90 protein-coding genes and 1 tRNA gene (1 of these 91 running past the window's edge) are annotated in these 115,343 nt (G+C 36.0%); 38 read left to right on the top strand and 53 right to left on the bottom strand.

Annotation, left to right across the window (positions count from 1 at the left end):
- Positions 1-1,698, top strand: the 3' portion of a protein-coding gene (locus tag ACFRAE_RS07370; protein WP_422796492.1) for a PD-(D/E)XK nuclease family protein. It extends 1,209 nt beyond the left edge of the window; only the last 1,698 of its 2,907 coding nucleotides appear in the window; its start codon lies beyond the left edge, outside the window; its stop codon occupies positions 1,696-1,698.
- A 61-nt stretch (positions 1,699-1,759) separates the two neighbouring features.
- Here ACFRAE_RS07370 and ACFRAE_RS07365 read toward each other — a convergent pair whose 3' ends face one another.
- The 5 genes from ACFRAE_RS07365 to ACFRAE_RS07345 all read right to left on the bottom strand — a co-directional run bounded on the left by ACFRAE_RS07365 (position 1,760) and on the right by ACFRAE_RS07345 (position 7,356).
- On the bottom strand, positions 1,760-2,632 hold the full coding sequence (locus tag ACFRAE_RS07365) for a cupin-like domain-containing protein (RefSeq protein ID WP_422796491.1): 873 nt from the start codon (positions 2,630-2,632) through the stop codon (positions 1,760-1,762).
- A 144-nt stretch (positions 2,633-2,776) separates the two neighbouring features.
- Positions 2,777-3,820 (bottom strand): gliding motility protein GldN, encoded by a 1,044-nt coding sequence (gene gldN / locus ACFRAE_RS07360; RefSeq protein ID WP_422796490.1) that lies wholly within the window; start codon positions 3,818-3,820, stop codon positions 2,777-2,779.
- A 10-nt stretch (positions 3,821-3,830) separates the two neighbouring features.
- A complete protein-coding gene (gldM, locus tag ACFRAE_RS07355; RefSeq protein WP_422796489.1) occupies positions 3,831-5,354 on the bottom strand; it encodes a gliding motility protein GldM in 1,524 nt (507 codons plus the stop codon).
- A 36-nt stretch (positions 5,355-5,390) separates the two neighbouring features.
- Complete coding sequence (gldL, locus tag ACFRAE_RS07350; protein ID WP_422796488.1) at positions 5,391-6,041, bottom strand: gliding motility protein GldL; 651 nt, start codon at positions 6,039-6,041, stop codon at positions 5,391-5,393.
- 25 nt (positions 6,042-6,066) lie between these two features.
- Positions 6,067-7,356 carry an SUMF1/EgtB/PvdO family nonheme iron enzyme gene (locus tag ACFRAE_RS07345; protein WP_422796487.1) on the bottom strand — a complete coding sequence of 430 codons (1,290 nt, stop codon included), beginning with the start codon at positions 7,354-7,356 and terminating at the stop codon, positions 6,067-6,069.
- A gap of 323 nt (positions 7,357-7,679) precedes the next feature.
- Here ACFRAE_RS07345 and ACFRAE_RS07340 point away from each other — a divergent pair, with 323 nt between their 5' ends.
- Positions 7,680-8,009 (top strand): hypothetical protein, encoded by a 330-nt coding sequence (locus ACFRAE_RS07340; RefSeq protein WP_422796486.1) that lies wholly within the window; start codon positions 7,680-7,682, stop codon positions 8,007-8,009.
- Positions 8,010-8,056: 47 nt separating this feature from the next.
- Here ACFRAE_RS07340 and ACFRAE_RS07335 read toward each other — a convergent pair whose 3' ends face one another.
- Both ACFRAE_RS07335 and ACFRAE_RS07330 read right to left on the bottom strand, forming a co-directional pair.
- Entirely contained in the window at positions 8,057-8,824 is a 768-nt protein-coding gene (locus tag ACFRAE_RS07335; protein ID WP_422796485.1) for a uroporphyrinogen-III synthase, read from the bottom strand.
- 10 nt (positions 8,825-8,834) lie between these two features.
- Positions 8,835-9,809, bottom strand: a complete 975-nt coding sequence (locus ACFRAE_RS07330; RefSeq protein WP_422796484.1) for a DUF4271 domain-containing protein — start codon at positions 9,807-9,809, stop codon at positions 8,835-8,837.
- Positions 9,810-9,855: 46 nt separating this feature from the next.
- Between ACFRAE_RS07330 and ACFRAE_RS07325 the strand changes: the two genes are divergently transcribed.
- Entirely contained in the window at positions 9,856-10,422 is a 567-nt protein-coding gene (locus tag ACFRAE_RS07325; protein ID WP_422796483.1) for a DNA-3-methyladenine glycosylase I, read from the top strand.
- A 5-nt stretch (positions 10,423-10,427) separates the two neighbouring features.
- On the opposite strand, the gene ACFRAE_RS07320 is transcribed toward ACFRAE_RS07325, so the two are convergent.
- Both ACFRAE_RS07320 and ACFRAE_RS07315 read right to left on the bottom strand, forming a co-directional pair.
- Positions 10,428-10,967, bottom strand: a complete 540-nt coding sequence (locus ACFRAE_RS07320) for a phosphoribosyltransferase (protein WP_422796482.1) — start codon at positions 10,965-10,967, stop codon at positions 10,428-10,430.
- A gap of 3 nt (positions 10,968-10,970) precedes the next feature.
- A complete protein-coding gene (locus ACFRAE_RS07315; protein WP_422796481.1) occupies positions 10,971-13,049 on the bottom strand; it encodes a transglycosylase domain-containing protein in 2,079 nt (692 codons plus the stop codon).
- Between the two features lie 109 nt (positions 13,050-13,158).
- Between ACFRAE_RS07315 and ACFRAE_RS07310 the strand changes: the two genes are divergently transcribed.
- Positions 13,159-14,217 (top strand): Mrp/NBP35 family ATP-binding protein, encoded by a 1,059-nt coding sequence (locus ACFRAE_RS07310; protein WP_422796480.1) that lies wholly within the window; start codon positions 13,159-13,161, stop codon positions 14,215-14,217.
- Positions 14,218-14,301: 84 nt separating this feature from the next.
- On the opposite strand, the gene ACFRAE_RS07305 is transcribed toward ACFRAE_RS07310, so the two are convergent.
- The 5 genes from ACFRAE_RS07305 to ACFRAE_RS07285 all read right to left on the bottom strand — a co-directional run bounded on the left by ACFRAE_RS07305 (position 14,302) and on the right by ACFRAE_RS07285 (position 25,459).
- Entirely contained in the window at positions 14,302-15,813 is a 1,512-nt protein-coding gene (locus ACFRAE_RS07305) for a RagB/SusD family nutrient uptake outer membrane protein (RefSeq protein ID WP_422796479.1), read from the bottom strand.
- A gap of 10 nt (positions 15,814-15,823) precedes the next feature.
- The gene (locus ACFRAE_RS07300) at positions 15,824-19,024 is read right to left on the bottom strand and encodes a SusC/RagA family TonB-linked outer membrane protein (RefSeq protein ID WP_422796478.1); all 3,201 of its coding nucleotides are present in this window, start codon (positions 19,022-19,024) and stop codon (positions 15,824-15,826) included.
- Between the two features lie 784 nt (positions 19,025-19,808).
- Positions 19,809-20,759 carry a hypothetical protein gene (locus ACFRAE_RS07295; RefSeq protein ID WP_422796477.1) on the bottom strand — a complete coding sequence of 317 codons (951 nt, stop codon included), beginning with the start codon at positions 20,757-20,759 and terminating at the stop codon, positions 19,809-19,811.
- A 10-nt stretch (positions 20,760-20,769) separates the two neighbouring features.
- Complete coding sequence (locus ACFRAE_RS07290) at positions 20,770-22,203, bottom strand: SusD/RagB family nutrient-binding outer membrane lipoprotein (RefSeq protein ID WP_422796476.1); 1,434 nt, start codon at positions 22,201-22,203, stop codon at positions 20,770-20,772.
- Between the two features lie 10 nt (positions 22,204-22,213).
- The gene (locus ACFRAE_RS07285; RefSeq protein WP_422796475.1) at positions 22,214-25,459 is read right to left on the bottom strand and encodes a SusC/RagA family TonB-linked outer membrane protein; all 3,246 of its coding nucleotides are present in this window, start codon (positions 25,457-25,459) and stop codon (positions 22,214-22,216) included.
- 399 nt (positions 25,460-25,858) lie between these two features.
- On the opposite strand from ACFRAE_RS07285, the gene trmD reads away from it, so the two are divergent.
- The 5 genes from trmD to dusB all read left to right on the top strand — a co-directional run bounded on the left by trmD (position 25,859) and on the right by dusB (position 30,695).
- Positions 25,859-26,536 carry a tRNA (guanosine(37)-N1)-methyltransferase TrmD gene (trmD, locus tag ACFRAE_RS07280; protein WP_422796474.1) on the top strand — a complete coding sequence of 226 codons (678 nt, stop codon included), beginning with the start codon at positions 25,859-25,861 and terminating at the stop codon, positions 26,534-26,536.
- A gap of 243 nt (positions 26,537-26,779) precedes the next feature.
- Positions 26,780-28,183 (top strand): anthranilate synthase component I family protein, encoded by a 1,404-nt coding sequence (locus ACFRAE_RS07275; RefSeq protein WP_422796473.1) that lies wholly within the window; start codon positions 26,780-26,782, stop codon positions 28,181-28,183.
- Between the two features lies 1 nt (position 28,184).
- Complete coding sequence (locus ACFRAE_RS07270) at positions 28,185-28,757, top strand: anthranilate synthase component II (RefSeq protein ID WP_422796472.1); 573 nt, start codon at positions 28,185-28,187, stop codon at positions 28,755-28,757.
- A 13-nt stretch (positions 28,758-28,770) separates the two neighbouring features.
- Entirely contained in the window at positions 28,771-29,553 is a 783-nt protein-coding gene (trpC, locus tag ACFRAE_RS07265) for an indole-3-glycerol phosphate synthase TrpC (RefSeq protein ID WP_422796471.1), read from the top strand.
- Positions 29,554-29,699: 146 nt separating this feature from the next.
- Positions 29,700-30,695 carry a tRNA dihydrouridine synthase DusB gene (gene dusB, locus ACFRAE_RS07260; protein ID WP_422796470.1) on the top strand — a complete coding sequence of 332 codons (996 nt, stop codon included), beginning with the start codon at positions 29,700-29,702 and terminating at the stop codon, positions 30,693-30,695.
- Between the two features lie 9 nt (positions 30,696-30,704).
- Here dusB and ACFRAE_RS07255 read toward each other — a convergent pair whose 3' ends face one another.
- Genes ACFRAE_RS07255 through ACFRAE_RS07245 form a run of 3 tightly spaced genes read right to left on the bottom strand, consistent with a single transcriptional unit; the run spans position 30,705 to position 33,656 of the window.
- Complete coding sequence (locus ACFRAE_RS07255; RefSeq protein WP_422796469.1) at positions 30,705-32,174, bottom strand: lipopolysaccharide biosynthesis protein; 1,470 nt, start codon at positions 32,172-32,174, stop codon at positions 30,705-30,707.
- 1 nt (position 32,175) lies between these two features.
- Positions 32,176-32,457, bottom strand: coding sequence for an acylphosphatase (locus tag ACFRAE_RS07250; protein WP_422796468.1), 282 nt, complete (start codon positions 32,455-32,457; stop codon positions 32,176-32,178).
- A gap of 35 nt (positions 32,458-32,492) precedes the next feature.
- Entirely contained in the window at positions 32,493-33,656 is a 1,164-nt protein-coding gene (locus ACFRAE_RS07245) for an amidohydrolase family protein (protein WP_422796467.1), read from the bottom strand.
- 353 nt (positions 33,657-34,009) lie between these two features.
- On the opposite strand from ACFRAE_RS07245, the gene ACFRAE_RS07240 reads away from it, so the two are divergent.
- The 3 genes from ACFRAE_RS07240 to ACFRAE_RS07230 all read left to right on the top strand — a co-directional run bounded on the left by ACFRAE_RS07240 (position 34,010) and on the right by ACFRAE_RS07230 (position 37,367).
- Positions 34,010-36,463 carry a TonB-dependent receptor gene (locus ACFRAE_RS07240; protein WP_422796466.1) on the top strand — a complete coding sequence of 818 codons (2,454 nt, stop codon included), beginning with the start codon at positions 34,010-34,012 and terminating at the stop codon, positions 36,461-36,463.
- Between the two features lie 108 nt (positions 36,464-36,571).
- Positions 36,572-37,030: a D-aminoacyl-tRNA deacylase gene (gene dtd, locus ACFRAE_RS07235; RefSeq protein ID WP_422796465.1), complete on the top strand. Its 459-nt coding sequence runs from the start codon at positions 36,572-36,574 to the stop codon at positions 37,028-37,030.
- Positions 37,031-37,040: 10 nt separating this feature from the next.
- A complete protein-coding gene (locus ACFRAE_RS07230) occupies positions 37,041-37,367 on the top strand; it encodes a nucleotide pyrophosphohydrolase (protein ID WP_422796464.1) in 327 nt (108 codons plus the stop codon).
- A 35-nt stretch (positions 37,368-37,402) separates the two neighbouring features.
- Here ACFRAE_RS07230 and ACFRAE_RS07225 read toward each other — a convergent pair whose 3' ends face one another.
- Entirely contained in the window at positions 37,403-38,164 is a 762-nt protein-coding gene (locus ACFRAE_RS07225; protein WP_422796463.1) for an endonuclease/exonuclease/phosphatase family protein, read from the bottom strand.
- Positions 38,165-38,229: 65 nt separating this feature from the next.
- Here ACFRAE_RS07225 and ggt point away from each other — a divergent pair, with 65 nt between their 5' ends.
- Positions 38,230-39,924, top strand: coding sequence for a gamma-glutamyltransferase (gene ggt, locus ACFRAE_RS07220; RefSeq protein ID WP_422796462.1), 1,695 nt, complete (start codon positions 38,230-38,232; stop codon positions 39,922-39,924).
- A gap of 115 nt (positions 39,925-40,039) precedes the next feature.
- On the top strand, positions 40,040-40,504 hold the full coding sequence (locus ACFRAE_RS07215) for a hypothetical protein (protein WP_422796461.1): 465 nt from the start codon (positions 40,040-40,042) through the stop codon (positions 40,502-40,504).
- On the opposite strand, the gene rmuC is transcribed toward ACFRAE_RS07215, so the two are convergent.
- Together rmuC and ACFRAE_RS07205 are read right to left on the bottom strand one after the other, a co-directional pair.
- Complete coding sequence (gene rmuC / locus ACFRAE_RS07210; protein WP_422796460.1) at positions 40,501-41,823, bottom strand: DNA recombination protein RmuC; 1,323 nt, start codon at positions 41,821-41,823, stop codon at positions 40,501-40,503. The two genes, ACFRAE_RS07215 and rmuC, sit on opposite strands and share 4 nt — an antisense overlap.
- 23 nt (positions 41,824-41,846) lie before the next feature.
- Positions 41,847-43,034, bottom strand: a complete 1,188-nt coding sequence (locus tag ACFRAE_RS07205; RefSeq protein ID WP_422796459.1) for a formimidoylglutamase — start codon at positions 43,032-43,034, stop codon at positions 41,847-41,849.
- Positions 43,035-43,146: 112 nt separating this feature from the next.
- On the opposite strand from ACFRAE_RS07205, the gene ACFRAE_RS07200 reads away from it, so the two are divergent.
- Positions 43,147-44,112, top strand: coding sequence for an NAD-dependent epimerase/dehydratase family protein (locus ACFRAE_RS07200; RefSeq protein WP_422796458.1), 966 nt, complete (start codon positions 43,147-43,149; stop codon positions 44,110-44,112).
- A gap of 23 nt (positions 44,113-44,135) precedes the next feature.
- Positions 44,136-45,431, top strand: coding sequence for an HAD-IB family phosphatase (locus tag ACFRAE_RS07195; RefSeq protein WP_422796457.1), 1,296 nt, complete (start codon positions 44,136-44,138; stop codon positions 45,429-45,431).
- Between the two features lie 68 nt (positions 45,432-45,499).
- On the opposite strand, the gene ACFRAE_RS07190 is transcribed toward ACFRAE_RS07195, so the two are convergent.
- Positions 45,500-47,890 carry a TonB-dependent receptor domain-containing protein gene (locus tag ACFRAE_RS07190; RefSeq protein ID WP_422796456.1) on the bottom strand — a complete coding sequence of 797 codons (2,391 nt, stop codon included), beginning with the start codon at positions 47,888-47,890 and terminating at the stop codon, positions 45,500-45,502.
- Positions 47,891-48,008: 118 nt separating this feature from the next.
- On the opposite strand from ACFRAE_RS07190, the gene ACFRAE_RS07185 reads away from it, so the two are divergent.
- Positions 48,009-48,923 carry a helix-turn-helix domain-containing protein gene (locus ACFRAE_RS07185; RefSeq protein ID WP_422796455.1) on the top strand — a complete coding sequence of 305 codons (915 nt, stop codon included), beginning with the start codon at positions 48,009-48,011 and terminating at the stop codon, positions 48,921-48,923.
- 6 nt (positions 48,924-48,929) lie between these two features.
- Here ACFRAE_RS07185 and ACFRAE_RS07180 read toward each other — a convergent pair whose 3' ends face one another.
- The 7 genes from ACFRAE_RS07180 to ACFRAE_RS07150 all read right to left on the bottom strand — a co-directional run bounded on the left by ACFRAE_RS07180 (position 48,930) and on the right by ACFRAE_RS07150 (position 55,383).
- The gene (locus tag ACFRAE_RS07180; protein ID WP_422796454.1) at positions 48,930-49,499 is read right to left on the bottom strand and encodes a 5-formyltetrahydrofolate cyclo-ligase; all 570 of its coding nucleotides are present in this window, start codon (positions 49,497-49,499) and stop codon (positions 48,930-48,932) included.
- 74 nt (positions 49,500-49,573) lie between these two features.
- A complete protein-coding gene (gene efp, locus ACFRAE_RS07175) occupies positions 49,574-50,134 on the bottom strand; it encodes an elongation factor P (RefSeq protein WP_422796453.1) in 561 nt (186 codons plus the stop codon).
- A 52-nt stretch (positions 50,135-50,186) separates the two neighbouring features.
- Positions 50,187-50,807, bottom strand: coding sequence for an ABC transporter ATP-binding protein (locus ACFRAE_RS07170; protein ID WP_422796452.1), 621 nt, complete (start codon positions 50,805-50,807; stop codon positions 50,187-50,189).
- A 17-nt stretch (positions 50,808-50,824) separates the two neighbouring features.
- Complete coding sequence (gene lpxA / locus ACFRAE_RS07165; RefSeq protein WP_422796451.1) at positions 50,825-51,619, bottom strand: acyl-ACP--UDP-N-acetylglucosamine O-acyltransferase; 795 nt, start codon at positions 51,617-51,619, stop codon at positions 50,825-50,827.
- A gap of 11 nt (positions 51,620-51,630) precedes the next feature.
- Positions 51,631-53,025 carry a bifunctional UDP-3-O-[3-hydroxymyristoyl] N-acetylglucosamine deacetylase/3-hydroxyacyl-ACP dehydratase gene (locus ACFRAE_RS07160; protein ID WP_422796450.1) on the bottom strand — a complete coding sequence of 465 codons (1,395 nt, stop codon included), beginning with the start codon at positions 53,023-53,025 and terminating at the stop codon, positions 51,631-51,633.
- Positions 53,026-53,064: 39 nt separating this feature from the next.
- A complete protein-coding gene (gene lpxD / locus ACFRAE_RS07155; protein WP_422796449.1) occupies positions 53,065-54,102 on the bottom strand; it encodes a UDP-3-O-(3-hydroxymyristoyl)glucosamine N-acyltransferase in 1,038 nt (345 codons plus the stop codon).
- Positions 54,103-54,120: 18 nt separating this feature from the next.
- Complete coding sequence (locus ACFRAE_RS07150; RefSeq protein ID WP_422796448.1) at positions 54,121-55,383, bottom strand: HD domain-containing protein; 1,263 nt, start codon at positions 55,381-55,383, stop codon at positions 54,121-54,123.
- A 477-nt stretch (positions 55,384-55,860) separates the two neighbouring features.
- On the opposite strand from ACFRAE_RS07150, the gene ACFRAE_RS07145 reads away from it, so the two are divergent.
- The 6 genes from ACFRAE_RS07145 to ACFRAE_RS07120 all read left to right on the top strand — a co-directional run bounded on the left by ACFRAE_RS07145 (position 55,861) and on the right by ACFRAE_RS07120 (position 61,114).
- On the top strand, positions 55,861-57,414 hold the full coding sequence (locus tag ACFRAE_RS07145) for a PglZ domain-containing protein (RefSeq protein WP_422796447.1): 1,554 nt from the start codon (positions 55,861-55,863) through the stop codon (positions 57,412-57,414).
- A gap of 98 nt (positions 57,415-57,512) precedes the next feature.
- Positions 57,513-57,923, top strand: a complete 411-nt coding sequence (tsaE, locus tag ACFRAE_RS07140; protein ID WP_422796446.1) for a tRNA (adenosine(37)-N6)-threonylcarbamoyltransferase complex ATPase subunit type 1 TsaE — start codon at positions 57,513-57,515, stop codon at positions 57,921-57,923.
- Between the two features lie 60 nt (positions 57,924-57,983).
- Positions 57,984-58,532, top strand: a complete 549-nt coding sequence (locus ACFRAE_RS07135) for an RNA polymerase sigma factor (protein ID WP_422796445.1) — start codon at positions 57,984-57,986, stop codon at positions 58,530-58,532.
- Positions 58,529-59,239, top strand: a complete 711-nt coding sequence (locus ACFRAE_RS07130; protein WP_422796444.1) for a hypothetical protein — start codon at positions 58,529-58,531, stop codon at positions 59,237-59,239. The genes ACFRAE_RS07135 and ACFRAE_RS07130 overlap by 4 nt, the downstream gene beginning before the upstream one ends.
- A gap of 4 nt (positions 59,240-59,243) precedes the next feature.
- Positions 59,244-60,011, top strand: a complete 768-nt coding sequence (locus tag ACFRAE_RS07125; protein ID WP_422796443.1) for an outer membrane beta-barrel protein — start codon at positions 59,244-59,246, stop codon at positions 60,009-60,011.
- 59 nt (positions 60,012-60,070) lie between these two features.
- A complete protein-coding gene (locus ACFRAE_RS07120) occupies positions 60,071-61,114 on the top strand; it encodes an ABC transporter ATP-binding protein (protein WP_422796442.1) in 1,044 nt (347 codons plus the stop codon).
- An 8-nt stretch (positions 61,115-61,122) separates the two neighbouring features.
- Here ACFRAE_RS07120 and ACFRAE_RS07115 read toward each other — a convergent pair whose 3' ends face one another.
- A complete protein-coding gene (locus ACFRAE_RS07115; RefSeq protein WP_422796441.1) occupies positions 61,123-61,986 on the bottom strand; it encodes an alpha/beta hydrolase in 864 nt (287 codons plus the stop codon).
- Positions 61,987-61,988: 2 nt separating this feature from the next.
- Positions 61,989-63,200, bottom strand: coding sequence for an alanine dehydrogenase (locus ACFRAE_RS07110; RefSeq protein WP_422796440.1), 1,212 nt, complete (start codon positions 63,198-63,200; stop codon positions 61,989-61,991).
- A gap of 123 nt (positions 63,201-63,323) precedes the next feature.
- Between ACFRAE_RS07110 and ACFRAE_RS07105 the strand changes: the two genes are divergently transcribed.
- From ACFRAE_RS07105 to ACFRAE_RS07090, 4 genes are all read left to right on the top strand, one after another.
- Positions 63,324-65,249: a polysaccharide biosynthesis protein gene (locus ACFRAE_RS07105; RefSeq protein WP_422796439.1), complete on the top strand. Its 1,926-nt coding sequence runs from the start codon at positions 63,324-63,326 to the stop codon at positions 65,247-65,249.
- An 82-nt stretch (positions 65,250-65,331) separates the two neighbouring features.
- A complete protein-coding gene (locus ACFRAE_RS07100) occupies positions 65,332-66,006 on the top strand; it encodes a tetratricopeptide repeat protein (protein ID WP_422796438.1) in 675 nt (224 codons plus the stop codon).
- Between the two features lie 66 nt (positions 66,007-66,072).
- On the top strand, positions 66,073-66,561 hold the full coding sequence (gene ribH, locus ACFRAE_RS07095) for a 6,7-dimethyl-8-ribityllumazine synthase (protein ID WP_422796437.1): 489 nt from the start codon (positions 66,073-66,075) through the stop codon (positions 66,559-66,561).
- 207 nt (positions 66,562-66,768) lie between these two features.
- Entirely contained in the window at positions 66,769-67,488 is a 720-nt protein-coding gene (locus ACFRAE_RS07090) for a hypothetical protein (RefSeq protein ID WP_422796436.1), read from the top strand.
- 81 nt (positions 67,489-67,569) lie between these two features.
- Here ACFRAE_RS07090 and ACFRAE_RS07085 read toward each other — a convergent pair whose 3' ends face one another.
- Positions 67,570-70,062, bottom strand: a complete 2,493-nt coding sequence (locus ACFRAE_RS07085) for a family 20 glycosylhydrolase (protein ID WP_422796435.1) — start codon at positions 70,060-70,062, stop codon at positions 67,570-67,572.
- Positions 70,063-70,177: 115 nt separating this feature from the next.
- Here ACFRAE_RS07085 and ACFRAE_RS07080 point away from each other — a divergent pair.
- From ACFRAE_RS07080 to ACFRAE_RS07070, 3 genes are all read left to right on the top strand, one after another.
- Positions 70,178-70,252: transfer RNA gene (locus ACFRAE_RS07080), tRNA-Glu, on the top strand.
- A gap of 296 nt (positions 70,253-70,548) precedes the next feature.
- Positions 70,549-70,881: a tyrosine-type recombinase/integrase gene (locus ACFRAE_RS07075; RefSeq protein WP_422796434.1), complete on the top strand. Its 333-nt coding sequence runs from the start codon at positions 70,549-70,551 to the stop codon at positions 70,879-70,881.
- Between the two features lie 175 nt (positions 70,882-71,056).
- Positions 71,057-71,557 carry a hypothetical protein gene (locus ACFRAE_RS07070; protein ID WP_422796433.1) on the top strand — a complete coding sequence of 167 codons (501 nt, stop codon included), beginning with the start codon at positions 71,057-71,059 and terminating at the stop codon, positions 71,555-71,557.
- Positions 71,558-71,845: 288 nt separating this feature from the next.
- Here ACFRAE_RS07070 and ACFRAE_RS07065 read toward each other — a convergent pair whose 3' ends face one another.
- Entirely contained in the window at positions 71,846-72,172 is a 327-nt protein-coding gene (locus ACFRAE_RS07065) for a JAB domain-containing protein (protein ID WP_422796432.1), read from the bottom strand.
- Between the two features lie 53 nt (positions 72,173-72,225).
- Between ACFRAE_RS07065 and ACFRAE_RS07060 the strand changes: the two genes are divergently transcribed.
- The 3 genes from ACFRAE_RS07060 to ACFRAE_RS07050 all read left to right on the top strand — a co-directional run bounded on the left by ACFRAE_RS07060 (position 72,226) and on the right by ACFRAE_RS07050 (position 73,349).
- Positions 72,226-72,516, top strand: coding sequence for a transposase (locus tag ACFRAE_RS07060; protein ID WP_422796431.1), 291 nt, complete (start codon positions 72,226-72,228; stop codon positions 72,514-72,516).
- Between the two features lie 253 nt (positions 72,517-72,769).
- Positions 72,770-73,120, top strand: coding sequence for a hypothetical protein (locus ACFRAE_RS07055; RefSeq protein ID WP_422796430.1), 351 nt, complete (start codon positions 72,770-72,772; stop codon positions 73,118-73,120).
- Complete coding sequence (locus tag ACFRAE_RS07050) at positions 73,074-73,349, top strand: integrase core domain-containing protein (RefSeq protein WP_422796429.1); 276 nt, start codon at positions 73,074-73,076, stop codon at positions 73,347-73,349. The genes ACFRAE_RS07055 and ACFRAE_RS07050 overlap by 47 nt, the downstream gene beginning before the upstream one ends.
- A 320-nt stretch (positions 73,350-73,669) precedes the next feature.
- Here the strand turns inward: ACFRAE_RS07050 and ACFRAE_RS07045 are convergent, their stop codons facing one another.
- The 10 genes from ACFRAE_RS07045 to ACFRAE_RS07000 all read right to left on the bottom strand — a co-directional run bounded on the left by ACFRAE_RS07045 (position 73,670) and on the right by ACFRAE_RS07000 (position 91,176).
- Positions 73,670-77,017, bottom strand: coding sequence for a TonB-dependent receptor (locus ACFRAE_RS07045; protein WP_422796428.1), 3,348 nt, complete (start codon positions 77,015-77,017; stop codon positions 73,670-73,672).
- Between the two features lie 51 nt (positions 77,018-77,068).
- Positions 77,069-79,198, bottom strand: a complete 2,130-nt coding sequence (locus ACFRAE_RS07040; RefSeq protein ID WP_422796427.1) for an IPT/TIG domain-containing protein — start codon at positions 79,196-79,198, stop codon at positions 77,069-77,071.
- A 52-nt stretch (positions 79,199-79,250) separates the two neighbouring features.
- The gene (locus tag ACFRAE_RS07035; protein WP_422796426.1) at positions 79,251-80,225 is read right to left on the bottom strand and encodes a fasciclin domain-containing protein; all 975 of its coding nucleotides are present in this window, start codon (positions 80,223-80,225) and stop codon (positions 79,251-79,253) included.
- A 382-nt stretch (positions 80,226-80,607) separates the two neighbouring features.
- Positions 80,608-81,510, bottom strand: a complete 903-nt coding sequence (locus ACFRAE_RS07030; protein ID WP_422796425.1) for a fasciclin domain-containing protein — start codon at positions 81,508-81,510, stop codon at positions 80,608-80,610.
- Between the two features lie 40 nt (positions 81,511-81,550).
- Complete coding sequence (locus ACFRAE_RS07025) at positions 81,551-82,582, bottom strand: fasciclin domain-containing protein (protein WP_422796424.1); 1,032 nt, start codon at positions 82,580-82,582, stop codon at positions 81,551-81,553.
- Positions 82,583-82,589: 7 nt separating this feature from the next.
- Entirely contained in the window at positions 82,590-83,780 is a 1,191-nt protein-coding gene (locus ACFRAE_RS07020; protein WP_422796423.1) for a hypothetical protein, read from the bottom strand.
- Entirely contained in the window at positions 83,780-85,516 is a 1,737-nt protein-coding gene (locus ACFRAE_RS07015; RefSeq protein WP_422796422.1) for a hypothetical protein, read from the bottom strand. The genes ACFRAE_RS07020 and ACFRAE_RS07015 overlap by 1 nt, the downstream gene beginning before the upstream one ends.
- A 1-nt stretch (position 85,517) precedes the next feature.
- The gene (locus ACFRAE_RS07010; RefSeq protein ID WP_422796421.1) at positions 85,518-89,006 is read right to left on the bottom strand and encodes a carboxypeptidase-like regulatory domain-containing protein; all 3,489 of its coding nucleotides are present in this window, start codon (positions 89,004-89,006) and stop codon (positions 85,518-85,520) included.
- A 135-nt stretch (positions 89,007-89,141) separates the two neighbouring features.
- On the bottom strand, positions 89,142-90,356 hold the full coding sequence (locus ACFRAE_RS07005; RefSeq protein WP_422796420.1) for a FecR family protein: 1,215 nt from the start codon (positions 90,354-90,356) through the stop codon (positions 89,142-89,144).
- Positions 90,357-90,567: 211 nt separating this feature from the next.
- Positions 90,568-91,176, bottom strand: a complete 609-nt coding sequence (locus ACFRAE_RS07000; RefSeq protein ID WP_422796419.1) for an RNA polymerase sigma factor — start codon at positions 91,174-91,176, stop codon at positions 90,568-90,570.
- 667 nt (positions 91,177-91,843) lie between these two features.
- Between ACFRAE_RS07000 and ACFRAE_RS06995 the strand changes: the two genes are divergently transcribed.
- The 5 genes from ACFRAE_RS06995 (at position 91,844) to ACFRAE_RS06975 (ending at position 102,285) form a co-directional block, all read left to right on the top strand.
- Positions 91,844-94,363, top strand: a complete 2,520-nt coding sequence (locus ACFRAE_RS06995; protein WP_422796418.1) for a glutaminase domain-containing protein — start codon at positions 91,844-91,846, stop codon at positions 94,361-94,363.
- A gap of 298 nt (positions 94,364-94,661) precedes the next feature.
- Positions 94,662-96,122: an IPT/TIG domain-containing protein gene (locus ACFRAE_RS06990; RefSeq protein ID WP_422796417.1), complete on the top strand. Its 1,461-nt coding sequence runs from the start codon at positions 94,662-94,664 to the stop codon at positions 96,120-96,122.
- An 11-nt stretch (positions 96,123-96,133) separates the two neighbouring features.
- Entirely contained in the window at positions 96,134-99,220 is a 3,087-nt protein-coding gene (locus ACFRAE_RS06985; RefSeq protein ID WP_422796416.1) for a SusC/RagA family TonB-linked outer membrane protein, read from the top strand.
- Positions 99,221-99,230: 10 nt separating this feature from the next.
- Positions 99,231-101,285: a RagB/SusD family nutrient uptake outer membrane protein gene (locus ACFRAE_RS06980; protein ID WP_422796415.1), complete on the top strand. Its 2,055-nt coding sequence runs from the start codon at positions 99,231-99,233 to the stop codon at positions 101,283-101,285.
- Between the two features lie 16 nt (positions 101,286-101,301).
- Positions 101,302-102,285, top strand: a complete 984-nt coding sequence (locus ACFRAE_RS06975; protein ID WP_422796414.1) for a DUF4973 domain-containing protein — start codon at positions 101,302-101,304, stop codon at positions 102,283-102,285.
- A 75-nt stretch (positions 102,286-102,360) separates the two neighbouring features.
- Here the strand turns inward: ACFRAE_RS06975 and ACFRAE_RS06970 are convergent, their stop codons facing one another.
- From ACFRAE_RS06970 to ACFRAE_RS06920, 11 genes are all read right to left on the bottom strand, one after another.
- Complete coding sequence (locus ACFRAE_RS06970; protein ID WP_422796413.1) at positions 102,361-104,013, bottom strand: PepSY-associated TM helix domain-containing protein; 1,653 nt, start codon at positions 104,011-104,013, stop codon at positions 102,361-102,363.
- A 7-nt stretch (positions 104,014-104,020) separates the two neighbouring features.
- Positions 104,021-104,296: a hypothetical protein gene (locus ACFRAE_RS06965; RefSeq protein WP_422796412.1), complete on the bottom strand. Its 276-nt coding sequence runs from the start codon at positions 104,294-104,296 to the stop codon at positions 104,021-104,023.
- A gap of 425 nt (positions 104,297-104,721) precedes the next feature.
- A complete protein-coding gene (locus ACFRAE_RS06960) occupies positions 104,722-105,942 on the bottom strand; it encodes a DUF4374 domain-containing protein (protein WP_422796411.1) in 1,221 nt (406 codons plus the stop codon).
- A gap of 14 nt (positions 105,943-105,956) precedes the next feature.
- Positions 105,957-108,356, bottom strand: coding sequence for a TonB-dependent receptor (locus ACFRAE_RS06955; protein WP_422796410.1), 2,400 nt, complete (start codon positions 108,354-108,356; stop codon positions 105,957-105,959).
- 26 nt (positions 108,357-108,382) lie between these two features.
- Positions 108,383-109,084 (bottom strand): hypothetical protein, encoded by a 702-nt coding sequence (locus ACFRAE_RS06950; RefSeq protein ID WP_422796409.1) that lies wholly within the window; start codon positions 109,082-109,084, stop codon positions 108,383-108,385.
- 1,068 nt (positions 109,085-110,152) lie between these two features.
- Positions 110,153-111,157, bottom strand: coding sequence for a mannose-1-phosphate guanylyltransferase (locus ACFRAE_RS06945; RefSeq protein ID WP_422796408.1), 1,005 nt, complete (start codon positions 111,155-111,157; stop codon positions 110,153-110,155).
- Positions 111,158-111,193: 36 nt separating this feature from the next.
- Positions 111,194-111,625, bottom strand: coding sequence for an adenylyltransferase/cytidyltransferase family protein (locus ACFRAE_RS06940; RefSeq protein ID WP_422796407.1), 432 nt, complete (start codon positions 111,623-111,625; stop codon positions 111,194-111,196).
- A 63-nt stretch (positions 111,626-111,688) separates the two neighbouring features.
- Positions 111,689-112,108 (bottom strand): adenylyltransferase/cytidyltransferase family protein, encoded by a 420-nt coding sequence (locus tag ACFRAE_RS06935; protein ID WP_422796406.1) that lies wholly within the window; start codon positions 112,106-112,108, stop codon positions 111,689-111,691.
- A 40-nt stretch (positions 112,109-112,148) separates the two neighbouring features.
- Complete coding sequence (locus ACFRAE_RS06930; RefSeq protein WP_422796405.1) at positions 112,149-113,531, bottom strand: nucleotide sugar dehydrogenase; 1,383 nt, start codon at positions 113,529-113,531, stop codon at positions 112,149-112,151.
- 10 nt (positions 113,532-113,541) lie between these two features.
- Positions 113,542-115,050 carry a capsule assembly Wzi family protein gene (locus tag ACFRAE_RS06925; RefSeq protein WP_422796404.1) on the bottom strand — a complete coding sequence of 503 codons (1,509 nt, stop codon included), beginning with the start codon at positions 115,048-115,050 and terminating at the stop codon, positions 113,542-113,544.
- 11 nt (positions 115,051-115,061) lie between these two features.
- Positions 115,062-115,343 (bottom strand): sugar phosphate nucleotidyltransferase (locus ACFRAE_RS06920; RefSeq protein ID WP_422796403.1); only part of this gene is annotated, 282 nt, incomplete at its 5' end.

The raw sequence follows: 115,343 nt of genomic DNA, 5'->3' as shown, positions 1-115,343 counted from the left end.
AAAAATATCCAAAAAGAAATCGCTGAAAAACAACTTTTTGAAGTTCCTCTTCAAGACATTCGTATTGAAAGCTCTTGTGTACCCTATTATTTTCAAGCGATTATCCAAGAGGATCAAGTCGTATCTATGCTATTGCAAATCGTTGAGGACCTTCTACAGGCCATTCAAAGTCAGGAAGGAATCAATCGCATTGAAGTCGATTTATTAATCGAACTTAGAAAAGTACTTTTACAGTTACAATTAGGATTTGAACGTTTACAACGATTGAGCATTGGTTTTCAAATAGGATTAATCCGAAAAGCTATTGCACCCATCAACTCGGCAATTCAAGGAAACCCTTTAGAAGGGATTCAAATAATGGGTTTATTAGAAAGTCGATGTTTAAATTTTGACCAGGTGTATATTTTAGGAGCTAATGAAGGTATATTACCTAAAATTGCGGGATCGCCAACCTTCCTTCCTAATAATCTGCGAAAAGCCTATCAATTACCTGTATTGGAAAATCAAGACGCATTATCCGCATACCTATTTTACAGGCATTTTCAATACAGCCCCAATATTCACCTTTTTTACAATGGAATAATTGATGAAAACAGTACTGGTGAAGAAAGTCGATTTATAAAACAATTGGAATTTGAAACCAATTTTAACTTTATCCATCATGTCCAACAACAACCTTTATTATTTCCAGCACAGCCGGATGAATTAATTATTGAAAAGAAAGAGGAGGTTTGGAATGCATTATATTCAAAATACATAGTACAAGGGAAATCTTTATCCGCCTCTGCATTTACAACCTACTTATCCTCTCCGATTCAATTTTTCATCAAGTATGTTGCGGAGATTAAAGAACCTCCAACAGTGTCTCAGGAATTTGAAATGAATAAACTCGGCACCATTATTCATGAATGTATGGAGCACTTATTAACCCCCTTAGTAGGCTTAGAAGATTTTACAGAAACCGCCATTTTTAAATCTAAAATCGAATTAGTCGATCAATTGGTCTTACAAGAAATTGCAAAAGTTTATTCCAGTGATATCCAAACACTAAATGACTTGAACAGTCTCCAACGGATCATGCATAAAATTGCTAGTGAATATGTTAAACTCTACCTCAGTTATGACATCGAAGAATACCAAGCCATACGAATTATAGAATTAGAAAACAGCGAGGATTATTACCTTAATTTTGACCTGCAGATTGAAGGTAAAACAGAAAAAATTAAGCTCTTTGGAATTATTGACCGTGTAGATGAGGTGATTACGAAAGATGGAGAGCACAAAATGAGAATAGTAGATTATAAAACCGGAGCGGATGAAGTCTTATTCAGTAATTTAGATGCCGTATTTAGCGAAAACACGAGCAATAAGGCCTTACTTCAAACCTTGTTTTATGCTTATGTTTATGAACAGGTTAAAGGGATATCTGGGCTTGAGCCTCATTTGTATGTGGCTAGAAGGATGCGTGAAGACGGGACTATTTTTAGAAATAAATCGGGCAATATGGTCTTTACAGATGAAAATTTATCAGCGCAAAAAATACGGTTTGTCGATTTTCTAAAAACACAATTAGAAGATCTTTTTAATCCAAACAAGCCATTTAAGCACCATCCTGATGCCCGAGTTTATCCATCAGATCCATACCAGCTTTTTTATAAATACAGTTTAGAGCATAAAACCGATGAAGAGGTAGATTAGAAAAACTACCCCATAAAAAAGGAGGCCTTTGGTTAAAGACCTCCTTTTTTATGGGGTTGGTTTATGAATTTTTAAACTTCTTCATCGCTCTATTTGCGCGACTTCTAGCAGTTTTAATTTTATAATCCAGCCATTTATCTTTAAATATTTTACGCATCGTATCATCAAAATGACGCGTAATGAATAAATTTCTAGCTCCTTTCAATTTCTCACTTAATGTATTTGCTAGTGCTCGTACAGAAATGGAATAGCCTTCAGTTTCATATTGAATATAATGCCACCAGCCTGCAGGCATGTATAAAGTTTCACCAGGATGTATTACCGCTTCATATCCTTCCAAAAACTCAATTCCTGGATACTCTTCTACCTTGCTAAATTTAGGATTAGCTATACTATGAAAATTGTAGGGCAACTTATACATAAGATCCGATTGATCATTCGGGAATAACCAAATACGTTTTGCTCCTTGAAATTGAGAGATGAATACATGAGACATATCAATATCAAAATGATTTCTTGTTGCAGAACCTTCTCCTCCAAAAAACATATATGGAAGCCATTGTAGGACTTTTCCGTCAGTTAAATCATTATATACAACATCTTTTTTTAATTCAGGTCTAATCTTCAATAAATTGAATAAAAACAGACGCAATTCCGTAGGACCTTTACTGATTAAATCTAGGTATTCCCCAAAACTCATTTTACCCACTGGAGGGCTAGCTGCATGATTTTGAGACTCCTCTTCACGGCCATATACATCGATCTGTTCGTTACCCGCTATTTCTTTGAAATAGTCATAACTCCATTTGGTCCAACAAGGACTATCCTGACGGATAAAATCCTTTATAATTACCGGTTGACTCTTATTAAGATAATCTTTTACGAAGTCTTTCGGTTCAACACCAGAGATACTATTAACAGGTTTTAATTTCACAAGTTTACCTTTTTTGTATTTATACAAACATAAAAAAAATATTCCTACAATATATGCTTTGAATATTACCTTGACAGCAATTATTGCATTTCTAAAGCAAATTATGTAGAAATATTTTCTAAAAAAATGACTAAAATCAATTTTCTAATAGGACCAGAGATCTTGTTCGTAATCCATTAGCGATTTTTTTATACGTTCCGATTCAAAAAGTCGTTCTAAATCATCGGAAATATAGTCTTTTATTCTCAAATCTTCAGGGTTAGATTGTTTTACTATATAACTGGAAAACATTCGTTTGATGAACACATCATCGTAACTCAACCCTGTAGCATCACTGTTTCTATTCATTACTTCTTTATTGACCAGCACATGCCTTGCTTCTGGAAAATAAATCCAAAATGCTGGTGTGGCATCAATTTGCGGTGCAAATGGTTGAGCAGGGATTGCTGCTATAGGTACATTGGCATTTTCTGCGGTAGATTCAGCCCCTTCCGTTTCAGCAGCTTGTACTGCAAAAGGATCGAAAGGATCTGCAGGAGATGCTGCCGCGTTTTCATCGGCATTCGGAGCCTGGAAATCACTCATTCCAGGTATTTGAGGCGTAATTAAAGGTGCTATGCCAATAATCCGAGCTTCAAAAACCGAACGCTGCTTGTCAAATATCCAATCTTCTTTAATACGAAATTTGACCACCTGGGTTGGATCAAAATCCCGCTGTTGATAGCTGGATCCTACCACCTCATTGTTCTCATTAAATTCCTCCACTAAAATAGAGTCTCCACCGAAACGTGCCATCACCTGATCGGGTGCTAGCAATGTCTTAAAAGAATCTCCGTTGGGATCATTTTTCGTAGGTGTGGGATCATAAGCTCTTAATTTCCCCTCTTGGATGGCTTCTAATAAAATGCTTATTAAACTCGATTTCGGTGAAGCAAAGGCCTGATTAAATTTTTCACGTAGATCAATTTCACGCCACACCCGCTTACTAAATGCAATATCCGTTTGCCGAATATTAGCATAGGGTACCACCTTACGGTTCTCCACATCCGATTTCATGACATAGCCATCGATCGGAGGAAGGGTGTCAATAGGGTCTACGCTATTGTTTAGATTTTCTTGCTGCGCCATAGCCTGCAATGAAACTAACATGGCAATCGAAAACAGCATCTTTTTCATATTTTCAATCATCTTACGCTGATTAATTAGTCACTTGAAAAGTGATAGGATCCAGATTTTGAGCCACCCCATCTGGGCCTACACCGACAATATCATAAATCATAACTACGGAACCACTAGTGACTCCACTTAGTCCAGATTTCATTTGTGCACTAAAATTAGATCCACTGGTCGAATATGGCCCTACAGGATCTACTCTAGGTTTAGCGATATACATATTGAATTTTGATATGCTGAATTTAGCATCGAATTCAAAATTTTCTAAGGATGCCGCTACTACATTTTGTCCCCTTAGTTGAGCTGCAGAAATACGTCCACCAGTTTTTCCTGCTACTCGAGCTGTTGGTTTAGGTATACGTTTCACTCTAAATTTGGTACTGCTCAGTTGTTGGGTTTTATCACCAACTTTAGCAGATACATTCACCGTAGCCTCCCCGGTCGCAGACACACGTGCATTGTATTTTCCACCAGAACCTGAAACTGAAACCCCTGAACCTGAAACCAAAAGGTTTTCTTTCGGAATTCCTGGTGCAGATACTGATATTGGATTATCAACCCCAATATACAATACGTTCATCTTGTCTGGTGATACAACAGCCGAAGGGCGTGCCACCTGGTAAGACATCGGTTCCGTTTCATAGGTTTTCAGCGTACCATCCGTTTGTTGAACTTGAATAGTACCTTTCCAATTAAATACCCCTTCTGCGGAAGTATTAACGGTGTATGTTCCTTGTCCATCGACCACCTGTAATGCAGAACCATTGACTGCAATTTGAGGGGTAGATTTAGAATCATAAGCGGTAAGAAATACTTTCGCCGAATATGGCTGTCCTTGAATTAAATAAGAAGTTGGCGCTACAGCGACCGCAGAAAAACGATCTAAATTGACAACTGCTTGGTCCATCTTTCCAAAGATATGTTTCACAACAGCAGATTCCGCGTTTTTTGCATCAGCACTTATTTTTTCTAAGGCTGTTATTGCTGCAGTTAATGGGATTCCATCGCCAAAATTAGACTCTTCCCACGTTTTCTTTATCCCTCCCCGAGGTTTAGGATCTTCCGCTGAAAGACTGAAATTTACTTCATTATTACTTAATCCTTTTAAATCAGCAGCCGTTTTACTTATTAAGTTCTTTAATTCCGTACCTCGACCTTCATTTAGCATTAATCGGGGAGAGATATCCGTATCACTGCGGTAGCTTACATCACCCGTATTTTCATCGATACCACCACCATTCTGAACAAATAACTCCCGGTATTCATTCAATTTAGTGGTCAAATTGCCAATTAATTTCCGAGCTTGCTCCGCCTTATCTAATAAAGGTTTTGCACGTTCTGGATTCTCTTTCATTTTCGTTTCCTGGAATGACAAAAACATGTTGTCAATCCCAGTTTGTGTATTTTCAGTGGATGTTTTCAAACTATCCCCTAAATTTTTAAAAGCATCCAACAACGAGTCACTTACATTTAATGCTACTAATCCAAGTAGAACTAAATACAAGATGCCAATCATCTTCTGCCTAGGTGTTTCTCTTTTACCAGCCATAAAGTAATTATCTATTTAATGATCTAGTTAAATCCTTTATGATCTATTTCCTGTTGTATTCATCGCCGAAAGCATGTTGCCATATATAGCATTTAAAGAAGCTAAGTTTTTATTGAATGTACTTACCTGTTCTTTAAATTGTTGCATATCTGCTGAAGACTCGTTAAACGTTTGTAAATCTGCCGCTGCTCTTTCAAAAGCATGACTTAATTGTGCCGCTCCAGTAGATGCAGCATTCAATTTATCGGCAAATTGATTTGTTGCTGTTGCTGTGTCCGACACTTTGGATATCGCCGCAACCTTATCTCCAAAACTTCTCAAACCATCGCCCAGGTTGCCAATTAAATGCTCATCAATTTTTGCATCCTGCAAAAGTTTGTCTAAAGCAGCTGTATTACCTATCGCTATAGGTTGCGCTACTTGATTCACTGCTGCAGTTCTTGCTGGCAGTTCTCCCGCAAATTCCTCATCCAATTCAGGATATACACGTGTCCAATCCACTTCCTCTTCGGCAGCCAAAAACCCCATAATAAAGAATAATAAAGCTTCTACCGCTAGACCGATTCCAATCATCCAATTACCATAAGGAAAATGAAGAATTTTAAACATCAAACCGATAATTACGACGGTTGCCCCCCAATTAATTAATGTGTTTATTCCAAATTTGAATTTTTTCTTTCTTGCCATGTTAAGTTTTATTTGTGGTTGTATGTTATTTTGTTACACCTTTATAGGCCAAAACGGTTCTAAATCCAATATATGATTTCGAGGTGTCTTGGTATTCATATTGACGGGTAGAGTTTTGAAGAAAATATCCTACATCCTTCCAAGATCCTCCACGAACAACTTTACGTTTCATTGTTTCTTTTTCATTCGCATCCGCATGGTAAGTATAGGTCGGATTCATATCGTGAACAAAAGAATAAGCTGATTCGTTATAGCTCGACTGCGTCCATTCAGCCACATTTCCTGCCATATTGTACAATCCATAATCATTTGGAAAATAAGAGTATACAGGCGCTGTATACGCGGCGCCATCGTCCATATAATTTCCACGACCTGGTTTAAAATTAGCCATTAAACAGCCTTTTGCATTTCTAGCCGTGGGACCTCCCCATGGAAATTGCATTCCTATCTTCCCACCCCGCGCAGCATATTCCCATTGTGCTTCTGATGGTAATTGATAGGGTGCACGTTCTTCTTTTTTTTGCTGACCTGCGGTGTTGTTAAATAGCAAAGTACGCCAGGTATTAAACGCTTGAGCTTGTCTCCAAGTGACCCCCACAACCGGATACTCATCATAAGAGGCATGTGAGAAGTAGCTTTCTACCATGGGCTCATTTTGAGCATATGAAAAATCCGCTAACCAAACCGTGGTATCGGGATAGATCAACATGGTATCGCGCATGATAAAATCAGAACGTTTTTTTGTAGGATCATTTTTAGCTGCCACCGCAGCCCGAAGGTCGTACCATTCATAATGGTAAGTCAATTGCCGAACGTCCAATTCATTTTTTCCAAATATGCGGTCTTCACCTTGATAATACATGGCATTTAAGCGTTCTCTTTTTGCAGCATCTTTGGTGTCCCAAGGAGAACTTTTTTGCACTTTCTCCCAATCAATATGCCGATTGCCATTTCCTTCATCGACAAAGTACGAGTCATCTGCTAAGTGATTATATAGCAGAATGGAATCCCGAACCCAATGCACAAATTGACGATATTCACTATTAGAGATTTCGGTATCATCCATATAAAATGGCGCAATAGTCACTTGCCTGTTTTGTGCTGTCTGCGAAAAAGTAATGTCTTCATCCGATTGCCCCATAATAAAAGTCCCACCCGGTATTAGAACCATACCATACGGAGTTTTATTTGCTTTTAATCGATTCAAACGTGTCCCAACTAATTCTCCGGAACTATCAGGTCTATTACATCCAACAATGGAAACAACTAGTAAGAGTACAAAGGGTAGATGTTTATAAAACGGTTTAAGTATCATTATATGCTTAAATCAGTATATCTAATTTGATTAGTTTTTCAATTAAAAAGTCTAATTCTACTATAAAAGTGAAAAACGAAATTTTAATTAACAAAAAAAAATTGATTCTACCTAATGTTAACCCAACAATAGGATTCAATCAAACTGATGTTTCTTTTAAGCAATTTTTATTCCATCTTGATTTAAATTGAATAATCCATGTTTTTTATGGCGTATAATTCTTTTAAAAATTAATTAAAATGGGATATCATGAATGGAAATTTCCCTAACCTTTTTTTAAATAGACCCAAGTCTGTCACAAAGGCCTCCTAAAATTTAGACAAATGCCCGGAATACAAAGGCAAGATAATTCGAAAATTAATTCCGAAATAATTGGCCATTTTAATGTATCTAGGTCGCATAAACATCGCAATTCAGTCGGATTTTTTCGTTCCATATCCTATGATGTTCCGATTGAGATCCGAAGGAGATCCGTAGAAAAAAAATATCAAAGTCTAAAAAAGCCAGGCCAAACTTCGCCATTGCGAAAAGATTATGGAGCTAAAAACTTAGCGAAAAATAAACAGCAAAATTTAAGGAATTCTTTGAGTCTTGGACTAGACCAAAAAATCAGGGAGACCTGTATGCCAAGTCTCCCTGATGAAATATATTAATTTTTTTACGCTAGATTCTATAAAGATAGAACTCGTAAAAAATGATATTACTTGTTTACGACTTTGATGTATTGTTCAATAGCCATGGTCATGCTTGGTGCTAATGGTGTAGGCGCAGGAATATCCAAGATTAAGCCATGTTCCAATAATGCTTGTTGTGTACTGGAACCAAATGCGGCAATACGGGTATTGTTTTGCACAAAATCTGGAAAGTTCTCATAAAGTGACTGAACGCTTGAAGGGCTAAAGAAGACAATAATGTCGTAAAATACATCCTTCAAATCTTTAATATCACTGATTACCGTTCTAAACAAGACAGCAGGGGTAAAGTCATAACCATTTTCTTGCAACCAACGCTGAGTTTCTTCATTGGCAACATCGGAACAAGGAAATAAAAACTTTTCTTTGTTGTGTTTCTTTAAAACATCTTCCAAATCCTTAGCAGTTTGCTTGCCAAAGAAAATTTTGCGTTTACGGTATTGAATGTACTTTTGTAAATACAATGCAATCGTCTCTGAAATACAGAAGTATTTCATATCAGCTGATACTTCGTACCTCATCTCTTCACAAACTCTAAAAAAATGATCGACAGCATTCTTACTGGTGAAGATAACGGCGGAGTGATCTGCAAAATTGATACGCTCTTTTCGCACATCTTTTGCCGATACACCTTCCACATGAATAAACCCTCTGAAATCAAGTTTCAAATTGTATTTCTCAGCTACTGTGAAGTAAGGGGATTTATCATTATCAGGTTTTGGTAAAGTAACCAGTACACTCTTTACTTTTTTTGATCTTTCTACATCAATCTGCATAATTACTTTCTTAATTACTTAGAGACCTCACTAAAATTAAAATTGGTGCGAGTTCGAGACTGCAAAGATAAAGAATTAAATAAAAAATAGAAAATTTGAAATTTCCAAAGAGGTGAAAAGCGGTTCGAACGAAACGATATGTGAACAATAAAAAGACGCAAATGGCATAAATAATCGCGATGGAGGTAAAATATATTGTTGGTAAAAAAACGACTGCTAATAGGAATGGTAATAGAATAAACATGCTATTGAAATAAATCAAGTATAAAATAGCAATGTACTCACGCACAATCTTTTCAAGGAGAAAAACAAAAGAAACAAATCGAATAAGTAGTATTTTAGCTATAAAAAGCAAGGCTATAAAACCTGAATTTTTGATAAAATTTTCAAAAGTCAAGTATTTATAATCGTTAAAATTTGAGATTAACAATACAACAAATAAACCTAAAGATAAACTAAATATAACATACAAAAAGATATATGGCCATGATGTCGCAAGGTTATCTTCTTTACTCACTTGTATTAAAAGTCGCTCCTTATAGTAGGCATCTACAATAATTTTCAACTCGACAGGGAAAATAATCCGTAAAACACCCAACACAATAAAAAGAAAGGTTACAACAAATAAAACCCATATTGGTCGGGACTGTTTCTGTTGACCATCATTCGTCGGAACGATATCTTCATGTTTAAAACTTGTGGGGATATCGAACAATAAATCGTGCTTGCCATTTTTCAAAATACGTTGCACTTCTTGTTGAAAAATCGATGCTTTATTTAGGGGTTGATCAATAATATAAGTATATTTAAAAGAAGAATCCACAAGATTCATTCCGGCTAAATCTGCTATAGAATCTGGCAATATGGACGTATTTGTCCCTTGTAAAGAATCTGCGAGGGTCGTTTGTGCAGATGCCGCCTTAATAGCAGCTCCTGCAAGAAAATATAGGATAATGAATAAATGGATAAGTATCAACTTTTTCATGGATGCAACAAAGTTAGAACATTTTAATTGCTTTATAGATTGAAATATGAGTAGGAAAGAAATAATTCGATGTGGTTGGTGTAGTAATGATGAACAATATCAAAAATATCATGATCATGAATGGGGAAAACAAGTCAAAGATGATCAAATATTATTTGAATTTTTAATATTAGAGTCAGCACAAGCGGGTTTAAGTTGGATCACGATATTGCGAAAAAGGGAAAATTACAGAAAAGCTTTTGCAGATTTTGATTACAAGAAAGTGGCTAAATTCAGTGAAGAGGACATGCTTCAATTATTAGAAAACCCAGGTATAGTCCGAAACAAATTAAAGATTGCTAGTGCCATACACAATGCAAAAATATTTATGCAAATTCAGCAAGATTATGGGAGCTTTTATACTTACCTGTATTCATTTTTACCAAATCAGCAAGCCATCATCAACAACTTTGAGCTCTTAAAACAGGTTCCAGCGCAGACCGAACTTTCTATTCTACTTGCTAAGGATCTGAAGAAAAAAGGCATGAAGTTCTTTGGGCCCACCACCTGCTATGCCTTTATGCAAGCTGTGGGTATGGTAAATGATCATGTCTTAACTTGTAGCTATCGGTAATAACCCTAATCTAGCACATTGCGATAGATATCCTGCAGGTTTCTACATTGGCCATTATAGTCAAGTCCATAACCAACCACGAATTCTTTTTCAATTTCAAACCCAACATACATGATATTATCAAATTGATACAGCAAACAACTTGGTTTCAACAGTAAAGTAGCTACAGAAATGCTTGCTACTTCCAATTTTTCCAGTGCTTCTATGGTATGTACCAATGAGTTTCCGGTATCTACAATATCTTCTACAATGATTACATGACGGCCTTTCAAGGACATCCCTACACCGATCAATTCTTGGATATGTTCTTGATTGGTCCCTTGATAGGAGGCCAACTTTACAAAGGACATCTCACAAGGAATATGTATCTGTTTCATTAAATCAGCCATAAACATAAAACAACCGTTTAACACACCTACAAAAACAGGATGTTGTTCTTCAAACCTTAAATTAATATCTATGCCAATCAAACGAATTCGTTTTTGGATTTGATCATAATCGATCATTAATTCAAATTTCAGTTGGTCGATTTGTATTCTTTTCATTCCTTAGTTATCTTTTGTTTTTGGTTCACGACCTAATAATCGTTCAATTAATGTTCTTCTTATCGCCTCTTCTTGATCTATTTCATCCACCATATCTTTAATATCGTCGTGAGTCATCATGCTATCAGTAAGGCCTTTCGGTCTAGCTGGACGTAATCCTTGTTGTAGTTCGACTTCATAAAACCCATAATTTGCAGGAACGGACTCGCCTTCCAACTGATTTCGTTTGGTCATGATATAACCGTAGGTATTGAAATGTTTCAATACCCAAGGCTTTAAATGGCCTGTATAATCAAAGGAGGATAATCCCGTTTTCGGTCTTGGAATAATGCTTGATAAATATAAACTCTCTCCGATTTGAAGATCTGCAGGCGATTTTCCGAAATAATATTGTGCCGCTTCCTTTATTCCATAGACGTTTTTACCCCATTCGATAATATTCAGATAAATTTCAAATAATCGATCTTTACTTACCTGATTTGATTGTTCCATAAGCCAAACCAGCAATATTTCTTCAAATTTGCGCATCATGGTTTTATTTCTATTCAAAAACAAGTTTTTCACCAATTGCATCGAAATGGTACTTGCTCCTCTTTTGAATTTCTTCTCTTTAATATTTGTGATTAAAGACAATTGAAACGCTTCTAATTCAAAACCCTTATGGTCATAGAAATACGGGTCTTCTGTATTCAATACCGTTTTCTTTAAGATTGGTGCTATTTGGTTTAATGGTGTAAATTGGGGATTCGTCGAAGATAAGAGGATATCTCGCATTTTCAACGTGTCCTCATATGCTTCGTAAACCACCGGACCGACTAAGCTCGCCACATCAGCCTTGCCCCATTTTTTGATACGCAATGCCGAATCATCTATAGAGGAACTAAATTTCAACTCATCGGGCTTATCTAAATCCACCTGAAAGTCCATATCGTAATTTATTTGCCCTTCCACCTGGATGTCGTCCAGATTTTCAAATAAACCTTTGGGTATGGCATCAAAAAAGTGCTGTGCTTCAAATTTTCCGGTATGAACGGCTAAACTCAGCAATCGATTCGGTTTTCGAGCGTATTTAATTTGCGGTTGGAACGCAAATTCCTTGACTTGAACGTCTGTTCCTTTAACTAGCTCCAGGGTGTTTTCTGATATTAATAATCCACCTTGTGCGGTAATTTGAGGGACCAAAATCTGTTCTTCTGATAATCGGCGATGGTAAACTTTTAAATTTTTCGAATCCCATCCTCCGGAGATTTGTAAAAATTCCTTGCCCTTTCTAGAGACCTCATCTAAATGAAATGACATTTCATCAAAACTAACTTTCAACCCTAATCTTTTATTAATAAAAGGGATTTCCGCGTCTTTATTTTCCGAAGAAATAGTCACATTTAGGGTTTCTCTACTGGGATTGACAGCTCCTTTAAAATTCCATTTTGCTTCTTGTTCATTTAAAAAAACATCAATATCATAGTCTCCATCATCAATAATACCATTAGGAACGATAACTACTTGTTTTGAACTGCTGTCTTGGTAGGATAAGCTAACATCTTTTAAAGTAAGGTTTTGTGGTATTTTTAAGAACACTTGTTGAAGTAGTCGATCCACTTTCTCGGCCAATGTGGCTTGGTTTGCATGCAAGGTATCGGCCTGATTCCTAGTTGATTTGCGGAAAATAAAATCATAGTTGGAACTGCTATCTTTTTTAACTAAAGTAAAATCAGCATCCAATAATTTTAAATCGCCTAGTTGAACTTCTCCTGATAGCAAAGGGAATAAATTGATGGAAACTTGCGCTTCATCTATAGCGGCTAATTGCTCAGAAGAATCTGGAATTAGCTTAATACGCTTAAAATCGACTGTGGCTAACCCAGAAAATCCATATTGCCCAATCTCTAAGTTTAATGCATAATCCGTTTTTAATTTGGTTTTAACTTTGGATATCGCTTTTTCAAGCATGGATCCGCGCAGGGATAAGCCCCATAAAAGTCCTATTAAAGCTAGTACAACAACACTGGAAAGTGATATTATAAACCATTTCTTTTTCAAAAACTGAAAGCTGGGAAGTTTAATATTTTTTATATCAATCATAACATACCGTATGGCATAACTCAGTAAAAATAGAGAAAAATCATTAAAAACATCTTGATGACATGATATTGGAAGGGTTTAATTAGTTTTGTAGGATTAATAGATTCAAATGATTACAAAACAACAAATACTAGATGCCTTAGGCCATGTCGAGGAACCCGATCTTAAAAAAGATTTGGTCACTTTGAACATGATCGAAAACATTGAAATTTTACCCAATAAAATCAAGTTTGATGTGGTGCTAACCACCCCAGCCTGTCCGTTAAAAGGTCATATTGAACATGCTTGTCGCAATGCGATCGCATTATTTATTTCGAAAGAAATAGAAGTCGAGATCTTGATGACGGCCAGAGTGAAAGCTGCTGATGCTGCACAGCTAAAAAACGTTAAGAATATTATTTTAGTATCATCTGGAAAAGGTGGAGTAGGGAAATCTACTATAGCAGCCAATTTAGCATTGGCTTTAGCTCATTTGGGGGCTAAAACAGGTTTGTTGGATGCAGATATTTATGGTCCATCTGTGCCCATAATGTTTGGTGTAGAACATGAAAAACCAGCATCTATTCAATCCGCAGATGGAAAGAATAAAATCGTTCCTATAGATCGATTTGGATTGAAAATACTTTCTATCGGATTTTTTACAGATCCAAATCAACCTATACCTTGGAGAGGTCCAATGGCAACATCCGCAATTAAACAATTGTTTAATGATACCGACTGGGGAGACTTGGACTATTTAGTGGTTGATATGCCTCCTGGAACTGGAGACATCCATATTACAGTGGCTCAAAACTATCCTATTGCAGGTGCTGTTATCGTTACTACACCGCAGCAAGTCGCATTAGCAGATGCGATAAAGGGTATGGCCATGTATCAAATGGAAGGGGTTAAAGTGCCAATTATTGGTGTCGTAGAAAATATGGCCTATTTTACCCCACAAGAATTGCCAGATAATAAGTATTATATTTTTGGAAAAGATGGTGGAAAACGCCTAGCAGCAGATAATCAAGTGCCATTCTTAGGAGAAATACCTTTAGTAAAGTCGGTTTCTGATGCGGGTGATAATGGTTATCCAATCGCTCTAGATCGTGAAGACCTAACTGCGCAAGCATTCCATGTCTTGGCTGGTAAAGTCGCGCAGGAATTAAGTATTCTAGCGAATAGTTAGGAATTAAGTAAGCTTATAATCCTTTAATAAAATAGGGCTAATTTCAAATGAAATTAGCCCTATTTATTTATTAGATCCTTAAACTTAATTAATTTGAGGATTGTTTTGAATTTCCACTTGAGGAATTGGGAAAGTTAACCTTGCATCATTGTACGGATAAGATTGTCCAACAAATGATAAATGATTAGAACCTCTAGTAATGGTCGCTTTATTACGTTTCATTGCTAAATAACTTTTTCCTTCACCCCAGAATTCTATACGGGTTTGTAGGTAAATCTCATTTTTCAACGCTTGTCCTGTTAATGATGATAAATAACTTATATCATCTTTTCTTAAGGATAATAGTTTTTCTAAAGATGCCACCGCAGCTGTAGATTGACTTAAGTTTGCATGAGCTTCTGCGTTCAAAAGAACCATTTCATCTACACGCATGTAAATATAGTCTGTAACTACATTTCTTTGGCCCATAGGTACACGCTCAGGAGAATAGAATTTATACAAAGGCATAAAATTAGTTGCAGAAAATTGTTTTTTACGAATATCATCCGCAGGAATTTTATCATACAAGCCTTTATCAATTGTTTTTGGATCTCCAGCTGCTGCATAACTATAGGTGTAATAGTCAACGACACCCCACCAAGAAACTAAATCTAAATCACTAGCTAAAGTCAAATCCACACCCCACATCCAACTACCAGTAGCTACATTATTAAATCCCGACTGAGGGTTAGTTACTACCCCTTTATCAAGAATAGCTGCTGACTCTAATTTAGTGGTCAACGGAAATTCATTACTGCTAATTATTTCATTAGTTAACGTAACAACTTGCTGCCAATCTGCTTGAGTACCTCTAGCTCCTAACGCATAAGCTAATAAACCCTGAGCAACTCTTTTGTTAATTTGATCTTTAGAAGTTCTATTAAAACCATCTAAATAATCAACGGCTGTTGTTAAGTCAGAAACGATTAAATCGTATACATCTTTAGTACTTGAAAGTGGTAAGTTAGGAACAGTAGTAGTTGTATATAATGGTAAAATTAAATCTGTACCAGTACCGTATTCTTTACCATATAAATTAGCTAAATAGAAATAAGCATATGCTCTCATAGCTTTCGCTTGACCCATGATTTCTCTTTGCTCTACTAGACTCTCTTCAATAACGACATCCGAACCACCAAGGGCATCAATTACCGTATTTGCTGCGAAAATAATTTTATAGTAATATTTCCAGGCGTGAGAAGCTTCTAGAGAAGTGAAATCTTGAGTGATAGTATAACGAGAAATATCATCATACCAACCATAATTACGACCTGCTAAAACCATATCAGAACTTAACATATCCATATAGATATCGTAAGCTTTTTGACCGAAGTCATCATGACGTTCTGCTGCTGCACCTTGAGCTGTAAACGCATTGTACATAGTAGAATAAAGACCTGCAATGTTACCTTTTAATAAGGCAGGGTCTTGTTTTGCAGCATCCCCTAATTGTTCTGTAGATAAATCTTCAGTAGGCAATTCACTTAAGAAATCTTCAGAACAAGAAGCAAAGAAGATTGCCGAAGATGCCAATAATATATTTAATGATCTTTTCATTTTCTGTCAATTAAAATTTAACTCTTAAACCAGCACTAATTGTAGATAAAGGAGAATATCTGTACGTGCTTGAAGAACCTGCTTGATGTGTTGAAGGATTGAATCCTTTTCTTGCCGAAGCAATCGCTAAGTTATCTGCAGATACCCAAACTCCTAAACTTTGAGCACCAATAGATTTCAAAATGGATGAATTGAAGTTATATCCTAAACGAACATTATTTAATAATAAATAATTAGCTTTTGTTAAGAATCTTGATGAAGATGAATTTACACCGATATCATTATTATTGGTAAGTCTAGGCACATCAGTTTGATCACCTGCTTTTTGCCATCTATTGAACATGTCCACATGCCAGTTATTACCACCAATTAAATCATCATTCATTAATGCAGCGTAAGCACCATCATAAGCATATCCACCTAAACTGTATAACATTTGTGCACTTAATTCTACACCTTTGTAACCTGCTCTTAAATTAACAGCTCCTCTTATTTTAGGAATAGCAGATTTACCAACATAATATCTTGTCGCATCTTCGTATTTAGTCGTAGTTGCTTCTGAAATATCTTTGTTATCTGCATTTTTAAATAATGCCATCGATTTAATTTCCTCATCTTCATCGTAAATGCCATTATCATTATTATCAGTGTAAAACACTTTCCAAGTACTTTCACCTGTATCTGCATTTACACCTGTAAAATCAGCCATGTAAAAATCATAAATAGAATGACCTTTAGCCCATCCATAGTTACCTTGGATATCTATATCTTTAGGAAGATTAGTAGAAGGTTCTATAGGCATTTTGGTAATCTTATTTTTAAAGCTTTCAGCATTGATTCCTAAATCCAAGAAATAATCATCAGCTCTTAAAATATGACCTACTAAATCAATCTCTAAACCTTGGTTTCTTAATTGACCATCGTTTACTTTGATCGTTGAATACCCTAAAGAAGGACCTACACCACGGTTGAAAATTAAATTGTCTGTGTTTTTAATATAGTATTCAACACTACCAGTTAAGTAACTACCTAATTCAAATTCAACCCCTGTTTGGAACATTTTAGAAGTTTCCCAAGTTAAATCTTCATTTCCTTTAGTCAAGAAAGAGAAAGCTGGAGAATTATTCAAATTATCTACACTGTATAAATCGTAACCTGGGTAATAACCTACACCAGCTTGGTCACCAATAACACCGTAAGAAATCTTATATTTTAAGAAATTAAATAGGTCTTGATCTTTCATGAAGTCTTCATTGGAAATAATCCAACCTGCACCAATAGATCCGAATGTTCCCCATTTATGCTTTTTAAAACGAGAAGAACCATCTCTTCTTAAACTACCAGATAAATAATATTTATTGCTGTAATCGTAATTTACTTGAGCAAAATAACTTTCTAAAGCGTAAGATTCTGTATATGATTTCACTGGATTAGAAACAACCACATTATTGAAATCCAAAATGTTATTGTCTACCAAGTTATAACCCGAAACATTCAATACATTAGAATTCCATTTTACAGCTTCATGAGCAGCAAGACCTTCAATTGAGTGATTACCAAAGTCTTTTCTATAACGTAATAAGTTTAACAAATTGTAATAACTCATTTCAGTACGAGACTGATAAAGAGATCCATTTTGCGAAGCAGAACTTCCATAGAATTTATTACCACGGTCTGTATAAATATTGTTGTAGTATTGAATACCTAATGAATTTTCAAAGGTTAAACCTTCAATGATGTCAAAGTTAATATACGCTCTACCATTTAATTCATTACGCTTATGTCTTTTTACATCATAAGTAGCATCTGCAATCGCATTGGTTAAAGAACCAAATTTACGAGCATTGTTAATTCCATAATCATAGACATACCCACCAAATATAGTATCATCAATTTTATTACCATTTGCATCTCTTTCAAATAAAGGATAAATAGATGGCATATTGTCAACAAACCAGAATACACTACCTGAATCTTCAGATTGACCACCTGTATTTCGTTCAACACGTGAATAGTTGGTGTTCATACCTACTTTAATCCAATTGTTTACTTGATGATCTAAATTTAAACGACCAGTAAATCTTTCAAAATCAGAATTGATTGAGTAACCTTGATCGCCTAAATAACCTAAGGAAGTAAAGTAATTCGTTTTGTCATTTGAACCACCGAATCTTACATTGAAATCCTTTCTGATTGCACTTTGGAAAGCATAATCTTTCCAGTTTTCAGGATCAAATTTACGTGTAACGCCTGCTTTTACTGTTCTTGTTAAAGGATCGATTAAATCAGCAACATCAGTAATGTTCCACAGGTTATTTAATGGATCTAATCCTTTCCCAGAGAATAAATTTTCATTTGCATACGCGGTTCCATCTTCTCCAGCATTCACACCTTCATTGTGCATAGATTCCCAGCTAAGACCAATATAATCTTCCGCAGATCTTAATACATCATAACGAGGAAGTAAAGACATATTTGAACCAATGTTCACATCTGCTTCTACGAATGAACTTTTACCTTTACCCGTTTTTGTACTGATTAAGATAACTCCGTTTGCACCTCTAGAACCGTAAATTGCTGTAGCGGCTGCATCTTTCAATACAGTTACATTTTCAATATCATTGTTATTAATTGAAGTAATGTTTCCTGCAAATGGAACTCCATCTACCACATATAAAGGATCACGACTACCATTTACGGAACCAAAACCTCTAATACGGATTGTTGCAGCTGTACCTGGTTGCCCAGAACCATTTACAACCTGCAAACCTGCCACTTCACCAGCAATAGCTTGTGAAATATTAGACACGTTTTTTGCTTGTAATTTAGCGCCATCTACTTTTTTGGCTGAACCTGTAAAAGCCTCTTTAGTCGTACTACCATAACCTACGACAACGACTTCTTCTAAAGCCATTTCATCAGCAACAAGCTGTACATTTAAATCTGTTTGATTGCCTACATTGACTCTTTTCGTAGTGTAACCTACGTAAGAGAAAGCTAAAGTAGCATTAGGTCCAACTTCAATGCTGAAATTTCCTTGTGCGTCGGTTTGGGTAGCATTGCTACTCCCAACTAACATAACAGAAACTCCTCCAAGGGGACTTCCGCCAGCAAGTGAAGTTACTTTTCCACTTACTTGACGATCTTGTGCGAAAGCGATGCCAATAAAGCAAGCCCACACGAAGATAAATCCGAGTAATTTTTGTTTCATAAATTTTTCTATTAGTTAAATGTTTGAGTAAATAAAATGTTAAAATTTGTTAAACACTCAGCAAATATATGTTTTGATTAAATATTTAACAAATTTCATATTATATTATTAATATTTTTAATGATTTAAGGTTGTTATAGTTGTTATTCTAATTATTAAATCTATAAAAATTAATTATTTAAATAAGCCATATAATTTTTGTAATTTTTATCAGAAATTCATTCGAAACAAAGAAGAAATAGTTGCCTAACTAATTGTATGCAAGCATATTAAATAATTGTTACCAAAAACCACTCATTGCATTAAGCCCCTCATTTACAGGCCTTAGGAAAAACAAGGTTTTACACGAATTATTTATTGGTTTTTACTTATAATTTTTAAGAAGTATTACTATAATTGATAAATAATCCGATGAATAATTATATTTTATATTATTTGACAAAATAATATTCTGAATAAGATGCAATGCTATGAACAAACGAAAAACAGCTTGAATTTTTAAAAGTCATAGAAATGTAAGTTTTTTTTATGCACGCATAATAATATGCTTATAAATTGAGTTGCTATTAAATTTTAAGGATAGAAACCTGAGATCAAATCGTATCTATAACCCTCATAATACTTTCACGAAAAGAAAATATACCTGTTTTTGCCGATTGCTCCTTATTGAATATCGACAACATCATACTATGGGTATTTAAAGTTTATAAAAAAATAGGGTTGACTTTCCAGCCAACCCTATTTCTATAGACAAATAATCGTCCATGGAGATTATCCATGCAGATTACCTAGCTTCTTTATACTTAAGAATTAAATTAGTCACCTCACGTTTATTCGCTGTTGGATTCCAATGAAAGTTGATAGTAAATGTTTTTGTTTCCGGATCATAGGAGTTTTCTGCGCCTGGAATTACGGTTGCCGTAGGATTACCTAAGGAGAAAACCGTCAATTTATGCGTTATCGGATCTATTCGTACTTGTAAATGATCAATCCCTGCAATACCAGATGTACCACCTGCCCAAGTTAATCCTGAAATTTCTACAGTATTTTCATCAATTGTCGCCAATGTCACATCCGGATTACCAGCCAAACTACCATTTAAAGCATCACCAGAAGTAGGTTCGGTAGGCGTTGAATATCGTTGAACATTACCATCCTCTACAGAATAAATACCATCGTATATATTCTTAATCCCTAATTGAACAATTATAGTATCAGCAGAAACAGCACTGGCAGCAACACCACCATAATCCGTGATTCGGAAGGCTAATGCATAGCGAATACCGATATCAGTCCATTTAGATCCATCCAACAGGATGTCAAATTCACCAAATTGGTTATTTGAATCAAACTGTATTGTCGCTTCTTTTCCAGAAAAAGAAACGTTTGACGGACTTACCCATTCAAAAAATGAATCAGGCAATTCCACAAAGCTGGTTTCATTTTCTTCATTGTAAGCTTCAATTATTCCTGGATCTTGAAGCAATTTTAACGTACTTGTTTTGTTGAGCTCCGCATTATTATTTGCATCCTTTAAAATATTAAATAAGGATAGCTTTCTCTTATCGCTGAATTCGGATAACCATTGAACTACTTGAGGCCCTTTTGGGGTCTTAATAAAGGTTGTCCCTTTATCTCCTAAGTCTTCCCCATCAAAGGAATCTTTTCTACACCCTTGAATTGCAACCACAGCAATCAAGAATAGTATTGTATATAATAAATATGACTTTTTCATTTGTTTGATTTTATTTATCCCACCATATTCTAGAATGCATTTCATCTCCACCTTCCAGGCGTTCAACTGCTGCATTTACCCCAGCTTGATTGGTAGAGTATTCTGCAGAAGTATACATAAAACGTCTAGGAATTTCATCCTCTTGTCCATCAGGTGCCGGAAGTAAATTAGGCACAGCAGATTTTCTCCAAATATTCCAGCCCATGCGACCATCTGGATAATGAGCAATATAGCGTTGTAAAATAATTTTATTAAGGTCAGCGGCACCACCATTTAATGCGACAGAAGTTGATGCTAAGTAACCGGCCGTTGGAGCGGCTTGTTTCCATTGCTCATAACTTAACTTGATACCCTCTTGATAAACGCTGTTTACAACCTCTGAAGTCCAACCACGTTTAGCTGCCTCAGCTCTTGCCAACGCAATTTGACCAGCACTCATCAACACCAATGGGGATTCATCGGATCGGAAATCACCTCGCAATACACGAGCGAAACCCGTGTTGTCACCAGCAAATTTTTCCGCATTCGCTCTTGATAAACCATAAGGAAAACCAACATTGGAAGTCAAAGCAAAATCTGCAGTACCTAGCAATTCACTTTTACCTCCAAAAGCATTTTGCCGAGGATCATTTAGTGAACTCATTAAGTCTGTCATGGTCTTGCTTTCTGCAAAATCCTTACGACCATCGTAAATATCTCTCCAAGGATTTTTAAAATTCTCACCAGGATAGGTAATTACGAAATTATCCGCATTTACTTTCATGTAGCCATCGGAATCAGCCAATGCCGCTTTAAATTCAGTAGCTGCATATTCAGAAGCGCCAGGGTAACGTTTTGACAATTGTAAGGAAGTTAGCAACCTTACAGAATTTGCAAATTTCTTCCATTTACTAACATCTCCGTCAAAAATAAAATCGCCAGGAATGTCTCCAGCTCCTACAGCCAACTGTCCTTCTGCTTCTGCCAATGTACTAAGGATTCCTTTATAAATTTCTTCCTGAGTATCGTATTTTGGCACGATTTGTTGCAAGGATTCTGAATAGGGTAAATCTCCCCATAAATCTGTACAATAACCAAAAATATATTGTTGCAAGATATTAGCAACCGCAATGGCATTATTATTACCTTCTAACCTTGCTTTATAGTCCACCAAATCATTCAAATGCCCTGAATAATATCCAACAAAACCAATTTGAGGCGTAGAATATAAGGAAGCATCTGTATATTGAGTTTCTGATAAATATTGCGCATACAATGCAGGCCTAGTCTGAGCAGTAGAGGCATAACCTCCAATTCCAGACAAGACATTCGCCAATAAGGCTGAAGGAATAGGGTTTGTCGTAGCATTTGGATTTTCATTCATATCTCCGAAATCTGACAAACTATCACAACTGGAAGCTAAAATTCCAGATGCAATTAATATATATATTAATTTCTTTTTCATGTTTTTAATTTTAGAATCCTATACGAAGATTAAAACCAAATCCTCTAGTCGCAGGTAATTGACCACGCTCACCATCTACCGATGATACTTCAGAAGGATCGAAATCTTTAGTTTTAGCATAAATTAATAAAGGATTATTGGCAACAAAGGACACATTCGCTGTGCGAATGAATTTGCTCCAAGACAACTTATTAACAGGGATATTATAGCCAATGGATACCGATCTTAGTTTAACAAATGTTAAATCATAAACGTAATCATCGAACAATAATTTGTTATATAAGCCATGAAAATAATCTTGTGCACCAACATAATTAGTCACCGCATTTCCATCGGCATCCACTCCATCCACACGTACACCACCGCCATCTTCAACAGCATCGCGGATCGGATTACCTTTATCGTTTACACCAGCAGTTCTAGCAGTTAATCCGGAGAAAGAACCCCACATATTGGACAAGGAAACGAATTTACCTCCAATTCCCCAGTCAATGTTTGCCATTAAAGTGAAATCTTTATAACGGAAGGAATTTTGAACACCCCCAGTGAATCTAGGCAATGCCGATCCGAAGAATACTTCTTTGTCGTTCTCTGGCAATCCATCTGATCCAATAATTGGCGTTCCCGCATCATCTCTTAAAATTCCATTACCAAAGATTTGTCCCCAACGCATTCCTTCTTGGTGAACTAATTGAGGCAATGTTGCGCCCCACACGCCACCTACTGTAATACGCTTCACATCGTATTTAGGAGAAATACTAATGACATCATTTTTTTGAAGATCTGATAGTGTTGCGCGAATATTCCAGTTAAAATTATCATTTCTAACCGGTGTACCAGACAATGCATATTCAAAACCTCGCTTTTCAATCTTACCTACATTGGTGAATATCGAGCTATAACCCGAAGCACCATTTAAAGTGATCGCTTGTGGGAAATCTAACGAGGTACCATCCCAATAGGTTAATTCCAAGCCTAAACGATCATCTAAAAATCTTAACTCCAATCCTAAATCTTTTTGAGTAACTACTGAACCTTTTAAATCAGGATCAACCAAACGATCTGGCGTCGAAGTCAAGGCTTGACCATTCCATTTATATTGATTTACCCCATAAGCCATTCCTGGATAAACATACTCTCCGAAAGAAGTTCCATTACCTAATGCTTGAGGAATCTCTCCCCATGCAAATCTTAACTTACCATAACTTAACCATGGAAGATCTTCTTTTATTAAATCCGAGAAAATGAATGAAGCACCAAAAGATTTTGAAAGTACTGAGTTATCATCCTCTGGCAAGGTAGAAAACCAGTCATTTCTTAAGGTGAAATTGGCAAATAACATATTTTTATACCCCAAAGTACCTTTTGCCATGATGGCATTGTATCCTTCACGACCTCTGTAGTTGACCTGATTAGCTTGACTAGCAGAGTTCGCCAAAGTAAATAAATTATCCACTGTTAATCCATCATTGGTATTACCAGAGTTCTCTTGATTCTTAGAACGGAAAAAATCGGCAATTAAATTCGCATCAACTGTAAAGTCTTGAATAGACTTGTTATAGGTTGCAATAAATTCTAAATTCTGACGATTGGAATAAGTATTACCCGTTCCATAATAACCTTTGGTAAATGGATTATTTCCTTGAGTCTGAAGCCCACTTTGCATTAATTCAGATTGGTATTTGTTCTCCCAGAACGTGGTATTTTGTTGTTTCCGATACGTGGCCGTTAAGCTCAAATCTTTATAAACTTGATATTTAAAAAACACATTACCAAATAGACGATCTCTTTGATTCGTTAATGAAGTTAGATCATAGTACATATATGGATTGTACCAGAAATTTCCAGCGTAAAAGTTTCTTTGGTTGTTCGGATCATAAGAATTTGGATTTGCTTTATTCCATGAAGCATATATCCCATCTGGAGTTGTCAATCCACGCAGTTCTTTCATGATCTTAAAATCCAAATCACGGTGGAACCATTGGTTAAAAGAACCAGTTGAAGCATTCGAATAGGCATCATCAATTTCCCCACTCAACCTGTTTTGAATGTAACTGATGTTGGCACCTACTTTAAATTTTTCGCTAAGATCCAATTCTCCGGTAATATTAAATACGTTTTTATTCAAGCCAGAAGTTGGAATTAATCCATTCACGCTTTGGTTCGTATAAGAAATTTTAGTTGCGTAGTTGTCACCACCTTTGGAAATCGAAACAGAGTTGTTCCAAGTTACTCCAGTTTCAAAGAAATCACTGGCATTATCAGGCTGAGGATCTAATGTTGCCGATTTGTAAGATCTTGAGTGACCTCCATACCAAGCATACCAAGGAATATATTCTTGACCTACCATCCGAGGTCCCCATGATGCATCATCTGAATAATCGTGGTAATATTTTCCATCTAAGGCTTTCCATTCCTCTGGTTGACCATCTTGCCAAACAAAGCGAGTTAAATTTGCTTGTGACCCACCAGCATAGGAATTCTGATAATTTGGTAATGCCGCGATATTATCAAACGATGCCCCCAAATTTACATCAATACCTAGATAATCTCCACGATAAGCTTTTTTCAAGGTGATAACTATTGCTCCATTTGCCCCTTGAGAACCAAATTGAGCAGAGGCAGCAGGTCCTTGTAAAACCGTAACAGACTCGACATCATCTATATTGATATCATCAGAGTTCGGAAGAATAGTACCATCAACGACATAAATAGCCCCATTACCAGATCCGAAGCCTGCGGCACCACGTAAACGCACTTCCGTTTGACGGCCAATTGCCGCTGCCGATTGTGATCTTACTTGTAAGCCGGTCACTTGACCCGCTAATGCATTATTTAAGTTTGGTTGACGCGTGACATTGACCGCATCAGATTTTAGTGTTTGAGTGCTATAAGGTGCCGATCTTGTATTCTCTCGAATACCATAAGCACCAGTAATCACAATCTCTTCTAGATTTGCATCATCTGAAACTAATTGTACATTAATAGTTGATTGCGTACCCACCGTAATCATTTGTGTAGAAAAGCCAATGTATCGAAAGGATAATCTGGCATTTGCAGGAACTTCAATAGCGTAATTTCCTGAAGCATCGGTTTGTGTAGCCTGAGTAGCCCCTTCTACTCGTATAGTAACACCACTTAATGGGCTACCATCTGCACTAGAAGTAACTTTACCACTCACTTGCCGATTTTGAGCATAGACTATACTGACAAGCATAGTACATAGCACAAAAATACTGAGTAATTTGTGTTTCATATTTGTTGTTGTTTAGTAAATAATCTTGGTTTTTTTTGGGATCAATAACTGTTAATTATTGTTAAACCAATAATCAAAAGTATTTGTGCAATAGCATTGTTACAAAATAATTGCATTATTTTTTTTAAAATTTCTATATGATTTATAATTATTTATTGAAAAAGATTAAATTTTTCTTAAAAAATTAAAACAATAGAGTAAACTACGTGCAAACAATTATTTATAAGCAAAATATTAATATATTGTATACAAAATGACTCCTAATTTTAAATAATAATTACTTTATGGTGTTTTTTATTGAATTTCAATAAAAATTTTAACCATTTATTACAAAATATTTAAATTACATCCTTTCTAATGGCCATCAACATTTCACATCATTATTTATAACTTTGCAGCATGCGATTTGATATCATTACTGTTTTACCTCAACTTCTGGAAAGTCCATTTGCGCACTCGATTTTACAACGAGCTCAAAAAAAAGATTTAACAGCTATCCATGTCCACAACCTTAGGGAATATACCAGCAACAAACAAAAGTCAGTTGATGATTATCCATATGGTGGGGGATCCGGTATGGTCATGCAAATTGAACCATTTGCCAATTGTATCGATCAATTAAAAGCGGAAAGAGATTATGATGAAATCATTTATATGACCCCGGATGGGCAAACCTTAAACCAAGAGATTGCGAACGGATTAATACAGCATAAAAACATCATGATTTTATGTGGACACTACAAAGGTATTGATCAGCGAATTCGAGATATTTATGTTACCAAAGAAATTTCTATTGGAGATTATGTATTATCAGGAGGTGAATTACCAGCAGCGATATTGGTGGATGCTATTGTAAGGTTAATCCCTGGAGTATTATCTGACGAGACATCCGCATTATCAGACTCCTTTCAAGATGGCTTATTAGATGCGCCTATTTACAGCAGACCTGTAGAATGGAAAGGCCATAAGGTTCCCGACATTTTATTAAGTGGTCATGAAGCAAAAATAGCAGAATGGAGACATGAACAGCAATTACAAAGGACGAAAGAAAGACGACCTGATTTATTAAATGACTAACAATACCTTTGTTTTATTGTTTTTTTATCAAAAATAATTTGAATAGTCGATTTTATTGTTAAATTTGAAAAACTATGCAAACGAATAATCTATACACAAACCGCTGGTGGCACCTGATGAAATAAGTCGGGAAGGTGGTGTATTTATAATAAAAATTTTCATAATCAACCAAAACCACTGAATGGTAGCCCGACGATGTATCGCCGGGCATTTTTGTTTTAAAAACTAATATTAAATTAAAATATGAATCATAAATTCAACACCAATCATAAAATAATACTTGCAGACACTACAACGCCTGTTAGTATCTATTTAAGATTACGAGATAGCTTCCCAAATTGTTTATTATTGGAAAGCTCTGAATATCAAAATAGAGACAATAACATCAGCTACATTTGTTGCGAGCCAATTGCTGGAATTAAATTAGAAGGTAATGACTTCACGATCAATTACCCTAACCAACCGCTTATTCGTAAAAATGCGAATGAATTAAATATACGAGCGGAAGTTTCTAAGTTCAGGAAAAGCTTTTCAGCTAGCCAGCTACCTCAAGTAAATGTGCTATCCAATGGGCTTTTTGGCTATTTCACTTTCGAAGCAATCGAGCATTTTGAAGATATTGAACTTACCGCAGTAAAAAATGATAAACGCGATATACCAACCTTGCAATATCATGTATATAAATATGTCATCGCTATTGATCATTTTAGAAATCAACTTCACCTTTTCGAAAACTTATTAGAAAATGAACCTTCAGATTTAGAAAGAATTCAATTCCTAATCAAAAACAAGAATTTTCCGGAATATACTTTTCACAGAAAAGGGGAAGAAACCTCCAACATGAACGATGAGGAGTTCAAAACCCTAGTATTAAAAATGAAAGATCATATTCAACGTGGGGATGTTTTTCAAATTGTTCCTTCTAAAGCTTTCGAAACTCCATTTGCTGGTGATGAATTCAACGTGTATCGAGCTCTACGTTCCATAAATCCATCTCCTTACCTATTTTATTTTGACTATGGAGATTTTAAATTATTCGGATCGTCTCCTGAAGCCCAATTGACCATCAAGTCTGATGTGGCAAGCATATACCCTATTGCTGGCACTTTTAAGCGAACTGGCAACATGGAAGAGGATGAAAAAATTGCTGAATTATTAAAAAATGACCCTAAAGAAACAGCAGAACATGTAATGCTTGTGGACTTGGCCCGGAACGACTTAAGTAGACATTGTCATAATGTACAGGTCAAATCCTACAAGGAGGCACAATATTATTCCCATGTAATCCATTTAGTTTCTAAAGTGAGTGGTAAATTGCACGCCGATGCCAGTCCTTTTGATGTAGTTGGAGATACCTATCCTGCAGGAACTTTGTCAGGAGCACCGAAACATATGGCATTAACATTAATCGATCGGTATGAGGGATTACAACGATCGTTCTATTCTGGTGCATTAGGATACATGGGATTTAATGGCGATTTTAACCATGCTATTATTATTCGTTCTTTTTTAAGTAAACAAAACGTGCTACATTATCAAGCTGGAGCAGGGATCGTATTAGACTCTGATCCAGAAAAAGAACTACAAGAAGTAAATAACAAAATATCCGCTTTGAGAAAAGCATTAGAATTAGCAGAAAATATTTAACATGAGTCAACCAATATTAGTAATAGACAATTACGATTCGTTCACATACAATCTTGTACATTTATTACAGGAACTAAATCATGATTATGTGGTCGTTAGAAATGATAAATTCGAATTATCTTACGTAGATCAATTTGATAAAATATTATTGTCACCCGGACCCGGAATTCCCGAAGAAGCTGGACTATTAATGGATGTTATTCGTACTTATGCAGCAACAAAAAGCATTTTAGGCATTTGCTTAGGGCAACAAGCTATCGCAGAAGTTTTTGGGGGCACTTTATACAATATGCCTAAACCATTGCACGGTGTGGCAACCGCAATTATTGTAACGGATAAAGAAGAGAAATTATTTCAAGACTTTCCAGCAGATTCCAAAATTGGCAGGTATCATTCATGGGCTGTCAATCCAGAAGGTTTGCCCGAAGATTTAAAAATTACCGCAGTAGATCCACAAGGGACTATTATGGCACTTACACATGCAAAATATGATGTTCGAGGTATGCAGTTTCATCCGGAATCCATACTGACAGACAACGGAAAAACGCTCCTTGCAAACTGGTTAAAAGATTAATAAAAAAAGAAACATGACTATTTTAGACACTATAGTTGAACGAAAAAAGGTAGAGGTAGCAGAAGCTAAATCCAAGGTTTCCATTCAGGAATTAGCACAGTATCCTTTATTTAATAGAACTTGTTATACGTTAAAAGACAATGTATTAGATCCATCTAAGAAAGGTTTAATTGCTGAATTTAAACGCGCTTCCCCTTCAAAAGGGATTATTAACCATGAAGCTACAGTTCAAGACGTTGTTAAAGCCTATGAATTAGCCGGAGCATCTGCTGTTTCTGTTTTGACAGATCAAGACTTCTTCCAAGGAAATCTACAAGATCTACTTGCAGCAAGAGAAGTATTAAGCATTCCTTTGTTACGGAAGGAGTTTATTATAGATGAATACCAAATTGCAGAAGCAAAAGCCTATGGAGCAGACATCATTTTATTAATTGCTGCATGTCTCACCGCCGAGGAAATCAAAGATTTATCTACATATGCAAAATCCTTAGGGTTAAATGTGTTGTTAGAAATTCATAATGAGGAAGAACTCCAAAAATCATTAGTAGATACCATTGATGCTATTGGCGTCAATAATCGAAATCTCAAAGATTTCTCCGTATCCTTAGACCATTCCTACGATTTGGTAAACAAAATACCTTCAAATTATATAAAAGTCTCTGAAAGTGGTATTTCTGACCCATCAACCATACAGGAATTAAAAACAGCAGGTTTTCAAGCTTTTTTAATTGGAGAGAATTTCATGAAAACGGACAATCCTGGAGAAGCTATAAAGCAATTTGCAGCTCAAATCTAACCCTATAAATACAGTTCACAGCTTACACATATCTTAGAAAATAAGTAAGCTGTGAATACATATCCTATTCCAAATAATCTTCCCGATTCCACACGAGTTTTAAACAGCACGATTATTTCCTTACCTTTGTAAAAAAATCATTATTGATGGCTGTTAAAATTGGAGAACATATTGATTTAGGAGAATTCCCGTTATTACTTGCACCAATGGAAGATGTGAGTGACCCTCCCTTTCGCTATGTCTGCAAAAAAAACGGTGTTGATTTAATGTACACGGAATTTATTTCTTCTGAAGGACTCATTCGGGATGCTGCAAAATCAAGACAAAAACTTGATATTTTTGAATATGAAAGACCGATAGGCATTCAAATATTTGGTTCTGACATTGAACACATGAGGCAATCAGCAGAGATTTGTACCCAAGCAAATCCTGATTTAATAGACATCAATTATGGATGTCCAGTGAAAAATGTTGCCTGTCGAGGAGCAGGAGCTAGTCTTCTTCAAGATATTGACAAAATGGTTGCGATGACCAAAGCTGTTGTCGAAGCAACCCATTTACCGGTGACTGTAAAGACTCGTTTAGGTTGGGATGACAACACAAAAAACGTATATGAAGTAGCCGAGCGCCTTCAGGATATAGGCATCCAAGCCTTATCTATTCACGGCAGAACAAGAGCTCAAATGTATAAAGGACAAGCAGATTGGTCTATGATTCGAGATATCAAAAGAAATCCGAGAATTAAGATTCCAATCTTTGGCAATGGTGATGTAGACTCTGTAGAAAAAGCGACCGCATGGCGCCAAGAATATGAAGTAGATGGCATAATGATTGGTCGAGCGTCTATTGGATATCCCTGGATTTTTAGAGAAATAAAACACTTCTTTGAAACTGGAGAACGTTTAGCAGGGCCAACTATTACTGAGCGTGTGGAAGTCTGTAAAACCCATTTAGAAAAATCCATCAGTTGGAAAGGCGATAAAACAGGAATCTTTGAAATGAGAAGGCATTATGCCAATTATTTTAAGGGAATCCCTAATTTCAAAGAGTACCGCATGAAATTAGTCGAACTGCAAGACATTCAAGTTATTCTAGAAGTATTAGAAGAAATTAAACATAATTTTTCAGAAGAATTGGTTTAAGGGTTGACCTTAATTTCGGATAAACTTCTTCAGATTGTTTTTTTCTAGGTAAAAGACTACACTCACAAATACCAACAATAAGACGTTTCCTATCCAAAAACCTTGATTAGAAGCTAACCAAGCGGTTCCAGAACCAACGATCAAATAGATGACAATCTTTTTCACAGGATAAGGTATAGGGTAATTTTTCTGCCCCCAAAAATACGATAAGCCAAGCATGGATAAATACGCACATGTTGTTGCAAAAACAGCACCTTGATAAGAATAACTAGGTATCAAACCAAAATTAAGGATAATAGTGATTATGGCTCCGATTCCAGAAATATACAAACCATACCTTGTTTGATCAGATAGTTTATACCATACCGATAGGTTCATATAAATACCTAGCAAAACATAGTTAAACAAAATAAAAGGTACAATGTACAAACCAGACCAATAAGATGCCAATTGATCTTCCTGACCACGAATAAAATTCTTCAACCAGCTTAAATTCGCACAAATACCAATCATGACGATGAGCATCCCGATTACAAAGTACTCCATGATACCTGCATAGGTTTTCCTGGCATTCTCGTGTTTTGCATGCGAGAAAAAGAAAGGCTCTGCTCCTAGCCTAAATGCAGTCACAAATAAACTCAAGAATACGGCGATTTTTGTAGCCGCACCATAACTTCCTGTCTCTTCATTCCCACCTTCAGGCAATAGCATCGGAATAATCATTTTATCCAGATTCTCATTGATAATAAAGGATATGTTGGCAATTAAAATAGGGAAGCTATAATTCAACATGCTCTTCAACAACTTCCTTTCTACTCTAAAACGGAATCCCATCATCTGTGGTAACAACAGTACTACTGTCAGCACACTAGCGATCACATTAGCCAAAAACACATTACCCAACCAGCCCTCTCGGTACCAGCTATTTATAAAAGAATATTGATCATTAAATTTGGGAAAGACATAAAGCAAGATCAGCACACAAGTCACATAAATTACGATGTTCAGTGACTTTATTAGGCTGTATCGTATAGGTCTTCCTTCGGCTCTCAGTTTCGCAAAAGGAATTACAGCAACCGCATCAGCAGCCAGCATAACTGCAAAATACTTAACGTAAGTAGTATAATCTGATAGCTGTTCTCCATTGCTCAATAAGCTAGCAATAGGTGTAGAAAATATAAAAACCGTAATTAAAAAAAGGAATGCGGCAATTAAGGTAATAAAGAAACTAGTGTCAAAAACCTTTTTCTTATCCCCCTCCACCTTTTGAAGATATCGAAAAAAAGTAGTTTCCATGCCAAACGCCAAGACAGCGTTTACAAAAGATGCATAGGCATATAAATTCGTTAAGATACCATAAACACTCGTCGCGAAGCTACTCGTGAAGATGGGGGTCATGATAAAATTCAGCATTCTTGATAATATGGTAGTTACCCCATAAATCATTGTATCGCCGACAAACCTTTTTATTCCAGACACCTTAACTTAATTTCTTGATAACCTCAAAGTTTTTAAATCCCTGTAGTGCTGTAAACTCTTCAACATCTACAGCTTCCACTTCAGCATCTTGAGGTCCTTCTTTCAGAAAGTCCAATAACGAATCAAGGCCGAAGTTATCCCCTTCAGCCTCAATATATACAGTACCATCTGGTTTGTTCATCACAAATCCTTTAACCTCAAGTTGATCAGCAACAGCCTTTGTACTTGCTCTAAAGAATACTTTCTGAACTTTGCCACGAATGATTATTTTCCAATGCTTCATGGCACAAAGGTAAAACAAGAATCAGAAAATCAAAATTATCTAATTCTTCTCACTTTAACTTTTTCATCCAATTTAAAAGTCTCCATACCTTCCAATAAAACAAGACCAGGTTTCTTACCTTCTTCCAAAGAACCAAGTTCATGATCTAAGTTCAAGGCTTTAGCCCCATTTAAGGTGGCCCATTTGATAGTTTCTTGAAAATCTAGATGATTATATTCATTATGCAATACTTTTAGTTCTTCCAAAATATCTAACGTATCATTAGAAGCTAAACTATCTGTACCCAAAATAATATTGTATTTACCTAACATGAAGTTTTCAATCTTTGGTAAACGATCCTCAATATATAAATTGGCTTTAGGACAAAAACAAAAAAACACATCCCTTCCCATACGGTCTACAAAATCCAAGTCTTTGATGGACGTATAAGTATTATGAACTAAAATCAATTTATTTTTTGCAGGAATATACGGTAGAAAGGACTGTAATGAATTTCTAGCCTGCGCTTTAAATTCATCAAAATTGTAAGCTATTTTTTTATAGAATTCTAAAAATTCTCCTTTTTTATAGCGGAATAACTTATTCTCTTCATCACTTTCTTGATTATGAATACTGATGATATTATCTTCGCTAATGGCCTTTTTTAACGATTTAAATAAATATTTAGAACTTGAATATGGCGCATGTGGAGTGATGGAGGAATGTTTATAATCAAAGTGAAATTCTATTTCCTTTGCATTGTCGATCCGTTTAACCACGTCATCTTTATTCAAGGCCATAACTTCCACAAAAGTATGATATGCTATAGGACTAGCTTCTTTCACTTGCGCTGTTACTGCAGAATTCACATGATCCCCAACCGCTTGAATTCCATTGTCATACATCGTTTTATCTGCATCAAGCATCGCTTGTTCAACATTTGACTGATTCAGTTCACGACCATCCATTACAGCTTCTAAAAACTTCGGTAGTCCAGTTTTTTGAGCGATTACACCAGCCATATGAGATAATTCTAAATGGCAATGTGCATTGATAAAGCCAGGAATTAATGCCCCTTTAAAATACTCCACTTGAGCTTCATCAATCTCCCCAGGATTGAATACTCCTTTTACAACACCGTGGTCATCCATGGCAACTATTCCCTTTTTTATTGCAGGACTTGCAACGGGAAATACAACATCAGCACCGTAATACTTCATACAATTAATAGTTCTGTTTTTTTTAAGTTAGCGTAATTTGCCCATTAGGCAGTCTGCCAATTTACAAAAAATAAACCAATGTTTAACTATTAAAACAATAATTGCGAATTTGTTACAAAACTAAAAATATTTTGTTTTAATCCAGTAAAAAACTAGATTTGTGCCGTCTATTAGGGGTGCCTTGTTTTTTAACACAAATAAAGGCTGAGATTATACCCAGTGCATATGCGTTGATTAATAGCATGCACATACCTGATCTGGATAATGCCAGCGTAGGGAAGGTAGGTTAAATAACACTTGTTGTGACCCCTTACAACAAGAAAGTTTAACTCATTTACAAAACAATATTTATTATGCTTAACAAGTTCATTTTAGTATGTTTAACTTGCTTTACGGTGTTTTCTGCCTATGCGCAGCATGAATTACAAATCCAAATTACCAATAAAGGAAAAGTTCCATTGCAAGGGGCATCGGTAAAATTAAACCACCTTTCGATGACAAGCAATCGTCAGGGTCAGGTACAATTTTCAAAATTATCCGATCGATCTTATTCGCTAAATATATCCTTTGTGGGGTATAGGGACACAAGTCTTCAAATCAATCCAGCAAAACAATCTTTGATTAGCATTCCATTACAAGAAAAGTTATATCAAACAGAAGAAATATATGTCACAGCTACCCGCGCAAAGCATAACTCCGCGACGACCTATAAGAATCTGAGCAAAGAAGAAATTAGCAAAAAGAATTTAGGACAAGATATCCCATACCTATTAGATCAAACAGCAGGTGTAGTTATAGGTTCAGACGCTGGTGCCGGTATAGGCTATACCAATATGACCATTCGCGGTTCCGACAATGAACGTATCAACGTTACACTAAACGGCATACCATTAAACAATCCAGAAAGCATGGGTTCCTTTTTTGTCAATTTACCAGACTTTGCTTCCAGTACCCAAAGTATACAAATTCAACGTGGAATAGGCACTTCCACTAACGGTGCAGGCGCATTTGGCGCCTCTCTAAACATACAAACTGACGCCTTAGAACCCAATGCTTATGTAGAATTCAACAACAGTTACGGATCTTTTAATTCTTGGAAAAACACGTTGAAAGTTGGTTCAGGTTTAATTAAAAACAAATACGCTTTCAATGCGCGTCTATCTAACATCACTTCCGATGGATTCATTGACCGAGCCAGCTCGAATTTAAAATCCTTCTATGTCGATGGAGGAATTTACGGCAAAAAACATCAACTAAAAGCAACAGTTTTTTCAGGAAAAGAAAAAACATATCAAGCATGGTATGGGCTTCCATCGCCTTTATTTGAGGGAAATCTCCAAAACATCGATGATTATGCTTCAGCCATGGAACTTTATACACCTGAAGAAATAGAACGCTTAAAAAATGGTGGATTGCGCTATAACATATACACATACGATAATCAAACTGATAATTATACCCAAACGCATAGCCATTTAAACTACACATTTAAACCAAGCATCAACACCAGCATCAATGCCGCCCTACACTATACCCGTGGAGCCGGATATTACGAGGAGTTTAGGTTGTCAGATGAACTCGCTGATTATGGAATCGTATTAACTGAAAGTGGAAACCCAATTGAAAACTCGGACTTAGTTCGTCAACGTTGGTTAGATAACCATTTTTATGGATTAACTTATGCTTTGCAACATCAATTTAGCCCAATACTGCAATTCACTTTAGGTGGTGCTTACAATCAATATTTAGGCGACCATTACGGAAAGGTTATTTCCGTGAAAGCAAGCGATGCTCCAAATTACAACCATCGATACTATTTCAATGATGCGCAAAAGAATGATTTTAACATCTTCGCTAAAGCAGATTTAAATTTGGATAAATGGTTAATTAATCTGGATCTCCAATACCGAAATATCGATTACCATTCTGAAGGTGATGATGATAAAATCAAAAATTTTCATTTCAAAGATCAACACAACTTTTTCAACCCAAAAATTGGAGCTACCTATTTCATCAACTCAAATTCCAATATTTACGCATCCTATGCCTTTGCAAGCAAGGAGCCCAATCGTAAAGATTATGTAGAAAATCCAGTAAATATTTTCCCTAAGCCAGAGAAAATGCAAAATATTGAAGCAGGTTACCGTATCAATCAAGCAAGCTTTACATTAGGGGCAAATGTATACGCTATGTTGTATCAGGACCAGCTCATTCCAACTGGCAAATTAAACGACGTCGGTGAAGCATTAAGAATGAATGTGGAGAACAGTCATCGAATAGGAATAGAAGCGGATGCTTCTTGGGCTATATCCCGATTATTCACATGGTCTGCTACTGCCGCATTGAGCCAAAACAAAATCAAAAACTTTACAGAATCGGTAAATATCTATAATGACAATTGGGATAAAGTAGGCGAACAAGCGTATTTTTACAAGAGTACGGATATTGCAAAGTCTCCTTCAGCAATTTTATCCAATAATTTAACCTATAATCCTAGCGCTGCAATAGCCATCAGCTTTTTAAGCAAATATGTTTCCAAAATGTATTTAGACAATTCAAGCGCTGAAGAAAGGAGCCTTAAATCATCATTGGTGCACCATGCTCAAGCCACCTATCGTTTCAAAGCTTTTGGACTAAACTCCATTGCACTAAATTTACTAGTAAACAACCTGTTTAATGCGACATATGCAACAAACGGTTATACCTGGGGTCAGATCTTTGAATCCAAGGGCAGCCGAGATTACTACAATTTCTATTATCCACAAGCAGGAACAAACTTTTTGCTAGGTTTAAATATTAGATTCTAACCTCAATTTGAAAACAATAGATCATAACCCTTCGGCCTAAAGCTGAAGGGTTATTTTTTGCAGCTGTTCACATTTGCTTAGTAGGTTTATACTAGTTATTTTTACCCCATGCGAGCAGTCATACAACGAGTTTCCCATGCATCTTGTACAGTAGATGCGCAAATAACAGGAAAAATAAACCAAGGATTATTAGTGCTCATCGGCATAGAAGATGAAGACCAAGAAGAGGACATGCACTGGTTATCCCAAAAGTTAGTCAACTTAAGGATATTCTCTGATGAACAAAACCTGATGAATAAATCCGTCCAAGATATTGATGGCAATATCTTATTAATTTCGCAGTTCACCCTGTTTGCACAGACCAAGAAAGGCAATAGACCATCCTTTATTCGAGCAGCAAGGCCAGAAAAAGCAAAACCCATGTATGAGGAGATGGCGAATTTACTTTCAACTTTATTGCAAAAGGAAGTTCAAGTGGGTGTATTTGGAGGGGATATGAAAATTGATTTAAGGAATGATGGGCCTGTAACCATTATGATGAATACAAAAGATAGAGATAACTTTTAAGTTAAAAAAGATGACAATAGAACAAGCCCAAGAATCCGTAGATCAATGGATAAAAACCACCGGAATTCGATATTTTAATGAATTGACTAATACAGCGATGTTAATGGAAGAAGTTGGTGAAGTTGCACGTATTATGGCCCGCCAATACGGAGAGCAATCCTTCAAAACATCGGACAAAGAAGTTAACCTGGCAGATGAAATGGCAGATGTACTTTTTGTGTTAATTTGTTTAGCAAACCAAACCGGAATCAATTTAACAGAAGCGTTAGAAGCTAATTTAGTCAAGAAAAACATCAGGGATGCAGACCGTCATAAAAACAATGAGAAACTCAGGTAATAAAATCTCCTTGTATTTAGATCAAATGCCTTACCCTAATTCTCAAATTTTATCTCTGCTAAAACAGGTAAATGGTCAGAAGCATACGATTCATTAATTACCTCGTATCTCAACCATTTAAACTTTTTGTTTTTCAAAACCATGATGTAATCTATTTCATTTCTTGGATCAATATTAGGGGAAGTAGGTTTATTGCTAGTCGTATTTCGAATAAAATATTCCTCCAATTGCTGAATAGGTTTTGCTGTTGGTTTCGCATTTAAATCACCAACAAGGATCAATGGTCCTTGGTACAATTCGCCCAATTCATTGATAAATGCGGTTTGAGCAATTCTGTTTTCCTCTTTTAAATCCAAATGTGTATTGGCAATAGAAACCTTCTTACCATTCGGCATTTCAATATCCACAATTGCTAATGAACGATTTTCACTTTTTACAGGCATAGGTAGGTCATACCTCCTCTTCCCAACAATTTTATGTTTACTTAAAATCAAAGTTCCGTAATAGCCTTTTTCTAAATCTATGCCCTTAGAAAAATAATAATCCATACCCGTCAATTCCGCAAGTTTCTCCGCCTGATTCACCATTTCCGATCTAGAAACATGAATATCAACCTCTTGCACACCGACCACATCCACATCTGCCTCATTAATTACTTTGGCAATAGCTGCTAAATCAATGACATTAGGTTTTGATGGAGGATTCGCATGATGGATATTATAGGATAAAACTTTAATCGTTTGTGCCTGTAATGATATCGTAAAGATTACTGCAAAACCCAATAACAACTTTTTCATAGATTTAATTTTTTAATGAATATAAAACTAATCAACTAATATTACCAAATTATTATCTTTATTCCATGAATAAAACAAATCTCTTTTTCCTATTCTTTATTGTTCTTTTTCATGCTTCATGCTCGTTGAATCATCAAAAAGCAACGACGACTAATGAGTATAAACATGCTGCCGTAATTACCGCTCATCCCATCGCTTCTCAAGTTGGACTTGACATTCTCAAAAAAGGTGGCAATGCTGTGGATGCTGCTATAGCTGTTAAATTTGCTTTAGCAGTGGTTTATCCAAATGCTGGAAATTTAGGTGGCGGCGGCTTCATGGTGTATCGATCCAAAACAGGAGAAGTTGCCTCCTTAGATTTTCGAGAAAAAGCTCCAGGAAAAGCATTTAAAGACATGTACTTGGATGATGAAGGTAACCCGCTCACGGAACTTTCTGTTTATGGCCATTTAGCTGCAGGAGTACCAGGTGCCGTTGCAGGTATGGAAGAGGCATTTAAGAAATATGGTAGTTTAAAATGGAAGGATTTAATTCAACCAGCGATTGATCTAGCTCGCAAAGGCTTTCCAATAACTGCTTCACAGGCGAGAGAATTTAATTACTACCAAGAACGGTTTAAAAAAATAAATCCAAACGGTGCAGCGATTATACGAGAACAAGCTTGGAAAGATGGAGATGTTTTTGTACAGCAACAATTAGGAGAAACCTTAGTCCGAATCGCTCAAGAAGGACGAGACGGATTTTATAAAGGAAAGACAGCCGATTATATCGTTGCTGAAATGAAAAGAGGTAATGGTATTATTAGTCATCAAGACTTACTGGACTACCAAGCCATTTGGCGTAAACCCATTGTTGGAAATTACAAAAATTATAAAATAATCTCCATGCCGCCTCCATCCAGTGGTGGAGTAGCGCTTATGGGCTTATTGCAATCTGTCGAAAAATATCCATTAGCAAAATGGGGATTTCAACACGACAGCACTGTTCGCGCAATGGTAGAAGCCGAAAGAAGAATTTATGCAGATCGGGCCACCCATTTAGGTGATCCAGATTTTTATAAGGTTCCTGTAGAACATCTGACCGACGCAACTTTTAATCAAGCAAGAATGTCTAAAGTAAATTTAGCAAAAGCAACCGCTAGTGATGATATAAAGGCTGCAAAATTCCCAGGGTATGAATCCGAGCAAACAACACATTACAGCATCGTTGATAAAGCTGGAAATGCTGTTTCCCTTACCACAACGATCAACGGATCCTACGGTTCATGTGTTTGGGTAGATGGTGCAGGGTTCTTGTTAAATAATGAAATGGATGATTTCTCGGTAAAACCCGGAACACCAAATATGTATGGTCTATTAGGCGGTAAAGCCAATGCAGTAGAACCTGGTAAAAGGATGTTAAGTGCCATGACTCCTACCATAGTAGAAGAAAATGGGAAGCTTAAAATGGTTGTGGGCACTCCCGGAGGCTCCACCATTATCACTTCCGTATTTCAAACCATTTTAAACGTGCTTGAATTTAACATGACCGCACAAGAATCTGTTAGTGCCGCACGATTTCATCATCAATGGAAACCCGAATATATTGATGTAGAAGCCAATGCTATCGATGAAAAAACTCGAGAAAGCTTGCTAAAAGATGGTTATAAAATTAATAAGCGAGGTTCCATAGGCCGTGTAGAAAACATCGTCATCCTTCCCAATGGCCGTTTACAAACAGGGGCCGATCATCGCGGTGATGATACCGCTGCAGGTTATTAATAGCAGAAACAAATTAAAATAGGACTTTCCAATTGGAAAGTCCTATTTTTTTTAGCATATTTATAACTAACATTGTGTTTTCAACAAACTCTAAACCTTTAAACTATAACCGATTATGAAAGCCATTTTGATTTCCCTTCTACTTATTATAACATTTTCCACGATTCACGGACAACAACCTAAACTGGTTAAAATCCCTATTAGCGGCATGGTAATGGATGCCAATTATCATAAACCAATTATTGGCGTTTCCGTTCAATTTATGAACAAAGAAATTACACAGACTGACAAGGATGGTTACTTTAAATCAGAAGTAGAAGTAGACACCTCTAAAATTAGATCACTCAGTATTACTTTCAATAAATATCCATATGGTGTAGTAGTAGATTATGGCATTAAATTAAAAGAAAATCAGTTAAAAGGGCAAAATTTTATTATAGGATTAGTCGATTTGAAGAATAAGGATAAACCTTACTTTTCCGACCGTATAGATGGGACGTTAACCCTAACAGCGATAAAAAAAAGGTTTGAACAGATTAAAAGCAAATTGACTAATAAAAACGAAAAAAAAGGCAATTAATCTTCTAAATATCGCTGATCTATTTGTTTATTGGCTTTAGCGCCTAAGACTTTTAATTGTTCAATTTTTCTAATCACATTACCATGGCCTGAACTTAATTTTTTCATGGCCTCTTCGTGTTTATTGGAAGCTTTAGCTAAAAATTGTTGTAACTGATCCATATCATCCAAAAAACTCACCACCTTATCATAGAGCAATCCTGCTTCTTTTGCTATTTCCAACACATTTCTGTTTTGTCGTTCTTGTTTCCAGATACTTGCGATGGTACGTAGAGTCGCTAACAAGGTTGATGGACTAACAATGACTACTTTACGATCCCATGCATCACTAAACAACTCAGGTTTTGACTGCACAGCTAGACTCAATGATGACTCAATAGGTACAAATAGCATCACGAAATCCGGAGATTGTATCCCATATAAATTGTGGTAATCTTTAGCAGATAATTCTCGAACATGGTTTTCTAATGACTGAACATGTTGTTTTAGAAACAGCTGTCGGTCCTCTTCGGTATCCGCATTGATCGCGCGTTCATACGCCGTCAACGAAAGCTTAGCATCCACGATCAAGTGCTTCTCATCGGGCAGATAGATGATGGCATCAGGTTGCAATCGCTTTCCAGTTTTATCCTGTATAGCGACCTGCAATTTATATTCTTGATCTTTCATTAATCCCGAACGCTCCAAGACTTTCTCTAAAATCACTTCCCCCCAATTCCCTTGTTTTTTATTATCTCCTTTTAACGCTTTAGCTAAATTATTGGCCTCCTCACGGATCTGATTACTCTGCAGCATCAATTGTTCGACAGCGCCCTTTAAAACATGCCTTTCGGCAGACTCTTGCTGATAGGTCTTCTCTACTCGTTCTTCAAAGGATTTTATTTTCTCTTTTAGCGGGTTTAATACCAAACCAATTTGTTCTTGGTTGTATTCGGTAAATTTCTTGGATTTTTCTTCTAAAATTTTATTGGCCAAAACCTGGAACTCTTGATTAAACTGTTGTTTGATCGCGACCAATTCCAATTTTTGATCTTCAAACTTTTCTTGCTGCGCATGTAGGTAAGCGGTAGTCCCCTCTAATGTCCGCTCCACCGCTTGCTTTTCTTGTGATAATGCCTCACGCTCCATAAGCAATTTAGTCTTATCCGCTTGCAATAATGCTTCCCGTTCCGTTACCTTGGCTAATGTTATTTCTAGATATTGCTTTTCTTTATTTGTTAGCTCATACGCTTCCTTACTAATTGATTTGGCATTACGATAAAGCAATAATAAACAGGCAATAAATAAAGCAACGATGATAAAAACGTAGACAAGCTCCATAGCAAACAAATTTAGAGGAGTGATTACTGTAGTTTTTGATGTGTTTTCCACCATAAATCTGGCATCTCACCAGATACAGCAAGTTGATAATCTTCATACCGGCAGGGAACCAAATAAAACCGTTCGTTTACAGATTTAGAACCAAAATAAGGAACTTGCATCCACCATCGATCGGACTTCTTACTTTTCACAAAAACCAATTCATACTCATCACTTTCCAACGTCGTTCTATAAATGATGTAATTCGATTTTGGATAAATTGGAGCATCCTTTTTACGGCCATAATACCCATCTACAAAACACCAAATCATTTGAGCGATCAACATTCCCGTTTGGCCCATGGGGTCAAACGTAGGATTAAACTCATAAATACCAAAAGAACTGCATTTATCAGACATACCGGCATAGCGCGCTAATTGACAGGCCTCATCCCCATACAAACCATTAGGACCTGCATTTGCATTTCCACCGGCTTCAGATGCACGGATAGCACCAATATCAAAACTTAGCATATCTGCAGAACGGATGATGGGTTCCGCTTGATCTAATTTACCAGAAAAAGAGCCCAAACGAAGCGCATTAAAAAACAATTTATCATACATATTTATCGACTCTTTACTTACTAAATAAGTTTGATAAGCGATATTACTTAGATTAAACAAGTAATCCGGTTGATGTAAAATAATGTGATTTAAATACGTTTGGGAATTTAAAGGCATATCGACAACATTCTCTTGATCTAGGTCAAACTTCGAATCGATAACCGCGACATCCACACGTTGTTCTAAATGTTCGTAGGCAAGATATTGTGCATAGGTCAAATCTTGACCTCCGCCAATCAAAATCGGAAGAATATCTTTTTTCATCAATTCTTCCAACACTAATTTAACGGCAACATAAGTGTCTTTTATCGTAGATCCCGCTTTAATATTACCTAGATCCACTATTTTAACATTATAGTCTCCTTGGTATAAATCATACAGGTGTTTTCGAACGACATCAGCTGCTTTTTGAGTGCCATTATTATTAACCGCTCCTCTCCCTTCTTCAATGCCGATTATAGCCAGGTTTGGTCTTTGTTCCTCCTCTTCCAAATCAGGAAATTCATGCTCATATTTTTGTATGATATGACCAAATTGTGAATTATAGTATTCTGTATCAATCCCAAGTTCGCTTAAAGATATAGGGGATAAAAAATCAGCTAATGTCATATTAAATATCTAATAATTGAATTTTTAGACGAGATAATCCTCATGTATTTAGCAAATATGCATTTATTAACTTACTTTTGAATAACACAATTTTTCAACAATAAGTTAGAAAGTGATTTTAGTAACAGGCGGCACAGGTTTTTTAGGTTCTACACTTTTGCAAAATCTTATAGATACAGGGCAAAGTGTCATTGCAATCAAGAGATTTAATTCTCATATTCCCGAACAACTCAAATCCTCCTCGTTAATACAGTGGGTAGATGCTGAAATCACTGATTATTTCGCATTAGCAGAAATTTTTCCGCAAATCAAGCAAGTTTATCACTGTGCAGCAAAGGTATCTTACCAAAAAGTAGATGCTGCAGAGATGTTCAACACCAATATCCAGGGTACCAAACATATTGTCAACTTATGCATCAAACACGCTGCACGACTAGTCCATGTTAGTTCTATTGCCGCTTTAGGAACCAATAAATTAGGTCTTCCTGTAAAAGAGACCGATAAATGGGAAACCTTAGGCAAGATTGCCAATTACAGCAAATCCAAGTACGAAAGTGAAATGGAAGTATGGCGAGGAATAGAAGAAGGCTTAGAGGCAGTTATCATCAACCCTTCAGTCATTATGGGCGTAGGATTTGTCATGAATGGTTCTCGCAAAATTTTCGACTTGGTTCAGAAAGGGAATAAAATTTACACCGCTGGATCTGTGGGTATTGTCGATGTACAGGATGTCGTTCGTGTCATGATCCAATTGATGCACAGTCCAATTCGTTCGGAACGGTTTATTGTAAATGCAGAAAACATCAGTAATAAAGATTTATTGATTAAAATAAGCCAGTTAATGAAAAAGCCCGAACCTCGAATTCTCGCTTCTGCTGCCTTATTGTCGATAGCATGGAGGTTATCGAAATTAATATCGCTAGTTAACGGCAAAAAACCGACGATTACTGCGGAGAATGCACAAGCTGCCAACACAAAACTGATGTTTGATAATAGCAAAATCATTCAAACTTTAGGCGTTTCATTCAAACCTATTGATGAGATTTTGAGGGAAGTATGCAAGACCTATTACCTTTAAAACAAACTTAAACTTACAATAAATTGAAAAACTATTACATCATAGATTTCGACAGTACATTTACCCAAGTCGAAGCCCTAGACGAATTAGCAAGGATATCTTTAGAAAATCATCCTGAACAAGAGAAAATTTATAACGAGATAGAACGTTTTACCAACTTAGCCATGGAAGGTAAAATTTCTTTCCGCGAAGCCTTAGCTGGACGTGTTAAACTATTGCAAGCTAATCGAACGCATTTGGATAAGTTAATTGCCCATTTAAAAAAGAAGGTTTCAAAATCGTTTAGTCGCAATAAAGAGTTTTTTAAAGAACATGCAGATAGTGCATGGATTGTTTCTGGTGGATTCAAAGAATTTATTACACCAGTGGTTAGTCAATACCATATTAAAAAAGAAAATATATACGCGAACACTTTTAAATTTGATGAAGAGGGTAATATTATCGGTTATGATGAAGAAAACCCCTTATCGTTTGAAGGTGGAAAAGTAAAATTGCTTAAAGAATTAAATATTCAAGGTAGAATATTTGGTATTGGCGATGGCTATTCCGATTTTCAATTGAAAGAGTCAGGCCTTATTGAGAAATTTTATGCATTTACAGAAAATATTTCTCGACAATCTGTAACGGATAAAGCAGACCATATTGCCCCAAGTTTTGACGAATTCTTATATGTGAACGACTTGCCGATGGCAATTTCGTACCCTAAAAACAGAATACTTTGTTTAATCGTAGGGAATGTTCCAGAAATAGCCGCTCACATCTTAAAAAGAGATGGTTTCTCCATTCGAATTAAAGAAACTTTGGAAGAAAAATATGTCAAAGATGTCGGCATGCTGTTACTTGGATCAGATGTATCCCTAGATGATGAGGTATTATCACGTGCGGACAAATTGAAAACCATAGGTTTTCTTGGCGATATGAAAGGGCAACTTTCCAAAACCATCTGTAATGAAAAAGGTATTGTAATTTTTGATGATAAAAAGCTTAAAGCTCGCAATGCGGAATTTATTCCTAGGAGAATGGCTGATTTCATTAATAATGGAGATACCGATCAATCTAGAAACTTTCCTAACCTAATTTTGCCGAAGTTAACTAGAGCTCATCGTTTGCTGCATATCCATAAAAATGTTCCTGGAATTTTAGCCCAAATCAATAATATTTACGCTGAAAACAACATTAATATATTCTCCCAATTTTTAATGACTAGAGGAGAAATTGGCTACGCGGTAACGGATATCGATGCCGAATACGATAAAGATATGTTAAAGCAGTTGAAGCGAATTGACCATACCATCAAATTCAGAATATTATATAAATAAGAATAAACATAGACTTGCTGAAATCCCTATGGATCAATAGAGTAATTTCAGCAAGTCTTTTTAATCCCTTATAAGGTATAGCCTACAGTTAATCGAAAACTTCGTGGACTTAAAGCCCTCCATCCATAATGTTTATAGCCCCATGCCGTAGGGAAATGTCCAGTATAATTAAATCTGTCGGTAACATTATTGACCATCAAATTCACTAAGAAATTCTTTCGCCTGTACGTAGCTCCCGCATCCAAGGAAAATAAATCGTCTGGAAGGTGTTTTTCCAGCGTTACAGGCCAGGCTGAACGTTTGTTCTGGTATTCATAACCCGCTGATAAATCAAGCCCATTCAACGCCCCATTTTTGATATGATAGGTTAGCCATGCGTTCGTAATATGTTTAGCTGTTCCATTTAACATCCATCCCACCCGACTTACGGTATTATTATCTTTAGTTATTTGAGCATCTGTGTACGCATAGTTTAACAGTACATTCCAATTTTCCCCAAGCTTACCCACGATGTCCAGTTCAAGCCCTTTAGAGATAGCCTCGCCTGATTGCTCGACGATTCCAGGCTTATTAGGATCTCCAGGAGTGGTGATATTCGTTCTGGTCAAATGATAAGCGGTAATTCCAGCTAATAATTGACCATCGAACCAGCTCTTTTTCAGCCCAATTTCCTTATTGATCCCTCGAGATGGGGAAGCAGCATCTCCATTTTCCAAAATTCCAGTTTGCTCTTGAAAACTTTGATCATATAAACCGTAAAGGGTAAATGTAGGTGTCAATAGTCCGGTAATACTAAACCTTGGAGTATAGGCACTATTATCCACCCTAGCCCCTTTTGATGCGCCGCTGGTCTGTGAGGTATGTGTATACCTGATTCCTGCCCCTATGCGCAACTTATCTGCTAATAGATGAGCTTCATCTTGCAAATGAATGGAATAATAGGTATAGTTTGATAAATACATGCTACCTCGTTCCCGAAGTGATTTACTTCGATCAATGAGTGGTAAATCACTTTTAGTTAATTGACCATAAACCGGTTGATAAATATTGAATACTGGACCTACTTGCTGATCAATTTCAGACCAATCTGCTACATAAAATTTATCCCCCATATCCAATCCGGCAAGCACTTGATTCTTGATGTTACCCATCGCAAATTTACCCTTTAAAAAAACCTGCCCTACTACCGATGAATTAATTGCATCGTTCATCGATATAGACCGCGTTAAATCCCCTGTTTTTACATCAATTGAATTATACCGAGCATATAGAGACTCGCCCTCCATCGCTGCGTAAATATAACCTAGCTGAGTCGTTAACATCCAATTATCCGTCAGGTAATGATTCAAACTCGAAAACAAATTATGCTCCCTTGTTACGGTAGGGTCTACAATAGGATCAGATAATGAAGCCTCTCGTGGCACATCTTTAAATCCTTCCAATCCGTAGACATATTTGGAGAACCCACCGGTAAATGAGTTTTGGGAATAAATATATTCCGTGATTAATTCTGTTTTATCAGAAATAAGATATTTTAAAGATGGATTGATGACATATTGTTCATTGGAAACATTCATTTGAAAAGAACCCTTCTTTGTACCCATCAAATTTAACCTTCCCAAAACTTTTCCATTATCGGACAATTTTCCATCCACATCTACCGAAGCTCGATATAGACCAAAACTTCCCAAGGTAAACATAGCATGGACATCATTTTGCCCTGTTGGTTTTTTGGTGACAATATTATAAAACCCGCCAGGTTGGGTGTTTCCCATCATAAATCCTGCAGGTCCTTTTACAAATTCGATCCGTTCTATGAACGACATATCTTCTCTTAAAGGCCCAAAACTGCCACTAACGTCCATCCCATTGCGTAAATTGGAAGCTCCGTATCCTCGGGCATAAATTCCTACTTTACCTTCTTCTTGGTGATATACTGTTCGAACCCCACTTACATTTTTAGTAATCCCTTCGGCTAGCGAGAGAATCGCTTGATCTTGAAAAAGCTGCTTATCCATGATTTGAATATTTTGAGGAGTAACCAACACATTTTCAGAAAGACGTAAGGTTGAGGAAGGAATCGCTCTCCGATTGACAAGAACGATGATTTCTTCCATTTGAGCTTCCGTTAAGGCCAATTCAAAAATTACCGAAAGGGTATCCACACCTGATAATTCCACCTCCAATAGTTGCTCATGCCCAAGATTTAGCGTTTTTAATTGGTATTTACCTTTTCCTAATCCTGTATATACAAAATGACCATGCTCATCCGTAATGACCTGTTTATTGCTAGGGTTTATTGCGATGCTGGCACCTTTGATCACCTCTCGATCCAAGTTAAGCAAAGTCCCTTTCAAGACACTTTTATTTTGAGCGGATAGCATCCCTGGGTTTACCCATAAGGCAAATAATAGGAGCAAACTTGTTAATTCGCAATAGTATGAAGTAATTTTTTTCATTTTAACTATGTTATTTAGAATCATTATAATTAATTTGCGCCAAAACTAATACTTGAAAATTATCAAGACTTGCTTAATCAGGAGAATTACTTTCGAGATTGGATATATGTTAAATAATATGATGGTACCCGGACAATTAGAAACTAGTGAAGAAGAAAGCTGTTGTAAACCCGCCGTTCGTGTGGTCAACAATGAGCTAAATAAAGAGGTCCTGTATCAATCTAATTTTTTAAGAATGGAGACGTTAACCATTAGACCGGTTGAAGACTATATTCATACAGCAACGGCAGTAGAGAGCGATGTAATCCATATAAAACTCCTGTTTTCAGATACATGGATAGAGGAATACATAGATCAGCAAATCGTTTTCTTAAAGCCCCAATTTTTCTACATCATGAGACGTCCAGCGGCATGTCCGATGCGAACAATTTATAAATCAGACCACAGCTATTGTAACCTGGATATCAGAATCAGTAGAGAAATTGCGCCGGCCCTATACGAAGACCTGCCAAATCAAGAAATTAAAAACAATAATCCATTGATTGAGCTTCCAATCAGTGATAAACTGATCAAAATCATTCTAGAATTCAAAAAATTAGACAATAAAGATTTGTCGAACATTTTTCTAATTATCGCGAAGCTGTTCTATTTCCTAAACGAAGTTCAACTGGTAAAAAATGAAAAAGAAAATCAAAGCCACAGCATCTACAATCCAGTAGATAGGCAAAAATTTGCAGCGATAAAAAGTTACATTCAAAACCAATACGACCGATTTCCAACCATCGCATTTATGGCTAAGGAATTTGGAATGAATTCCTGCAAATTGAAAAAAGGATTTAAAGATATTTTTGGATTGGGTTTATTTGAATATGCAAACCATGTTCGCATGGAAGTAGCGATCAACCTTTTAGAACTTAACGCCTGTTCTATAAAAGAAATTGCATTTCAACTCGGGTATACTACTCCATCTGCATTTAGCAATGCTTTTAAACGATATTTTGGTTATCCCCCAAAACAATATCCACTCCGATAAGTGCTTTTAAAAAGTATAAATTTGATGGGGAGTCAATAATACATCGATTGGAATATCCCATGCAGAGACATCATCTATTGCCGTGACAGGTTCGAAATAAGAAAGGCCTATTTTCACCAAATCTTCCCTGCACAAAGTGAAAAACCGATCATAAAAACCCTTTCCATAGCCTATGCGATTCCCCTGAATATCAGTAACTAGTAGCGGAGTGATTACGGCATCAATTTCATTAGGGTTTATTTTTAATCCATTTACTGGCTCTGGAATCCCCCAACTATTCACTTCCAGGTGGGTTTCTTGATCATATATAAAATGTTCCATTTCCTGCGTAGCAAAGTCCGATTTAGAAACTACAATTTTAAGGTTAGGGTAGACCTTCCAAATCCATGAAATGAATGCCTTGGTATTAAATTCCTTAAATTTTTCAATCGACAAAAAACAGTGTACATAATTGTATGCAGACCAATCCCAACTTTTTAACTGGGCCAATAATGCCAAATCCAATGAGGCAATCGCCTCATCTGTTAAGTCATTGCGTTTTTGCTTGTAGTGTACACGAAGGGAAGATTTATCCATAATTACAAAAAAATAGGTCTTGAAGCTGTGTAGCAAACAAGACCATTCATAATCAACCTAAACGTTAAAATTCTTTATTTTACTCGTTCAATGTAATCTCCTGTTCGAGTATCTACTTTTACTTTATCTCCTTGATTGATGAACAAAGGAACACGAATTTCTACCCCTGTTTCTACGGTTGCTGTTTTAAGAGCATTCGTCGAAGTATCTCCTTTTACCGCTGGTTCAGTGTAAGTAATTTCTAATTCCACACTTGCTGGTGTTTGCGCCATAATTGGCTCATCACTTTCGAACGCTACAATCACATTCATACCCTCTTTTAAGAAACGAGCAGCCTCTCCAAATAATGCTTTAGGAATGTTGAATTGTTCATAAGAACTATTGTCCATTACCACAAAGAAGTCCGCATCATCGTATAAATATTGATAATCGTTTGTTTCAACACGCGCGATTTCAACCTCTTCATCTGTTCTAAATCTGTATTCTACGAGTTTCCCAGTTTTTACATTTCGCATTCTCGCTTGGTAGAATGCACGTAAATTTCCAGGGGTACGGTGAATATATTCTTCTACTGCTACTAATTCTCCATTAAAACGAAGAATATTTCCATTTTTAACTTCCGAAGCTTTTGACATAATTTTTCTCTATTAATAGGCAACAAAAATAATAAAAACCTTGATTATATGGCTACTTATAGTCCATTATTTGAATAAATTCCTGACAAAAGGAATACTCATGTTCTTGGTTTGAACCTATGATAATAATTCTATTTTTTTTCGTTAATTCCACTAAGTTTAAATACCATTTTTCCCCCTCTTTATCCAAATTACTTGTTGGTTCATCCAGAAATAAGACGGATGTATCAGAGCAACATGCTAGAATGAGCTTTACTCGTTGCTTCATTCCTGAGGAAAAATTTTTTATTTCTTTATGGTATACGGTATCTTGAAATCCTAGTATTTCTTTGATTTTTGGTATGGTAAAACCTGCTAATAATGGCTTAAACTTTACATGGAATACCAATAGCTCATCTAAGGTAAACTCTTCTATTAAATCCACGTATGGCGCGGCTAAACTAAGCTGTGCATAACAGACATCCAACTCCAATTTCGAGGAATTCAATACATAACTTAATTCACCCTCACTAGGGCTTAGCGCCCCCGATATCACTTTCATTAAGGTCGATTTCCCTGAACCATTAGGCCCTAGAATAGCATAACTCGTTCCAAGAGAAAAGGTATAATCGAGATGTCTGAAAATCCATTCCCTATTATACCTTCTACCAATATTATGTAAAGTTATATTCAAATAATCAGTTTAAGTTGTTAAATACTTGATTTTCCTTGACCAAAACCTTTCACCACACCACGATTCGATGCACGTACAAATCCTAGAATTTCATCTCTCAATTCCGTTGCTTCAAATTCAGCTTCTACAATATCTAAAGCCTTACCTAAATTACTGTGTTGCACAAACAACACGCGGTAAATATTTTGAATCTCATTAATTTGCTCATTGGTAAAACCGCGACGTCTTAAACCCACCGAATTAATACCGGCATAAGAAATAGGCTCACGCGCTGCTTTAATAAATGGAGGAACATCTTTCCGCACCAGTGTACCACCTGTAACGAAAGCATGAGAACCAATTTTACAAAACTGATGTACCGCAACCATTCCCGCTAGAACCACATAATCACCAACGGTAATATGCCCAGCTAAGGTACTCGAGTTTGAGAAAATACAATTATCTCCAATAAAACAATCATGGGCAATATGACTGTATGCTTGAATTAAACAATTTTTCCCAATAACAGTACGGTAACGATCTTTTGTTCCACGATTGATGGTCACACATTCGCGAATCGTCGTATTATCTCCGATTTCAGCGGTAGTGATTTCACCTTCATATTTTAAATCTTGAGGTTCCCCAGAAATTACAGCTCCAGGAAAAATTTTGCAATTTTTACCTATTCGCGCTCCATTCATGATCGTTACATTGGAACCTATCCAAGTTCCTTCTCCTATTTCCACATCTCTATGTATGGTAGAAAAGGGTTCTATTACAACATTCTGAGCTATTTTAGCTTCAGGATGGATATATGATAAAGGTTGTATCATTCGTTAATTTGTTATCCTTTGACCTTTACAATTTGAGCCATTAATTCAGCTTCACTTACTACTTTCTCTCCAACCATACCTACGCCTTTCATTCGAGCAATTCCACGACGGATAGGCTCCAACAATTCACAGCTAAATATAACAGTGTCACCTGGTACCACTTGATTCTTGAATCTTGCATTTTCAATTTTCAAAAATAAAGTCAACCAATTTTCAGGATCAGGAACAGTATTTAACACCAATATTCCACCAGTTTGTGCCATAGCTTCAATTTGAAGTACCCCTGGAAATAAAGGAGCGCCTGGGAAATGACCCATAAATAAATCCTCATTCATGGTGACATTCTTCAACCCTACGACATGCGTTTCCGACAATTCCAATATCTTATCAATCATCAAAAAAGGCTGACGATGAGGCAAAATATTCATGATTTGTACCGTATCATACACCGGTGCTGTATTGGGATCGTAAAACTTAACGTTTTTCTTATTTTTTTCCCGTTTCATTTGCGCTTTAATACGCTTCGCAAATGCAACGTTTGCCGCATGTCCAGGACGTGCAGCCATAATATGACCTTTGATAGGCTTGCCAACTAAGGCTAAGTCACCAATCATATCTAATAATTTATGACGAGCAGGCTCATTTTGATAGCGTAATGAAATATTATTCAAAATACCTTCTTGTGCTACTTCCACACGTTTATGAAATAAGCCTTGCAATTTCTCCAACTCACTATCTTCCACCTCCTTATCAACGATAACAATCGCATTTGATAAGTCTCCTCCCTTAATTAAATCTTGACTCACTAAGGCTTCCAATTCATGTAGAAAACAGAATGTTCTGGAGCTGGCAATTTCTTTACTAAATTGATCAATATTACTAATAGAAGCGTGTTGACTACCTAATACCGGAGAATTGAAATCGATCATACAAGTGATGCGATAACCATCCACTGGCATCGCAACGATCTCTACTCTATTTTCTGCATCAGTATAATGAATGTTGTCTGTCACTTCAAAAAAATCACGATCTGCATCTTGTTCTAGAAAACCGATTTCTTGAATTTTTTCTATGAATATGGCAGAACTACCGTCCAAAATCGGAACTTCTGGTCCATCGATTTCAATCAACACATTATCCAATTGTAAACCCACCAATGCTGCCATCAAGTGCTCAATCGTACTGATCGAAGCTCCATTTTGCGTAATTGTTGTTCCTCTAGCGGTGTTAGTAACATTATCTACATCAACATTCACCATAGGATGACCATCTAAATCAATGCGTTTAAATTTATACCAATGATTTTCTGGAGCTGGTTTTAAGGTAACAATTACTTGTTCACCGGTATGAAGACCTACACCTGAAAATTGCACATCAGATTTAATGGTTCTCTGTTTTACGTTCATATCTAACATTCGTATTATTGCAAAAAATATCGGGTAAAGTTAGCTAATATTTTTCTCTTTTAATTGTTTTTCAAGTTCTGTCAAACGTCTTTCAAGCTCTGGTAACTTTGCATAAAGCACTTGTGACCTCAATTCTTGACTATAAGGGAACGCTGGAGACCCTCCCCACTTCTTGTCTTCTTCCTTAATTGACCTATTGATTCCTGATTGCGCTTGCACTTGCGTTCCTTTCGCAATATTGATATGTCCCACCACGCCTACTTGTCCACCTAAGATTACTTGTTCGGCAATTTTAGTACTTCCAGACACACCTGTTTGCGCAGCAATAACGGTATTTGCACCAATTTCTACATTATGAGCGATCTGAATTAGGTTATCTAACTTCACTCCCTCGCAAATCACGGTGGAACCTAAAGTTGCACGATCCACAACGGTATTCGCTCCAATTTCTACCCAGTCTTTAATAATAACATTACCTATTTGAGGTACCTTGTCGTAAGAACCATCACCTTTTGGAGCAAAGCCAAAACCATCACTTCCGATTACTACTCCTGCATGAATGGTTACCTGTTTACCTAATTTACAGTCTTGATAAATTTTCACACCAGGATATATAACGGTATGATCACCAATCTCTACATCATCACCGATATACACTTGGGGATAAATTTTGACCTGTTTGCCAATTTTTACATTTTTCCCAATGTAAGTGAAAGAACCTACATAATGATCTTCACCAAGTTCCACCGTTTCATGGATAACCACATGCTCCTCAATTCCAGAGCGATCATTTCTTAATTCATTGTACAATTTAAGAAGCTCGGTAAACGAAGTATACGCGTTCTTTACACGAATTAATGTTGATTTTACAGGCTTTTGAAGGATTAAATCTTCGTTTACAACAATGATTCCCGCTTCAATTTCATAAATGAAATGTTCATATTTTGGATTGGCTAAAAAAGTCAAGCTCTTGGTGGTAGATTCCTCAATTTTTGACAATTGATCTACCAAAACGTTCGAGTCTCCCTCGACTTTTCCATTCAATAAAGTAGCTATTTGCTCTGCTTTAAATTGCATTAAGTAAAACTTATAATTTTAATTGTTGATTATCTCTTCTTGATTGAACAAGATGTAATTTATTTCTTTCGGATATATAACTGCATATTTATCTACCCGCTTTGTTAATGCTTCAATATTCGACAAATCAGAGGCTTCTGCTATATCTTTTAATTGACCATTTTTTTCCAATACACAAATCTTACTGTTGGAAGAATCGTAAGCACTATTACCAACGACTTGCTCATAAAATAAATAGCCTAAATCTTCTTTTGCAATCTCAAAGCGCTCCAATACAGCTTGCTTTAATTCCGCCACATACATTGGATCAAAAGGTTCATTACTCATTTCCGTTCTAAAAAGATCCCGACGAATTAATTTAGAACACAATAAACTTAGAATAGGATCTTCATGTTCAGTCCATGTTTTAATGGCAGACATAATATCCGTATCATCCAAACGAGTAAACCAGCTTAAATGAGCCTCCGTTTGCAAAAATGTCGTTTTATTGATGCTGTTGGTCAAAAAATGATTTAATGCGGGACTAGCAAATAATACCTGTCCCTCATTGGTTAATTGTTTTGCCCTCGCTAATGCTTTGATCAACATCTGTTCTGCAGCAATGACCGTCTTATGCAAATAAACTTGCCAATACATTAATCGACGAGCAATTAAAAACTTCTCAATGGAATAAATCCCTTTAATCTCAACAACCAGCTCTCCATCAGCGACATTTAGCATTTTAATGATTCGATCGAAAGAGATTACCCCTTCTGAAACACCGGTAAAAAAACTATCGCGATTTAGATAATCCATTCGATCGGTATCTAACTGACTAGATACGAGTTGATGCAAAAACTTGCGATGATACCGATCATTGAATATGGTAATAGCCAAATCCAATTGACCTACAAATTCTTGATTCAATTTATCCATCAACAAGGAAGAAATGAGTTCATGCGAAACTCCCTCTACCAAGGTATGTTCTAAGGAATGAGAAAACGGTCCATGCCCTACATCATGTAACAAGATGGCCGCCAAAGCTGCCTCTTCCTCCTCTTTGGTGATCTCCACCCCCTTTCCTCGCAACGTTTCTATGGCTAAAGACATTAAATGCATAGCGCCTATGACATGCTGAAACCGGGTATGTAACGCTCCTGGATAGACTAAATGAGTCATACTGACTTGTTTAATATACCTCAGCCTTTGTATATAGGGGTGTTGGATTAAGTCATAAATCAATCCTGACGGTATTGATACAAAACCGTACACAGGATCATTTATTATTTTCTTCTTATTCAAATGCCTCAAAAGTGATTAATACTTAGTCATTTAACATCAAAAATTATTGTAAATCTTGACTAAGATAAGGGCAAAGATACATAGATGGTACTTAATTAATGTTAAAAATAATCCAAAATAACTTAGTTTTTATAGGAAGGCTACTTTTTGACCGAACAATTGACAGCAATCTACCTAATAATTAAGCAAATTGTTCGCAAAAATCGCTTAACAAATGTGCTAATCGAAATCTTAAACCTTCCGATCTCTGTTTAGTTTTGTTGCTATTAAGGATGCTTTTACTTCGGAGATGCTTCGGAAAAACTGCCGTGAAATCCGGCTAATTTCCGCATGAAATCCGAGTGAGATCCGAAGGAGATCCTTATGAATGAGTGATGCGCATAAGCAAAAAAAGGTTAAAACTCTTGGTATGCACTAACTGGCAACCCCGACGTTCTATAAATTTCAGTAACTTAGCAATTCAAGAAGGGTAAATACATGCAAAAAATACATATACTTTGGGCTGATGATGAAATTGAGTTTCTAAGACCACATATTTTATTATTAGAACAAAAAGATTATAAAGTTAAAACGGTAAATAATGGGGCAGATGCAGTAGAAGCCTTTCAAAATGAACCGTTTGATTTAGTTTTTTTGGATGAAAACATGCCTGGACTGACTGGATTGGAAACATTGAATAAGCTGAAAGGTATTAATCCATCCATCCCGATGGTCTTAGTCACAAAAAATGAGGAAGAACATCTAATGGAAGAAGCCATTGGAGCAAAAATAGACGACTATCTAATTAAGCCTGTAAACCCAAAACAGATTTTATTAACAATCAAAAAATTTACCGAGAATAAACGCCTCATTTCAGAACGGACTTCAATGGCTTATCAGCAAGATTTCCGACACCTAGGTATGCGCATGAACGAGGATTTGGATTACAGCCAATGGGTAGAAGCGTATAAGAAATTGTTGTATTGGGAACTCTCTTTAGAGAAATTGGATGATGCAGGAATGCATGAAATATTAACCATGCAAAAATCAGAAGCCAATCAGTTGTTCTCTAAATTTATAGAAAAGGAATATTTGAAATGGTTAAAATACCCGGATACAGGTCCCATTTTATCCCATCAACTTTTCAAGAAGAAGGTCTTCCCTAAACTGGAAGCTGAGAAGCCTACCTTTTTCTTTTTAATCGATAATTTAAGATACGATCAGTGGAAAGTAATAAACGAAGTGCTCACTGATTATTATCGTTTAGAAGAAGAAGATAGTTATTACAGTATTTTACCGACGGCAACACAATATGCTCGAAATGCAATTTTCAGCGGCTTAACGCCTTTGGAGATGGAAAAAAGATTTCCCAAAGAATGGCAAAATGACGACGATGAAGGTGGGAAAAATTTACATGAGGATGTTTTTCTAGCCGATCAAATAAAACGATTATACCGTCGAGAGATTAAACACAGCTACACCAAGGTAATTACTTTAGAGCAAGGAAAGGATGTTTATGAAAACATCAATAAATACATGCAAAATGACCTAAATGTATTGGTTTATAATTTTGTTGACATGCTTTCGCATGCCCGAACCGATATGGCTATGATTCGTGAATTAGCCAATGATGAAGCTGCTTATCGCTCCTTAACCTTATCTTGGTTTGAGCATTCCCCACTGTTGGAAACATTGAAGTGGCTTTCTCAAAAACAAGTCCGTGTCATCATTACGACAGATCATGGCACAATACGTGTGCGAAAACCTAGTAAAATCATTGGAGACCGAAACACCAATACCAACCTGAGGTACAAACAAGGTAAAAACTTGAACTATATTGGTAAAGATGTATTTATGGTCAAAAATCCACAGGATGCACAATTGCCGAAAATTCATGTGAGTTCTACCTTTGTTTTTGCAAAAGAAGACACCTATTTCGTATACCCGAATAATTACAATCAATTTGTCAATTACTTTAATGGTACCTTTCAACACGGCGGTATATCCCTAGAAGAAATGGTCATTCCATTTATCACCTATATCCCTAAATAGTAAAAAACAGCTTTATTTCCCATTTCTTAAGGATTCAATATCAAGCTAGGATAGTTGTTTTCAAAACATGGTTTTGAATAAAAAATCTATCTTTGTTTATGGAATTTTTAGTTCAGAACACCGCTATATTACCTGAAGCTGCTGCTTGGCTAATTCAACAAGCCGGAGAAAAACGTGTATTTACTTTTTACGGCGCTATGGGAGCCGGAAAAACCACCTTCATCAAAGAAATATGCAATTATCTAGCTGTTCAAGATTCTACATCCAGCCCTACTTTTTCCATTGTCAATGAATACAGCTCCAGCCAAGGTCCAATTTATCATTTTGACTTTTATCGGTTAAAAGATGAGCAAGAGGCTTTCGACTTAGGCTATGAGGAGTATTTCTATTCTTCCCAATATTGTTTTATCGAATGGCCGGAAAAGATTCCTAATTTAATTCCATTGGATGCCCTTCAAGTTCATATCCAGGTTCAAGAAGACCTGAGCCGATTGATTGTACTAAAATAATTTTATTGCCCTTGCAACCCTTCGGTCTTATCCTGCGTCTACTAAGTAAAACCGAATAATTTGGAACCTGCGAAATTAAATCATATCTGGGAAAAGTGTCAAGCGAATGATCGCCAAGCACAGTTTAGCCTTTATCAGCTATTCGCTCCCAAATTATATGCAATTTGTATTCGCTACGCTCAAGATGAGGATGAAGCTCAAGATATTTTGCAAAATGGATTTGTACGTATCTTTCATAAAGCACATCAATTTGAAGGCACAGGTTCATTAGAAGGTTGGATAAAAAAAATCATGATTCATACGGCAATTGAACAATTTCGTAAAAACAAAAAACAATTTATCGTTCGCGAAAGTGATTTAAATTATTCTTACGAACAATTTTCAAGTTATGAACTCGATCAATTCGAATATAAAGATTTATTGGCCATGATTAAAACCTTGCCTTTAGGTTATAAGACGGTATTTAACTTATATGCTATAGAAGGATACAGCCATAAGGAAATTGCTGAAATGCTTCAAATTAGCGAAGGAAATTCCAAATCACAACTTTCCAGAGCAAGGCAATGGCTAAAAGCAAGAATCATTAAAATGGAGGAACAAGGAATATGAAAAATGAAGAATTCGATAAACTCTTTGCTGACAAGTTCCAGGATTCGGCAACGGAAGTTCCAGATCATATTTGGCAGGATATCCATGCACAATTGGATGGAGAAGCCCCCAAGACTAGAAAATTTTCAGTTTATTGGAAATTTACCGCTATAGCAGCAAGCATTGTGGTTCTATTCAGTATTGCCTTCCATCAGTACCTTTTCCAATCCACTGAACTAGCAATTCATGAAACAGACCCTGTCGGACTTGCCCTAGAAAAACAAGAGAATAGTCGTCTTCCGGAGAAACCCCTAATTGAAGAAAATAAGCCTTCTTCCCAGTTAGAAAAACCTGTAATACCAGTTCAGATGGTAAAAAAAGAAGCTATTAAAAATAGCTTAGCCGTAAACTTAAATAAGAAGCCTAATAAGCAAATGGCCGATGCCGCATTAACCAGCAAAAAATCAGTAGAAAATAAACTATTGGCCCCAAGTAAGCCGCTTTTAGCAAAAATGGAGCTTATGCATTCCAATACTGTATTATCCTATTCGGAAAAACTTCCTGAATTATCCTTAGCTGCAAGTAAAACCGTCAAATTAGATAAACCAAAATCTTCATTGATAGTCAGCCTGCTAAACACGGTGTCTGATAAATTAAATATCATTGAAAAAGACATCCATTTTTCTAATGATGAAGAGGGAACATTATTAATAACATTAAGTAAATAAAATTATGATAACCAAAAAGTTAGCACTATTATTTTCAAGCTTATTCATTGGACTAAGTTTGAGTTTTGCCCAAAAAAATGTTGATATTGATTTTGATATTAATATAGGTAAGGATGATAAATCGTCGGAAGAAAGTGATCTCAAATACCCTAGAAGTTTTGGAGGGTTAACATTTACGCGTATAGACTGGGGATTTTCCAGGCTATCTGACGAAGGAAGTTTCACCTTAAGTGAAAACAACCAGTTTATGTCGTATAAAAAATCATCGAATTTTGGTTTTGATATTGCTCAGTACGGTGTACGCTTAAATGATAATTTTAAAATTTACTTATCTGCAGGATTTGAATGGAATTATTGGCGCTTAAAAAATGATATTTTAATTAAAGAAAGTGTTTCTCCAGTAACTGTGGAACCATTGAATCAGGACGTGGACTACAAAAAAAATGTCTTTACATCCACCTATATGCGTGTTCCATTAACATTTGAATGGAGGTCAAACGTTTTCCAGAACAAAAAACGTTTAAAAATTGCTTTTGGCGCTATGACAGGTGTTTTAATGAAAGGTACGCAACGATTAAAAAGTGAGGAAAATGGTAAACAGAAATTTAAAGACACCTTTAATTTACAAACTTTCCAATATGGACCCTTCATACGATTTGGGTATGAAAATGCCGGAATTTATGCTAAATATTATATGAACGATTTGTTCGAGAAAAGTCCAAATCAAGAAGGATTAAGAAACCTAGCGTTTGGATTGACTTTTGGGTTTTAATAGAAAAACAAATTGTAAACTGTATTTTTGTGTCGGGCTCAAATTGCCCGACATTTTTTATGAGTAAACAATCTACTTCCTGCCAACACTTATTCTCGGATGTTCAACAAGAAAACTTAGCATTGATTCATGGTCAAGATGTTTCCTGTGTGTTTGAAGGAAAAATGGAGGTTAAGGCTGTAGATCATGTGAATTTTGACATTCATGAAGGTCGAATTACCGCGATTATTGGGGAATCGGGTAGTGGAAAAAGTAGTTTATTGAAATTAATATATGGATTATTAGAACCTGCCTCAGGAGAAGTACGTTATAAAGGTTGGTTGGTACCTACCCGAAAAGACAAGTTAATTCCGGGACATGAGGCGATGAAATTAGTTTCTCAGGGATTCGACGACCTCAATCTCTATGCTAAAGTTTGGGACAATGTTGCTTCACAACTTTCCAATACGAATCTCGAATTAAAAACGAACAGAACAACGGAAGTTCTTCAAAAACTTAAAATAGATCACTTAGCGCAAAAAAGAGTAGCTGACCTAAGTGGTGGCGAAAAGCAACGTGTGGCAATCTGCCGTGCACTGATCAATGATCCGGAAGTGCTCTTAATGGATGAGCCATTTAATCAAGTAGATGCTGCATTTCGCGATGAATTGCAACAAGATATTCAGCAAATTGTGAAAGATACTGGACTTACGGTTTTATTAGTTTCCCATGATCCATCCGAAGTTTTGGCTATGGCTGATGATCTACTAGTCATGAAGGAAGGTAAGATAACGGATGCCGGAAAGCCTGTAGATTTATACTATCGTCCGAATCATCCATATACCGCACGATTACTCGCTAAAAGCAATATATTAAAGCCTCAAGAGGCTGCGATTTTAACCATAGAAACTAATCGTGAGATTGCAATTCCGCAGGAAAACATAAGTTTTGAACCCAATAATGAAGGTTCATTTTGGATTAAAGATGTGAAATTTAGGGGTTTTTACAATGAACTTATCCTTGGAAATGAACGGTTGAATCTGCATATGGTCCAATTCCCCAAACAGGAAGTCAAAAAAAATACGAGAATTAACATCCTCGTATCTTCTTATCATACATTTTAGTATCCTTATTACTTTAACGCGGTCAACCATTCGATCATGGCGTCTAACCAACGTCGATCGTCTGTTTTATTGATCATTCCAAATCCATGTCCACCTTTTTCATATTCAAAAATAGTGTTCGGGATTTTATATTTGTTCAATGCCGCTTGGTACCGGTAACTGTTTTCAATAGGCACCCCCTCATCATCTTTAGCACTCATCAAGAATGTTGGTTGATTTTTTTTAGTCACTTGCTTATCTGTAGAAAACAAGATTACATCTTCTGCGGAATGATTAGGCCCAATAAGTTTCTCTCGAGATACTTGATGAGTCACTCCATCTTCCATAGATATTACGGGATAGCATAATACCGAATAATCAGGTCGAATCTGTTTCTTTTTATAGTCTTTCAATTGTGGTTTGTTGAAGAATGTGCTTAAGGTAGACGCTAAATGCCCACCTGCAGAAAATCCTAATACCGCCACTTTTTTCCCTTTATGTTCTTGACGAATAATATGCATAGCCGTTTGAGCATCTTGCAATGGCCCAAAACGCTTATCTATCATATTTTCTTTAATAGGCATCCGGTAATCCAGCACATAAGCATGGTAGCCCAATTCATTGAGCCTATTAGCGACATCATGCCCTTCATGGCCTATCGCTACTCCAACATAAGCTCCACCTGGAATAACTAGAAATACAATATCTTTTGGATTGGACACTTGGGAGGTATGGGTATATAATTTAGGTTTTTCTTTTTCCTCCAGATCCTTCAATAATTTTGCAGCCCCAGGGATTTCTTCATTTCCATACAAATAGCGTTTTACGCCTGTGTTTTGTGCTTGTGCTTGTAAAACAAACATGCTAATAAATAGAATTAATGTGTTTTTCATTTTTATAGATTTGCCATAACGATTAGGTTTAAGTCTTTACAAGGAATATGGAACTTATCACTCATATCCAGGTTGGTTAAGTTACCATGGTATAAGTATATGGCACTACGTATACCTTGGTTTGACCAAATCATATTATTCATACCACCCGCTTCACCTATTTCTAATAGAATAGGTGTAAAGATATTTGTTAAAGCATAAGTGGCAGTCCTTGCTACACGAGAAGCAATATTCGGAACGCAATAATGTATGACATCGTATTTTTTAAATATAGGCTGGTCATGGTTTGTGACTTCGGAAGTTTCAAAACAACCGCCTTGATCAATGCTTACATCAATTAACACGGAATTAGGTTTCATTTTAGAAACCGTTTCTTCAGAAATGAGGCAAGGCGTTCTGCCATTTTTTGCACGAACAGCCCCAATCACCACATCGGATGAACGAACGGCCTTATTTAATACAATGGGTTGCATAATGGAGGTAAATACGCGACTACCCACATTATTTTGCAGCCTTCTTAATCGATAAACGGAACTATCAAACACCTTCACTTGTGCGCCTAATGCAATGGCTGTGCGTGCTGCAAATTCGCCAACTGTACCTGCCCCAATGATTACCATTTCTGTAGGAGGTACGCCAGTTACGCCACCCAACATTAAGCCTTTACCGTCAAACACATTTGAAAGGTATTCCGCAGCAATTAAGACGGAGGTTGCCCCTACAATTTCGCTCATGGCCCTAACGACCGATAAGTGTCCCCCTTCATCTTGCAAATATTCAAAGGATAAAGCGGTGATTTGTTTTTTCATTAAAGCTTGCAATACATCCAACTGCATTAAAGAAGGTTGCTGCGAACTAAAAAGAACCTGTCGGTTTTTCATGAACTCCACTTCCTTAACGGATGGACTAGATATTTTAATGATAATATCGGCTTTAAAAACCTCGCTACGGTCATAAACGATGATGGCGCCTTGTTCGCTATAATGATGGTCTAAAAAATTAGAGGCATTCCCAGCCCCACTCTCCAACATAACTTGGTGACCATTTTCCACTAATAATCCGACAGATAAAGGAGTTAATGCAATTCTATTTTCTTGAAACGAACACTCTTTTGGTATTCCAATGCTTAATTGCCCTTTTTTCCGTCCCTTGCTTAATAGTGCTTCTTTAGGTTGTAATATCCCTTCTTGGGCTAACTGTGAAACATTTATCATGTATCAAAAAATATATTAAGTTAAAAATACATAATATTATTTCAATTAAACAGTGACAAAGGATTATATTTGACAATAATTCGAATTGGAACATATCAATATTATGCAAATTAACCGCGTTCGATGAAAATAATAAAACCTTTGAATCACATCAAAATAGTTCCTAGATGGATTATTTTCATGTTTGATATCGCTATATCTTCCTGTGCCTTTATATTTGCTTATACGCTGTATAATAATTTTGAAATTGACTCTTTTTCTAAAGTTAATTTCTCGATGGAGTTTTTATTTTGCATCTCCTTAACCTCCTTATCGTTTTTAGTTTTCAAATTATATAGCGGCATTATTCGCTATACGAGTGCGGTAGATTCAATCCGTATTCTATCTACGATAGTCTTCACATCGATTACGATGCTAATTGCCAAATTAGCGTTTATTGCCTTCCAGATACCATTCACTATCTCCGTTAATCTGATTATTATTTATGCATTATTAGCATTTACCGGATTAACGACGTATAGGACATGTATCAAGATCTTTTTTCAGTATACCAAATCGACCAGAAATGGCCGTAAAAATGCTATAGTTTATGGTGCTGGGGATTTAGGAATTGCGGTAAAGCGCACATTTGAGCACGATTTCAGATCGGAAAAAACCATCGTAGCATACATCGATGATAATGAAGAAAAAATAGGAAAATCCATTGATGGATTAAAAATATTTGGTTCAAAAGATATCGGCAGAGTGATTAATAAATTTGGTGTTGACGAATTAATCATTGCCTCTTCGAATATCGATGTGGATGTTAAAAATGCCATTATCGATATTGCTTTGGAGCAAAACGTCAATGTATTAACCTTACCTCCGGTAAGTAAAATCATGAATGGCGATTTATCTCCAGCGCAAATAAAACAAATAAAAATAGAGGATTTGCTAGAACGTGCCCCGATTCAAATATCGAATGAGAAGTTGTTAGATCAACTCAAAGGGAAACGTGTGTTAGTAACTGGAGCTGCTGGATCAATCGGTAGTGAAATCTCGAAACAATTAAGTAAATATGAACCGCAAATGATCATTCTATGTGACCAAGCGGAATCTCCTTTACACAATTTACTGTTAGACCTTCAAGATCTATTCAAAAATCAGATTTACCATACTTTTATAGCGGATGTTCGTAGTGAAGAACGGATGCGTCAATTATTTGAAACGTTTAAACCGCATTATGTCTATCATGCTGCGGCCTACAAACATGTTCCAATGATGGAGAATCATCCTAGTGAAGGTATAAAAACGAATGTACTGGGCACTTATTTGTTAGCAAATCTTTCCGTGGAATTTGAGGTTCAAAAATTTGTCTTCGTCTCCACCGATAAAGCAGTTAATCCTACAAATATCATGGGAGCGACTAAACGAATTGCCGAGAAATATGTACAAACCCTCAATCATTTTCTAGAAACTAAAAACAACATCTCTAATACACGTTTCATAACGACCCGTTTTGGCAATGTATTAGGTTCCAATGGATCGGTAATCCCCCGGTTTAGAGATCAAATAGAAAAGGGTGGCCCTGTTACCGTTACTCATCCAGATATTACACGTTATTTTATGACGATTCCAGAAGCCTGTCAATTAGTAATTGAAGCTGGTAATATGGGTAATGGAGGAGAGATATTTGTTTTTGATATGGGAAAATCGGTAAAAATCGTTGATTTGGCTAAAAAGATGATCCGATTATCCGGTTATATTCCCTACACAGATATCGATATCAAATTCACCGGTCTACGACCAGGCGAAAAATTATATGAAGAATTGTTGAATGATTTGGAGAATACCATGCCTACACATCATGACAAAATAATGATTGCTAAAGTAAGGGAAAATGATTTTGAACAGGTTAAAAGCGAGATCTTAACCTTATCCAGTTATTTAGAAAGTAACAATAACCTGCATATCGTACGTCAAATGAAAATAATTGTACCTGAATTTATTAGTCAAAATTCCATCTATGAACAATTAGATAAGGAAAAATGGAGTCCTATAAATTCGTAAAGCAGTCAATTATTTTTTCTATAGTATTGCAAGTATTCTTTAAAAGTGTATTTTTGCGTTCCGTAATCTATTAAAACTAAGAATGTCACAAAATAATCAGAACATTTCTTCAGGAAACCTATCAGGTGCGAAGAAGTCTTTTTTACAAGAAAACGAAAAAAGTATCATCTTTATCGTAGTAGGAATTATTGTATTAATCCTGTTGTACTTAGGATATCAAAAATTGTATTTAGCTCCTAGAGCTGAGAAGGCTGTTAGCCAAATGTATCAAGCAGAAAACTATGCAATTATAGATTCTTTGCAAAAGAAAGCGATTGATGGCGACGGTTCATTCCCTGGATTTAAAGAAATTGCGGAAGAATATTCCAACACGAAATCGGCTAATGTAGCTAATGCTTATTTAGGCGGTTTATACTTAAAACAAAAGAATTTTAAAGAAGCTATTAAGTACTTGGAGCAATATTCAGAAACTGGTTCTGCAATATTAGATCCATTGGTTATCGGTTTATTAGGAGATGCTTATTCTGAAGAGAAGATTTACGATAAAGCAGCAAATTTCTATAAACAAGCTGCTGATAAATCAAGTAATGTGTATACAACCCCATTATTTTTGAAAAAATTAGGCCTTGTGTATGAGGAATTGCAAGACTATAAAAATGCGGAAACCACTTACCAAAGAATTCGTGATGAGTTTCCTGAAAGTAACGAGTCTACAACCATTGATGGATTTATTGCCCGCGTTCAGGCAAAACAGTAATCCTAAAAAAAATATTTATCTTTGCGGGCTACCATCTGGTAGCCCTTTTTATTTATTTATTATCGTATGTCAAGTAGTTTAAAGAACTTATCCGATTTTTCCCACATTCAAGTAGGAAATGCTAGTCAGCTTAAATTTGCGATTGTAGTATCTCAATGGAATGCTCAAATCACTGGAGCTTTATTAAATGGTGCGTATAAAGGCTTGTTAGACCATGGCGCTAAGGAAGAACATATTCAGTTAATCGAAGTCCCTGGGAGTTATGAATTAATAGCAGGTAGTGATTTAGTGCTTCGTGATAAAAGCATAGATGCAGTCATTACCCTAGGCTGCGTGATTCAGGGGGAAACCCGTCATTTTGATTTTATCTGCCAAGCGGTAGCCACAGGATTAGCAAATGTGGGCATACAACACAATAAACCGGTCATATTTGGCGTATTAACTACAGACAACTTAGATCAGGCATTAGATCGTGCGGGAGGCAAACATGGGAATAAAGGCGAAGAAGCCGCTATTACAGCGATTCAAATGGCCTTAATTCAAAAAAACCATTAATGGTATTGTTTTTGATTAATTGAAGGTATGAAACGTTACATGTTTAAAGTTATGGCTATTGTTCTTTTAGGAACAATCTTATGCTCGTCATGTGCATCTTCACAATGTGCTGCCTATAATTCATACCCAAAGAAGAGTTTTAAAGGCAGATAATCTGCAATTGAGGTGAGGAAAATCCTACCTCCTACTCTAAATCAAAAAGAACTAATGAATAAAATTAAAAATATAGTTTACTATAGTTACTTGTTGCTGGGAATCATTTTGTTTCAAAGCATAGAGCTTGCGGCGCAACCCAAACAAATTATCGATAAATTGTGGGATGCTGCAGGCGGAAAGAATACCTGGGAAGAAACTAATTATATCATGTTTTCTGTAACAGGGAACAATCAACATGCCTCCATTTCTGGTGCTCGAAAATTTCTGTTGGACAAAAAAAGTGGGAATGTTCGTTTTGAAGGAGTTCTTAACAACACGCATGTCGTTGCTCTTTTTAATGTGCAGCAACAAAAGTTACATCATGTTTTTGATGAAAACGGTAAAGAGATTGTTAATCAGGAATTCAAAAATCTATTATCTGATTTAATTACTCAATATCAAGTCGATTTAAAAGTATTGTCCTTACCGGTGAGTATGATCAGTTCTCAATTAGATAATGATACAGAAAGTAAACTTTGGAATGCTGAAAAATTGCAAAAAATAGCTTTCCAAAATTTCAACGGTGAGAAAGGAAGTATTTATATTAATGAAGAAACAGGTTTAATCAAGCGTTTAGATATTGGCAATAGAAGTTATTTGGTTAATGGATATAAAGATATTGGGAATGGTCTGATTTTACCCACCACATTTAAAGCGAGTACAGATAGCATAAACTATCAAAAAGTTGCTTCGTTTACCGATATGGAACAAGCTAAGTTCAGTCAGTTTTAGCTTGCATGAACTTAAAAAAGGAGCCGTCAAAAAATGAACGGCTCCTTTTTTTTAAGTGTTACTTAATATCCTAACCGGCACTTATTTCAACGTATAGGTACTGGTTCTTCCGGTCCTTCCTTCCCTATCCCATGCCGATACTTTAATTTGTTTTGCGCTTACCTTATCTAGTTGTAAACCATCTTTCGGGAATAATTGACTATTCCTGCTGGGTTCTGATTGATCTAGGGTATACCTAATTTCGAAACCTTCTATTTCAGCATTCGCTAATAATTTGGCTCCTGTTAATTTAAGTCCTATCGATGGTAATCGATAGGAAAATCCATTTCCTATTAAATTTAGTTTGGGCAATTCCTCTATTCCTATTTTATTGGCTAAAGCTGCATAACTGTTTTGGTAAAGTTGATAATCAAACTTATCCTCATTCTCCCAGTCTTTTTCTTTTGCCCAAGCACGCTCTGCAAGCGCGTATAACCTAGGTAATACCATGTAATCCATACGATCAGCCGTTAAAACACTTTCTGCCCAGATAGCGGCTTTAATGCCCTCTAAATTGGCTTTGCCTTTTTCTGTTAATCTGACTTTTTTGTTGAGGTAATTCGTGTCCAATTTACGGCCTGCCTTGGTATATTTCATATTGGCGAAAAATGCAGTGGGTAGAAAGGAATAAGATTGGTTTAAGTCTGTAATTGAGGCCCATTTTAAGCCTGGTTCTCTAAAATCCTGATCCCAAACCATATCTAGGTAAAAATTAGCGCAACTGGTAAAAACCGTTTTGTACCCTGCATTGGCAAGTCTATAGGCCAAATCTTCTTGCCCCCCGCCTATCACATTATTCCATACATCTAATTGTATAGGCAAATGGGACAGCTCTTCGTTCACTACCATGCCTGCTCCTTTATTGACCATTCCAAATTCTTCCCAACCAGCCATTTCTAAACCCTTACGCTGACAGATGTCATAAATCTGCTGAATGTAGTATGGCCAAACTTCATATACGGTTTGAAAACCTTCTTTCTTCATTAATTCCTTAATGGCAGGAGACTTTTCCCATGATCCTGAAGGCACCTCATCTCCGCCTAAGGAGATGCGTGTTAATGTCAATCCTGCTTCTTGATACATCTGTTTTATTTCTTCTAAAACCACATCAATAAAGCGATATACAGCGGGAAGTGCGGGGTTCATAACATTATCATCCCAATATTGTGCGGAACTGTATACGGACTGATCCGCGGCTTCGTATAATAGAAATTCTTCCGCTTCCTTCTGCTTACCTTGTTTCATGAAGCGATTGTACCGGGTTTCCATCGCTTTGATCGACGCCCGCCCATGTCCAGGACTTTCTACTTCCGGAATTACCGTAATATGCCTTTGTGCTGCATATACCAAAATATCCTTAAATTGCTCTTTGGACAAATATGCTCCTTGGCTAGCTTTAGGTCCTGATCCATAGGCCGGTTGTATACTCTTCCCATCTTCGAAACTGGCCGATCTAACTGCACCGATTTCAGTTAATTCAGGTAATGAAGGGATTTCTAATCGCCATCCTTCATCATCAATTAAGTGTAAATGAAATTTATTCAACTTTAAGGTAGCCATCAAATCGAGGTACTTTTTGATGGTTTGGACATCTTTAAAATTCCTAGAAATATCCATCATAAATCCTCGGTATTCGAAACGAGGCTGATCTTGAATATTAAGGTAAGGCAATGTTATGCCTTGTTTTCCGTTCAGCTGTTCGGCAGTTAATAAAGAACGTAGGGTTTGTATGGCATAAAAAACACCTGCTGAACTCGAGGCTGCTATTAATAACCCTTCCTTCGAAATGGTTAGTTTATAGCCTTCTTTTGGTAAATCGCTAGTATGTAAAACCCGTATCAGCGCTTTTTCTTTGGCTGTCTGAATCCATTGCATCCCTTTAAAGGAGGCCGTAAATTCTTGAATATAGGGAACCTCGGATTTAAAAATTGGATCTATATAGGCATTAATTTTCCCTGTTAAGGATAAGTTTCCTTGTTGATAGGTTACTTGCGAAACGGATGGCAATATTCGCTGCACTTCCGCTTTCTTAAAGGAAGAATTTTGATCGTATAATTCTGCAAGAAATTGATGCTGCGTTTCAGTGGAGAGCTGCAACGCTGTTATCTCGGGATGTCCAAGGTCGATAGTTTGAGCTGGATCGTTGATGGATTGAAAATAAAATCCATTGGGAATAAGCGAAATGTGGGTTATCGGATAGGGCGATTGATACCTTAACTGAATGGAGTCCTTAGCTTGTAATATCGATTTTTGGTTAAAGGTTACTTGGTATAAGTTTCCGTTTCGATTGTGAAATTGATAATTGCTTTGCTGTAGATCACTGATCGGATACAAAGAATTAAACCATAATCCTGATTTACTTAAGTCTATACTTTGCTTGCCTAAATTTACTAAGGTGATGCTTAATCCTAATTTATCCTTGGCATTATAGTCTTCCGCAAAATTCCATTTCACCTTAACTTCCTGAGCATAAACACCCTGTATTAATAATAACAGGATAATATAGATGCTCGTCTTTTTCTTTAATTGATTCATCTTGTTCATTAAATTGGTACACGAATATTAGTATAAAAAATCAAAGAATAAATTTTTTGAAAATATTTTGAAATATTTAAAGTAAATTCTATATTTGCACACCGAATAACAAAACGGCCCGTTCGTCTAGGGGTTAGGACGCAAGATTTTCATTCTTGAAACAGGGGTTCGATTCCCCTACGGGCTACCAGATCGAAGATCAAAACATACAAAAGCTTTCAAATTTAATATTTGGAAGCTTTTTTGTTTTTGGAAAAGTTTTAGATCATGTGGAATTATTGGATCAGAATGAAATCCTGTGGACTAAGCAAATAATTTAGTCAATCTAAACAAGAAAATTTAATATCTCCAACACCTCTAAATTGACTTCTGAAAGTTTTTATCTTAGCATTTAGAAACTCTCTGAAAATGCATTGAGGATTAAATGGTAAATTGTGGATTTTCACAATGAGGTAAAATACAAAAACATCATCAAATATTCAGGTCATGCGAAAAGCACTTGAAATTATTGAAAGTTTTTGTGATTATCCACCCTCCCTAGCGCAATATATGGTACGACCTGTTCTTAGCAATCAGAAAATGAACAGCTATCTAAAAGAAATTGCTTCCCTGTGCGAAATCACCAAAAAACTGACCTTCCATATTGCAAAATATACATTTGCAACTACGATTACACTTTCAAATGGAGTTCCGATAGAAACGGTATCGAAGATGCTTGGACACCTGGATATCCGAACAACCCAACACTATGCTAAACTATTAGACAATAGGATGAGCCTGGATATGGAAACTCTTATTGCGAAAATGGGTTGGCTTTAACCACTGCAGATCCAATTGAATAAGAAAAAATAAGAATTAAAATAAAAAGATATAAATTATATTAGGAAAGTAAATTGTTGATAATTAGTTTTATATATTTATTAATATAATACATTCTAGCAAAGAACAACTTATACTTCAAAATTTCAAAAAATTTTAATATTTACTCATATCAATGAAAATTAATTCTATGTATCATTTGGTGCCAATTATTTTCGCTTTGATATTGACAAATTCTTGTTCTAAATCTGAACATAATAATTGCACATCCGAAAAAGTTCAATTCTCCTCTATCGATATCGACTTTAATTGCAATATCAATATTGTAAACAATAAGGATGAGGACAAGCATGTGATAATAAATTCAATCGAAGACCTCCATAAAAACGTTTATTTAGATCCATCAGGATCCAGTATTGAATGTAAGAACCTCTTGGATGAACTTTCGGGAATAGATTATCAAAAATTTACACTTTTAATCGGTAAAAAAGTTGTAAATAAAATTCAACCTACATTGATTTCTCAAAATCTGGAAAGATCCTGTATAGATCAATCCATCACTTTAAACATCAAAATAAAAAATGGTGGATATACAGCTATAGGTGTATATAAATATGCATTGGTAATTCCAAAGCATACAAAAGATGTGAAATATAACATCGATGTGTCAGATTGACAAAAAGCTTCTAGCAATTTCCCAATGACACTACGGAGGAACGATTGATGGGATGCACGGATCAGGACCGGGAGGAAACCTACCATTAGGAAGCCAGGACAGCGTTCTTCCTTGAAAAATGTATGGAATTGAACGACGGGACTTCAGATTTGGAATAAAATCCGAAAAACCAAAAAAAGGGCTATAGAAATCCTTAATCCCGAAAGAACAGATCCCCTTCCCGGCAAACGATCTAGTGATCATGCAACCTCATGTCCAAATAATTTGCAGTATCATGGATCATTTGGGTCAGTTTTTGTCCTCGGTGCTTGGCTTGAGGTTTCCCGACGGATGGTTTTGAAAAATGATGATACCCGTAGCGGTCGCCTTCAGCACCGTAAGCATCAACAACCTTATATCCACTACGGTTCCCGATATGCCGCCACTAGAAGCCTCATAAACGCCCATCACGCGGTTGCCCGTATTCATCAGTAGTACCCTGAACTGCTCAAAGAGCTCTAAACTCTCTATTTCCGAACTGTCCATGATCACATTGTAGGCTTCATTGGAAGAAGTCACCACAGGCATCTTCAAGCTAGGATTCCGTTTGCTGTAACTCAGCTGAATTTCTGCCACATTCTGGAGTTGCTACCTATGAGTGGAGACAGATTTAATAAATAGGTTTAAATTTGTTAACAGATGAAAAGAGTATTGACTATTCGTTTAAGAGAATGGCTGTGGAACTGTCTTATGTTAAGAGTTCAGTAACTGAGGCTGAAAAAGAGTTGGAAATAGATGCTAGCAGATTGATCAAGTGGCGTATGGATTCCAGGTATAATGCTGGTACATTATTTCCTAAAAATGATAAGCTGAGTCCCGAAGAACAAGAAATCCGGGAATTGAGAAAGAGGCTACGGGATGCAGAATTGGAGAATGCAATTTTAAAAAAGGCGTTAGCCATCTTTTCCAAGGGAGACTGAAAAGATATATGTTCATACGTGATCATATAGTTATCTTTCCGCTTGAAAGGGTGTACAGGATAGTAAAAGTTAGTAGTAGTGGTTTTTATAAGTGGTTACATAAGCCAAAAAGTAGTAGAGAAAAAAGAACAGCGGAATTGTCGATACTGATCGAACAGGAATATGAAAATAGCCACCAGATCTGTGGGAGTCCCCGGATTACTCAGGAGCTAAACAAAAAAATAAGCAAGTATCCAGGTCGTATGTAGCACGCTTGATGAAGAAGATGAATTTAAGGAATCGGATCCGTAAGAAAGATAAGGTGACTACTGATTCAAGCCCTAGCTATCCGGTAGCTGAAAATCTCCTTGGAAGAGATTTTTCAGCGGATACATTATCTCAAAAATGGGTTGCTGATATTACTGATATCAAGTCCGATTCGGGCTGGATATATCTTACTACAGGTTTTGACCTAGCCGATCTCAAAGTCATTGGCTGGTCATTTAGCAATGACATGACTACAACAAATACCTCTGTAAAAGCCTTAAAGATGACTAAAAGAAACAGAGGTGTTAAAAATGGTTTTGATATTTCATTCCGACAGGGGAATTCAGTACGCATGTGATGAGTTTAAAATTTTACTCAAGAAAAATGAAATAATACAGAGTATGAGCCGAAAAGGTAATTGTTGGGACAATGCAGTAGCTGAAAGTCTCTTTAAAACGCTAAAGGCAGAATTTGTGCATCACAGAAAGTTTGAAAACAGAGAGGGTGCTAAATTAGAAATGTTCAGATACATGGAAGGATTTTACCTTGCAAAAAGGATACATTCGGCAATGGGGTACAAAACATGAAATGGAAATATATTACACAGCAAAACAAAAATTAGTAGCATAAATAATCTACACTTTTAAGTTGCAATTCCAGAAGGTACCTTGTCCTGAAATAACGATAGCGTTTTTATATCCAGGATAGACCTGTATTGATTTCCATTATTGGAATTAAAATTCGATTATAGGAATTAAATATTTTTAAAAAAATAACCGGACCAGTGGATTTTCTAGCCCGGTGTTTGTTAATAATCTGATTTAGTTTAGTATGGTATAAAAACAATGTTTAGCTATTGAAGCCTGACTACCAAATATAAATTTTCTAATCACCTTCGTTTTTTACATTAAAAAGAATATCGAAGACCTAATTGCATTTGTGTTCTTGAATTAAAGTAATCTATACTATAGGGTCTTCCTGGATTATTGAATGTAAATACAGGCCAGTTTCCGGAATTCTGTTGAGATGGAAAAAGTGTCGGTGTTAATCCTACGGAGCTCGTTGAGTTGAACGTATTTGGTGAGAAGTATTGAATTCCCCATTCCTTATAGAGTAGATTTGTAAGGTTCATGATATCGAGCGAGATTGTCAAAAATTGAGCTCTTTTAGAAACTTGCAGATCATGCGATAGTCGAAGATCAGCCTGCACATTCCAAGGAGTACGACCCGTATTACGCTCTGTAAAGTTGCCCCGTCTTGAAGACAAATATTGATTTTGATCTATAAAAAGATTGAATGATTGAGCCTGCTGCTCTGCACTTTGTCCTCCAGCAATATCTTTGAAATATTTGATAGCCTCCTGTTGTGTGGGAATATAAACTAAAGACACCTGCTGAGGAAGTCCCTGAATGCTGTTGTTGATTATCCCATACGAAAATGGAGAACCAGACTGCGCCGAGAAGAATAGATTTACCGTTGTCTTACCCACAGTATTCCATTTAAAGTTATAGCCTATATTGGCTATAATCCTATGACGAATGTCAAAGTTGCTATAAGCTAGTTTTGGGTTATTCGGCACCAGTGACTGATTTAATTGCCAATTACTTTCCATAGAATTTCGAACTCCATTACTTAAATCCTTAGATTCACCAAAAGTGTAACTTGCTGTGACATTAAGATCTTTGTAGATTTTACTAATTGTTCCGGTGATACTATATCGATAACCTTGCTTCGTGTTCGAAAGTAAGTATAAGTTTGAAAATCTCGAATCAACGGTTCCTTCGTATACAGGTTGCTTCTTGTTGATATCGTAACCATACCAAACAGGATTATCCTTTCTGCCAACTTGTTGAAACAAAACGTCGTTAATATTTTGTGTATACATTCCTTCCAAAGTGAATTTCCAGTCATTGAATAAACTATAATCTAGACCCAGGCTAGTTCGGAATACTTGTGGCATTGTAAATCCATTGTCGATTAAATCCACTTGTGTCCGTCCACTATTCGGATTATTAATAACTGCTCCATTTGCTGTGATAAAATCGCCTATCCCATTTGGACTTGGCTTAATCGCATCTGCATCTTTTGCAAAAGGTTTCTGTTCAACATTTTGGTCAAATGCTCCATAACTATCCCCAGTATTGTAATAAGCATAAGCTAACCAAGCAAATGGAATACGACCTGTAAAGAATCCCGCACCACCTCGGATAATCAGGCTATTATCGTCCGTAGCCTGCCAACGAAATCCTAATCGTGGAGAAAAATGAACACGATTCATAAAGTCATTCTTTATACGGTTAATTGGAGTATATTGGTAGGTTGTGCCAAAATTTGGATCAGCCCAGATCGCTTTCACTTTATCACTCAATTTTGGTAGAGTCGGAAGCTGAGCTATATCCGCTCGCAGACCTGGACTAATTCGGAATCTGTCACTGACACGAATTTCGTCTTGCACATATAAGCTATACATATTTACATGAAAGTCAGCAGCAGGATTATCCAATATATAATCACGTGTATTGTTTAAATAATTATAGCTACCCCTCACACGAAAAGGAGTGTTTTTAAGGAAATCGGAAATACTGTTATAATCTATACGGCCATTCCACCCGTTTACAAATCCATATCGAATGCCGTACAATTCATTATGTGTTCCAAAGAGCAATTTATGTCGGTCAATATTCCAATTAAGATTGGCTGTGAGTTCCCACGTTTGTTGTTTCATATCGAATATACTAGCCTCACGATCCGTACCTATGTAAATAGTGGTGCCTGGGGTATTCCCTTGGATTTGAACCTGGGGAAGGGTGGGATCGGAAAGTGGGTCACGGCGATCCTTAACTACAGTAAAACCAAAGACCGCATTCGCAGATAATGAATTGGTAAATCTGCTTTTAAGCTCCACCACCGTACTACTCTGGTTGTTCTCCTGTTCAAAAGCCATACTAGAAAAACGAAAATCTTGTTGATCTCGATCCATATGAGTCGCTGAACTTCTAATGGTATTATTACGAATTGCTAATTGATGTTGATCATTAATATTCCAATCCAATCGATTAAAAAATTTGATTGATTTGGAGCTATTCGTATAAAGACCCGCCGTACCTGCATCAAAAATATTTCCATATCTACTTTTCACGGTATTTACTATACTATTTGCTTCCTCCAGCGCCAAAATATGTGCTGTTTCATCACTACCAACTAATAATTGAGTGGGATCTTGACGTCGAGTTATTTCCTCATTACTAAAAAAGAAAAGTTTATCTTTAATTATAGGAAATCCAAAACGAAAACCAGCTTGATAATCGTAAAAATCAGCATTCATCTTTCCAAGACTTCCTACTTTATCATGACCTGTAAGACTTGCATTTCTTCCATAGCCATAAATTGAGCCTTCAAAATTATTTGTTCCCGATCGCGTAACAGCATTTACAGAGCCTCCAGTAAAATTCCCTATTTTAACATCAAATGGAGCCAAATAGACTTGCATATCTTGGATAGCGTCTAAAGAAATAGGATTTGTTCTAGTCGAACTACCAGCCATACCCGATGTGCCTGTTTGCCCACCTAAGGAAGGAGAAAAACCAATAGCATCGTTATTGATCGCTCCATCAATCGTTACATTATTATAGCGGAAATTGTTTCCTCCGAAACTATTATCACGACTACCTTGCGGTGTAAGTCGGGTTAAATCCGTAATAGATCTACTTACTGTAGGTAAAGTTTCAACCTGCTTGGAATTGATATTTTTACCTGTTCCATAAGTGTCCGCGCGTTGTCCTTGAGCTATTGCTGTAACGATCACCGCATCCAAAGATTCTACACTAGAATTTAGAACAAAGTCCAATTGTTGTGCAGCCCCCAGTTGGACTTGAACATTTTTTCGTTCTACAGTTTGCATTCCGACCATGGTAGCGGTCACGGAATATGGTCCACCGATACGCATGTTATTCATCGTATAACGTCCAGTTGCATCGGTTGAGAGCGCATACCTAGTGCCCGATGGCATATGTAGTGCGGTTATGGTGGATCCGACAATACCGGTGCCTTTTCCATCGGTGACACGACCAGTAAGTGCTCCTGAGGTTTCTTGTCCCCAACCAAATAATGGGACTAGTAAAAGCAGCGTAAAAATTAATAGGTTGGGTATTCCTCGTATTATTTTAGCCCAATCTAAGATAGGCACAGCTTTGGCATCTACACTTTCTCCAATTGAAAATAGGCTTCGCCACTGTTTCATATATTTATTTTTCATTATTTTTTTCTTACGTGTTGGGCTTCAAAATCGTTCGTCATTTTTATCACACTATTTAAATATTACTTTCCTTATAGCACCTTGTCCCACATCTAACAGATAAATAGCACCATCTTTATCAATTGCTATATCAGAAATATTTCCCCACTTGGCGCTTGAAAAGTCCCCGTCTACAAAACCTCTTTCCACATTAATCAACGTCTTTATAGTTTGTTGCTTTAAATCAACTTCACGAATTGCATAATTAGTTGCATCCATTATTATTAAATTGTTTGCATTATTAATTTTTAAAGCCGAGATTCCAAATCCAATTTCTGCCTGTGAAATAGGTCCATCTTTTAACCCGAAAACTCCATATTGCCCGATCCAATTTAGTCCACGTTCACCAGGAAGTGTTCTATTAATAATTCCTTCATAATCATCAATCGCATGATAAATGGTACCATCTTTGGCTATGGCAATCCTACATTTATCAGATGCTCCACCAGAATTCATATTCTGAACAGTACCTGAAGGCAATGCCACTTTTAATACACCATGCCAAGAATTTGGATAATAAAGATTTCCCTTTTCATCTACAGACAGGTTATAAGGTGAAAGTTCTGCAGTAGGTATGGTGCTAACTTGTCCACTCAAGGTTACTTTCTTGGCAAGTTTACTATCCGCAACATAAATGACATCATTTAGAATATCCATCCCAAAAATGCTCGTAAAACCAGTAGCCAAAACAGAGACTTCCCCTTGCTGGGTGAATTTTCTGATGGAATTAATACCACTCACATATAGGTTCCCCTTCGAATCAATAACTATTTTAGAATAATTATAATTTAATTCCGTGATTCCTCTTTTAATCGTCATTACTCCTGAACGACGGAAACTTTGTGGCGCAAATGCAGACAAGGCTCCGACTTGTACCTTTAAGGGGCCAGTACTTAGATTTGTTGGCGCAATCACTTTTAATGAATTATCGGTTGCAGAAATAATTTGGGCTTGAAGTCCATTAAATGACACAGTGTTACCAATTAAATCCTTTGAAAAACCAGTACCATGAATGGTAACTTCAGTCCCTTCTAGACCACTCTCTGGACTAACCTTTGAAATTCCTAAGTCTTGATTTTTAAATTCAGGACCAAGAACCTTTTGATCATTAACGATGACTTCAACCTTCCCACTTCCGATATCAGCGGGATACTTCACAACTAATTCTGTACCAGTTGGATCTTTTTCAAATGGAATTTCTTTACCATTAATCAACACTTTATTCTCCTCTTTTATTTCACTAAAAGAAGTTCCTTTGATTGTAATCACGGAACCAACAGGTCCACTCAATGGCGAAACCGCAGCTATTTCTGGCAAAGGAACTACTCTAAAAACATCCGAACTCACCATTTTCTGCCCATTAATAATTACAAAAGCTTTATTTGTCATTACCCCTTCTGGAGCGACCACAATGAGTTGATTTGGGGAGGCTTGTAAAACACTAGCCTGTTTATCATTAAAAAAGACAATATTACGCTCCTTCACTGTTTCAAATCCTTCCCCTTTTATGGTGATTTTAGTCCCTGGCCCTCCAGTTAAAGGTTTAATTCCTGTGATTTCTTGGTATGTAAAAACCTCGCCTTTTGACTCCATGTTATCCACAAAAACTTTGACAGGACCTGTCCCAGCATTTATAGGTACTTTCGCGACAATGAGCGTATCAGAAATATTAACAACTTTTGCAACGGAATCATTAATAATTACTTTTGCTGGCTGATTAAGGCTACTAAAGCCCTCGCCTGAAATACGGATATTTGAACCCGCTGGTCCATTTGTAGGATAAATCTTTTTTAGGCTTAAACTCTGATAAGTGTATGTGCCTACGTCTATCGTTTGACTTCCATTTTTAACTGTCAATTGGCCTGTATTTGCAGCTTTTGGGGCAAGAACAACAAGCTCTGTGGATTGTGCTGAAAATACTTCGGCAGCAACTCCAGAAAACTCGACAATGTTATCCTCTAAACGAGTACTGAATCCTGCACCTTTGATGGTGACGAGGGTACCAGCCTTACCACTGTTTGGAAAATACTCTTCCACAGACAATTTGATAGTAGTTTCTCCGTTAATTTCTTTCTTACACGAAAAAAGCATGAACAGCGTTGAGAATAATAAGATCCCTATGATTTCTTTAATATTTTTCATTTGAATAAATTATTTATGAGTGTATAACCTCAAGGAACTTAATGCTATAGGGTTAATTTAAAAGTACCTGATCGATAATATGTAAAACACCATTTCCTGCTAATACATTTTCACGAATCAAATTAGTTTCCGTATTGTTTCTAATACCTAAAAGAGTTATTTTTTGGTATAGACCTTTGCCAGAATCAAACTTTAATGTTACACCGAGGTTATCCCCATTCAACATTGTTTCTGTTGTTTTTACGTTAGCATTTCCAGGAGTAGAAGTAGTCAGTATATAGTCATATACAAACCGTCTGTCTGGTACGGTATGGTATTTCAATAATTTTTCTAACTCTGCAACAGGTTTTTGATTTATAATTTCCAATGTGCTAAATCCATATTTTACCATTGCTGCATTATTAGGCGCATATACGGTGTAAGCACCATTCTTTTGAAGTAAATTTTTTATTGCAGGAACTTTTTCGATTACATGATTAAATAAGGTGATGTCATATTCATTACTGATCGCATCACTCAGGTAGTCAAAAAGATAAGGCTCTAATAGCCGATTGATTATTTGAATCTTACCATTATTAGCATCTTTCATTATGGGGGTTACAATAGCTCCATTTATTGTTATTATTGTATCAAGATCTTTTACCCATTTGGTTACAAACATTTTTCCTTTGGTATACGAGTAAATTTCTTGATTAAACTGAAAAGGAATCTTTTCAAAATCATATACTCCATTAAGAACATGGTATTGCATTATTTTGGTCAATCGGTTCAAACCAGTGGTTTTCACATCGATATTAAAGGCATCATCTGAAGGGGCTAACTGAGTAAAAGGGCCCTCTTTGAGTAGCATATCGTGCAATTCAGTTCGTTTATTGGCTGCATTTAATTTTGATAGATTAGCATTATCAGCAATAATCATTGTGATTAAATTGGAATCAAAAGAATAACTGTTACTCACCTCATCTTCACAACCATTGCTAATCAGAAAGATAACCACAACCAACAGGCATTTTATTACGTTTTGCATGATGAATAAATTAAAAATGATTGGGTATAAATAAGCGATCAACAATATAGAGTGGCCCATTAAGGGTCAATATATCCTGCTCGATAATTGTTGCATCCTCGGTATTGACTTTAGCGTTTTTAAGTCGCATTTTTTTCTTACCATTTTCGGAAATAAATAGAAAGGGACACGTAACCCTTGGTTGATTTTTCGGACTCATTGTTTCCATTTGCAAGACGTAATTACCCAGGAATTCATTAGTTAAATCATTCGAGAAAAATACGGTAGGAAATCCTCTGAAACCATCAGATGGAAAATACCTTTCACCCCACCCGTGGTGATAAGAAAGTATAGAGTCAGTTTTATGAAATGTTTGATAGTTGTATGGGGCTTCCGTTCCGAATCATAAATATCTCCCCCTTAATTTCGAATACGGATCATTTAATTTCAATAATTCTTCAACTGTTGAATATCCCGCTTTTATAAACGCTTCGTTAGTAGGTGCAAAAATCGAAGTGTGCCTGTTAATATATAAATTTTTAGAATTATTTGGATCTTTTGATAAATCTAAATTCTTACCAATAACCCCTGATTGCATGGCATATACTACCCAAGGAGCTTCATTAAAATAAAAAATTTTATTGTACAATTTATCATTAGCTTCGATTAATTCAATAAACATACTTAGCCGAGGATCTGCTTTCATTGCTTGCCAAAGTGTTTTTTCAGGCTTTTTAAGAAAGTGATCTAGAATAATGGCATCCCCTTCTTTGGTTTGGCTTATTTTATAATCTCCAACAGTTTTTCCATTAATCAGCACTTTTTTGTGGACAATGCCTAGATAATGTACATAAATATACTTTTGAAAAGTATACGAATTTTCAAAGCCTATGTTTGCACTCTCCAATCTAGTATTTACACGGATATTACCATGGATTGATTTTACATTTGCAGTATCTATTTTTTCACTTAATGTATGGTACAATACGATCGAATCCAAATCTGCGGGATTCATGTTCTCTAATTTATTTTGTGTAAAACCTGCCTCAACAAATGCCGCATCGGAAGGGATCAAGAAAGTATGTGGAGATCGTTTCCATTCGCTATTCAATATTGTATATACCGTTCCTCGATCTAATGCTTTTTTGAAAAATGTACATTGGGAGGATGTAAGAAATTCATCTAGGCTCATTTTAGTTGTCTCCTTAAATGCAACTTTTTCACCAAAGGGTTCAGGCATATATTCTTCCTGTTTGCAGGATACAAATACTATAATTAATAGTAGGATTGAAATAATTTTTTTCATTTGATATTTGCTTTTCAATTGTATTAAAGCGATCATGATTTTATTTTCCTATGCTTGGTAAACTTGCTTCATTTGGTCGAAACAACAATTTTTCAATATTATGCACGGTTCCGTTATCTGTAAGGTAGTTTACCCTATTATGTTTAGAAAGTGGGGTGGTTTTAGCATATTGATCTACTTCTTGTGTACTTATGGCGTTCCACCGAATATCCACATTGTAATTGAGCGTACGACTCATCATAGGATCACCTTTTATTTCAGCATTTAATGATTGTTTGGAAAGTTCAAGGTCTGTTAAAAAAATACTCGTTTCGAATATGTAAACCCCCATAAAACGATTATAAAATTTCTCTGGAACCATTCTGCTTATACTATCAGAACTAATTCCTTCTTTTTCGAAGGCTTTATTATCTGGGGCTAACACAGTCCAACTTCCGTTAGCTAAACTTTCCCAGTATCCAAATTTTTTAAGAGCGGTAACAAATGTGGAATATTCTCTTCTTCCAGATAGAAAATCTTGAATGTTTCCTTCTTGATATTTGAAACAAGCATTCACAATATTTAAAATGCCATTGGTCAATGTTATATCAAATCTGTTGGATTCAGACCCATTAACAAAAACCCTAGTCTTATCCCAGGCATTAGTTCCCGCATGCTTAGAAATGATTAAATTCTTTCCTGCCAAGTTTTGATATTTAGTATCGAGTGTTTTCACTGGGATATCATCACTGGCCAATACCCTAGTCATAATATGAAAATAGACCATTCGTTTTAAGCTGTCTTGATCGACTTTGTCAAAATCTGAAGCCCTGTAAATTCCTAATGCATTGAATGCGGCGTTTGTAGGAGCAAAAACTGTTACTTTCTGATTGCTTGTAATCTCTTTCAATACATCCGTTTTTACCAAAGCAGCATAAAATAAGCTGAGGTCAAAATTATTTCCAATATAATCGCCTACATTTCTTGTTTCCGTATTTCCTTCATATACAAGAAAATCATCATGTCGACAGGCTTGTAATAGGATTAAAGAAATTAGAAAAATTAGATATTTATTTATTCTGTTTAATTGCATCTCACTGTTATTTATAAGTTGGTGGATCGAATTTGCGTTGAATAGTTGTGAGGTAAGCTTCTCCATTTACAACCTCAATTGTATTTATCGCTGGAAATGATTTAGGATTATAAATACCCGAATGTGTATTAATAATCATACTCGGAAAACGAGCAGAATTAATATTACCAGGAACCGTGACAAGTTCGTTTAATCCGAAAAAGGTTAAGTGGGAGGCTAAACCTTTTGGCATCATATTACCCCCAACACCTATATCCATGAAATTCAATCCAGGAGCTAAAAAGGTGACGTTCTGCAACATATTGGTGCTAATTTTTTTAGAACGATCTGCAAACAAAGGAAAATTAAAATAGGGGCTTACAGTTGCTAGCTCTGTGTTTCGATACATCGTTTGTAGATACCTAGCATAATGGTCAGGTATTGCTGTTTTGCTATTAAACAACTTGGTTTCTTCAGGATATAGCGATAAATATACATTCATCTCGTCCTTTATCCCATCCCTTAACGTTATCAATCCTTGGGGTTTCCTCGCTTCAGACTCCAAAAATCCTTTGGAACTCATGTTGTAAAAATTAACATATACTAATGAGTCTGAAAATGGAATATTCTGGAAGTTTTCTTTACGCAATAGTAGTCCGTTCTCTTTTGTTTTGAAATCCTTCTGTACGATATGCAACGTATAAATTTCCCTTTCTTTCAAATCGATTGTACCTTCCATGGCAACTTGTTGTTTTAATTCCGGAGTAAGTTCAAAAAAGGGAATATCGTTGACAGGTCTAAAATAAAATACGATGCGGTGAGCACCTGCGGGTATTTGTGCCCAGCTAGAAAGGTCAAATCCATTTAATATTGGCCCCACCAAGACATTTTCTTTGCCAGGGTATTCGGGATTATTACGTTTTGTACTCCCCGCACTGTGTGTGGGATAGGGAGCTGCATAACGTATGCGCTTGTCTAAAAAATCACCAACTATCGCAGCCTGTATTGGAATACCCTCTTCGTCAAACACAGGATCAATTAGCATGGTTAAGTAAGGAACCAAGAGGTTCTTATCTCCTAAATTAACATCGTAATTTAGGTTGTTAAATACCCGTAAATAGGAAGGATTTTCAACTTCATGGTACTCAATTTTCGTACAGGAATTTAAGAGCAATCCTATAGGGATAAGTAAACTAATCAGATAAAATTTTATTTCCATTATTTTGTATGTTTAACAATTATTAGTCTTGATTTAAAACGAATATCTTCAGTCTGCTTTCCAATCAAGCAAATACTATAAGACCCAACATCAATTTTTGGCGTATTACCCCTGATATCGTATAAATCAGGTTTAGTAATCAAATCCCACGACGATTTTATTGGTACTTCATCAGCCCACTTCCCAGGTGTTGTATGCTTTGTGGCATGATAAACCATTATTTTAGTAGGATTTATATCAGAGGTACCTGATAAATTCAACAACCTAATATTGGGATGAGCCCAAGGAATATAACCTGGAATCAGTTTCTCTGTAGACCGCTCATCGAACGCTCGCCCATTATTATTAAATGCTTTTCCATTGTCTGATGTGAATGTTGCATAAGGAAAGCTGCTATTAAGATTAAGAAAGCGTATATCTGTATAAAAGTTAGTTTTATGTCTTTCAAAACTGGCGTCTTGAGTTCCAGATCCACCAAAATAAGTAACAGCCGAAAGGTTATTATGCGAAACCACTAAAGTATCTTTTCCTGCTGCCGTTGTATAAAGCCATACCGTATAATTATCGCCAGCTTGAACCTCGTAATCTATTGCAGTAAGCAGGTTATTATTATTCATTACCTCAAACTTGTGCTTTCCATGTACCGTTGTTAAGTATTCAGTATACTTACCGAACTGAGCGAATTCGGTTTTTTTATTTCCCACCTTTAGAAATGTTTCTCCCTCTTCAGCTTTGGCATTAACAAATTGAATACGCGCATAAGTATTATTTACTGGAGCTTCCACGTCAACAATTATTCGAAATCCATTTTGGATTTGTTCATAATTGTACTGTGGGTCGTTAAGAATGGGATAGTTAAAAGACTGCGCATAAACCACCACTGTATAAACTCCCCCTGGTTTAAAATTAGCAATAGGATTATAAGTCAAATAAGTAGGAATGACTTCTGTTCTATTCTTAATTGTGCTTATTGATGAAGTTATGTAATCCATCGATGGACTCCCAGTAGATGGAAGCTGCCTGCGATTTTCACTAAGAACTTTTAACTGATAAGTTCCATAAGGTACTTCCACATAATCCGACACCGAACCAATTGGAATATGATTGAGTAAATCGTGAATTGGAGTACCATCCGACCAAGCGAGACTCACAGGCCCTAAAAAATCTTCTATATTTACCAGCTTATCGTTGATTGGCCCAGGTTTTTCAGAAAAATTTATTACGCGAATTTTGCAATTCTCTGGATTACTTGGGGATTCTATACTTCTCGGAACTTTTATCACTTCTGGAAGTCCTATGCTATAATTATCGGCCAATAATGTATAGTAATCAACTGGAGACCCATTATCTTGCACCTCAAATTTTTTATTCAAACCTATTCCAAGCCCTTGATAGGATCCATATAAAACCTCTACTTCTGCTTTATTATTCTTGTTCAAAAGATCTTGAGGAATATTCCACAACAGTCCTAATCGACCATCTTTAGGAAAATATTTGGTCGAAGGATACCTACCAGATAAAGGATCTGTGTCGCCATACCTGATGACAAAATTGGTAAGGCTATCTTCATTTACCAGCACCTGATTTGAACTACCTAAATTGACAATGCGTACATTGGAATTTTTGAATGCTTCTGTTCTGAATCTGTTGTCCGTATTTTCAACAAGTTTGTCCTTAGCACATGAAGCTAACATCACGATGAGTGAAATAATAAATATTTTGTCGCTATGTTTCATATTAAAATAAGTTATAGGTAAAGCCAAGCATAATTTCACTTCCACGCTTGTAACTACGATTTATATACTCATTTCCATACCATTTCCCTCCAGTATTTGGATTGGCATAAACAGTTTTTATAGCAGGATTTAGTATGTTTTTCGCATACCCTTTAAAGAGTAACCTCGATGATAATTTCTGACTAAAAACAAAATCTAGTGTTGGAGCTGGTTGAGTATACAAATCAGGTTCGCCTGTAAGATTAATTTGAATAAGGCGTTCTCCGACCATATTGAAAGTAACCGTTAAGTCAGTTCCAATTTGTTTGTTTTTATAATTAAGCCAAGCATTGATCGAATAAGGAGCTTGCTCAAAAAGAGGGCTATTAAGTGGCGCATGTCGATCAATAAATCTGTTAGAGGCAATTCTTTCTTTCGATTTTTTAATCTCACTTTGTGCAATCAAAAGATTTGAACCAAAAAATAGCACTTCTGGTTGTCCCCATATTTTACTTAAATCTTTAACAGCTTCAAACTCAAATCCCCAAACCCTACCTGTATTTTTGTCATTTTGAAATTGGATAATTGGAAACTCAGGATAAATAGCTGCAAGGCCTTCTGTTTTCAAACTAAAAACTTTGACTAACTGATTATTTATTTGTTTTCCAAATACAGAAATCGCAAACACCTCTCCTGCATCCGGAAACCATTCCCAACGGAAATCCAAGTTCTGTGTCTTTTGATTGATCAAATCACGATTACCAACAATAAGACCCATTTGGTAAGGATCAAATTCAAACACATTGGTAATTTCCCTCAATTCAGGACGTGCTAAGGTGCTATTATACGCCAAACGAAAATTCATATTTTCTTTAAACGTATAGGTCAGGTTCGTCGAATAATAAGGCACGTACTTTGTTTTATAGACTGAATTAGCATCTCCGAATGGAGTAACCAAAATATTCCCTTCCTCATCTATAGTCGTCAGTTTAGGGTCTACATATACATCTTTGGTATCAACCCTTGTTTGTATATTAGTTTTTTCTACACGTACACCTCCTGTCAATCGGATATTTTCAGGAAGTTGCAAATCTAGCATTACATATGCAGCCCTAGTTTCATAAAATCCTTTATAATTGTTCGGTGACTTTTTGCTGTTATACAAAAAACCACCAGTTGGAATTTCACCCTCTCCAGTACCAGTGGTAGGCACCTTAATTCCAACAACTTCATTACTCACCATCCTGTCTAAATTCCCTTCCACATTCAACAACGTAAACAAACCTCCATTATTAAAGTTAGAACCAGGTAGGAAAAGGATATTTTCAGTAAATTCTCGTGACCTATACAAGTAGTTGACACCTGTTTTTAGCACTTGTTTTTTGCTAAAAACCGGAAATGGAATGGTAAGATCCGCTTTATGATTGTAACTATCTTCATTCAAATTTCTCCATCTGCGCCCATTAGGCTCTGCTTGAATGGTTCCAAAAGCCCCAAATCCATTTACATAACCAGAACTAAGTGCATAAAGATGATTTGTGTAAGTCCACTCCGTATTAGCATTTCCTGGTTGACCAATAATTGGTTTTTGATAATATACACCACCAATCGGGACATAGTCTATTAGCGAGGCATACCTGAAATCAGGATCATTCTGACCTGACTGAGACATGGAAAGATTATAGCTTAATTGTGGCGAATAATTGGACCTTAAAAACTTGTGCTCTCCTTGAAAGTTAAATGTCTGTAAATCTCGGAAAGATTGTTTTAAAGAATGGATTGTACTGAAAACATCACCTGAAAGCCCCGTATATTCATAAGATCCATTCAGATTCGTCGCCGTAGTTTCACCACCCCAACTACCTACATATTGTGCACTGATTTCATGTCTAGGATTAAACTGATAAGCTAGCCCTGTCAATATTCCGTAATTGAGTGTTTCTACCCCAGTACGCTCTTTATAGGTTTGATATTTACCCATGTAAAGGCTATTTGGTGTGATATAGTTTGGAATATGCCGATAACTGTAAATATTTGGGTTACCAGTGACAACTCCTTGGTAAATGCTGAATTGAGTTAGATTGCCGTCATAAATGTCTGTGGTACGTCGGTAATAATTTCCTCCCAAAATCAATCCCAAGTTATGTTTACCTTGGAAAAGCTTGTAAGAATTACCAAATGTGGCTGTGTAAAGTTGATTTAACGGTGCACGTTTATATTTTGTGGTCATGGCAGGATCAAATCCTTGCATAATGTCATTAATCCGTCCTACTTCTTTCTTGATAGCTGGATTATAACCGCTATTGGCTATCAAATTGTGAATATCACCCAAACCTTTAGGATATTGATTAGCGAGGTTCAAAAAATCTGAACTTAAATTTTTCTCGTTAATTTTAGTTCCAAATTTTCCCATGCTACTATTCCAAAAACTATTATGCTCACCCCCAATACCAATATTGGAGTTGAAGCCTGTTTGTGTAATAAGCTCAAAAGTCATTTTATCAGGAACTGACTTGGTCTTGAGTTCTACGATCCCTGAAGCGGCATCTGCTGGTTTATCAGGTGTAACAGTTTTATAAACTGTTATGTTATCCAATAAAGAAGCTGGAACAAGGTCCAAGGGGATGGAGCTTTTATCAGGATCTGAAGAAGCAAGTCTCACTCCATTTAATTGTCCAATTACTGAACGATCGCCGAGGCCCCGAATGGCAACATACTTGTCGTCTGTAACAGTTACTCCTGTTACTCGTGAAAGTGCTTGTGTGGTCGTAATACTTGCTGTTCGCTCGATTTGTTGTGCAGAAATAGCATCCTGAACGATTGAAGCTTTTCTCCGCTCTTCCAACACCGCCATTTCAGTATTTGCTCTACGGCGAGCTTGCACACTTACCGATACTTCCTCCAATGTTTCTATGGCCTGCCGCATCCGCACTGTAACCTGATTATTAGAACCCCCGTAAAATATTTCTTGAGTTTTCAAACCTAAATAGGTAAATACTAAAGTTCCCCCTCCTGCAGGTAAGGCAATAGAAAATTGACCATTTTTGTCCGTCAATGTAATTGTCTGGGTGCCCTTTATACGGACTGACACGCCCACTATTGCTTTACCATCTGTCGAATGGATTACATGTCCATTAATCATCAGTTGTTGCCTTACATTATCTGTCCTAACATTAACTAAGGACCTTTCTAATGTTTTTTTGATAGATACAATTTTATTGTTAATCGTAAACTCATATGGAAGACCTTCGAAGCATAGGTTCAAAACCTGCGCTAGGCTAGCATTGTTCAAATCAACACTGACTTTCTTTCCTTCATGGAAGATATTGGCATCATATACAAAATCATAGTTAGCTTGTTTCCTGATTTCTTTCAAAATATCGGGAATACTGCATTCCCGTTTATTGATTGTGAGGAGTTGAGCGTAGGTTGTAGCACTTACCTGAACCAAAAAACAGGTTAATAGTACCATGCTTATTTTCATAACACGCATGATTTGATAAAAATCCATACTTTTGCTTTGTAGTTATTGTTATTTGTAAAATTTTGTTTTCACATTTTTTCAAGACTTAACTATATAGCGGTAGGTGTTCGGAGCACCTCCGCTTCTTTGTTTAAAGTAATCTAATGTTTACTATAAGGACATCTATGGTTCCACCACTACTCTCCTTTCTTTTATTTTAATTGTTGCCTTCCCTAAGGAAGAAATGCTTTTTACCACATCAGATAATGGTTGATTTCGGGAAATCATTCCAGTCAATTTGAGTTCACCTAATGCTGATGGACATTCAACATCTACATCATACCAGCGCGATATTTTTCGCAACACACTAGATAAAGGTTCCTGATTGAACACAAAATCACCATTCCTCCATGCTAATTCTTCCTCCATGCTTGCGTCAACAATTTGAAAATCATCTCCTAAACTTGCCTGTTCACCCGGCTGCAATAACACTGATTTTCCATTTTTAATAGAAGTAACTTTAACACTCCCTTTCACTAAGGTTGTGTGACTATATGGTTCATTTTTATAGGCATTTACATTGAATTGCGTACCCAAAACCTGTATTAATTGCTTTTCTGTTTCCACGAAAAAAGGAATTCTATCCCCTCTTTTATTGCTCACTTTAACGATATCAAAATAAATTTCTCCAGTCATTTTCACTCGACGCTCTTGATTAGAAAAATTTACAGGATATGTAAGCGAAGAGGCCGAATTTAACCATGCTTTTGAACCATCAGGCAAGACTACAGCATATTGCCCTCCATTTGGCGTTTGTATACTATGAACTGATTCTGCACGAACATCGAGATCTTTACCGACTTTGTATACTATTTCGCCATCACTAGTTTTATCCACATGAAGACCTTGAAGATGGGTTAATGTTCCATTGTCTGCCTCTGACAGGGAAATGATTGACCCATCCTCCAACGTGAGCGAGGCTTTATTACTACCCGGAAGAATTTCTTCATCTTGATGCACGAAATGCTTGTTGTAAACGGTAAATGGATTTTTGTGCATGACCAACAGTGAGGTTCCAACCAATATAACTGAAGCGGCAACAACCTTTACCCAAAACAAAAAACGGAATCGTTGATTCATCGACTCATTTACAACTTTTGGAAATTGCACTAAATCCTGTTGTCTCGCCGTAAAACGTTTTCTAAAATTCTGCAAATCAATTTCATCCCCATATTCGGCGTAGTCCTCCAGATCGGTTGACCAGACTTCTTTCATACAGGACTCAACAAAATCCCTATCAATATCCATGGATAGGTATAATTTGACGAGCTCCTTTTCATGTGGCTCACAAGTACCTTGAAAGTATCTGATTAGTGTATTTCTAGCTGGTCTCTTCAATGCTATCCTTTTTAGTTAGAGGATTTATAAGGCCCTCTATTATAAAGAATGTTCAAAAATTGATTTCTAATCAGGCATCTATTACGATTTCATAATTTATTAATACTGAGTGTATTTCTATAATATTTGGTTAATACAAGAAAGAATACCTGACTGAAAATCTTCAATCAGGTAATAGAAAAAATACAGAATATTGTAATAAATATAGAATCTAAGTGAGCGGGTAAGGATTGAAAAATGTCAAAGCTAAAGTGCTCGTTAAAAAGATGGAAATTAAAGGGTCTGGATATTCCTTCATTTCTTGTTTTAGAACTTTTAGTGCCGCATTCATATGATTATTTACCGTATGAATAGACAAGTCGTTTACTTTTGCAATTTCCTTACGATCCATTTCATGTTCTCGAATCGATAAAAAAATCTTACGTTGCATGGGAGTAAGCTTCAGCAGTGCCGCTTGATAGAGCGACTGAATTTCTTTTATCGTAATTTCTGGATGGTCAATACTACCCAAGTCAGCAAGAGCATAATCATCTATGTTTTTCGTGTCAAGGATTTGTTTACGATATAAGATTATCGTTTCCTGACGTAGAATTCCAAATAGGTAATTGTCAAATTGCTGTACTTCATTCAAGCGATGCTTGTATTGCCAAATTTTCAGCAAAACATTCATCACTAGTTCCTCAGCATCTTCACGATTGGGAACTGTTTTCAATGACGATGCTAAAAGACGTCGGTAATAGTAATTCAAAACAGAGTTGAAGGCCATTTCATCACCCCCTAACCATTTTGCAATAATTTCATCTATTTCCTTTTTTGCCATATGGAATGCTCAATTATTATCTCAAAAGTAACCAAACAAGTATTATTTTGAAGATTATGATTTGGTTAGCTTATTGTTAAATACAGAAAACTAAAATTTCCTACCCTGTAATTTTATTGCTTAATTTTTACAATAAACAGTTGCAGCAGGCCAATTGGGATATATCGAGGATAAACAATGAGTAGTATTGAAAATCAAAGCAACTCCAAAATCATAAAAAACGATTTCTTATATGGAACGAAAAGCCATTCACTTAAAACTTAAAAGATTACTTTGTTACACAATCTTTTACTATTTAAATACTAAGATTCAAGTCAATTGAATTAATTATCAAATCAGCTTTACTCTTTGATAATAATTAAACAGATTATTTAGTATGAATTAAATAAAATTCAGCTATCATTTTGAATTATAAAAGCTATCAATTACATTTGTTTAAATGATTTAGCAAATAAGCTAAATCATTTTAATTAATTAATCTATTGTACATATTACTTATTTTCTAAGAATATGTGCATGTTTTGCTAACGTTAACCAATAAAAAGACAAATCTTGAATCAAAAAAATTTTCTTTTTTGTTTTTTTACCCTAAATGCTAATACCATTTAGTTATAATTAGTTAGCATTTTTTAATTAACAATTATAAACTAGATTTTCCGAAAAAACCATGAGGCTAAACCTACTTTTAAGCTTATGCTTTCTTTTTAATTGTGCTTTTGCACAAAACATTTTTCATGCTGATCATCCAAGCCATCTACGTCCCCCATCAACCCCTATTATTACTTCAGACCCCTATTTTTCCATTTGGTCCGCTTCAGATTTATTAACTGAAAAAAACACAGAACATTGGACAGGAGAGGAACACCCTATCTTTGGAGCTATTCGTGTCGATGGAATTGTTTATCGTTTTATGGGCAATTATGAAGAACAAGTTGATGAAATACTTCCCTCAAGTCATGGTTCAGCATGGAATGCAAAATATACGTTTGAAGCCCCTACTGGAGATTGGAATTCCATTAGTTATGATGATCTAGCATGGAAATCAGGACAAGCGGCTTTCGGTACAGCAGGAACGCCTAGAACAAAAACTATTTGGAACAGCAAGGATATCTGGATAAGACGAGAGTTCAACCTCAACGAATTAAACAATCAAGATGATTTACTCCTTAAATATTCCCATGATGATGAATTCACCTTGTACCTGAATGGAGAAAAACTCATTCAAACTGACTATTCATGGAATGATAATGTAACTTTTCAATTAACAGATCAAGCGAAAAAACATTTGAAAAAAGGAAAAAATGTGATTGCTGTTCATTGTAAAAATACCACTGGTGGTGGATATGTAGACTTTGGATTGTTTAAGAAAGTTAAAAAGTCGCAACAGTTCGATAAATTAGCAAAACAGAAATCAAGAACGGTTACCGCAACGCAAACCTATTTTGAGTTTGAATGTGGAGCTGTTGAATTAAAATTAGTATTTACCTCACCACTACTGTTAGATGATCTGGATTTATTGTCCACTCCAATCAGCTACATTTCATATGCTGTAAAACCTTTAGATAACAAAAGTCACGATATTTCCGTCTATTTTGAAACTAGCCCAGCATTAGCAGTTCATGAAACCACACAACCTGTAATTACGAGCGTAGCACATCAAAATGGTTTCCAATATGTAAAATCAGGCACTATTGATCAACCGATTACCAAAAGAATTGGTGATGGTGTCCGCATCGATTGGGGCTATGCCTATTTAGCAAATAAATTAGAAAAAGATAAACAAATTTCATTTGGAGATTACCACCAAACCAAAGAAAAGTTTGCAACTGATGGAAATCTAAATGGTTTAGAAAATAAAAATCCAGAAATATCTCGTGGCGATGTAAATAAAATCGCAATGGCCTATTCCCATCAGTTAGGTTCCGTTAATTCAGCAGGTAAGAATGGTTTTTTGATGATTGGATACGACGACCTTTATTCCATAGAATATTTCTATAAGAGGCGCATGGCATATTGGAAAAAGGATGGGAAAGTGAGCATAGAACAGGCCTTTGAAAAAGCCCATCAACAATATGAATCTGTTTTACAACGCGCTAAAGTTTTTGACAACAAAATATATCAAGATGCATTGATAGCAGGTGGAAAAGAATATGCAGAAATCTGCGCCCTATCCTATCGTCAAGTTATCGCCGCACATAAATTAATACAAGATGATGCAGGAAATTTATTATTTCTATCCAAGGAAAACCATAGCAATGGATGCATCAATACTGTAGATATCACCTACCCATCTGCTCCATTATTTTTAGTTTACAATCCCGAATTATTAAAAGGTATGATGACCCCAATATTTCAATATAGTGAAAGTGGTCGTTGGAATAAGCCTTACCCTGCACATGATTTAGGCACTTATCCTATAGCCAATGGACAACTATATGGTGAAGACATGCCGGTAGAGGAAGCAGGAAATATGCTCTTACTCGCTACAGCAATTAGTTTAAAAGAAGGCCATGTAAATTACGCAAACAAGCATTGGGAAACCTTAACGATATGGGTAAATTACCTTGTTGAAAAAGGCTTAGACCCAGAAAATCAACTGTGTACTGATGATTTTGCCGGCCACTTAGCACATAATGCAAACCTTTCCATCAAAGCAATACTAGCCATTGCCGGATATGGAAAAATGGCAGAATTAAAAGGAGAAATAAAATTAGCCGAGCAATACATCAATCAAGCAAAAGAAATGGCTATTGAATGGGAAAAATTAGCAAGAGATGTTGATCATTATAAATTAGCTTTTGATAAAGAAGGTAGTTGGAGTTTAAAGTATAATTTAATATGGGATAAAATATTTAAGATGGATATCTTCCCTAAACAAGTATTTACTACAGAAATGGCCTTTTATTTAAAGAAACAAAATAAATATGGCATTCCATTAGATTCTAGAGCTACTTATACAAAATCGGATTGGATAATCTGGGCTTCTTGTTTGACGGATAACCCTTCAGATTTCAAAACCATGTTCACTCCTTTTTATAATTATGTACAAGAAACATCCTCAAGAGTACCCTTAAGTGACTGGCATGATACACATACGGGCAAAATGATCAATTTTAAAGCGAGGTCAGTAATTGGAGGATATTTTATTCGTGTTCTTGATCATCAGTTAAATAAACCCACAAACTAAAAATCTACTACAACTAAACTTCAATGTCTAATAATCTATTATAAACTAAATAATTATGAACATGATGAACTTTACACCCAAGTAAAAACCTGAAATAGAATAGCCGGAAAATAAAGCTAATTCTTAACAATGATTATAACCTATAATCAACCCATTTTTAAAATACTAAAATTTGCACTTTTCTATTAGAAATCTGTAAGAACAACTTTTGAAGAAAAACTAGTAAAAGACGATTAAAAACCGCTTTTAAGGCAACCTAACTCTCTTCATTTGTTAAAAACTAACCAGTAATTAAATTATGATATCTAAACAATTATTTAAAACAAATGATTGGTCATTACGCATATTGCTATGGACCATCATGTCACTCTGTTTGAGCCTGTGGGGTTGTAAAGATGAACCAGCTGGCAAAACAGAGGCTACACCATTTGATCCCAATCAACCTGTCGTTGTATCTGATTTTATGCCTAAAACTGGTGGTATGGGCCAACGCCTTGTGATCTACGGAAAAAACTTCGGGGACGACCCGAGTAAAGTACAGGTGTTTATTGGAGGTAAAGAGGCAGTCGTCATCAATACAGCAGGAGAATCAATTTATTGTTTGGTTCCAAAACAGGCATTTAGTGGAGATATTGAAGTACGAGTTGGAGATCAAGACAAAGTGATAGGTAAATCTGGACAAGCCTTTAATTATCAACGAAAATTAGTTGTATCAACGCTATTAGGCTATCGAAATGAACGCGGAGATGAGCCTTGGAGGGATGGAAAGTTTGAAGATAATGATCAGAACAAAATGGCTTCTGGATTCTGGAATCCTTCATTCTTAAAATTTGACCCGGCAAACCCAAAGCATTTATGGGTAACTTTTGACGGAAACAACGGTTTATATTTAGTGAATTTTGAAGATAGTACGGTAACTAAAAAGCGGTCAGATTTTGACCGACCTCGCAGTGTCGATTTTACTTTGGATCATAAATATATGATTATTTCGGAAGACAGAGGTGGTGAAAATGACCGATCTACTTATAGGCTTTCTCGCGAAAAGAATTGGACAGATTTGGAAGTCATTACACGATACAAACAATGTAATGGCGCATCCATACATCCTGTAAATGGAGAAATGTATTTTAACAGCTATGAAAAAGGTCAATTCTTTCGTTTTGATTTAAATAAATATTTTTCAGATGGATTAAACGACAAAGAATATGAACAATTATTTGTCATTCATGATCCCAATTGGGAATATAAAATCATGATCCATCCTACTGGCAACTATGCCTATATCAATGTTATCAATCAACATTATATCTTACGCGTCGATTACAATTGGGAAAAGAAAAGATTTAATCAACCTTATTTAGTTTGTGGTCAATTACGAGGGGCTGGATATACGGATGGAGTCGGATCTTCAGTGCGGTTAAACTCGCCATATCAAGGAGTTTTTGTGAAAAATGAGGAATATGTAGCTGCAGGAAAAACCGATGTCTATGATTTCTATTTTACCGATCAGATGAATCATGCCATTCGCAAATTAACACCAGAAGGTAGTGTAACCACATTTGCTGGACGAGGAAGTTCGAGCATCAATGCAAACCCATGGGGATATGTAAATGGAGATTTACGGGAAGAAGCACGATTTGATCGACCTTCTGGAATAGCTTATAATGAAATCGAAAAAGCATTCTACATCGGTGATCAAGCCAACCGACGTTTCCGAAAAATTGCATTGGAAGAAATGGAGGAATCCCAACTAAATTAACATTAAAAGACATGATAAATAAAATATTAGCACTATGTATGCTTCTGCTTGCATTGACTTTTAATGTGACCGCACAAGAAGTTGTAGATGTATCAGGCACTATTGTGGATGCCCAAAAACAACCATTAATTGGAGTAAGCGTTTCCGTAAAAGATGCCCCAGGATTAGGAACAGTAACCGATAATAAGGGTTATTATAAAATAAAAGTTGAACAATATAAACAGTTAATTTTTTCAAGTTTAGGTTATGAAAAACAAGAGATTCTTGTTAAAGATAATTTTGTAATCAATGTAACCTTAATTGAATCCGAGATTTCTGTCATTGACGAAATTGTGGTCACAGGAACAGGTACGCAAACAAAGCTAAGCAGCACTGCAGCTGTTTCTAGCGTAAATGTAAACAACTTAAAATCCAATCCAACCTCAAGTATTACCAATGCCTTAGCAGGAAATGTACCTGGGGTGATGGCGATGATGCAATCGGGCCAACCGGGAAAGAACATTTCTGAATTCTGGATCCGAGGAATTTCCACATTTGGTGGTGGTAGTGCCGCTTTAGTCTTAATCGACAATGTGGAGCGCACCATAGCGGATATCAATATTGAAGATATTGAAAATATTTCTGTACTCAAAGATGCTGCTGTAACAGCCATTTACGGATCCAAAGGCGCCAATGGCGTAATATTGATCACCACCAAGCGAGGAAAAGATGGTAAAATCAATATCAACTTTAAGGATGAAACCATCTACAATTCACGGACAATTACGCCGGAATTTGAAGATGGATTTACCTATGCCAACTTATTAAACGAATCCCGAATTACGCGAAACTATGAACCCATTTATCAGCCTGAGGAATTAGAAATTTTACGCTTAGGATTGGATCCCGATTTATACCCGAATGTTGACTGGCAAAAACTTCTATTAAAGGATGGAGCGATGACCTATCGCGGAAATCTAAATTTGACAGGAGGCGGATCTACCGCTCGTTATTTCATGTCGGGAAGTTATATTAATGAAGGAGGAATGTATCATACTGATGAAACATTACGTGAAGATTATAATACCAATGCCAATTATAAACGATTTAATTTTCGACTAAATACAGATATTAATGTGACCAAATCAACGATTGTCAAAATAGGCGTAGCCACCTCCTTAGACAAACGCAATAGTCCTGGTTTAGGTGATAATGATTTCTGGGGCGTATTATTTGGATATTCTCCAATACGTACACCCATTACTTATTCCAATGGATACATTCCGGCTATAGGAACTGGAAATCAAACAAATCCTTGGGTAGTCGCAACACAAACAGGATTTAATGAAAATTGGACAAATAGAATTCAAACAAACCTTAATGTTGAACAAGATTTTAACTTTATCACTAAAGGTCTGCGTGCACGCGGTATTTTCGCCTACGACACCAACAATTGGAATACAATTAATCGACTAAAATGGCCAGAACAATGGCGTGCAGAACGTACCCGCAATGATTTAGGGGAATTGGTCTTTACGCAAGTTTCAGACCCAAGAGAGATGTACCAAAACAGTTTTGCGGAGGGTGATCGCAGGGAATTTTTCGACATCATGTTCAACTACAATCGTAGTGTGGGTTCTCACAACATTGGTGCTGTGGCACGATTTACGAGAGATGCATTAATTCGAACCGTGAATTTAGGAAGTGATATCAAGAATGGGGTAGCCATACGAAATCAAGGAATGGCCGGTCAATTCAATTACAATTGGAAAAATCGCTATTTAGTAGACTTTAACTTTGGATACAATGGTTCTGAAAATTTTGCACCAGGCCAACAGTATGGTTTCTTCCCCGCTGTTTCTGGCGCATGGAATATCTCTGAAGAAGGATTTGTCAAGGAGAATATCAATTGGATAAATATGTTCAAATTGCGCTATTCTTGGGGCCGTGTTGGTAATGACCTTCTACCACCAGGAAATAGATTCCCTTATTTGTATACCATCAATGCAATGCCAGATAATCAGTACGAATGGGCAGATTTTGGATTTAATCGTTTTTATAATGGCATGAGGTATAGTCAAGTGGCCTCCTCAAATGTCACTTGGGAAGTTGCTACCAAACAAAACTTCGGAATAGATCTAGCCCTCTTCCAAGACAAAATAATTGCCAATCTAGACTTTTTTGATGAAGAGCGAACTGGAATTTATATGTTTAGAAATTTCCTTCCTTCCATGGTCGGATTAGAAAGTATTTCTAGAGCGAATGTAGGTGCTGTAAAATCGAGAGGATTTGATGGACGTTTAGAATACAAACAACGTATAGGCGAATTAAACTTGACTACTCGTGGTAATATTACCTATAGTAAAAACGAAATTACCCAAATTGATGAGGAATATAATGTATATGCCTACCAAAACCGTAAAGGTTATCGTGTTGACCAAGCTGTAGGATTGATTGCCATGGGTCTCTTTAAAGATTATGAAGACATTCGAAATAGCCCAACTCAAATGTTTGGCACTTACCAACCTGGAGATATAAAATATAAAGATGTCAACGGAGATGGTGTTATTGATCATGGAGATCGAACGGCCATCGGAGCAACTCGTAGACCAAACCTAATATATGGTCTCGGCGCCTCAGCACATTGGAAGGGTTTAGATTTAAGTGTGCATTTCCAAGGCGCTGGAAAATCAACATTCTTTACCTATGGAAAAACCGTTTATGCGTTCAGTGAAGGTGAATGGGGACAGGTAATGAAAGGAGTAATGGGTGATAATCGATGGATTTCAGCGGATATTTCTGGAGATCCAAGTACAGAAAATCCAAATGCATCCTACCCTAGACTAAGCTTTGGTCCGAATTCAAACAATTTTAGAGAATCCACTTATTGGTTAAAAGATGGACAATATCTTCGCTTGAAAACCTTAGACATTGGATACAATTTCCCTACTCATTTAGTCAACCGCATCAAAACCAACAATATTCGGGTATTTTTAGTAGGAACCAATTTATTAACGTTTTCAAAATTCAAATTATGGGATCCTGAAATGGTCAGCCCTAGAGGAGAAGATTATCCATTGCCAAAAGCATACACCTTTGGTATTACTGTCAGTCTATAATTGAAGCGCAATGCAAAAGAAATTATATATCGCATGTTTGCTTATACTGAGTACAAGCATCATCAGTTCATGTGTTAAGGATTATTTAAATTCAGATCAATATTTTAAAGATCGCCTTACCACAGATAAAGTTTTTAAAAGTAAAGTTTATTCAGAGCAATGGTTGGCTCATGTGTTTGAGGAATTAAAAGGGGAGAATGCCGACGTTTCCAGTAAAGGTAATACACCTTTTAGTTTTGCCGATGATATGTTTTATGGAGATCGGGATAAGGATTTTGACCCATCCAAAAACGAGCTTTCTTACAATATGTTCAAAATGGGTGAATATAATGAAGGAGATAAACAAAACTCCTGGTCCCAAGCCTATCGGGGAATAAGAAATGCATCTACCTTTATTCACAACATTGGTTTAAATTTAGAAATGAGTGCCGATGAAATAGATGATTATCGTGGTCAAGCTCGTTTCGCTCGTGCCTATCTCTATTGGATTTTATTGCGTAAATATGGACCGATTCCTTTATTACCAGACGAAGGATTGGATTATACCGACTCTTATGACGCATTATCTATACCTAGATCAAGCTATGAGTCTTGTGCGGAGTTTATAGCAAATGAAATGTTACAGGCTGCCAAAGAAATGGAAGCTATTGGAACCAATCGTGGCCAAGATGGATCTGCGAGACCCACTGCAGGTGCTGCATTAACAACACGTGCTAAGGTGCTATTATTTTCCGCCAGCCCATTGGCCAATGGAAATAATTCCGCATTTGCTGCTCGCTTAGTAGATGATAAAGGTAACCGCCTTTTATCTGCAGAATTCAAAGAGGAAAAATGGGCAAAAGCAGCAGCAGCAGCAAGAGATGTGATTGAAATGGGCGTTTATCAATTATACACGGCTCCTTTCCAAGAAACTGGAAATGATGCTTCAGTAAAACCGCCTGCGGACAACAACTTTTCTGAACAAAATTGGCCTTTAGGCTGGGCAAATATTGACCCCGCAAAATCTTATGCGCAAGTTTTTGATGGCACATTACAAGCTTCCGGAAATCCTGAACTAATATTCACTCGAGGAAATAACCAATTAGGAGAAGGCATCAATGCGATGGTCGCTCATCAGTTGCCTCGTTCCGCAACGGGATGGAATACACACGGTTTAACACAGAAATTGGTCGATGCCTATTATATGAACGATGGTAAAGATGCTCCTGGAAAAGATAAAGAAATAGGACGTGGAAACGGTTCTAACCGTTTAACTGGATACGTAACACTAGAGGATTATGAGGCCGGGAAATTCAAACCTTTAAGGACTGGCGTCTCTTTACAATATGCCAATAGGGAACCTAGATTCTATGCATCTGTTGCATATAATGGAAGTTTCTGGACTCTACTCAATGAGACGCAAGAACGGAATAGAAATCAACAGGTTTTCTATTATAGAGACAATGCCCAAGGTAATGGATTTAACTCATCAAATGCGTATTGGTTACGGACAGGATTTGGTGTTAAAAAATTTGTTCATCCAAGTGACACATACGAAGGGGGAAGTATGGCCCGAATAGTTTCAAAAGCGGAGCCCGCCTTGCGTTATGCAGATGTATTATTAATGTATGCAGAAGCATTAAATGAACTTACTGGTACCTACAGCATACCTTCCTGGAAAGGCAATAATTACAGCATCAGTCGAGACATCCATGAAATCCAACGCGGAATTCACCCAATACGCATTCGAGCTGGTGTACCTGACTATTCCAATAGTACATATAACAATAAAGACGAAATGCGTAAAACTATTAAACGTGAACGTTTTATTGAATTGATGGGAGAAGGTCATCGCTATTTTGACCTTCGACGTTGGATGGACGCTCCTGTGGAAGAAGCTCTACCCATTTATGGATGCAATGTACTTATGAATGTGAATGAACGTGATCTATTCCATCAACCAATTGCGGTTTGGTCTTTAAAAACAACGTTTGCCGATAAAATGTGGTTTTGGCCAATTAGCCATACAGAATTGAAACAAAATCATCGATTGACCCAGAATCCAGGATGGACTTATAATGATTAACCTTAAGAAACAAAAAATGAAAAAGCACTATATATCTTATATTCTATTCTCCCTATTAATTCTACTAGGGTCCTGTAATGATGAATGGAAGGAAGAACAATTTGATCACCTTGTTTCATTTAAAGCACCATTAGATGCGAAAGGAGTATCCAATATCTATGTTCGATACAAAGGGAATCAATCGACTATATTTTTGCAACCTTTAATTGTAAGTGGATCCACTCTAGATCACCCTGCCTATCAAGTAAAAATTGGAATCGATAAGGACACGCTACAAACACTCAATTTCGAACGTTTTCAAAACCGTCAAGACTTCTATTACAGGGAACTTCCAAATGCCTATTATACACTACCTAATAATCTTGAAATTGCTGCCAATGAACAAGTCGGATTAATGCCCATTCAATTCAATTTAAAGGATATTGATATGACCGAGAAATGGGTTCTCCCGCTGACCATATTAGAGGATCAAGCTGGAGGTTATACAGCAAACCCAAGGAAACATTATCGAAAAGCAATCCTCAGAGTAAACCCCTTTAATGATTATTCAGGCACTTATAGTGGAACTGCTCTAAAAGTGAGTATGGCAGGATATGAAAATGAAACACCCATAGTTAAAAGTGAAATCCGTTCCTATGTCGTCGATGAGAACACCGTATTCTTTTATGCTGGCAATATAGATGAAGAACATCAAGACCGTAGGAACTACAAAGTCTACGCAAAATTTAACGAAACAGGAGGTGTTACTTTATCATCGGATAATCCCAATATGAAATTTAGTGTAAATAAAGATGCGAGTTATACCATCAATGAGCAAATGGATGCGGTAAGACCCTATTTGCTTCATAAGTTCATCACTATCAATAATATTGATTATCAATTTACGGACTATACGATGGTGCCTAATTTCCCCATAACGTATAAAGTCAATGGTTCTTTAATTCTTCAACGACAATTGAACACGCAAATACCTGATGAGGACCAATCAATTCAATGGTAAAAAACAAAATAACTCATAAAGGCGGAGCATTAACCTCCGCCTTTATTTTACTCACCGGTCATTCTTAGGTAAAACTTAACCCGCTGATGACTTATCGGATTTCACAAAATTTTTCATTTTCACAAAAGCGATCAAACTAATTAACCCTATCAATAGCCATAAAAAATCTACATAGAATATATCCAATTTTCGCTGAATAAAGGTATGCCACATCCAATTATTGGATTGTATACCATTGGCAATTGGCACCAAAAAAGAGCTAATTGCTCCAAGAAATAATGTCTCTCTGCTTGTTCGATTAATGTTTCTGCGGATGATGTAATAAAGAGCCAATATCCACCAAAGATTGAAATAGACTTTATAAATCAAACTTTGATTGACTTCTGCACTAAACTTTATCCAAACAAATGTGATCGCTGATACGGGAAGCATTGTTAAACAAATCGCCAAAAAAACATTTGCCAACCAAAAATTAAAAACGCGCTTCCTTCGAATTACATTGTTTTTATCTCGAGCTACTAACCAAATTAAAATGCCTGAAATAATCACAAAACAACCCATAATACCAAGAATAAAATAGACAATCTTTAAGGGATAACCAGCAAAATCACCAAAATGTAACCTATAAAAAACACTTTTTATCCGATCAATGTAATTCACATCGTCTGTTGGGGATTTTTCTTTAAGAATAGTCCCGTCAATAATCCGCATACTTAATAGCCCTGATCCTGCAAAACTTTGCTTAAATGGAGGCTCCGTTTCGATCGTAATATACATTTCCTTATCCCCATAATTATTGATATATATACGTTTTAGTTTACTGCCGGGCCACTTATCACGAGTTAATTGGATGTAATGACCTAAATTAAATGCCGTATCGAGTTTAGAATAACTGTAGCTTAAAGGAAAATTGTGAATCTCCCCTAGATCTTCATAAAGGGATACCTCCGCATCTTTATATAGCATCTTATCAAAAGGAACCATTAAAACTGAGTTTAATATTAAAACGATTCCAGTAATGGCATATACCAATTGATAGGGAAAACCTATTACACCTAATGCCGTATGCATATCGGTCCAAATAGTTTTCCACTTGCTATAAGGTCTGAAAATATAAAAGTTAGAAACCAGTTTATCCCAATGCAATAATAAACCGGTAATTAATGCGAATAGAAAAATAAAGGAGGTAAGCCCTGCGATGAAATAACCAAATGGAGCGAACGGCAAACGAATTGGCACTTCATTTAAAGGCGCTAAAAAGTGTAAACGGTAAAAAAACTCTCCCAAATCATAGCTTGAGGCATAATCACTAGCTTTATTTTGGATAAAATTATAACCGAAATAGCTAGCGTCGGAATCTCCGCCCCTGCCTCTACCTTTTCTCTTTTCTTGCCCTACCGGTTTTAATGCTGCTTTATTTTTCTTGTTGCGTAAAGTATCTTGAGAAGCACTGACATTAATATACCCATGTACTCCTCCCTGGCTCAAATAATAGATAATGTTTCGACCTGTCAAATCTTTGGTTGCACTCAACGAATCTAAAGGCACTTGAAAATTACGATGGTCTATTTCCTTTTGATAAGTGCTCTCATTGGCTTGCCAAGCAGAAAACTCTTTTTTGAAAAAACTTAACGTTCCTGCAAAAAATATCACGTATAATAATGCAGAAACGATTATTCCACTGATCGTATGTGTATTAAAATAAATATTATAATTTCTGATCTTCATGGATATATTAATTCAATATAAAAACGATGTAAAAAAGCAAACTCAAAACACTATAAATGAGCCATATTTTCCAACCTTTTACAGACAACAAAGCGATTAAAAGTAGTATTGCCCAAAGTAGGTAACCTGAAATACCTGCACTAATGACCACATATTTTTTAGGGATAAACACCGTCAGCATTAAATGAAAACTCAACATCAAGCCATAACCAGCAAATACACCCGCTGTAATTTTCAGCAATCGCTGCCAGGGGCCGCTTAAGTATTTTTTATTTGCAGGCATATCAAGGAATTTGTGGTAAGCAATGCATTAATAATTCCAATGAAAAACTTATCAGAAATAACAAAGTGAGCTTTCGCCAAGTGAAAATAGCTAATGGCTTCAATAGCACCACTAAGCTTAACCCGGTCATAACAAACAGAATACAAGTAAATATTCCTGAACCTAGCCCCAATAGGTAACAAAAAAACAGGAGCAGAAATAAGAAAATACTAATGATACTTCCTTGAAGTATGTTTGGATATTTTTGCAGACAAACTGTCAAAGTATCAAGCTGTTTGAATTTCACTTTCTTACTACGATGATATAATCCATAGCATGCAAAGGTGAGTAAAGCAAATAATAAGGAATACATAATTACTTATAAATGCCTTCCATGAATTCAAGCATATTATCCAAATCCACGGAAGGCCTAACTGTTAATAAAATTAATTCAAATACTCTATGGCTGTTATCGTACCTCCATCCACTTTTAGTCCCATCGTACTTGTGGCATTATTGACATCAATACGATATATATAACCTAAACCTGAAGTTAGATTGACACCGATGTAACCGTATTTACCATCCACAGCTGAATAATTATTAGAACTAATCGATTTGATATCAGCTTGCTCAGGCAAGCCTGTGACTTTTTGATACGATTTCGTGTTCACATCTAGAATTCCGACAATGGTACCCGTATTGTAAGCCCCCTTCTTTTCCTTGGTATTCGATAGTACCACAAACTTATTATTCCCAACATAGATCCAGTTGGTAATATTCAATCCCCCAGAAAGGGCTTCAAAATCCAATAAATAAGACTTATCAAATTCTGTTTGTCCAGCTTTTAATCGAGTAACTGAAGAAGGTTTTGTACTGTTGAACGTAGCTGAATTGCCATTCGCAGAGGCTATATTGGAGGAAAATGCATATACATCTCCATTCTCCAACTCTTCTAGACCATCTGTAAAATACCTCCCTATAAAACTAGTTCTATCATCTTTAATGATTTTTTCTAGCTTCATTTCAGGATAAGAATATACTGCAATCCAAGCTTGATCAGGATAGGCTGTACCAAAAGTTGCAGAACAACATCCTTTAATCGAAAAATATGGGGCATAGACTTTATTTCCAACTTGTTTAATCCAACTAAAAAAGGCAAGCTCCCCATTGTTGTTTAGCTCTAAACTATTGATTGTTCCTTGCTTTTCAATTTGCAAGCTTTTGGTATTAAATTGATACCATGAAGTCGTGGGATTAGTGACATTTCGGGATATTTTCATTAGTAAAATATCATCATTCACAGGAGCAAATGCTTGAACTGTTTCTGTTACTGCATTTGAAATTTTATTTAAGTTTCCTTGTTCTAGATTATAAACAGTTACTGCACCTGGATTTCCTTGTCCATAGAGCATGCTAAACAATTTGTTTTGATGAGTTACATAATAGCGATAAGTCCCATCTTGTTCCACGCCATTTTTTTTGGTCGAAATAATCCCAGTATCCAAACTGCTAGCTGTTAATAAATAATCAGCAACCGCAGTGGCTGCTACTGGGGTTACCGCAACCACAAAATTTCCATAATTAACTGGTGCTTTGTTATCTTTTTTGCAGGAAATCACACCCGCAATGAGGAGTGTCGAAAAAATAAAATTTTTAAAGTTCATAGTAATATTGATCGTTATTTTTTAAGAAAATATCTGAAATTAAGGTAAAATGCTCTTCCAGCTTTTTGCATACTGAAATTGTCAAAAACTTGCTCGTTGGTAATATTTCTTACCTCTAAACCTATATTATAGGTGCCATTTTTTAAACTATACACGGTGTTCAAATCGTGCGTCCACTGTTTAGGAATATCATTTTTTATAGATCCACGACTTGGCCAATACAAATAAAATTGATGCACATACATATTATTGTATCCTATCGTCAGATTATGCCCCTTTCTGAAGGTATCTTTCAATAGAAAATTCACATCCGTATTGCCGAAAAAATAGGGAATATTAGGCATTTGATCTTCATACACTGGACTTACACCGGTATATCCATCTTCAAATTTTTGCATATTTTGTAAATAGTGATAGGTCCAACTACTTCCAACTTGGAGCCAATTTTTGTACGAATATCGAAGATCAATATCTCCACCAAAGCTTCGTACTCCCGCTCTATTATCAGCCACGTATTTACTCTGATTTAAATTTAATCGCTGATAGATAAAGTCCGTCGCATACCGATAGATCAATCCTGTAGACAATTGGAATTCATGCTGTTTATTAAGATTAAAATTATAATTTAAACCTAAATTGAAATTATTACTCTGCTCAGGTTTTAACGATGTATTCGCTTCCTGATTTTCAACATCGCCAAAGATTTCATAAGGGGTAGCCATCCGATTGGTTAGTTCATATGAAGCTTTCAGCTGAGCATCATTTGTCAGAAAATAAGTGACTGCAGCACCATAACCAAAGCGATTCGAATGGATATGGTCGTTGTTTCTTCCTAAATTACTTTGTTGGATGAATTTGGAAAATACATTCATGTTCCAGCGATTGAGCAAATGATATTGATAGCCAAAACCTAGCACATGTTTACGAGATTGCTGCGGCGATTCATAGGCATCATTTTGAGGGTTTAAAGGATCTCTTCCTTTTCGGTCGAATGTATTGAAAACGTGATTTAAACTAATGTTGTGATGCTCTAAAAACGAATAGTTTAAGTTACTCGTTACGATTCCTTCATAATTTTTGTATTTGTACATCGATCGGGAACGCTCACCAGATGTACTGGGTAATACAATTCCAGTATCTCCAAACCAATCAAATCGTTTATTTAAAGTATCTATGCTTTGCTCTGTGCCTAAATTAATATTCGCATTGAAAATTACATCTAGCCCTTTTACCAAATTGGTCTTACTGTATTTTAAGGTAGGCATTACGATATTTCCACGACGATGCCATCCTCCAAAAACAGATTCCCTTCGAGCCCCAGTTTGCATTTCTTTATAGTTTTGCCCAAGTACCACTCCTAACAACAATTTATCAGCAAAGGATTTCTCAATAAATCCAAAATTGGCTATCAGCGTTTCATTATGATAGGTGTCATGAAATCGATTGACATAGGTGTCCTTGGTATAGTTATCACGTCGATTATTATGCTTTTCAATATATATTTTATAGCTGTTATCGGAATAGTTCTGAAATGCATTTAATTGAATAGTTAAGCCAGATTTAGACGTAAAAGCACTATTGACAATAGCTCTATGGGTATTAAACGAACCATAGCCATACGATACATCGAGGTAATTTCGCCTTCCAGATCCTGTTACTATATTTATTGCGCCTCCTAAAGCATCGGAGCCCAACCAGATGGGTACGACCCCCTTATAAACTTCAATGCGCTCGGCTAGGTTAATCGGAATGTTATTGATCTGATAAGAACTTCCTAAATTATCCATAGGTATTCCATCAATAAAAAATCGAACGTGATTTCCAGAAAACCCATTCAAGGATAGGTTCATATTTGATCCTAAGCCTCCAGATTCCCGAACTCGTATGCCAGTAACCTTATCCAACGCATCGGATAGATTAATGCTGCTATTGTACTGTTTTGTGGCATCAATGACGGAGATGTTGAATGCTTGTCTGTTTAATTCTTGGATCTTCGTGAATCCCCTAACCTCCACTTCTTCCAGTATTTCTTGCTTCTCGTTTAAAACAATATCCTGGATTTGATTGGCTGAATTGCATCTTATTTTATTGCTATATTTTTCATAGCCTAAAATTTGAACTGTAATTTCAACCTCGGCTGTCTTAATTCCTGCTAATTCATAATAACCCTGTTGATTGCTAATTACTTTCTTTTCATTAATTTGTATTAATATTTGATCTAAAAGTTTTCCTTCCTTATTTTTCACAAGTCCTGAAATTCGGAAAGTTTGGGCACTGACGCTAAAGCTAATTAGCAATAAAATCAACACACTTACTACCCTGAATACCCTCGAATTCTTCGCTGATTTCGTTTGGACGGCTAATTCGCTACAACCTTGATTATTGTGTAATACCGTCTCGGTGTTTATATTCATGATTTCTTATGCTTATCAAATAATATTTAATTCACAACGAAACTACAGGTACTTCCTCTCCATAATTTTTCGATAGATTGTCCAAACCATTCTTGTTTTTCTTCTTCCATTTTGGATACTTCTAAGACATATTTCCCTTTAATTAGGGGTTGGAAGGTAAATGCTCCTCGACTATCGGTTTTAATTGTTTTCGTCCATCCATGTGGACCCATAATGATTAATTCTGCTTCCCCATAAGCCTCCTTTTTAAAGTAAACTTGCCCCTTTACTTCTTGGCCTACTGGACTCGCTATGGTTTGAAGTTGAATCCCTAAGGCTTGTTCTAAGGTAATGTTTGAGGATTTTCCTACTCGAACTTGTGCTAAACTTGAAAATTCAAAGGCTGTTATTTCATAAGGCTGCCTTGCGGGATGTACTACTTTTATCAGGTAGGTTCCTTCTAGGGTAGGTATGAACGAAGCTGTGAAATGGTCTCCTGCATTTTCTTTGCTTAATTCTGTCGACTTCTTGTCAGGGCTTATTACAAATAGTTTAAAGTCCTTGACGTCGGAATACCATTGATCAATCGCATCAATGGATTGATGCTCGTATTCTCCATAAAATATTTTTATTGCATGCGATTGATTCAATTTTCCTTCTTGTGCAGACTCTATCCAAAGGGCATGTGCATTGGAAAATTGGAAAGATAGGACGCTTAGGAAAAGTAATATATAAGAAAGGTATTTCATGATTTTTATTATTAATTATATGAGTTATTAGTTTTGTTGTTCTACGTCTAGCCTAATAATTAGGGCTTTTCTGCACGCAACAAAAAGTTCATAGGGTACAAATATTCAACGTTTATTCGTAGCTCTTGATCATTGGAATTCAGCAACCATGCTAAACCCATTTTCAAGGATTTTGAATTACGTGTTTTGGTAAATTCTTCTGCTAGGTATGTTTAGGGTATTCTTTTCATTTTAATCCATATTTTATGTTAAACCATTTGTTTTAAAATATGGAAGGAAAGAAGATTTGGAACAGACAATGAGTTTGCCTATTTTTTTTTATCTTGCGTCTCCTTCCATACATGCAGTGTTGAAGGTGCTCACTATCTTTTGTGAGCTTCTACCTAAAATCAGTTCTACCTGAGGTTAGGAAGGCGTCATGCAAAGATTGCCGTCTTTCGCATGACGCTATTTTTGTTTTTATGCCTCTTTAAATAAAGAATCATTATTATAATAACTCTTTTATTTATTTAGAATGATTATAAACAATGTCAAATGTAGAAGAATTTTTTCTAATTCAAAATAAATTAGTGGTTTTTTTATTTATTGTTTTTCATATATCCTTATCGAATTTGTACCCTGATACTCCATTGGCATTCTTCTGTTCTTCTTGTAATCCCTACTCATTTGATGTATGTCATGTTTTTATCGTTTAACCAATCCCAATTCTTGCACGATTTACTTTCCAATTTCTATTTTTAATGTGGTCACTTTTTTAGCTAGACTTGTTTTGCTATGTAGTAAATAGGGGTATGTGTATCATTTTTCTGAAAACCGCTTTATGAATGCATGATCAACGGATCTTCTTCGGAATTATTCTATTGATATGCGTTGATATTCCGACCAAGATCCGAAGGAGATCCTAAGGAGATGGAAATATGGGAATAAAAAATAGACCTTCTATTGGTAGGAAGGTCTATTGATAGGCTTTAATCGAAATATTGCTATAAATCAAATTATAACCGTAATTAAGAAAAATTATAAAACTATTTTAAAATGGACTAAATTATATAAATGTTTTTTTTAGCTTTAATCAATCAATTTTGATTGATGCTTTTCCAAAGTATTGTATATCTTTTTGACATCTTGAGACTTTTCTTTTTGAACAAACAATAGTGCATCCTTGGTATCCACTACTATTGTATCTTTCAGGCCTACAAACGCTGTATATTTTTCAGAACCGATAACCATATTTCCATTTTCATCAATCGGATATTCCGTAGTTATTAAATAATCATACAGGGACTCGAAAGAACCCAAATCAGACCATGAGAACTGCCCAGGAATTACTCGTATTTTCTTTGATCGCTCCATTACTGCATAATCGATACTAATGGAAGGAATAAGTTTAGATAACTCTAAATCAATAACATCTTCAAACTGATGATTCCAAGCAGTCAATGCTGTAGAATATACTATAGGTTCATATTGTTGTAATTCATTTAAAAAGGTATCTGCTCGAAAACAAAACATTCCTGAATTCCAAAGAAAATTACCTCGTTCAATAAAATCCTCTGCAGTATCCTGATTAGGTTTCTCCCTAAAAGATAATACTTGATCGTCTAAGAATTCAATATATCCGTATCCTGTTTCTGGTCGTTTTGGTTTGATTCCAAAAGTAACGAGATAACCTTCATTGGCTTTTGATATTCCTTGTTCCAATGCCCCATAATAATGTTGATCTGCTTTTATTACATGGTCAGAGGGGGTAACAAATAGGATATCTGAAGGTTCAGCAGCAAGTGCAGCAAATGCAATAGCTGCAGCCGTATTCCTAGGAGTGGATTCTACTATATTACGGTACTTTATATCCTTTTCATTCATGACCTGTTTGCTGAGAAAATGATTATCAATATTACCAACTATTGTAATAGAATCACAAATCGACTTATTTCGATCGACACTCATTCCAAACAAAGATCCTTCTTTAAATAAATTTAGATATTGTTTAGGTTTACTTTTTCTTGAAAGCGGCCATAAACGGCTTCCAAGTCCTCCCGAAAGGATTACATGAACCACGTTACTTTTTTTCATGATAATTGAAAAATATAAATTTTATTTTTTTGGACTTTAAGCGATTTTTAATTTTTCAGATTCTTTCTGTGCTACCACTTGCCTTAGTGCAGAGCTTGAAAAACGATGACTCCGTTTATTGAAATAAATTTCGATGCCTTCTTTCAAACAATATTTCTTCCCCGAAAACTCTTGTATTTTATACTCCTCCCCAATAATACGAATATCAATTGGTAAGGTTTGTAAAAGATCTTGTAGATCTTGTTCTGTTTCATAGGGAATAATTTCATTAACAAAACGACAACCTTCCAATTGAATAAATCTTTCTACAACCGATTGGGCAGGTTTTGCTTGATTTGGGTCAAAATAAGACGGATCTGTATTTAACCCTACAATTAAATAATCACAGATATTTTTTGCTTCTTGCAGCATCATAATATGACCCGCATGTAGAAGATCAAAAACACCAAAAGTAATACCAACTTTCATAATTTCTGTTCTAAATAAATAATAGTTTGTTAATATTTGGTTATGGTTTTGGATAGAAAAGAACTATTTATTAGATTCCATTTCAGCGACTATTTTTCGTAGACCTGAACTTGAGAAACGATGATCACGACGATTAAAGTAGATTTCTATTCCCTTTTCATCACAATAACTTCTTCCAGTAAAATTCTTGTCTTTATACTCATCACCAATAATCCGAATATGAATATTATAAGATTTTATGATATCTTCTAAATCTTGTTCTGTTGCATAGGGTACAATTTTATCCACATATGCACAACCTTTAAGCTGTAAATAACGTTCTACGACAGTCTGAGTAGGTTTATTTTTATCTGGACGGTCTAAAGTTGGATCTGTCTGTAAGCCACAAATTAAATAATCACATTGTGCTTTGGCATCTTCAAGCATTTTTATATGACCAGCATGTAAAAGATCAAATGAAGAGAACGTAATTCCTATTTTCATATTATATTATATTATATTATATTGCTTTACTCATTTAAACCTATTCTCCTATAGCATAATATTGAAAGCCTATTGCCTCCATATGTCCTTTATGTAATAATTTTCTACCATCAAAAACAAATGCAGGTTTTTTCATTATTTGCTTTATTTTAGCCCAATCAAAAGCTTTAAATTCATCCCATTCTGTTAAAATTGCTACTGCATGCGCATCTTTAAATGCTTCATATGGATCTTTAGTGACCGTAACCAACCTACTATTTTCTAAAGAGGTTCTTGTACCTAAATAATTTAAATCTGAATAAATTTGATTCTCCGTTACCTTCGGATCGTAAACTACAAGTGTTGCTTCCTCATCCAATAAATGATCCGCTACATAAATAGCTGCTGATTCCCTCGTATCATTCGTATCCTTTTTAAATGCCCAGCCTAAAAACACAATTTTTTTACCATTAACAGTATTATACATCGTTTGAATAATGTTTTCAGCAAACCTTGTTTTTTGATGATCATTCATTAGAATGACTTGTTCCCAATAATCTGCCACCTCATTTAAATGATAAGATCTTGCAATATAAACCAGGTTTAAAATATCTTTTTGAAAACATGATCCACCGAATCCAACGGATGCTTTTAAAAATTTAGAACCTATCCTTGAATCGTGTCCAATGGCATATGCTACTTCATCCACATTGGCTCCGGTAACTTCACAAAGTTCAGAAATGGAGTTAATGGAAGATACACGTTGAGCTAAAAATGCATTCGCAACAAGTTTAGATAATTCAGAAGACCACAAGTTCGTGGTAAGAATTCTTTCTCTAGGAACCCAAGAATTATACACATTTACTAAAGCTTCAATAGCTTCTGCATTCTCACCTCCAATCAATACGCGATCTGGGGCATGTAAATCAGCTATTGCTGTACCTTCAGCTAAGAATTCAGGATTTGATAAAATATGAAAATTAACACCATTTCCAGTATTGTCCAAAATACTTTTTAATGCTTCAGCTGTACGTACAGGCAAGGTGGATTTCTCAACAACAATTTTATCCGAAGTTGAAATAGCTGCTATTTGCCTTGCACAAAGTTCGATAAATTTTAAATCTGCTGCTTGACCTTTACCTTTACCATAAGTTTTCGTAGGTGTATTAACTGATATAAAAATGACATCAGCCTCATCTATTGCTTTATTTACTTCAGTAGAAAAAAACAAATTCCTTCCTCTAGCCTCCTTAATCACTTCATCAAGACCTGGCTCATATATTGGAAGTAAATCTAAATTATCATTATTCCATGCAGCAATACGTTGCTCATTTAAGTCAACAACTGTTACTTGAATTTCAGGATTCTTTTGAGCTATAACTGACATTGTTGGGCCACCTACATAACCGGCACCAATACAGGTAATTTTTTTGATCTTTTTCATAAATTAATTTTTATAAAAACCTTTTATTAAAACCAATAAATATTCCATGGTTTTTATTTAACAATTGTCCCCAATCACTTGCATATCCTAAACTAACAACATAAGTTTTAAAGATAGGTCTTGAACCCATAATTGTGAATGAAAATTGATCTACAGGTGTAAATTTTCCATACTCAAACAATTGAGGTATTTTTTTATTATTAAACCATTGTTCAGAGGGTCCACTTGTATGATAATCTCCGAAATGTTTTGCAATTGAAAATTTAGTTACTATTGACCAATTATTATATAAAGAATGAATTCCTAAATGGAATGCGGAAACTCGATTACTAATAAAATAATCTTTGGGATCATTTGCTTGTCCATTCTTTACATCCTTTGATGGTATAATTATAGGCGTTCCTAAAGATTGACCTTTATAAGAAAAGCCATTTCCATAGACTCCGTGATTATAATAGTACTCAGGTCCTGAAGGCGTCCAAGGAGCTCCAAATTGCCCACCTTGATCCTTACTATAAAAGTATTCAAAAAGCAATTTCTGAATATAATATTTACGTTCTTTCGGTAAAAGGTTTTTAAAGACTAAACCCGTTAAACCATCTCGAATATTTGCAGAATACCTAAGTGCTCCTTTATCATAAAAAAATTGGCGATAAGCTCGGATATTGAAATTATTAAATGAATAAGTTGCCGCAAAATCTAAACTACCAAGGTGATTTCCAATTTTAGATATATCATTTTTACCATTTTCATCCCTAGGTCCCTTATATGCTTTTCCTGTTAAAACATACCAAAATGCTTGAAAATCATTTAAATTATATTGACTTCCAAATATCTCTTTATCAGACCCCCAAATTACATCGTGATTAATAGCAGTTTCTAATTTAAATTTCCAAGAAGGTTTACCAATTAATCCATAAAAAGTTAAATGATGATACTTTGTAGCAAAAGCATCACCTCTATTTTGCCCATAATGAATTGGTTGATTTCCCATCCATCCATGAGAAACACTTCCTTTAAAAGATAATAGCTTATTAGTATAAGGGATAAATATATAATTTGGAATACGAATTTCTAGCTTAGGAATTCCTAAACTATTCCCAGAAAAAGAAAATGATCCTAATGAAAGCGTAGAATCAACTAATCCATACAATGACTTTTCTCTACCTGCAACAATATCAAAAACTCCTATCCTCGCACCCACATTCAATTCTATAATTTGAAGCTGAACTCTTTTATTAAAATTAATCCTTGTATCTGCAGAAAAAGACCATTCTGGTTTCCATGAGATTTTTTCGGATTGTGGTTGAAAATTTCTATTAATTTTTGCTGAAATAGTTCCCGATAAATCACCCATTGGTATTGCACCAAATTGATTCGATCTAAACCAAAATGGAATCTTATTATCAGTACTATAATTCGATTGTATTCCTACCTCTGCTGACCATTGTTGAGAATAAATCTCTTGATTCAAGATCAATAAAAACACTAACAAGCAATATAGTCGAATAAGCAACATAATAAATCAGATTAAATATTTATCAAATACTCCCCATAACCACTTTTGATTAGTGGTTCAGCAATTTTTGTTAATTGATTCTTATCTATATAGCCCATCCGATAGGCCACTTCTTCTATGGCGCCAATTTTCATCCCTTGCCTTTCTTCAATGACTTGAACAAATTGACCTGCTTGCATCAGAGATTGAATTGTGCCTGTATCTAACCAAGCTGTTCCTCTATCAAACACCCCAACTTTCAACTTTCCTCTCTTCAAGTATTCTCTATTCACATCCGTGATCTCCAGTTCTCC

The sequence above is a fragment of the Sphingobacterium sp. HJSM2_6 genome (assembly GCF_049316305.1).
GTDB lineage: Bacteria > Bacteroidota > Bacteroidia > Sphingobacteriales > Sphingobacteriaceae > Sphingobacterium.
The sequence above is the reverse complement of the archived record's forward strand: the minus strand, read 5'-3'. Positions and strand labels throughout refer to the sequence as shown.

Coding starts and splice junctions, on each gene's coding strand:
- ACFRAE_RS07215 (WP_422796461.1), top strand. CDS start 40,040: ATGAAAGCCATTTTGATTTCCCTTCTACTTATTATAACATTTTCCACG.
- ACFRAE_RS07315 (WP_422796481.1), bottom strand. CDS start 13,049: ATGATTGATATAAAAAATATTAAACTTCCCAGCTTTCAGTTTTTGAAA.
- ACFRAE_RS07305 (WP_422796479.1), bottom strand. CDS start 15,813: ATGAAAAGATCATTAAATATATTATTGGCATCTTCGGCAATCTTCTTT.
- ACFRAE_RS06950 (WP_422796409.1), bottom strand. CDS start 109,084: ATGAAATACCTTTCTTATATATTACTTTTCCTAAGCGTCCTATCTTTC.
- ACFRAE_RS06970 (WP_422796413.1), bottom strand. CDS start 104,013: ATGAAGATCAGAAATTATAATATTTATTTTAATACACATACGATCAGT.
- trpC (WP_422796471.1), top strand. CDS start 28,771: ATGACTATTTTAGACACTATAGTTGAACGAAAAAAGGTAGAGGTAGCA.
- rmuC (WP_422796460.1), bottom strand. CDS start 41,823: ATGGAGCTTGTCTACGTTTTTATCATCGTTGCTTTATTTATTGCCTGT.
- ACFRAE_RS07230 (WP_422796464.1), top strand. CDS start 37,041: ATGACAATAGAACAAGCCCAAGAATCCGTAGATCAATGGATAAAAACC.
- ACFRAE_RS06925 (WP_422796404.1), bottom strand. CDS start 115,050: ATGTTGCTTATTCGACTATATTGCTTGTTAGTGTTTTTATTGATCTTG.
- ribH (WP_422796437.1), top strand. CDS start 66,073: ATGTCAAGTAGTTTAAAGAACTTATCCGATTTTTCCCACATTCAAGTA.
- ACFRAE_RS07290 (WP_422796476.1), bottom strand. CDS start 22,203: ATGAAAAAGAAATTAATATATATATTAATTGCATCTGGAATTTTAGCT.
- ACFRAE_RS06945 (WP_422796408.1), bottom strand. CDS start 111,157: ATGAAAAAAAGTAACGTGGTTCATGTAATCCTTTCGGGAGGACTTGGA.
- ACFRAE_RS07285 (WP_422796475.1), bottom strand. CDS start 25,459: ATGAAACACAAATTACTCAGTATTTTTGTGCTATGTACTATGCTTGTC.
- ACFRAE_RS06995 (WP_422796418.1), top strand. CDS start 91,844: ATGAGGCTAAACCTACTTTTAAGCTTATGCTTTCTTTTTAATTGTGCT.
- ACFRAE_RS07000 (WP_422796419.1), bottom strand. CDS start 91,176: ATGGCAAAAAAGGAAATAGATGAAATTATTGCAAAATGGTTAGGGGGT.
- ACFRAE_RS07205 (WP_422796459.1), bottom strand. CDS start 43,034: ATGACATTAGCTGATTTTTTATCCCCTATATCTTTAAGCGAACTTGGG.
- ACFRAE_RS07270 (WP_422796472.1), top strand. CDS start 28,185: ATGAGTCAACCAATATTAGTAATAGACAATTACGATTCGTTCACATAC.
- ACFRAE_RS07160 (WP_422796450.1), bottom strand. CDS start 53,025: ATGAACGTAAAACAGAGAACCATTAAATCTGATGTGCAATTTTCAGGT.
- ACFRAE_RS07050 (WP_422796429.1), top strand. CDS start 73,074: ATGGTTTTGATATTTCATTCCGACAGGGGAATTCAGTACGCATGTGAT.
- ACFRAE_RS07020 (WP_422796423.1), bottom strand. CDS start 83,780: ATGGAAATAAAATTTTATCTGATTAGTTTACTTATCCCTATAGGATTG.
- ACFRAE_RS07330 (WP_422796484.1), bottom strand. CDS start 9,809: ATGAAAAAGTTGATACTTATCCATTTATTCATTATCCTATATTTTCTT.
- tsaE (WP_422796446.1), top strand. CDS start 57,513: ATGGAATTTTTAGTTCAGAACACCGCTATATTACCTGAAGCTGCTGCT.
- ACFRAE_RS07075 (WP_422796434.1), top strand. CDS start 70,549: ATGCGAAAAGCACTTGAAATTATTGAAAGTTTTTGTGATTATCCACCC.
- dtd (WP_422796465.1), top strand. CDS start 36,572: ATGCGAGCAGTCATACAACGAGTTTCCCATGCATCTTGTACAGTAGAT.
- ACFRAE_RS06990 (WP_422796417.1), top strand. CDS start 94,662: ATGATATCTAAACAATTATTTAAAACAAATGATTGGTCATTACGCATA.
- ACFRAE_RS07190 (WP_422796456.1), bottom strand. CDS start 47,890: ATGAAAAAAATTACTTCATACTATTGCGAATTAACAAGTTTGCTCCTA.
- ACFRAE_RS07035 (WP_422796426.1), bottom strand. CDS start 80,225: ATGCAAAACGTAATAAAATGCCTGTTGGTTGTGGTTATCTTTCTGATT.
- ACFRAE_RS06965 (WP_422796412.1), bottom strand. CDS start 104,296: ATGCCTGCAAATAAAAAATACTTAAGCGGCCCCTGGCAGCGATTGCTG.
- ACFRAE_RS07310 (WP_422796480.1), top strand. CDS start 13,159: ATGATTACAAAACAACAAATACTAGATGCCTTAGGCCATGTCGAGGAA.
- ACFRAE_RS07185 (WP_422796455.1), top strand. CDS start 48,009: ATGATGGTACCCGGACAATTAGAAACTAGTGAAGAAGAAAGCTGTTGT.
- efp (WP_422796453.1), bottom strand. CDS start 50,134: ATGTCAAAAGCTTCGGAAGTTAAAAATGGAAATATTCTTCGTTTTAAT.
- ACFRAE_RS07025 (WP_422796424.1), bottom strand. CDS start 82,582: ATGCAATTAAACAGAATAAATAAATATCTAATTTTTCTAATTTCTTTA.
- ACFRAE_RS07010 (WP_422796421.1), bottom strand. CDS start 89,006: ATGGATTTTTATCAAATCATGCGTGTTATGAAAATAAGCATGGTACTA.
- dusB (WP_422796470.1), top strand. CDS start 29,700: ATGGCTGTTAAAATTGGAGAACATATTGATTTAGGAGAATTCCCGTTA.
- ACFRAE_RS07030 (WP_422796425.1), bottom strand. CDS start 81,510: ATGAAAAAAATTATTTCAATCCTACTATTAATTATAGTATTTGTATCC.
- ACFRAE_RS06935 (WP_422796406.1), bottom strand. CDS start 112,108: ATGAAAATAGGAATTACGTTCTCTTCATTTGATCTTTTACATGCTGGT.
- ACFRAE_RS07240 (WP_422796466.1), top strand. CDS start 34,010: ATGCTTAACAAGTTCATTTTAGTATGTTTAACTTGCTTTACGGTGTTT.
- ACFRAE_RS07225 (WP_422796463.1), bottom strand. CDS start 38,164: ATGAAAAAGTTGTTATTGGGTTTTGCAGTAATCTTTACGATATCATTA.
- ACFRAE_RS06980 (WP_422796415.1), top strand. CDS start 99,231: ATGCAAAAGAAATTATATATCGCATGTTTGCTTATACTGAGTACAAGC.
- ACFRAE_RS06985 (WP_422796416.1), top strand. CDS start 96,134: ATGATAAATAAAATATTAGCACTATGTATGCTTCTGCTTGCATTGACT.
- ACFRAE_RS07040 (WP_422796427.1), bottom strand. CDS start 79,198: ATGAAAAATATTAAAGAAATCATAGGGATCTTATTATTCTCAACGCTG.
- ACFRAE_RS07145 (WP_422796447.1), top strand. CDS start 55,861: ATGCAAAAAATACATATACTTTGGGCTGATGATGAAATTGAGTTTCTA.
- ACFRAE_RS07335 (WP_422796485.1), bottom strand. CDS start 8,824: ATGCAGATTGATGTAGAAAGATCAAAAAAAGTAAAGAGTGTACTGGTT.
- ACFRAE_RS07300 (WP_422796478.1), bottom strand. CDS start 19,024: ATGAAACAAAAATTACTCGGATTTATCTTCGTGTGGGCTTGCTTTATT.
- gldL (WP_422796488.1), bottom strand. CDS start 6,041: ATGGCAAGAAAGAAAAAATTCAAATTTGGAATAAACACATTAATTAAT.
- ACFRAE_RS06960 (WP_422796411.1), bottom strand. CDS start 105,942: ATGAACTTTAAAAATTTTATTTTTTCGACACTCCTCATTGCGGGTGTG.
- ACFRAE_RS07320 (WP_422796482.1), bottom strand. CDS start 10,967: ATGAAAAGAATACAAATCGACCAACTGAAATTTGAATTAATGATCGAT.
- ACFRAE_RS07105 (WP_422796439.1), top strand. CDS start 63,324: ATGAAAATAATAAAACCTTTGAATCACATCAAAATAGTTCCTAGATGG.
- trmD (WP_422796474.1), top strand. CDS start 25,859: ATGCGATTTGATATCATTACTGTTTTACCTCAACTTCTGGAAAGTCCA.
- ACFRAE_RS07275 (WP_422796473.1), top strand. CDS start 26,780: ATGAATCATAAATTCAACACCAATCATAAAATAATACTTGCAGACACT.
- ACFRAE_RS06975 (WP_422796414.1), top strand. CDS start 101,302: ATGAAAAAGCACTATATATCTTATATTCTATTCTCCCTATTAATTCTA.
- ACFRAE_RS07070 (WP_422796433.1), top strand. CDS start 71,057: ATGAAAATTAATTCTATGTATCATTTGGTGCCAATTATTTTCGCTTTG.
- ACFRAE_RS07045 (WP_422796428.1), bottom strand. CDS start 77,017: ATGAAAAATAAATATATGAAACAGTGGCGAAGCCTATTTTCAATTGGA.
- ACFRAE_RS07090 (WP_422796436.1), top strand. CDS start 66,769: ATGAATAAAATTAAAAATATAGTTTACTATAGTTACTTGTTGCTGGGA.
- ACFRAE_RS07325 (WP_422796483.1), top strand. CDS start 9,856: ATGAGTAGGAAAGAAATAATTCGATGTGGTTGGTGTAGTAATGATGAA.
- ACFRAE_RS07125 (WP_422796443.1), top strand. CDS start 59,244: ATGATAACCAAAAAGTTAGCACTATTATTTTCAAGCTTATTCATTGGA.
- ACFRAE_RS07295 (WP_422796477.1), bottom strand. CDS start 20,759: ATGAAAAAGTCATATTTATTATATACAATACTATTCTTGATTGCTGTG.
- ACFRAE_RS07100 (WP_422796438.1), top strand. CDS start 65,332: ATGTCACAAAATAATCAGAACATTTCTTCAGGAAACCTATCAGGTGCG.
- ACFRAE_RS06955 (WP_422796410.1), bottom strand. CDS start 108,356: ATGAATATAAACACCGAGACGGTATTACACAATAATCAAGGTTGTAGC.
- ACFRAE_RS07130 (WP_422796444.1), top strand. CDS start 58,529: ATGAAAAATGAAGAATTCGATAAACTCTTTGCTGACAAGTTCCAGGAT.
- ACFRAE_RS07120 (WP_422796442.1), top strand. CDS start 60,071: ATGAGTAAACAATCTACTTCCTGCCAACACTTATTCTCGGATGTTCAA.
- ACFRAE_RS07245 (WP_422796467.1), bottom strand. CDS start 33,656: ATGAAGTATTACGGTGCTGATGTTGTATTTCCCGTTGCAAGTCCTGCA.
- ACFRAE_RS06940 (WP_422796407.1), bottom strand. CDS start 111,625: ATGAAAGTTGGTATTACTTTTGGTGTTTTTGATCTTCTACATGCGGGT.
- lpxD (WP_422796449.1), bottom strand. CDS start 54,102: ATGCAATTTAAAGCAGAGCAAATAGCTACTTTATTGAATGGAAAAGTC.
- ggt (WP_422796462.1), top strand. CDS start 38,230: ATGAATAAAACAAATCTCTTTTTCCTATTCTTTATTGTTCTTTTTCAT.
- ACFRAE_RS07345 (WP_422796487.1), bottom strand. CDS start 7,356: ATGATACTTAAACCGTTTTATAAACATCTACCCTTTGTACTCTTACTA.
- ACFRAE_RS07015 (WP_422796422.1), bottom strand. CDS start 85,516: ATGAAACATAGCGACAAAATATTTATTATTTCACTCATCGTGATGTTA.
- ACFRAE_RS07110 (WP_422796440.1), bottom strand. CDS start 63,200: ATGATAAATGTTTCACAGTTAGCCCAAGAAGGGATATTACAACCTAAA.
- gldM (WP_422796489.1), bottom strand. CDS start 5,354: ATGGCTGGTAAAAGAGAAACACCTAGGCAGAAGATGATTGGCATCTTG.
- ACFRAE_RS07115 (WP_422796441.1), bottom strand. CDS start 61,986: ATGAAAAACACATTAATTCTATTTATTAGCATGTTTGTTTTACAAGCA.
- ACFRAE_RS07085 (WP_422796435.1), bottom strand. CDS start 70,062: ATGAATCAATTAAAGAAAAAGACGAGCATCTATATTATCCTGTTATTA.
- lpxA (WP_422796451.1), bottom strand. CDS start 51,619: ATGATACAACCTTTATCATATATCCATCCTGAAGCTAAAATAGCTCAG.
- ACFRAE_RS07250 (WP_422796468.1), bottom strand. CDS start 32,457: ATGAAGCATTGGAAAATAATCATTCGTGGCAAAGTTCAGAAAGTATTC.
- ACFRAE_RS07340 (WP_422796486.1), top strand. CDS start 7,680: ATGCCCGGAATACAAAGGCAAGATAATTCGAAAATTAATTCCGAAATA.
- ACFRAE_RS06930 (WP_422796405.1), bottom strand. CDS start 113,531: ATGAAAAAGATCAAAAAAATTACCTGTATTGGTGCCGGTTATGTAGGT.
- gldN (WP_422796490.1), bottom strand. CDS start 3,820: ATGATTGAAAATATGAAAAAGATGCTGTTTTCGATTGCCATGTTAGTT.
- ACFRAE_RS07180 (WP_422796454.1), bottom strand. CDS start 49,499: ATGGATAAATCTTCCCTTCGTGTACACTACAAGCAAAAACGCAATGAC.